General features: G+C 65.3%; 74 protein-coding genes, 3 tRNA genes and 1 pseudogene. 17 read left to right on the forward strand and 61 right to left on the reverse strand.

All coding sequences use genetic code 11. From position 1 onward, the window contains the following. Positions 1 to 408: 408 nt before the first annotated feature. Positions 409 to 1,359, forward strand: a complete 951-nt coding sequence (locus AC1DQR_RS28635; RefSeq protein ID WP_477134219.1) for a patatin-like phospholipase family protein — start codon at positions 409 to 411, stop codon at positions 1,357 to 1,359. Positions 1,360 to 1,440: 81 nt separating this feature from the next. On the opposite strand, the gene AC1DQR_RS28640 is transcribed toward AC1DQR_RS28635, so the two are convergent. From AC1DQR_RS28640 to AC1DQR_RS28660, 5 genes are all read right to left on the reverse strand, one after another. Continuing rightward, a complete protein-coding gene (locus AC1DQR_RS28640) occupies positions 1,441 to 2,127 on the reverse strand; it encodes a C40 family peptidase (protein WP_150983330.1) in 687 nt (228 codons plus the stop codon). A gap of 286 nt (positions 2,128 to 2,413) precedes the next feature. Then, positions 2,414 to 4,054 carry an ABC transporter ATP-binding protein gene (locus AC1DQR_RS28645; protein ID WP_416050354.1) on the reverse strand — a complete coding sequence of 547 codons (1,641 nt, stop codon included), beginning with the start codon at positions 4,052 to 4,054 and terminating at the stop codon, positions 2,414 to 2,416. 101 nt (positions 4,055 to 4,155) lie between these two features. Then, positions 4,156 to 5,283, reverse strand: coding sequence for an ABC transporter permease (locus AC1DQR_RS28650; protein WP_416049093.1), 1,128 nt, complete (start codon positions 5,281 to 5,283; stop codon positions 4,156 to 4,158). Beyond that, positions 5,280 to 6,332, reverse strand: a complete 1,053-nt coding sequence (locus tag AC1DQR_RS28655; RefSeq protein WP_150983328.1) for a microcin C ABC transporter permease YejB — start codon at positions 6,330 to 6,332, stop codon at positions 5,280 to 5,282. Before AC1DQR_RS28655 ends, AC1DQR_RS28650 begins: the two co-directional genes overlap by 4 nt. Positions 6,333 to 6,350: 18 nt before the next feature. Beyond that, a complete protein-coding gene (locus tag AC1DQR_RS28660) occupies positions 6,351 to 8,231 on the reverse strand; it encodes an extracellular solute-binding protein (RefSeq protein ID WP_174423332.1) in 1,881 nt (626 codons plus the stop codon). A gap of 238 nt (positions 8,232 to 8,469) precedes the next feature. On the opposite strand from AC1DQR_RS28660, the gene fabI reads away from it, so the two are divergent. After that, positions 8,470 to 9,258, forward strand: a complete 789-nt coding sequence (gene fabI / locus AC1DQR_RS28665) for an enoyl-ACP reductase FabI (protein ID WP_150983326.1) — start codon at positions 8,470 to 8,472, stop codon at positions 9,256 to 9,258. A gap of 105 nt (positions 9,259 to 9,363) precedes the next feature. Here fabI and AC1DQR_RS28670 read toward each other — a convergent pair whose 3' ends face one another. From AC1DQR_RS28670 to AC1DQR_RS28680, 3 genes are all read right to left on the reverse strand, one after another. Continuing rightward, complete coding sequence (locus tag AC1DQR_RS28670; RefSeq protein ID WP_416049094.1) at positions 9,364 to 10,251, reverse strand: alpha/beta hydrolase; 888 nt, start codon at positions 10,249 to 10,251, stop codon at positions 9,364 to 9,366. A 163-nt stretch (positions 10,252 to 10,414) separates the two neighbouring features. Continuing rightward, a tRNA-Arg gene (locus AC1DQR_RS28675) sits at positions 10,415 to 10,491 on the reverse strand. A gap of 128 nt (positions 10,492 to 10,619) precedes the next feature. Continuing rightward, positions 10,620 to 11,837 carry a GGDEF domain-containing protein gene (locus AC1DQR_RS28680; RefSeq protein WP_477134220.1) on the reverse strand — a complete coding sequence of 406 codons (1,218 nt, stop codon included), beginning with the start codon at positions 11,835 to 11,837 and terminating at the stop codon, positions 10,620 to 10,622. A 397-nt stretch (positions 11,838 to 12,234) separates the two neighbouring features. Between AC1DQR_RS28680 and AC1DQR_RS28685 the strand changes: the two genes are divergently transcribed. The 4 genes from AC1DQR_RS28685 to AC1DQR_RS28700 all read left to right on the forward strand — a co-directional run bounded on the left by AC1DQR_RS28685 (position 12,235) and on the right by AC1DQR_RS28700 (position 15,161). Next, positions 12,235 to 12,311 (forward strand) — tRNA-Pro (locus AC1DQR_RS28685). A 758-nt stretch (positions 12,312 to 13,069) separates the two neighbouring features. Continuing rightward, positions 13,070 to 13,291, forward strand: a complete 222-nt coding sequence (infA, locus tag AC1DQR_RS28690) for a translation initiation factor IF-1 (protein WP_006157708.1) — start codon at positions 13,070 to 13,072, stop codon at positions 13,289 to 13,291. A 399-nt stretch (positions 13,292 to 13,690) separates the two neighbouring features. After that, entirely contained in the window at positions 13,691 to 14,167 is a 477-nt protein-coding gene (locus AC1DQR_RS28695; protein WP_416049096.1) for a SixA phosphatase family protein, read from the forward strand. A 136-nt stretch (positions 14,168 to 14,303) separates the two neighbouring features. Further along, on the forward strand, positions 14,304 to 15,161 hold the full coding sequence (locus tag AC1DQR_RS28700; protein ID WP_416049097.1) for a GNAT family N-acetyltransferase: 858 nt from the start codon (positions 14,304 to 14,306) through the stop codon (positions 15,159 to 15,161). Positions 15,162 to 15,244: 83 nt separating this feature from the next. On the opposite strand, the gene ppx is transcribed toward AC1DQR_RS28700, so the two are convergent. After that, positions 15,245 to 16,777 (reverse strand): exopolyphosphatase, encoded by a 1,533-nt coding sequence (gene ppx / locus AC1DQR_RS28705; RefSeq protein ID WP_043347570.1) that lies wholly within the window; start codon positions 16,775 to 16,777, stop codon positions 15,245 to 15,247. 145 nt (positions 16,778 to 16,922) lie between these two features. Here ppx and ppk1 point away from each other — a divergent pair, with 145 nt between their 5' ends. Next, positions 16,923 to 19,046: a polyphosphate kinase 1 gene (ppk1, locus tag AC1DQR_RS28710; protein ID WP_416049098.1), complete on the forward strand. Its 2,124-nt coding sequence runs from the start codon at positions 16,923 to 16,925 to the stop codon at positions 19,044 to 19,046. A gap of 71 nt (positions 19,047 to 19,117) precedes the next feature. On the opposite strand, the gene phoR is transcribed toward ppk1, so the two are convergent. The 11 genes from phoR to AC1DQR_RS28765 form a co-directional block, all read right to left on the reverse strand. Continuing rightward, positions 19,118 to 20,461, reverse strand: coding sequence for a phosphate regulon sensor histidine kinase PhoR (phoR, locus tag AC1DQR_RS28715; RefSeq protein WP_416049099.1), 1,344 nt, complete (start codon positions 20,459 to 20,461; stop codon positions 19,118 to 19,120). A gap of 116 nt (positions 20,462 to 20,577) precedes the next feature. Further along, a complete protein-coding gene (gene phoB, locus AC1DQR_RS28720; RefSeq protein WP_043347578.1) occupies positions 20,578 to 21,285 on the reverse strand; it encodes a phosphate regulon transcriptional regulator PhoB in 708 nt (235 codons plus the stop codon). 23 nt (positions 21,286 to 21,308) lie between these two features. After that, positions 21,309 to 22,013, reverse strand: a complete 705-nt coding sequence (gene phoU, locus AC1DQR_RS28725) for a phosphate signaling complex protein PhoU (protein WP_150983319.1) — start codon at positions 22,011 to 22,013, stop codon at positions 21,309 to 21,311. Between the two features lie 55 nt (positions 22,014 to 22,068). Next, complete coding sequence (gene pstB / locus AC1DQR_RS28730) at positions 22,069 to 22,857, reverse strand: phosphate ABC transporter ATP-binding protein PstB (RefSeq protein ID WP_043347586.1); 789 nt, start codon at positions 22,855 to 22,857, stop codon at positions 22,069 to 22,071. 53 nt (positions 22,858 to 22,910) lie between these two features. Further along, the gene (gene pstA / locus AC1DQR_RS28735; RefSeq protein ID WP_416049100.1) at positions 22,911 to 23,801 is read right to left on the reverse strand and encodes a phosphate ABC transporter permease PstA; all 891 of its coding nucleotides are present in this window, start codon (positions 23,799 to 23,801) and stop codon (positions 22,911 to 22,913) included. 11 nt (positions 23,802 to 23,812) lie between these two features. Continuing rightward, the gene (gene pstC / locus AC1DQR_RS28740) at positions 23,813 to 24,778 is read right to left on the reverse strand and encodes a phosphate ABC transporter permease PstC (protein WP_174423342.1); all 966 of its coding nucleotides are present in this window, start codon (positions 24,776 to 24,778) and stop codon (positions 23,813 to 23,815) included. Between the two features lie 241 nt (positions 24,779 to 25,019). Next, on the reverse strand, positions 25,020 to 26,054 hold the full coding sequence (pstS, locus tag AC1DQR_RS28745) for a phosphate ABC transporter substrate-binding protein PstS (RefSeq protein WP_477134221.1): 1,035 nt from the start codon (positions 26,052 to 26,054) through the stop codon (positions 25,020 to 25,022). 276 nt (positions 26,055 to 26,330) lie between these two features. Further along, on the reverse strand, positions 26,331 to 27,677 hold the full coding sequence (gene glmM, locus AC1DQR_RS28750) for a phosphoglucosamine mutase (protein WP_183035037.1): 1,347 nt from the start codon (positions 27,675 to 27,677) through the stop codon (positions 26,331 to 26,333). A gap of 88 nt (positions 27,678 to 27,765) precedes the next feature. Then, positions 27,766 to 28,563 carry a dihydropteroate synthase gene (gene folP / locus AC1DQR_RS28755; RefSeq protein ID WP_416050355.1) on the reverse strand — a complete coding sequence of 266 codons (798 nt, stop codon included), beginning with the start codon at positions 28,561 to 28,563 and terminating at the stop codon, positions 27,766 to 27,768. Between the two features lie 260 nt (positions 28,564 to 28,823). After that, complete coding sequence (ftsH, locus tag AC1DQR_RS28760) at positions 28,824 to 30,707, reverse strand: ATP-dependent zinc metalloprotease FtsH (protein WP_150983315.1); 1,884 nt, start codon at positions 30,705 to 30,707, stop codon at positions 28,824 to 28,826. Between the two features lie 103 nt (positions 30,708 to 30,810). Beyond that, positions 30,811 to 31,476 carry an RlmE family RNA methyltransferase gene (locus tag AC1DQR_RS28765; RefSeq protein ID WP_416049102.1) on the reverse strand — a complete coding sequence of 222 codons (666 nt, stop codon included), beginning with the start codon at positions 31,474 to 31,476 and terminating at the stop codon, positions 30,811 to 30,813. 195 nt (positions 31,477 to 31,671) lie between these two features. Between AC1DQR_RS28765 and AC1DQR_RS28770 the strand changes: the two genes are divergently transcribed. Continuing rightward, positions 31,672 to 32,169, forward strand: coding sequence for a YhbY family RNA-binding protein (locus AC1DQR_RS28770; protein ID WP_043347609.1), 498 nt, complete (start codon positions 31,672 to 31,674; stop codon positions 32,167 to 32,169). A 77-nt stretch (positions 32,170 to 32,246) separates the two neighbouring features. Here AC1DQR_RS28770 and AC1DQR_RS28775 read toward each other — a convergent pair whose 3' ends face one another. From AC1DQR_RS28775 to gloB, 15 genes are all read right to left on the reverse strand, one after another. After that, positions 32,247 to 32,750, reverse strand: coding sequence for a DUF4149 domain-containing protein (locus AC1DQR_RS28775; RefSeq protein WP_416049103.1), 504 nt, complete (start codon positions 32,748 to 32,750; stop codon positions 32,247 to 32,249). A 10-nt stretch (positions 32,751 to 32,760) separates the two neighbouring features. Then, positions 32,761 to 33,234 (reverse strand): transcription elongation factor GreA, encoded by a 474-nt coding sequence (greA, locus tag AC1DQR_RS28780; RefSeq protein ID WP_043352072.1) that lies wholly within the window; start codon positions 33,232 to 33,234, stop codon positions 32,761 to 32,763. A 224-nt stretch (positions 33,235 to 33,458) separates the two neighbouring features. Then, positions 33,459 to 36,707 (reverse strand): carbamoyl-phosphate synthase large subunit, encoded by a 3,249-nt coding sequence (gene carB, locus AC1DQR_RS28785; RefSeq protein ID WP_416049104.1) that lies wholly within the window; start codon positions 36,705 to 36,707, stop codon positions 33,459 to 33,461. Between the two features lie 65 nt (positions 36,708 to 36,772). Beyond that, on the reverse strand, positions 36,773 to 37,453 hold the full coding sequence (leuE, locus tag AC1DQR_RS28790) for a leucine efflux protein LeuE (RefSeq protein ID WP_477134222.1): 681 nt from the start codon (positions 37,451 to 37,453) through the stop codon (positions 36,773 to 36,775). A 56-nt stretch (positions 37,454 to 37,509) separates the two neighbouring features. Next, positions 37,510 to 38,646, reverse strand: coding sequence for a glutamine-hydrolyzing carbamoyl-phosphate synthase small subunit (gene carA, locus AC1DQR_RS28795; protein WP_043347616.1), 1,137 nt, complete (start codon positions 38,644 to 38,646; stop codon positions 37,510 to 37,512). A 357-nt stretch (positions 38,647 to 39,003) separates the two neighbouring features. After that, on the reverse strand, positions 39,004 to 39,414 hold the full coding sequence (locus AC1DQR_RS28800) for a RidA family protein (RefSeq protein ID WP_416049106.1): 411 nt from the start codon (positions 39,412 to 39,414) through the stop codon (positions 39,004 to 39,006). A gap of 75 nt (positions 39,415 to 39,489) precedes the next feature. Next, the gene (locus tag AC1DQR_RS28805; RefSeq protein WP_416049107.1) at positions 39,490 to 39,948 is read right to left on the reverse strand and encodes an acyl-CoA thioesterase; all 459 of its coding nucleotides are present in this window, start codon (positions 39,946 to 39,948) and stop codon (positions 39,490 to 39,492) included. Continuing rightward, a complete protein-coding gene (locus tag AC1DQR_RS28810) occupies positions 39,945 to 41,618 on the reverse strand; it encodes an AMP-binding protein (protein WP_477134223.1) in 1,674 nt (557 codons plus the stop codon). The genes AC1DQR_RS28805 and AC1DQR_RS28810 overlap by 4 nt, the downstream gene beginning before the upstream one ends. Before the next feature lie 63 nt (positions 41,619 to 41,681). Further along, the gene (locus AC1DQR_RS28815) at positions 41,682 to 42,845 is read right to left on the reverse strand and encodes an acyl-CoA dehydrogenase family protein (protein WP_416049109.1); all 1,164 of its coding nucleotides are present in this window, start codon (positions 42,843 to 42,845) and stop codon (positions 41,682 to 41,684) included. Positions 42,846 to 42,860: 15 nt separating this feature from the next. After that, a complete protein-coding gene (locus tag AC1DQR_RS28820) occupies positions 42,861 to 43,712 on the reverse strand; it encodes an enoyl-CoA hydratase family protein (RefSeq protein ID WP_416049110.1) in 852 nt (283 codons plus the stop codon). Positions 43,713 to 43,776: 64 nt separating this feature from the next. Beyond that, positions 43,777 to 44,577, reverse strand: a complete 801-nt coding sequence (locus AC1DQR_RS28825) for an SDR family NAD(P)-dependent oxidoreductase (protein WP_416049111.1) — start codon at positions 44,575 to 44,577, stop codon at positions 43,777 to 43,779. 2 nt (positions 44,578 to 44,579) lie between these two features. Continuing rightward, complete coding sequence (locus AC1DQR_RS28830) at positions 44,580 to 46,979, reverse strand: bifunctional salicylyl-CoA 5-hydroxylase/oxidoreductase (protein ID WP_477134224.1); 2,400 nt, start codon at positions 46,977 to 46,979, stop codon at positions 44,580 to 44,582. 198 nt (positions 46,980 to 47,177) lie between these two features. Continuing rightward, the gene (locus tag AC1DQR_RS28835) at positions 47,178 to 49,226 is read right to left on the reverse strand and encodes a propionate--CoA ligase (RefSeq protein WP_477134225.1); all 2,049 of its coding nucleotides are present in this window, start codon (positions 49,224 to 49,226) and stop codon (positions 47,178 to 47,180) included. Between the two features lie 94 nt (positions 49,227 to 49,320). Continuing rightward, entirely contained in the window at positions 49,321 to 51,006 is a 1,686-nt protein-coding gene (locus AC1DQR_RS28840; protein WP_416049114.1) for a transglycosylase SLT domain-containing protein, read from the reverse strand. A gap of 202 nt (positions 51,007 to 51,208) precedes the next feature. After that, positions 51,209 to 52,012, reverse strand: a complete 804-nt coding sequence (gene gloB, locus AC1DQR_RS28845; protein ID WP_416049115.1) for a hydroxyacylglutathione hydrolase — start codon at positions 52,010 to 52,012, stop codon at positions 51,209 to 51,211. A gap of 10 nt (positions 52,013 to 52,022) precedes the next feature. Between gloB and AC1DQR_RS28850 the strand changes: the two genes are divergently transcribed. From AC1DQR_RS28850 to AC1DQR_RS28865, 4 genes are all read left to right on the forward strand, one after another. Then, positions 52,023 to 52,814, forward strand: a complete 792-nt coding sequence (locus AC1DQR_RS28850) for a methyltransferase domain-containing protein (protein WP_174423358.1) — start codon at positions 52,023 to 52,025, stop codon at positions 52,812 to 52,814. A gap of 98 nt (positions 52,815 to 52,912) precedes the next feature. Then, on the forward strand, positions 52,913 to 53,350 hold the full coding sequence (gene rnhA, locus AC1DQR_RS28855; protein ID WP_150983353.1) for a ribonuclease HI: 438 nt from the start codon (positions 52,913 to 52,915) through the stop codon (positions 53,348 to 53,350). 73 nt (positions 53,351 to 53,423) lie between these two features. Beyond that, on the forward strand, positions 53,424 to 54,146 hold the full coding sequence (gene dnaQ / locus AC1DQR_RS28860) for a DNA polymerase III subunit epsilon (RefSeq protein WP_174423359.1): 723 nt from the start codon (positions 53,424 to 53,426) through the stop codon (positions 54,144 to 54,146). Positions 54,147 to 54,278: 132 nt separating this feature from the next. Continuing rightward, positions 54,279 to 54,353: transfer RNA gene (locus AC1DQR_RS28865), tRNA-Val, on the forward strand. A gap of 211 nt (positions 54,354 to 54,564) precedes the next feature. Here the strand turns inward: AC1DQR_RS28865 and AC1DQR_RS28870 are convergent. From AC1DQR_RS28870 to AC1DQR_RS28905, 8 genes are all read right to left on the reverse strand, one after another. After that, on the reverse strand, positions 54,565 to 55,158 hold the full coding sequence (locus tag AC1DQR_RS28870; RefSeq protein WP_416049116.1) for a ParB-like protein: 594 nt from the start codon (positions 55,156 to 55,158) through the stop codon (positions 54,565 to 54,567). 304 nt (positions 55,159 to 55,462) lie between these two features. Continuing rightward, positions 55,463 to 55,726, reverse strand: a complete 264-nt coding sequence (locus tag AC1DQR_RS28875) for a hypothetical protein (protein ID WP_416049117.1) — start codon at positions 55,724 to 55,726, stop codon at positions 55,463 to 55,465. A 221-nt stretch (positions 55,727 to 55,947) separates the two neighbouring features. Next, complete coding sequence (locus AC1DQR_RS28880; protein WP_416049118.1) at positions 55,948 to 56,769, reverse strand: IclR family transcriptional regulator; 822 nt, start codon at positions 56,767 to 56,769, stop codon at positions 55,948 to 55,950. Between the two features lie 184 nt (positions 56,770 to 56,953). After that, a complete protein-coding gene (locus AC1DQR_RS28885) occupies positions 56,954 to 57,739 on the reverse strand; it encodes an SRPBCC family protein (protein ID WP_416049119.1) in 786 nt (261 codons plus the stop codon). After that, a complete protein-coding gene (locus AC1DQR_RS28890) occupies positions 57,729 to 58,205 on the reverse strand; it encodes a (2Fe-2S)-binding protein (RefSeq protein ID WP_416049120.1) in 477 nt (158 codons plus the stop codon). The genes AC1DQR_RS28885 and AC1DQR_RS28890 overlap by 11 nt, the downstream gene beginning before the upstream one ends. 9 nt (positions 58,206 to 58,214) lie before the next feature. Then, a complete protein-coding gene (locus AC1DQR_RS28895; protein WP_416049121.1) occupies positions 58,215 to 59,081 on the reverse strand; it encodes an FAD binding domain-containing protein in 867 nt (288 codons plus the stop codon). Further along, positions 59,074 to 61,368, reverse strand: coding sequence for a xanthine dehydrogenase family protein molybdopterin-binding subunit (locus tag AC1DQR_RS28900; protein ID WP_416049122.1), 2,295 nt, complete (start codon positions 61,366 to 61,368; stop codon positions 59,074 to 59,076). The genes AC1DQR_RS28895 and AC1DQR_RS28900 overlap by 8 nt, the downstream gene beginning before the upstream one ends. Before the next feature lie 72 nt (positions 61,369 to 61,440). Further along, positions 61,441 to 62,421: a Bug family tripartite tricarboxylate transporter substrate binding protein gene (locus AC1DQR_RS28905; RefSeq protein WP_416049123.1), complete on the reverse strand. Its 981-nt coding sequence runs from the start codon at positions 62,419 to 62,421 to the stop codon at positions 61,441 to 61,443. Between the two features lie 321 nt (positions 62,422 to 62,742). On the opposite strand from AC1DQR_RS28905, the gene AC1DQR_RS28910 reads away from it, so the two are divergent. Next, positions 62,743 to 63,306, forward strand: a complete 564-nt coding sequence (locus AC1DQR_RS28910) for a MarR family winged helix-turn-helix transcriptional regulator (protein WP_416049124.1) — start codon at positions 62,743 to 62,745, stop codon at positions 63,304 to 63,306. Between the two features lie 69 nt (positions 63,307 to 63,375). On the opposite strand, the gene AC1DQR_RS28915 is transcribed toward AC1DQR_RS28910, so the two are convergent. The 13 genes from AC1DQR_RS28915 to AC1DQR_RS28975 all read right to left on the reverse strand — a co-directional run bounded on the left by AC1DQR_RS28915 (position 63,376) and on the right by AC1DQR_RS28975 (position 76,686). Further along, on the reverse strand, positions 63,376 to 64,671 hold the full coding sequence (locus AC1DQR_RS28915; RefSeq protein ID WP_416050356.1) for an MFS transporter: 1,296 nt from the start codon (positions 64,669 to 64,671) through the stop codon (positions 63,376 to 63,378). A gap of 288 nt (positions 64,672 to 64,959) precedes the next feature. Then, a complete protein-coding gene (locus AC1DQR_RS28920) occupies positions 64,960 to 65,916 on the reverse strand; it encodes a PDR/VanB family oxidoreductase (protein ID WP_416049125.1) in 957 nt (318 codons plus the stop codon). Between the two features lie 93 nt (positions 65,917 to 66,009). Continuing rightward, complete coding sequence (locus tag AC1DQR_RS28925; protein ID WP_416049126.1) at positions 66,010 to 66,999, reverse strand: VOC family protein; 990 nt, start codon at positions 66,997 to 66,999, stop codon at positions 66,010 to 66,012. A 51-nt stretch (positions 67,000 to 67,050) separates the two neighbouring features. Continuing rightward, positions 67,051 to 68,523 carry an aldehyde dehydrogenase gene (locus AC1DQR_RS28930; RefSeq protein ID WP_416049127.1) on the reverse strand — a complete coding sequence of 491 codons (1,473 nt, stop codon included), beginning with the start codon at positions 68,521 to 68,523 and terminating at the stop codon, positions 67,051 to 67,053. Positions 68,524 to 68,545: 22 nt separating this feature from the next. After that, a complete protein-coding gene (locus AC1DQR_RS28935) occupies positions 68,546 to 69,352 on the reverse strand; it encodes an aspartate dehydrogenase (RefSeq protein ID WP_416049128.1) in 807 nt (268 codons plus the stop codon). A gap of 12 nt (positions 69,353 to 69,364) precedes the next feature. Then, positions 69,365 to 71,086 carry a thiamine pyrophosphate-binding protein gene (locus tag AC1DQR_RS28940; RefSeq protein WP_416049129.1) on the reverse strand — a complete coding sequence of 574 codons (1,722 nt, stop codon included), beginning with the start codon at positions 71,084 to 71,086 and terminating at the stop codon, positions 69,365 to 69,367. Then, entirely contained in the window at positions 71,079 to 71,882 is an 804-nt protein-coding gene (locus AC1DQR_RS28945) for an SDR family oxidoreductase (RefSeq protein WP_477134226.1), read from the reverse strand. The genes AC1DQR_RS28940 and AC1DQR_RS28945 overlap by 8 nt, the downstream gene beginning before the upstream one ends. A gap of 5 nt (positions 71,883 to 71,887) precedes the next feature. Next, on the reverse strand, positions 71,888 to 72,718 hold the full coding sequence (locus tag AC1DQR_RS28950) for an IclR family transcriptional regulator (protein WP_174423390.1): 831 nt from the start codon (positions 72,716 to 72,718) through the stop codon (positions 71,888 to 71,890). Between the two features lie 58 nt (positions 72,719 to 72,776). Next, the gene (locus tag AC1DQR_RS28955) at positions 72,777 to 73,313 is read right to left on the reverse strand and encodes a cupin domain-containing protein (RefSeq protein ID WP_006157660.1); all 537 of its coding nucleotides are present in this window, start codon (positions 73,311 to 73,313) and stop codon (positions 72,777 to 72,779) included. A 16-nt stretch (positions 73,314 to 73,329) separates the two neighbouring features. Further along, positions 73,330 to 74,100: an SDR family oxidoreductase gene (locus tag AC1DQR_RS28960; RefSeq protein WP_416049130.1), complete on the reverse strand. Its 771-nt coding sequence runs from the start codon at positions 74,098 to 74,100 to the stop codon at positions 73,330 to 73,332. Beyond that, complete coding sequence (locus AC1DQR_RS28965) at positions 74,093 to 75,148, reverse strand: aromatic ring-hydroxylating oxygenase subunit alpha (RefSeq protein ID WP_174423393.1); 1,056 nt, start codon at positions 75,146 to 75,148, stop codon at positions 74,093 to 74,095. Before AC1DQR_RS28965 ends, AC1DQR_RS28960 begins: the two co-directional genes overlap by 8 nt. Positions 75,149 to 75,259: 111 nt before the next feature. Further along, positions 75,260 to 75,565, reverse strand: coding sequence for a recombinase-like helix-turn-helix domain-containing protein (locus AC1DQR_RS28970; protein ID WP_416049132.1), 306 nt, complete (start codon positions 75,563 to 75,565; stop codon positions 75,260 to 75,262). A gap of 233 nt (positions 75,566 to 75,798) precedes the next feature. Next, on the reverse strand, positions 75,799 to 76,686 hold the full coding sequence (locus AC1DQR_RS28975) for an alpha/beta fold hydrolase (protein WP_416049133.1): 888 nt from the start codon (positions 76,684 to 76,686) through the stop codon (positions 75,799 to 75,801). Between the two features lie 500 nt (positions 76,687 to 77,186). On the opposite strand from AC1DQR_RS28975, the gene AC1DQR_RS28980 reads away from it, so the two are divergent. Next, positions 77,187 to 78,284, forward strand: a complete 1,098-nt coding sequence (locus tag AC1DQR_RS28980; RefSeq protein ID WP_416049134.1) for a porin — start codon at positions 77,187 to 77,189, stop codon at positions 78,282 to 78,284. Positions 78,285 to 78,373: 89 nt separating this feature from the next. After that, positions 78,374 to 79,354 (forward strand): Bug family tripartite tricarboxylate transporter substrate binding protein, encoded by a 981-nt coding sequence (locus tag AC1DQR_RS28985; protein ID WP_416049135.1) that lies wholly within the window; start codon positions 78,374 to 78,376, stop codon positions 79,352 to 79,354. An 84-nt stretch (positions 79,355 to 79,438) separates the two neighbouring features. Here the strand turns inward: AC1DQR_RS28985 and AC1DQR_RS28990 are convergent, their stop codons facing one another. From AC1DQR_RS28990 to AC1DQR_RS29000, 3 genes are all read right to left on the reverse strand, one after another. Then, the gene (locus AC1DQR_RS28990; protein WP_416049136.1) at positions 79,439 to 80,560 is read right to left on the reverse strand and encodes an NADH:flavin oxidoreductase/NADH oxidase; all 1,122 of its coding nucleotides are present in this window, start codon (positions 80,558 to 80,560) and stop codon (positions 79,439 to 79,441) included. Positions 80,561 to 80,792: 232 nt separating this feature from the next. Continuing rightward, entirely contained in the window at positions 80,793 to 81,791 is a 999-nt protein-coding gene (gene waaC, locus AC1DQR_RS28995; protein WP_477134227.1) for a lipopolysaccharide heptosyltransferase I, read from the reverse strand. Between the two features lie 263 nt (positions 81,792 to 82,054). Then, positions 82,055 to 82,660: a cysteine hydrolase family protein gene (locus AC1DQR_RS29000; RefSeq protein WP_416050357.1), complete on the reverse strand. Its 606-nt coding sequence runs from the start codon at positions 82,658 to 82,660 to the stop codon at positions 82,055 to 82,057. 139 nt (positions 82,661 to 82,799) lie between these two features. Between AC1DQR_RS29000 and AC1DQR_RS29005 the strand changes: the two genes are divergently transcribed. Further along, on the forward strand, positions 82,800 to 83,672 hold the full coding sequence (locus AC1DQR_RS29005) for a LysR family transcriptional regulator (protein WP_477134228.1): 873 nt from the start codon (positions 82,800 to 82,802) through the stop codon (positions 83,670 to 83,672). 128 nt (positions 83,673 to 83,800) lie between these two features. Then, a complete protein-coding gene (locus tag AC1DQR_RS29010; RefSeq protein ID WP_416049139.1) occupies positions 83,801 to 85,195 on the forward strand; it encodes an APC family permease in 1,395 nt (464 codons plus the stop codon). Between the two features lie 16 nt (positions 85,196 to 85,211). On the opposite strand, the gene AC1DQR_RS29015 is transcribed toward AC1DQR_RS29010, so the two are convergent. Beyond that, positions 85,212 to 85,778 (reverse strand): TetR/AcrR family transcriptional regulator, encoded by a 567-nt coding sequence (locus AC1DQR_RS29015; RefSeq protein ID WP_477134229.1) that lies wholly within the window; start codon positions 85,776 to 85,778, stop codon positions 85,212 to 85,214. A 136-nt stretch (positions 85,779 to 85,914) separates the two neighbouring features. Beyond that, positions 85,915 to 86,208, reverse strand: a pseudogene (locus AC1DQR_RS29020) (copper resistance protein CopQ); the annotation flags it as partial.

Below are 86,208 nucleotides of genomic sequence, written 5' to 3' on the forward strand. Positions count from 1 at the left end.
ATGGCTGGACATTCATCCAGCAAAAAGCAAACTGCGACTCGGGCCGGTATTCTGGCCTTCATCACAACATCTGGACTCCCCCCACCTTACGGCCAGGTTCGTCAAAGCAAGAAATGGTTGAGATTGACGGGTCAGCCTGAGCCTTCCCGCGTCCCAACAAAGGTCGATGCTCCTAACGTTGGAGCTACCCGGACACGAAGTGCGTGTCGCACGGATCGCCGCATTATAGCAAGCAGGGCGCGGCATCCCGCCCCATCCGGCGCCGGGATGCCCGGCCGCGCGGAATCATTTATGCTCTGCCCGGTCTGAATGCTGTCGCGCGGGACGCGTGGCCAGCGCGGACGGCACATTCCTGCCGTCGCGGCGCCAGCTATGACTAATGCGCCACTTATCTTCCCTCGGTTATCCATGCAACGACGCAATTTCCTTGGCGCCGGCGCGGCAGCACTGCTGGCCGCCTGCTCCTTTGGCCCCAAGCCGGGCACCCTCACCGCCACGCCGGAAACACCGGTGCTGCCGTCCCTGGTGCCCGTGGTGCCGCCTCGCCCCATGCGGATCGGCCTCGCACTTGGCGGCGGCGCCGCGCGCGGCTTCGCCCATATCGGCGTGATCAAGGCGCTGGAGGCACAAGGCATCCACCCGGACCTCGTCACCGGCACCAGCGCGGGCGCGGTGGTCGCAGCGCTCTACGCCTCGGGCATGAGCGGCTTCCAGCTCAACAAGCTGGCGCTGACGATGGACGAAGCCGCCATCGCCGACTGGGCCCTGCCCTTCGGCACCCGTTTCGGCGGCTGGCTCAAGGGCGAAGCGCTGCAGAACTATGTGAACAAGCTGATCGCCAATCGCCCCATCGAGTCCATGAAACTGCCGCTGGGCATCGTCGCCACCGATCTAAAGACCGGCCAGGGCATCCTGTTCCGGCGCGGCAACACGGGCCAGGCGGTGCGCGCGTCAAGTAGCGTACCGGGGGTGTTCCAGCCGGTCTCGATCCAGGGACACGACTATGTGGACGGCGGCCTGGTCGAGCCCGTGCCGGTGGACTCTGCGCGCACCATGGGCGCGGACTTCGTGATTGCCGTGAATATCTCCGCCGAGCCTTCCAGCCAGAAGAGCAATGGCCAGAGCGGGGTATTGCTGCAGACCACCGCCATCATGGGGCAGTCGATCAGCAAGATGGCGCTGGCGCGGGCCGACATTGTGATCCGCCCCGATCTGCCGGACATGAGCGGCAGCGACTTCAACTCGCGCAACCGCGCCATCCTGGCCGGCGAGCAAGCCGCCGCCGCCGTGATGGCGAGCCTGCGCGACAAGCTCGCCCAGGCACGGCTGCGGCCCGCCGGCACGGTAGCCGCGCAGTAAGCGGCAGGCAGCACAAACGAAAAAAGGACTGCGTAGCAGTCCTTTTTTCCTTGACTGGCGCGGACCGCGTCCGCGCGCCGATCAGCCGCCGTAGAGCGGACGGTTGACTGCATTCGGATCGAAACGCTTCAGGGTCTCGACCATATTGCCAAGGTTGTTGGCGCTGCCGCTGTCCTGCGGCGCGTCGTCGATGCGGCGCGCACCGTTATAGCGCGTCACCCAATAGGAGGCACGCATGTCGTCGACGCGGATCTTGCTGCCGGTGGACGGTGCGTGCACGAACTTGTTGTCGCCAATATAGATGCCAACGTGCGAGAAGGTGTGGCGCATGGTGTTGAAGAACACCAGGTCGCCGGGGCGCAGGTCGTTGGATGCCACAGTGGTGCCGACCTGGCTCATCTCGACCGAGCGGCGCGGCAGCACGAAGCCAAAGGTGTCATTGAACACGTAGCGAACGAAGCCGCTGCAGTCCAGGCCCGATTCGGGGCTGTTGCCACCGAAGCGGTAGCGCACGCCAATCAGCCCGAGGGCATTCATGACCAGGTCGCCAGCCTTGCTGGCCACATGGCTGGTGGAATTCATGACCGAAGAGAGCAAGCCGCGCTTGCCTTCCGGATGTGGGTCTGCACTCAGCTCGGTACGTGCATCGATGCGGGCGTCGGGATCCTTGAACACCGTATCAGCCAGCACTCCATTCGATAGAGTGGCACCGCAGGCAATGGCAATTCCTACGGCGCCGCGCGCCAGGGAATGAAGCATTCGCTGCATTGGTTCTCCTGATGAATCGTTCTTGACCGGCCCCGGGAAAACCCACCGGGCGGGCTTGAAATCAATGGGATGACTCGCACGCAAAAAGCGGACCAAGTGATGCAAACCACTCGCCACACGCATAAGCGACGCGCGAACCACCCCCGAAAATAGTTCTCGCCGGATGGTATAAGGTTGTCATCCACATGTCAAAGTTCGTTACAAAATTCAAATAAAACGCTTTGCAATCAAGGCTATACAACGAAAGTCGCAGATGCTTTCTCGGTTTGATTATGTCAACCGCGAGTCAATCGGGTGACACCCTGAGTGCGTCTGCACCAATTTGCGGCGACGTCGGATCGCTCGCACCAATTTCGGCCGCGATCATCAGCTTGCGGGTGTATGCGTGCTGCGGAGCACCCAGGACGGTCTCGGTATCGCCCGCCTCGACCACCTCGCCGGACTTCATTACGATGACGCGGTGCGCCATGGCGCGGATCACCGCGAGGTCGTGGCTAATGAAGAGATAGCTCAGGTTGTACTTGCGCTGCAACTGCGTCAGGAGCGCTAGTACCTGCTGCTGAATGGACACATCGAGCGCCGAGGTGGGTTCGTCGAGCACCAGCACCTGCGGCTTGAGGATCAGCACGCGCGCGATGGCAACGCGCTGGCGCTGGCCGCCGGAGAACTCGTGCGGATACCGCCCCAGGGCGGTGCGGTCCATGCCAACCTCTCGCAGCGCCTCGGTGACGCGCTGGCGCATGGCGTCACGCGACAAGCCAGGCTGGTGCAGGGCGAGGCCCTCCCCCACGATCTGCTCGATGGTCATGCGCGGCGACAACGAGCCGAACGGGTCCTGGAACACCACCTGCAGGCGCGAGCGCAGGGTGCTGCGCTCGCGCCGGGAGACCTCGTCCAGGCTCTTGCCCAGGAACTGGATATCCCCGGCGCTGCGGCGCTGCAAGTTCAGCACGGCATGGGCCAACGTGGTCTTGCCGGAGCCCGACTCGCCCACGATGCCGACGGTCTCGCCCTCGCGCAGCGCGAAATTCACGTCCTTGACGGCGGCAAACTGGTCGCGGCCAAACCATCCGGCCAGGCCGCGGCGCTTGCGCGCATAGTTCACGCACAAGCCGCGCGCCTCCAGCAACACGGGGGCTAGCGGCACCAGCGGCAGCACCTCGCGCCGCGGCCGGCTGTCGATCAGCTTGCGGGTATAGGGATGCTGGGGCGCTGCAAATACCGAGGCAGTCTCGCCAACCTCGACCAGCACGCCCTTCTCCATCACCCCCACTCGCTGGGCGAAGGCCCGGACCAGGTTGAGGTCGTGCGTGATCAACATCACGGCCATGCCGAATTCCGCCTGCAGGTCGCGCAGCAACTCCAGGATCTGCACCCGGATGGTGACGTCCAGCGCCGTGGTGGGCTCGTCGGCCAGCAGCAGCTTGGGCCGGCAGGCAAGCGCCATGGCGATCATGGCGCGCTGGCGCTGGCCACCCGAAAGCTGATGGGGAAAGCTGTCGAAACGGTGCGCCGCGTCGCTGATGCCCGTACGCTCAAGCAGCGCGATGGCGCGCTCGCGCGCCGCGCGGCGGTCCAGGCCCTCATGCAGCGCCAGCGTCTCCACGATCTGGTTGCCGATCGTGTAGAGCGGGTTGAGCGCGGTCATCGGCTCCTGGAAGATCATGGCGATGTCAGCGCCGCGGATGCCACGCATCTCGCGCTCCGACACCTTGAGCAGGTCGCGCCCCTCGAAGCGCACCGAGCCCTGGTAGCGCGCATCGTCCACCAGGCGCAGCATGGCCAGCGCCGTGACAGTCTTGCCCGAGCCCGACTCGCCCACCAGCGCGAAGCGCTCGCCGGCGCGCAGGTCGAAGCTGACATCGCGCACCGCCCGGGTGGCATCCTCGCCATGACCGAAGGTGACTGACAAGCGTTCAATGCACATCAGCGGGCCGCCGGCATCCCCCTTTGCTTGCGCGGGTTGCGTTGGGTCGTTGGCGCTGGCTTGCGTGGCCAGTATGGCCGGTGTGGCTTGTTGCATTGCGCTCATGACGCCGCCTCGGCCGCGGGAGAACCCTCTGGCGCCTTCGGCTCAACACGGCCTCGCAGCTGGGCCAGGCCCAGGCGCGTATCGAAGGCGTCGCGCAGCGCGTCGCCCATGAACGTCAGCAGCAGCAGCGTCACCACTAGTACGGCAAAGGTCGACAAGGAAATCCACCAGGCATCGAGGTTGGCCTTGCCTTGCGCCAGCAGCTCGCCCAGGCTCGGCGTGGTGGGTGGCACGCCAAGGCCGAGGAAGTCGAGGCTGGTCAGGGCCAGGATGGCCGCACTCATGCGAAATGGCAGGAAGGTGATGACCGGTGTCAGGCTGTTGGGCAGGATATGGCGCCACATGATCTGTACATTGGACAGTCCCAGCGCCCTCGCCGCCTTGACGTAATCGAGCGAGCGGTTGCGATAGAACTCAGCGCGCACGTAGTCGGACAAACCCATCCAGCCGAACAGCGAAAGCAGGATAATCAGCAGCGCCAGGCTCGGCGTGAAGATGGACGCGAAGATGATCAGCAGGTAGAGCTCGGGCATCGAGCTCCAGATTTCGATGGCGCGCTGCGAGATCAGGTCGAAGCGCCCGCCGAAGAAACCCATCAGCGCGCCCGTCAAGGTGCCAATCACCACGCCGATCAACGTCAGCGCCAGGCTGAACAGCACCGAGACGCGAAACCCATAGAGCAGCCGCGCCAGCACATCGCGCCCGCGGTCATCGGTGCCCAGCCAGTTCTCCGCAGAAGGCGGCGCCGGGTTTGGCTCCTTGGAGAAATAGTTGATCGAGTCGTACGAGTACCGGTTGGGCGGGAAGATGGCGAAATTGCCGTTGCTGGTGATGCGGTCGCGGATAAACGGATCGAGATAGTCAGCCTTGGTGGGGAAATCCCCATCGAAGGTGCTCTCGGCGTAGGTCTTGACGATGGGGAAATACCACTCGCCCTTGTACTTCACCACCAGCGGCCGGTCGCTGGACAAGGTCTCGGCGACCATGCTCAGCAGGAAAATGGCGACGAAGAGGATCAGGCTCCAGTAGCCCAGGCGATTGCGGCGAAAGCGCTGCCAGGCGCGCTGGCGCGGCGACAGGGAATGCGGCAGCCCGTTGGGGAGCGTGCGCGAGCTGAATTTCATCGGTGCACCGCCTCGAAGTGGATGCGCGGGTCGACCATCACATAGCAAACGTCAGAGATCAGCCGCGTCACCAGGCCGATCAAGGTGAACAGGTAGAGCGTGCCCAGCACAACAGGATAATCCCGCCGCAGCACCGCCTCGTAGGACAGCAGGCCAAGTCCGTCGAGCGAAAACAGGGTTTCGATCAGCAGGGAGCCGGTGAAGAAAGCGCCGATGAAGGCCGCCGGGAAACCGGTCACGAGCGGAATCAGCGCGTTACGGAAGACGTGTTTCCAGAGCACGCGCCGCTCCGCCAGCCCCTTGGCGCGGGCGGTCAGAACGTACTGCTTGCGGATTTCTTCCAGGAACGCGTTCTTGGTCAGCATGGTGACGACCGCGAAGCTGCCCACCACCGAGGCGGTGATCGGCAGCACGAGGTGCCACAGGTAATCCATCACCTTGCCCATCAGCGTGAGCTGGTCCCAGTTGTCCGACGTGAGGCCGCGCAAGGGGAACCACTGCACGAAGGTGCCGCCTCCGAACAGCACCAGCAGCAACACGCCCAGCACGAAGCCAGGTATGGCATAGCCCACCAGCACCACCATGCTGGTCACGACATCGAAGCGGCTGCCCGCCCGAATCGCCTTGGATATGCCGAGCGGCACCGATATCAGGTAGGTCAGGAAAAAGGTCCATAACCCCAGGCTGACCGAGACCGGCATCTTCGACTTCACCAGCTCCCACACGCTGCGGTGCTGAAAATAGCTCTGCCCCAGGTCAAACTGGGCAAAGCGCTTGAGCATCATGAAATAGCGCTCCAGCGGCGGCTTGTCGAAGCCGTACAAGGCCTGAATCTCCTTGATCTTGTCGGGGTCCACGCCGCGCCGGCCGCGATACTCCGCGCCGCCGCCGCTGGCCTCCCCGCCACCGCCGCCCCGCCCCTTGAGCTCCAGCATCATTTGTTCGACCGGGCCTCCCGGCACGAACTGGATCACCGCGAACGTCAGCGTAATGACGCCGAGCAGGGTCGGGATCATCAACAGTACGCGCTTGAGCAGATAGGCGAGCATCTTGTTTCCTTGTCGCGCTTATTGAGCGGCCGGCCTGGCATCGGCACGCCACCAGTTGCTCAGTATCCAGCCTTCCGCCGTGTAGTAGTACGGCAGGCGCTGCGGATAGACCAGCTCTTTTCGGTATGCCACCCGATGCGACGCGCTATACCAGTTGGGCACAATGTAGTAGCCATGCATCAGCACGCGGTCCAGCGCGCGCCCGGCATTGACCAGTTCTTCGCGAGTATGGGCGTGCAGGACATTGTCCACCAAGCGGTCGATCGCCGGCGATTTCAGGCCAAACAGATTGTCGGAGCCGGGCGTGCCCGCCGCCTCGCTGTTGAAGCGGTCGCGCAGCTCGTTGCCCGGGCTCTGCGAATCCGGGAAACGGATCGACACCATGTCAAAGTCGAAGTCTTCCAGCCGCTTCTGGTACAGCGCGAAATCGGTGGTGCGCTGGTTCACCTCGATCCCCAGCTTCTCCAGGTTGCGCACGTAGGTGGTGATGACGCGGCTCATGGCCCCGCCGTCGTCCAGGAACTCGAAGACAAAGGGCTCGCCCTTGGCATTGCGCAGCGCACCATCCGCGTAGGTCCAGCCGGCCTGGGCCAGCAGCCGGCGCGCATCGCGCAGGTTGTCGCGCAGCGAACGCGGCGGATTGGTGGTGGGCATCGCCACGATGGGGCCAAATACCTCGGGCGCCAGCTGCGCGCGCAGCGGCTCCAGCAGTTCCAGCTCGCCGGGGCCGGGACGGCCGTCGAACGTGGCGCTGGCGGCCAGCTCACTATTGGAGAACCAGCTGTCGAGGCGGCGATACGCGCCATAGAACAGCTGGCGATTGAGCCACTCGAAATCCAGCGCCAGGATCAGGGCCTGCCGCACCCGCACGTCCTGGAACATCGGCTTGCGCATGTTCATGACGAAGCCTTGCATGCCGGCTCCGTTGCGGTGCGGAAAATCGGTCTTGAGCAGTTCGCCATTGGAAAAGCGCTTGCCCTCGTAGCTCTTGGCCCAGCTCTTGGCCTTGTATTCGACGATGGCATCGAACTCGCCAGCCTTGAAGGCTTCTAGCTTGGCGGTCTCGTCCTTGTACAGGCGATAGACCACCCGGTCGAAGTTGAACGTGCCGCGGCGCACCGCCAGGTCCTTGCCCCAGTACGACGGATCGCGCTTGAAGGTGATGCCGCGCCCGGCATCGTAACGCTCGATCAAGTAGGGCCCGCTGGCCACCGGATCCTCGAAGGTCAGCTTGTCAAACGGCACCGTGGCGGTCCACTTCTTGGAGAATACCGGCAAGGAGCCAACGATCAGCGGCAGCTCGATGTTGCGCTGCCTGAAATCGAACCGCACCGTGCGCGAATCCACCACCGTGACGGCCTTCACGTCGGTGCACATGCTGCGGTAGCCAGGGCTGGATGCCTTGCTCATCAGCATGTCGTAGGAATACTTGACGTCGCCCGCCAGCACCGGATCGCCGTTGCTGAAGCGCGCCTGCGGCCGGATGTGGAAGGTAACGGACAGTTCGTCCGGTGCCACAGTCACGTCATCCGCCAGCAAGCCATAGGCGCTAGCGGTTTCATCGCTGCTGGCAATCAACAGCGACTCGAACATCAGCGTGTTCACGCCCGGGGCGGAGGTACCCTTGAGCGTGAACGGGTTGAACTTGTCGAAGCTGGTGCGGCGGTCCGGGTTGGCGAGCGTCAGCGTGCCGCCGCGTGGCGCGTCCGGGTTGGCGTAGTCGAAATGGGTGAAATCGGCGGGATACTTGAGGCCGCCATACTGTGCGAAGCCATGGGCGGCTCCGGCCGACAAGGGGAAACCCGCGGTACACAGGGCTACTAATCCACAGCCCAGCGCCGCAAATGTGCGGAAGCGCTGCCATGCCGCCTGAAGCGGTCTACGTGCGCGAATATGCATCCGGTTTGGGTCCTCCACCTGAATCGGATCGTCCGCAGCCTTCGGCGGCGCGGTCAAGTTATGAGACAATTTTACATGCGTTCGGCTGGCATCCAGCCATCCGGACATTCCAGTATGCGGCACCGCTGTTTTGCCGGTCGTCAGCCTGCTGCAAAGCAGCCGCCGCGCGGTGCGCGCCGCAGCCCGGACGCCGTTGCACGAAACGTGCCCGTCCACCTCGAACATTATTGGAGAAGTTATGGGATTTCTCGCAGGTAAGCGAATCCTGATCACCGGCTTGCTGTCCAATCGCTCGATCGCCTACGGCATCGCAACAGCCTGCAAGCGCGAAGGCGCCGAGCTCGCCTTCACCTATGTCGGCGAACGGTTCAAGGACCGCATCAACGACTTTGCCAAGGAATTCGACAGCAGCCTGGTATTCGAATGCGACGTTGGCAACGACGAACAGATTGCCGCCACCTTCGCCGGGCTCGGCCAGAGCTGGGACAAGCTCGATGGGCTGGTGCATTCGATCGGCTTCGCACCGCGCGAGGCCATCGCCGGCGACTTCCTGGAAGGCCTCTCGCGCGAGTCCTTCCGTGTGGCGCACGACATCTCCGCCTACAGCTTCCCCGCTCTGGCCAAGGCCGCCCTGCCCATGCTCTCTGACAAGGCCTCGCTGCTGACGCTGACCTACCTCGGCGCGGAACGCGTGGTCCCGAACTACAACACCATGGGCCTGGCCAAGGCATCGCTGGAAGCCAGCGTGCGCTACCTGGCCGCGTCGGTGGGCCCGCGCGGCATTCGTGCCAACGGCATTTCCGCCGGCCCGATCAAGACCCTGGCCGCTTCCGGCATCAAGGGCTTCGGCAAGCTGCTGGGCCACATCGAGGAGGCAGCGCCGCTGCGCCGCAATGTGACCATCGACGAGGTCGGCAACGTGGCCGCCTTCTTGCTGTCGGACCTGTCCAGCGGCGTGACCGGCGAGATCACCTACGTGGACGCCGGCTTCAATACGGTAGGCGCGAGCCTGCCCGAAGAAGCGTAATACCGGCGCGGCCGCCTCTCACGGCCGCCATCGCTGAAAAGGGGCGTGCGGCTTTGGCCGACGCCCCTTTTTCGTGCCTGCCCGGCAGCACAGCGTGCGCGCGGCCTATTCGGCGCCCTCCCCGGCCAGGCGGCCCGAGCGCAGATAGGCGACGATGGGCGCCCAGAACGCGTCCTGCCGCTCCGGCTGGATCGCCGCATCGTGCGGCAGCGCCGACAGCGCCACCAGCCGGCTGGGGCCACCGGCAGCGCGCTCCAGCCGCTCGGCATGCGCGAAGGGAATCACCTCGTCCGCGCGGCTGTGCACAAGCAGCAGCGGCAACATTGATTTTCGCAATTGATCCTCGTTGTCCCACGGCTCCGGAAGCAGCCTGGCTATCCACGCCGGCACCCGCCCGGTCACCACCGCCGCCTCGCGTGCGGACGTGAAGCCGGCGGCAATCACCAGGCCAGCGGGCGCCGGGCGCAAAGCGGAGATCACATCCAGCAGCACCCCGGAACCCAGCGAAAAGCCCATCACATAGCGCCGGCTAGCTCGCGGCGTCATGGCGAGGAACTGCCCATACGCGGCCAGGCCATCCTCATGCAGGTTGACCACGCCGGGCTTGCCGCCGCTAGCGCCATAGCCGCTGTAATCGAACACGCAGGACGAAATCCCGTCGCGGTAGAGCAGCGCCTGCGCGCTGGCCCAGTCCGACAAGTTTTCCTCGTCGCCGTGGTAGATCAACACGGCGGGCGCGTCACCGCCCTGCGCCAGGACGCAAGAGGCGCGCAGCATGCGCGCGCCGCTGGCAAACGCGAACTGGCGCGATGCGACGCCCAGGCGATCGGGCGTCATCGCGTCGGCCGCACCGGCCGGCTTGGGCTCGAACGCGTCCTCCTCGACCGCCAGGAACAAGGCATGGCGGGCAATGGCGGCCAACATCAGCAGGCACGCGCCACCGGCCAGCCAGTAACTGAGCCTCCTGCCAGCACCTGTGTTTAACTTCGCCATGGGAATCGCCTCGGGAAAGGCGCCGCGCCAGAAAACGCCACGGCAGCCCCGAGATCTTAGACCGGACTGGCGGCCATCGGCAGCGCCTTGCCTGAGTTCGCGATGCGATGGCGCCTCTGGGCGATGGAGAATGCCGGGGAATGCCGGGGAATGCGGGAGAAAATGGTCCGCCCTACACGATTCGAACGTGTGACCGCTCGCTTAGAAGGCGAGTGCTCTATCCAACTGAGCTAAGGGCGGACAGGAGGAACTACTGAAATGCAGAGGACTTGGCATGCTGCTGAGTGCTTAGCATGCGAAGCCCGGTATTCTACCTCAGCCCTGCAGCCGATCCTACCGTGTTGTCATGCGCTCTGGCACAGCCCGGCTCAGGATGCCTGTGAAACCCGCATTCGCGGCGTCGTCGCCATGCCGGCAAGCCGCTCAATGGGCTGCGTGGACACACAGTTGCGCCCCATGGTCTTGGCATCGTAGAGGGCATTGTCGGCGCGGCGCATGAGCGTATCCGCCCCCTCCCCCGGCAGCCGCTCTGCCATGCCGATGCTTACCGTGTAGGAAATCGCATCCGGCTCGGACGGGCACGGTGTGGTGCGCACCAGCGCACTCAAGCGCAGGCTGATCGCCCGGCCCTGGTCCAGCGCGGTGCCGGGCATCACGATGCCGAACTCTTCCCCACCCAGCCGACCGACGAAATCGTCCGCGCGCACTGACTTGCGCAGCAAGCCGCTGAAGTGGCGCAGCACGCTGTCGCCGGCCAGATGGCCATAGAGATCGTTGATGGCCTTGAAATGATCCAGGTCGATGAACGCCACGGTCAGCGGGCGTTGCTGGCGGTCCGCCTGCTTGCAGGCCTCTTCCAGCGCCTCCCAGTAGGGCCCGCGCGACAGGACGTCGGTCAGGTCGTCATAGCTGGCGCGGCGCTCCAGACGTCGGCGCAGGCTATCGTGGGCAAGCAGCGCGAAGCTCACGGCCAGGCTGACAATGCCAAAGGCATGCAGGACGGCAAAGGTCTCCCGGGGCGGGCGCTTTGCCAGCCAGGCAAGGCCAGCGGGCAGCAGCTTGAGGTCAATGGCTTGATAGAGGCCCATGGCCGCGCAAGCGAGCGCGATCAACCCGAGCGACAGCGCCGCCAGGCGGCCGGTGCCGCGCCTGGCGCGCACTTGCGGCGCCACCACGCGCAGCAACAACAGCGGAAGATAGGTATTGGCCAGGATAAAGACGAGCGCCGGCTCTGCCGGCGACACGCCCGCCCAATCGAAGTAAGCGGCGTTGGCCAGCACGGCAAGGTTCAGCAAGCAGAGCGCAACCGCACCCCCGCGCTTGCCGAAAAAGCGGCGCGTGCCATAGACCATCAAGGACAAAGCCGCCGTCATGACCAGATCCACCAGATTGAGCGTAAGCCATTCCGGCAGATAGTCCTGCGCAGCGAGCAAGACGGTGGCTGCGGTGACCAGCAACGCGCCGGCCACCCAAGAATTCAGACCGGCGCGGCCCATGCCGGGTGTGCGCTGCAAGACTGCGAACACCACCGCCATCTGCAACCCGAATAGGCCCGCGACCAGCACACTAACCTGCGACTGAAACATGATTTCCCCGTCCAACTTGGCAGGCAGCGTTCCGTCACGCCACCATGCGCCCCGGGGCCCGCGCGGACCCGAGGTTTTCGCCATTCTTTCTTTTTAAGCTTCTGACCGTCTTCATGCGCCCCGGCGGACAGGGGCTGGGCCTCGCGATCGTGGCGAGGGCACTCTTATTCTCATGTTCGGCGCCAGTCCCGCTAGCGGCACGGATTGCCTGTGCGCCTGACCGGGCGCGGGGCCTGGCCGCTGCGGTGTGCGGATTATGTCAGCGCTTGCGACCAAGTCAAGCGAACCTTTTATCCATCAAATCCTGCGGTGTTCCCCACATCGGCCGGCGCCTCGCTTGGCCGATGCAAAAGTAAATTTGACCCCGGCCCCGCCGCCGGGCTACAATCCACGGCTTCGGGGCGTAGCGCAGCCTGGTAGCGCATCTGATTTGGGATCAGAGGGTCGCATGTTCGAATCATGTCGCCCCGACCAGTATTTAGCAATAAGATCAAAGGCTTAGACCGTAAGGTCTAAGCCTTTTTTGTCGCCTGATTTTTTCCGGGCCAGTGCCGGCCACTGCGCCGGCCACCGCGGCCACCCACCTCACTGCACCGCGGCACCCAGTGGCAATGCCATAAATATGGGATCCCCTGCGCGCTTGAAACACAGACACTGACAGTGGGCGGCGGGTCCGCGAACCGCCCACACCACTTTTAAGCCCGCAACCCACCCGGCGGCGGGCTTTTTCTCTTGTTTTCGCGGCCATATCCGGGTATGACGACCACGCGCGTGCCACGCCTCAACTGCACACCCATGATATAATCGCGCGTTAGCCCGGGGTTTATGCAGCATGCCCTGTAACCGGGCGCCCTTGCCGAGAAATGCAGCCATCACACTGCAGCGCAGTATCCAGCGCAGTTCGGCAAGCCACCGGGAACATCTTGCCCGCTTCATTGCCCCCGCGCCTATCACGGTAGCACGGCCGCATTAGCTTGCGGCCGCAACCGGCAAGGCAATCGGCCGGGCCTGACGCGCCCCCCGGCGATTCCCTAACGTGGACTTTTTTGCACGCGCTTTTTTGCCGTGCCGGTCCGGGTCAGCTTGCCTCCCGCAACTTCAAGGCGCAACCAAGCAAGCCGGCGCTTGTCACTGCTGGCACCCGGACCTCACGAGCATGCAGGCATGCCAGCGCTCGCCTCACCGGATTTACCTAAATTCATGCAGCCCAAGGCTGCCGTAAAGGAAGAAGATTGGCTAAGGAAGAACTTATCGAATTTGGCGGTGTTGTCTCGGAAGCCCTGCCGGACAATCGTTACCGCGTGACGCTGGAAAACGGCGTGGAAATCTGGGCCTATGCCTCGGGCAAGATGCAGAAACACCGCATCCGCATTCTGGCTGGTGACCGCGTGACGCTGGAAATGTCGCCCTACGATCTGACCAAGGGCCGCATCAACTTCCGCCACAAAGTCTGATCTTCTTCCACACTCGCCCCCCCCGGCGAGCGTTGCGCTAGACCGCATTCCAGGGCACCGCATCGCGGCGGTCCCGCCCTGGGAAACATCTGGCCATTGCCACCTGCACGCATCGTGCATAAGTGGCGCCACTGAAACAATCATGATGGCTATTCCATCCTGATGCCTCAGGCCTGGAGCGCTGGTCGATGCGGATGGCTTGCCGGCCATCGCACCCCCTATCGCTTCACCCCAGGCTGCCCCAGCTTCCGCCATGTACGGCTCGCCACATGCGTGTCATTTGGCAGTGCCATGCTGCGTTCCCGCCCGGTGTTTGCCCGTCTTGCACGCACCTGCGCGCGTGATCATACTCGAAATATCCTCTTCCTTTTTCCCCTTTAGCCTGAGCACACCGCTCTCATGAACCTGATCCTGTGGCGTCATGCCGAAGCCGAGGAGTTGTCTGGCGCGCTTGGCTTTTCCCGCAATGCCGACCTGCAACGCCCCCTGACCAAACGCGGACATAAGCAGGCGGATGCCTCTGCCGCATGGCTGCGCAGCCATCTGCCTCCCGGCACGCGGGTGGTCTGCAGCCCGGCCCTGCGTACGCGCGAAACCGCCGCTGCCCTGCGCGAGAACGCAGAGGTGTTGCCCGAGCTTGCCCCGGGTACCGATGTCAGCGCGGTGCTGGCCGCGATCGACTGGCCCCAAGGCGCCGAGTACACCGTGCTGGTCGGGCACCAGCCTTGGCTTGGCCAACTTGCCAGCCTGCTGCTGGCGGGCTCGGAAATGAACTGGAGCGTGCGCAAGAGCGGCATCTGGTGGCTGTCGGGACGCACGCGCGAAAGTGAATCGCAGGTCGTGTTGCGCGCTGTCATCAATCCGGAATTTCTCTAGCATTTTTTGCGCCCCGCAACGATGCGGCCCGGCTTTCCGGGCCTCCGTCACTGAACCGTCACGACCGCTTCACGGCACTGTCACCTGCCCTCTCTACATTCGACCGCAACAGTTTCGTCACCGAAAGGACATACTGATGCGAGAGCTCCCGACGCCCACCCAGCCGTTGTTCGATTCCCTGCCCAGTGGCCTGTCAGGCCATTCGGCGCGGAGGCGTCTTCATCGCCAGCAACCTGCTGCACAAGCACATGAACAAGCGCATGACCAGCCTGCTTTCAGTGTGGCGTGGGCGCGCCACCAGGATGAAGTAGAAGAAGCGCAGCGCCTGCGCTACAAGGTCTTCGCCGAAGAAATGGGCGCCAGGCTGAACCCGTCGAGGCCGGAACTCGACGTGGATATGTTCGACGCCTATTGCGACCACTTGATCGTGCGCGATACGGCCACGCTCAAGGTGGTCGGCACCTACCGCGTGATGGCGCCCCACCAGGCCAAGCGCATCGGCTGCCTCTATGCCGAGTCGGAATTCGACTTGGTGCGCCTGGCTCACCTGAAGCCCAAGATGGTGGAACTGGGCCGCTCGTGCGTGCACCGCGACTACCGCTCGGGCAGCGTGATCATGGCGCTGTGGGGCGGCCTGGGCGAGTACCTGCAGCGCTGGGGCATCGAGTCGATGCTGGGATGCGCGAGCGTACCGATGAGCGATGGCGGCCACTATGCGGCCAGCCTGTACCGGGTCTTCGCCGAGCGCGCCCTGGCGCCGATCGAATATCACGCGTTCCCGCGCCTGCCTCTGCCGATCGACGAGCTCAATCAGACGCTGGACGTCGAGCCGCCGGCGCTGATCAAGGGTTACCTGCGGCTAGGCGCGCGAATCTGCGGCATGCCGGCGTGGGATCCCGACTTCAACGTGGCGGACTTCCTCACGCTGCTGCGCGTGAACGACATGAACCCCCGCTACGCGCGCCACTTCCTTGGCCTGAACCGCGACGCATGAGCCTGTGCGGGCGCTTGCCGCCTGCATTGGCCTGGCCCGCTGATCGAAACGGGGGCCGCCATCTGGCCGCCCCCGCGCTTTGCTTAGGCGTACACCACCTTGTAGCGCTTGCCGATGCGTTCCCACTCGTCGGCTTCTTGCGCCAGGCTGTATTCGACCAGCGGGTTGGCCTCGATCCAGGCCTTGGGCAAGCGCACCTCGAAACCTTCGTCCAGCGCATCCGAACGCTGGCCCACGGTGATCTCGGGCAGCGGCTCGTCGGCACGGCGCCGGCACAGCACGAACGCCAGGCGCAGGCTGAAGAGCATCCGCCAGTCGAGGAACTTGCCGCTGCCAGAAAGCTTGCCTAGCTTGCCGGCATGCCCGAGCAGCAGCGTTGCCAGCCGTGCCTGGTCGGTCTTCGAGAAGCCCGGCATATCGGCGTGCGTAGCGATGTACGCCGAGTGCTTGTGGTAGCCGCTGTGCGAGATGGTCATGCCGATCTCATGCAGCCCGCCGGCCCAGCCCAGCAGTGCCAGGTTGTCGTCGCGGCGCTCATTGCGCGGCTCGGGAAACTGAGCCAGCAAACCCAATGCGGCCTGGCGCACGCGCTGGGCTTGCGCGCGGTCGACGCCATAGCGGCGCATGAACTGATCCACGGTGATGGTACGCATGTCCTCGTGGTGCGTGCGGCCCAGCAGGTCGTACAGCACACCCAGGCGCAGCGCGCCGTCGGTGACGTCCATGCGATCGATGTCGAGCTCGGCGAACACGCCGAGCATGATCGACAGGCCACCTGGCAGCACGGGAATGCGGTCCGCCTTCAGGCCSACCAGCTTGACCCGGTTGGCGTTYTCCGCCTTGACCAGCGCGCGCTTGAGRCGYTCCAGMCCTTCRCGGGTGATGCCGTGCTCGGCCGGGTTGTCGTTCATGCCGTTGAGCTCGATCAGTTCGGCCAGCGCGCGCGCCGTACCGGACGAACCCACCGCCTGCTGCCAGCCGGCCGCCCGGTACTGGCGCACGAGCACCTGGATCTCCCTGCGCGCGGCCAGTTCCGCCTGCTTCATCGCGTAGTCATCGACGTTGCCGCTGGGGAAGAACTGGCGGCTGTGCGAGACGCAGCCGATGTAGAGGCTCTCCATCAGCTTGGACGTGTAGCCGCTGCCGATGATGAACTCGGTCGAGCCGCCACCGATATCGACCACCAGCCGGTTGCCCGCACAGGCCGGCGCATCGTGCGAGGCGCCCAGGTAGATCAACCGCGCTTCTTCGCGCCCGGCAATCACTTCGATCGGGAATCCAAGCGCGTGCTCGGCCTCGATCAGGAATTCCGACGCGTTCTTGGCTACCCGCAGCGTATTGGTTGCCACCGCCCGCACCTGGTCAGGGGAGAAATCGCGCAGTCGGTCGCCAAAACGCCGCAAGGCGTCGATGCCGCGACGGCGGGCAGGCTGGTCCAGGTACTTGTCCGGCGTCAGGCCCGCGGCCAGGCGCACCGGCTCGCGCAGCGCATCGACCTGGAATAGCTGGCTGGCCGGCCCGGATGCGGTCAGGCTCTCATCCACCCGCCCGATCATCAGGCGGAAGCTGTTTGAGCCCATGTCGACGGCGGCCAGCAAGCGAGGGGTTTGGTTCATCGCGGTAGGGGAATGTGGGTAAAAGCCGCAAGCCGCGGCATAAATAACGGTGTCGGGCAGTCAGGTTTGCCCAACCGTAGAAAATATGTCTTTATCATGTCTGCATCGTGACAAAATCACATTGTCATCAATTTGACATGATTCTATGAAAAAGTCGCCGCATTACCAAAAGAAGGTCATGCCTATGTCGACAAGCCCACCCGGCACGCTGCTCAACCGCGAAATGGGCATTCTGGAATTCAATACGAGAGTCATGGCACAGGCAGCTGACGCCAACGTGCCGCTGCTCGAACGTCTGAAATTCATCTGTATTGTTTCAAGTAATCTGGACGAGTTCTTCGAGATCCGCATGGCCGGCTTGAAGGAGCAGATGCGTGACAATCCTTCCGGCATCACGCCCGACGGCCTTTCCTTGCAGCAGGCATACCAGATTGTCACGGAGCGCGTGCAAAAGCTGGTGGCCATGCAGTATGACATGCTGCAAAACGTGATTTTCCCCCTGTTGGAGAAAGAAGGGGTGTTCTTTCACCTCGCCTCCACCTGGAACGAGGCGCAGCGCGAATGGGCCCGCAGCTTCTTCACGCGCGAACTCGGCCCGGTCCTGACGCCGATCGCGCTGGACCCGGCCCACCCCTTCCCGCGGGTGCTCAACAAGAGCCTGAATTTCGTCATTGAATTATCGGGCAAGGATGCCTTCGGCCGGGAGGCCGACCTGGCCATCGTGCAGGCGCCCCGCGCGCTGCCGCGCGTAGTCAGGATGCCCGAGGAACTCTCGGGCTATCCCTACGGATTTGTGCTGCTGTCGTCCTTCATGCAAGCCTTCGTGCATGAGCTGTTCCCCGCTATCAAGGTCAACGGCTGCTATCAGTTCCGCGTCACCCGCAACTCTGACCTGTTCGTGTCGGAGGACGATATCACGGACCTGCGCGAGGCACTGCAAGGCGAGCTGCCGACCCGCCACTTCGGCGACACCGTGCGCCTGGAAATCTCGTCAGACACCCCGCCGGCCATGGCGCGCCGCCTGCTGCTCGAATCCGGCCTGGGCGAGCAGGACGTGTACCGCGTGAGCGGCCCGGTCAACCTGGTGCGGCTGATGCAGATCCCCGACCTGGTCGACCGCCCTGCCCTCAAGTACCCGCCGCACGTGCCGGCGCCGGTCAAGGTGTTTGCGCCCGGCGCTTCGATGTTCGACGCGATCCGCCAGCAGGACGTGCTGCTGCACCACCCCTACGAGAGCTTCAGCTCCGTGCTTGACCTGCTGCAGCAGGCCGCCGTCGACCCTGCCGTGGTAGCCATCAAGCAGACCGTCTACCGCACCGGCAACGAATCGCCGGTGATGGAGGCGCTGATGACCGCGGCGCGCAATGGCAAGGAAGTCACGGTGGTGGTGGAACTGCTGGCGCGCTTTGACGAGGAAACCAACATCAACTGGGCCGAGCGGCTTGAATCCGCCGGCGCGCATGTGGTCTATGGCGTGGTTGGCCACAAGTGCCATGCCAAGATGCTGCTGATGGTGCGCCGCGAACTGGAAGGCGCCAAGAGCAAGCAGTTCAAGCTGCGCCGCTACGCGCACCTGGGCACCGGGAACTATCATCCGCGCACCGCGCGCCTATACACCGATTTCGGCCTGCTCACCGCCAACGAGAAGATCTGCGAGGACGTCCAGCACGTATTCCAGCTGCTAACGGGCACTGCGGGCACCATCCGCCTGAATCACCTGTGGCAGTCGCCGTTCACCATGCAGAGCAATCTGGTGGAGCATATCCGCGCGGAGGCCCGCAACGCCCGTGCCGGCAAGCCCGCGCGCATCATGGCCAAGATGAATGCGCTGCTGGAGCCATCCATCATCGACGAGCTGTACAAGGCATCACGCGCCGGCGTGAAGATCGACCTGATCATCCGTGGGGTGTGCGCGCTGCGCCCCGGGGTGCCGGGCCTGTCGGAGCACATCACGGTGCGCTCCATCGTCGGGCGCTTCCTCGAGCATCACCGGGTCTATTACTTCCTGGCCGGCGGCACCGAAGTGGTCTACCTATCCAGCGCGGACTGGATGGACCGCAACCTGTTCCGTCGCGTCGAGGTGGCATTCCCGGTGCTGGACAAAGTACTGAAGGCGCGGGTCATCAAGGAAAGCCTGCGGGTGCATCTGCACGACAATGCCTCCGCATGGATCATGCAGCCCGACGGCAGCTACATCCGCAAGCACACCAAGTCCAAGCAGCCGCACGTCAGCCAGAACGACCTGCTGGCCATGTTCGGCAGCGCCTGAGGGTGAGGTGAGGTCGGCACGGCGCGCCTTGCGTGCGCCGTGCCATGCACGACGCCGCGAGCGGGCGCTGCTCAGGCCGCCTTCTGCGGCGACTGTCCCGGCCGCGGCAAGGCGCTAGGCATGTAGCCGCTGCGATCGACCGGGAAGACCACGCGGAACACGCTGCCGCGCCCCACTTCGCTGGTGATGCGCAGGTCGGCATGGTGGCGCGACAGCACATGCTTGACAATGGCGAGCCCGAGGCCGGTCCCACCGGTATCGCGCGAACGGCTGCGGTCGACCCGGTAGAAACGCTCGGTGAGGCGCGGGATATGGTCGGCGGCAATGCCCAGCCCCGTATCGGTGACCGAGAAGATGGCGTGCTCGTTCTCGTAGTTCAGCGCGATGCTGATGCGCCCGCCCTCCGGCGTATATCGCACCGCATTGGAAACCAGGTTGCCGAAAGCCGACAGCAGTTCACGCTCCGCACCGCGGATCGTGACGGCCGGATCGATCTGCGCGGAAATCTGGTGCTCGCCCTGCGACAGCGCCTCGGCGTCGTGCACGAGGTGCGCAACCAGTTCGGGCAGGTCGATCCGGTCCTGGCTCGGCGGCTGCTCGTCGCTTTCCAGCTTGGCCAGCACCAGCAAGTCCTCGACCAGGTGCTGCATGCGCATGGACTGCACCAGCATCATGTCGAGGTAGCGGTTGCGATCCTGCTCCGACACGGGCAGGTCGCGCACCGTTTCCAGGAAGCCTGTCAGCACCGTCAGTGGTGTCTTCAGTTCGTGGGAGACGTTGGCGACGAAATCCCTGCGCATCGCCTCGGTGTTCTCCACCTTGGTGATGTCGTGTGTCAGCACCAGCTTGCGGCTTTCGCCGTAAGGCAGTATCTGCACAGCGATCACGCTGCGCTTGTGCTCGCCCATGTCGCGCATCACCAGCGGCTCATCGAAACGCTGCAAGTGCAGGTACTGGACGAATTCCGGCCGCCGGATCAGATGGGTGATGCGCTGGCGCACGTCGCGCCGCGCATTGAGGCCAAAATGCTGCTCGGCCACATCGTTGCACCATTCGATCTGGTCGGCATCATCCAGCATCAGAACGCCATTGGGCGACGCCTGGATAGCCTGGATAAAACGGGTATGTTGCTGCTCGACCTGCAACACCTGGGTGCGCCAGCGCTTGACCAGGCGATGCAGGCGGTAATACACCTCGCCCCACAGCCCCAGCGCGCTGGGAATCTCGCCGTAGGCTGGCGCATCCAGCACTTTCCAGAGCCGGTTGATCTGGTAGATGTAATAGAGCAGATGCCCCAGCAACCCGACGCACAGCACGGCCAGCGCAGGCACGGGGCCAAGGAAGAAGTACAGCCCCGCCGAAGCCAGGGCCAGGAAAATCAGGATGGCCGCCGAACGGGCCCAGATGACGTTCATGAAGAAATGAGAAGGTCAGGCAGGCGGCAAGACCGCATGGAATGCGGTGGAGTGTGCCACGAAACGGGCAAGCTGTAACAGGCGCCACGCTGGAAACGACGTGGCAAGCCTGCCGATCAGTGGCTGGGCGCGCGCGCCAGGCGGTAGCCGCTGCCGCGCACCGTCTCGATCATGTTGCTGTAGCCGCCGGGGGTCAACGCGGCGCGCAGGCGCTTGATGTGCACGTCGACGGTCCGCTCTTCCACGAACACGTGATCACCCCAGACCTGGTCCAGCAACTGCGAACGGCTGTGAACGCGCTCCGGATGCGTCATCAAAAAGTGCAGCAGACGGAACTCGGTAGGACCCAGGTCCAGCTTGATCAGGCCAGATTCATCCTGGCCGGTGACCCGATGCGTGGCCGGGTCAAGGCGCAGGCCATTGATCGCAACGACGTCGTCGGTCAGTTGCGGGGCGCGGCGGCGCAGCACGGCCTTGATGCGGGCCAGCAATTCCTTGGGCGAGAACGGCTTGGTGACGTAGTCGTCCGCGCCGGCCTCGAGTCCCAGCACCTTGTCCTGCTCCTCGCTGCGCGCGGTAAGCATGATGATCGGAATCTGCTTGGTGCGGTCGTTATTCCGCAGTTCCTTGGCGAAGGTCGCTCCCGACTTGCCCGGGAGCATCCAGTCGAGCAGCACCAGGTCGGGCAGCACGTCGCTCATCAGCGACAGCGCCTGCTCGGCGTTATAGGCCCGGATCGGATAATGTCCCGCGTGTTGCAGGTTGACCGCGATCAGTTCGGCAATCGCGGGTTCGTCTTCGACAACAAGAATGCTGCTTGGCATGTAATTTTCTCCGCGGTGGCGCCTTAACTCAGCGCTTCGCGCTCCATGTCCTCACGCGAGGCGTGGCGGACGTCGGTTCCCTTGACGATGTAGATGATGAATTCAGCGATGTTCTTGGCGTGGTCGCCAATGCGCTCGATCGCCTTGGCGATAAAGAGGAAATCCAGCGCGACCGAGATCGTGCGCGGGTCTTCCATCATATAGGTGATGAGCTTGCGCACGAACCCACGGAATTCGTCGTCGATGGCCTTGTCGTCCTTGACGATCCGGGCGGCAGCCACGGTGTCCAGGCGCGCAAAGGCGTCGAGTGCCTGGCGCAGCAGCGCGATAGCCAGATCGCCCGAGAGCTTCACCTCGGAGTAATTGATCTGGTGGGCGCCCGCGTCTTCCATGATGTGCTTGGTGCGCTTGGCAATTTTCTCCGCCTCGTCGCCGGCACGCTCCAGGTTGGTGATGGTCTTGGAAATCGCCATCACCAGGCGCAGGTCGCGCGCGGTCGGCTGCCGGCGCGCGATGATGTTGCCGCAATCGGCATCGATCTCGAGTTCCAGGGCATTAAGGTGCTGCTCGCGCGCGATGACCTGGTCGGCCAGGCCCGCGTCGAACTCCGAAAGCGCCCGCATGGCGTTTTCGATCTGCGACTCGACCAGACCGCCCATCTGCAGCAGTTTCGTGCTGATGGCGTTGAGGTCGGCGTCGAATTGGGTCGACAGATGCTTGTCAGACATGTTGTTCTCCTAGCCGCTCTATTCGTATGCTATGCGTTATGTGCGCAACGCTCAATCAGCCGAAACGGCCGGTGATGTAGTCTTCGGTTTCCTTGCGATGCGGCTTGATGAAGATCTTCTCAGTCTCGCCGAACTCGATCAGTTCACCCAGGTACATATACGCGGTGTAGTCCGAGCAGCGCGCGGCTTGCTGCATGTTGTGGGTCACGATCACCACCGTGTACTCGTCCTTCAGTTCCGCGATCAGTTCTTCGATGCGGCCGGTCGAGATCGGGTCAAGTGCGGAGCACGGTTCATCCAGCAACAGCACTTCGGGGCGGATGGCGATGCCGCGCGCGATGCACAGGCGCTGCTGCTGGCCGCCGGACAGGCCGTAGCCCGACTGGTTGAGCTTGTCCTTGGCTTCGTTCCACAGCGCCGCCTTGGACAGCGCCCATTCCACGCGGTCGTCCATCTCGGAGCGTGACAGCTTCTCGAACAGGCGCACTCCAAAGGCGATATTGTCATAGATCGACATGGGGAACGGCGTGGGCTTCTGGAACACCATGCCCACCTTGGCGCGCAGCAGAGCGATGTCTTTCTTGGCGGTCAGCAGGTTCTCGCCATCCATGTTGATCTCGCCCTCGGCACGCTGCTCCGGATAGAGCGCGTACATCTTGTTGAAGGTACGCAACAGGGTCGACTTGCCGCAGCCGGACGGCCCGATAAAGGCCGTTACCTTGCGCTCGGGAATCGACATGTTGACGTTCTTCAGCGCATGGAACTGGCCGTAGTAGAAGTTCAGGTTGCGCACGTCGATCTTGGCGCGGGTCGTGTCGGGAATGTCGATGACGGTCGAGGTCATGCTCGTCTCTCGCAAAGAATTTGGGGTGGGCCGTGCGGCTATCGCGCTGCCGGTCATTTCTTGAACAGCATGCGTGCCAGGATATTGAGCGCCAGCACACCAACGGTAATCAGGAACACGCCGGCCCAGGCCAGTTGCTGCCACTCGACGAACGGGCTCATGGCGAAGCGGAAGATGGTCACCGGCAGGTTCGCCATCGGCTTGTTCAGGTCGCTGGTCCAGAACTGGTTGGACAAGGCCGTGAACAGCAGCGGCGCGGTCTCGCCGGCGATACGCGCAACCGCCAGCAGCACACCGGTGACGATGCCTGCATACGACGACTTCACCGTGATCGACAGCACCATCTTCCACTTGGGCGTGCCGAGCGCGAAGGCGGCCTCGCGCAGCGCATTAGGGACCAGGTTCAGCATGTTCTCGGTTGTGCGCACCACAATCGGAATCTGCAGCAACGCCAGCGCGCAGATGCCGGCCCAGGCGGAGAAATGGCCCATGCGGGTCACCACCAGCGCGTAGACGAACAGGCCGATCACGATCGACGGCGCCGATAGCAGGATGTCATTGATAAAGCGGATGAAACTGGCCAGCGGCGACGTCTTGCCGTATTCGGCCAGGTAGATGCCGGCCAGGATACCCAAGGGCGTTCCGCACAGCGTGGCGAGGCCCACCATCACGAAGCTGCCGTAGATCGCATTGGCCAGGCCGCCGCCGGCGGTATTCGGCGCCGGCGTCATCTGCGTAAACAGATCCATCGACAGGCCGCCCACTCCCAGCGAAATGGTGGTCCACAGGATCCACGCCAGCCAGAACAGACCGAACCCCATGGCGCCCAGCGACGCAGTCAAGGCATAGAAGTTGGTGCGGCGGCGCCGTGCCTGCAGGCGCGTGCGCGTGGCATCCGCATCCGGACTGACTGCCGGAATCGACGTAGAGGAAGAGGAAGACATGGCGGCTTGGCTCATTTTGCACCCTCGTTCTTGGCCAGGCGGAGCAACAGGATCTTGGACAGCGCCAGGACCACGAACGTGATAAAGAACAGGATCAGGCCAAGCTCCATCAGCGCGGCGGTATGCAGGCCAGCGCCGGCTTCGGCGAACTCATTGGCCAGCGCCGAGGTGATGCTGTTGCCCGGCGAGAACAGCGAGGCGTTGTCCAGCAGGTTGGTATTGCCGATCACGAAGGTAACCGCCATGGTCTCGCCCAGCGCGCGGCCCAGGCCCAGCATCACGCCGCCGATCACGCCGGCACGGGTGAAGGGCAGCACCACACGCCACATCACTTCCCACGTGGTGCAGCCGATGCCGTAGGCCGATTCCTTGAGCAACACCGGGGTAACTTCGAATACATCGCGCATCACGGACGCGATGTAGGGAATGATCATGATCGCCAGGATCACGCCGGCGCACAGCAGGCCGATGCCCAGGGGCGCACCCTGGAACAGCTTGCCGATCAGCGGCACCTGGCCCACGGTGGCGGCCAGCGGCTTCTGGAAGTACTCGCCGAAGATCGGCGAGAAGACCAGCAGGCCCCACATGCCGTAGACGATCGAGGGTACGGCGGCCAGCAATTCGATGGCGGTGCCGAGCGGGCGGCGCAGCCAGGCCGGCGACAGCTCGGTCAGGAACAGCGCGATGCCAAAGCTGATGGGCACCGCGATGATCAGGGCGATCAGGGAGGTGACGATGGTGCCGTAGATCGGCACCAGGGCGCCATAGACGTCCGCGGGTGGATCCCACTCTGCGGTCCACAGGAAGCGCAGGCCGAAGGCCTCGATGGAAGGCCAGGCGCTGATCGCGAGGGACACGATGATGCCGCCAAGCAGCAGCAAGGTCACGATGGCGGCGCCGCGCGTCAGGCCACCAAACAGGATGTCACCGGTACGGCTAGGCGGCCGTACTGCGGATAGATCGGATGTAGTCGCCATGATGTGGTATTGGAGTTCGTTTAGTAGGCGGCTGGCTGGCCGCGCCGACCGCTCGGGCCGCTCGGGCCAATCGGCCCCTTGCATTGCGTCGTGCTTGCCCGCGCGGGTTGCCGCGTTTGCTGCGCTTCTTCTACTGCTGCTTCTACTGCTGATTCTGCTGCTTTGCTGCCTTCAATGCTGCCGGTCCGGCGCCCTTGGGACGCCGGACCGGCATGGCGCGGCTGCCGTGGCAGCCCGCCGATCAGTTGTACAACGCCTTGCCCGAGCCGTCCTTGACCGAGTTTTTCCAGGTCGCGCGGATCTGGTTCACSACSGMKTCCGGCAGCGGTACATAGTCAAGGTCGCTGGCCATGTTGCCGCCGCTCTTGTACGCCCAGTCGAAGAACTTCAGCACTTCGGCACCTTGCGCTGCCTTTTCCTGGTTCTTGTGCACCAGGATGAAGGTCGCGCCGGCGATCGGCCATGCCGTCTTGCCCGGTTCGTTGGTCAGGATCTGGTAGTAGGTCTTGCTCCAGTCGGCGCCTGCTGCTGCTGCCTTGAAGCCGTCGTCACCAGGCTGAACCACTGCACCGGCAGCGTTCTTCATGTTCAGGTGGGTCATCTTGTTCTGCTTGGCGTAGGCGTACTCGACGTAGCCGATGGCGCCGTTCAGGCGTTGCACGAAAGCAGCCACGCCTTCGTTACCCTTGCCACCGGTGCCACCGCCCGGCCAGTTGACCGTGGTGCCCTCGCCCACCGAGCTCTTCCAGTCCGTGCTGACCTTGGACAGATAGTTGGTGAAGATGAAGGTGGTGCCCGAACCATCGGCGCGGCGCACCGGCAGGATGTCCTGGCTCGGCAGCTTGGCGTGCGGGTTCAGTGCCTTGATGGCGGGATCGTCCCACTTCTTGATCTTGCCCAGGTAGATGTTCGCCAGCACGTCGCCGGTGATGGTCAGTTCGCCCGGCTTGATGCCTTGCAGGTTGATCACCGGCACCACACCGCCGATCACCGTGGGAAACTGCACCAAGCCTTGCTTGGCCAGTTCTTCGTCCTTCAGGGGCGCATCGGAAGCACCGAAGTCGACAGTCTTGGCGCCGATCTGCTTGATGCCGCCAGACGAGCCGATGGATTGATAGTTGACCTTGTTACCCGTTGCTTTCTGGTATGCATCGGCCCACTTGGAATACACGGGCGCCGGGAAAGAAGCGCCAGCACCGGTAATTTCCGCCGCGAACGCAGTGCCCGCCACCACCAACGACACAATGCCTGCTACGGCAGTCTTGACCAGCTTCATATGTCCTCCAGAGACATGGTTGGGGAATGACAATTTTTTGACAAGTCGAACTTTAAGCTCCGACTATGACAATTCAATGACATCACGAGATCTTCTTCAAAGTCAGCGAACGCAGCCTCCCGCATCACATCGATCCACTCGTCGGCCATGCCCTCCCCGACCCGCATCGGGCGGCAGGCAAGCCCAAAAATCTTGCGGTTAATTGCCTTCCTACAAAAAATAACGCCGGGCGAAAAGCCCGGCGTTTTGGCAACAACTAGCGGCGAAGACCCGGTTTCAGGCCCGCAAGGCGTCCGCCAGTGTCTGCGCTGCCTGCTCCGCGGTCTCGACCTTCTCGGCTTCGACCATCACGCGCACCACCGGCTCGGTCCCCGATGCTCGGATCAATACCCGACCCCGGCCCTCGAGCTGCGGCTCGATCACGGCGCGCGCCGCGCTCAGGCCCGCGTGGGACTGCCAATCAAAGCCCTTTTCCACGCGCACATTGATCAGCGTCTGCGGGAACAGCGAAACGCCTTCCAGCAATTGCGACAGGGTCTTGCCGCTACGGCGCAATGCGGCCAGCACCTGCAACGCGGAGACGATGCCGTCGCCGGTCGTGTGGCGGTCCAGGCAGAGCAGATGGCCCGAGCCCTCGCCGCCCAGCGTCCACTTGCGCTTGTTCAGCTCTTCCAGCACATAGCGATCGCCCACCTTGGCGCGCACGAACTCCACGCCCTGGCGCTTGAGCGCGAGCTCCACCGCCATATTGGTCATCAGCGTGCCCACCGCGCCCTCCACGGCCTGGCCCGCCTGCAAGCGGTCCTGGACGATCAGGTACAGTAGTTCATCCCCGTTGAACAGGCGTCCGTCGCGGTCCACCACCTGCAGGCGGTCCGCGTCGCCGTCGAAGGCCAGGCCGAGATCGGCGCCATTGGCCTTGACCGCTTCGATCAGTTTTTCCGGGGCCGTCGCGCCGTAACCGGCGTTGATGTTGCGGCCATCCGGCTGGTTGCCGATCGAGATCACGTCGGCGCCAAGCTCATGGAAAACGTGCGGAGCGATGTGGTAAGCGGCGCCATGCGCGCAGTCCACCACCAGCTTGAGCTTGTGCAGGTCCTGCTCGTAGGGAAACGTGCTCTTGCAGAATTCGATGTAGCGGCCAGCGGCATCTTCGATGCGGCGCGCGCGGCCGAGATCGTCCGAGCGCACGCAGACCATCGGCTCTTCCAGCGCTTGCTCGATCGCCATTTCCACGGCATCCGGCAGCTTGTCGCCATCGGCGGAGAAGAACTTGATGCCGTTGTCGTAGTACGGGTTGTGGCTGGCGGAGATCACCACGCCTGCCGACAAGCGCAGCGCACGCGTGAGATAGGCCACGCCCGGTGTCGGCAGCGGCCCGGTCAGCAGCACGTTGACGCCTGCCGAGGTAAAGCCGGCCTCTAGCGCCGCCTCCAGCATATAGCCGGAAATACGCGTGTCCTTGCCGATCAGGACGGTCGGACGCGCCTGATCTTGCTGTTTCGCGCCATGGGCGAGCACCATGCCCGCCGCATAGCCCAGGCGCATCACGAAGTCGGGCGTGATCGGCGCCTCGCCAACCCTGCCGCGAATCCCGTCCGTGCCGAAATACTTGCGTGTCATATGGTCATTCTCCCGTTGTTCGGTGTTGCGGATGCCGAATGCTAAAGGCTAAGCGCGCAATGCTGGATGCCCGTAATCAAAACAAATGTTAACAGGCAATAGTTTCATGACGGATGGCCCACCAGATCTTGAGCGCATCCACAGTTTGTTCCACATCGTGCACACGCACGATATACGCACCCCGTTCCGCGGCGCATACCGCCGCTGCCAGGCTGGCGGCGATCCGCTGCTGCGGCGGCCGCCCGCCCAGGATCGCGCCGAGCGTCGACTTACGCGACAGGCCTACGAGCAAGGGCAGGCCATCCACCGCCAGTTGCGGCAACTGGCCCAGCAGCCGCAGATTATGATCCGGCGCCTTGCCAAAGCCAAAGCCCGGATCGAGCGTGATGCGGCTTTCAGCCACGCCGGCGGCGCGCAGCGCGTCCACCCGCTCGCGCAGGAAACCAGCCACCTCTTGCACCACATCCTCGTACTGGGGTTGCTCCTGCATGGTCTGCGGATCGCGCTGCATATGCATCACGCATAGTCCGGCCTGCCCCGCCTGTGCCTCACTCACCGCCTCGACGGCGCCAGGCATGCGAAAGCCCCAGATATCATTGATCAGGTCCGCCCCGGCAGCCAGCGCCGCACGCATGACTTCCGGCTTGTAGGTATCGATGGACAGCGGCCGGCCACAGTCGCGCAGCGCCTCGACCATCGGCAGCACGCGCGCCAGCTCCTCGTCCAGCGGCAATGCCGCCGACCCCGGCCGGCTCGACTCGCCACCGATATCGATGATGTCCACGCCTTCGGCAATCATGCGCTCGGCATGGCGCAAGGCGGCATCGCGGCCAGCATGTTGGCCGCCATCGGAAAAGGAATCGGGGGTGACGTTCAGGATGCCCATCACCAGCGGACGGCGGTCGCGCGCGAAGCGGTAGCGGCCGCACTGGAAACTCGAATCGGTTGAGATCGACGACAAGATACGAAAGGACGAAAGCCAGGAAAGTGGAAATCCGCTGCGCGACGCACGCGCCTGCAAAGAAAAAGCCGGCGCACAAGGCGCCGGCTTCAGACTTGGTGAACGACCGCTACAACCACGACAACTGTGCCAGCGCGCTTCCAGATTATCGGAGCGCTGGCCTCATCATCGTGCCGGCCATCCGCTCAGGCCGTGGCCGGAGCGTTGGTCGGAGCCACCGGCGAGCCACCCGACGGGGTGTTGCCACCACCGTTCTGGCTGGACGCGCCACGCGGCGGCCGCGGCGGCTTGCCCGCCATGATGTCGTTGACCTGGTCCGCATCGATGGTTTCCCATTCCATGAGGGCCGCAGTCATGGCTTCGACCTTGTCGCGGTTTTCTTCGAGCAGGCGCTTGGCCAGGCCATATTGCTCGTCGACGATGCGGCGGATTTCCGCATCGACCTTGACCTGGGTAGCTTCCGACACCGTCTTGGACGACATCTTGCCGAACATGCCATCCTGCTCGGTATCCACGTACACCATGGTACCCAGGGTGTCGCTCATGCCGAAGCGGGTGACCATGTCGCGAGCCGTCTTGGTAGCGCGTTCGAAGTCATTGGAAGCACCGGTGCTCATGGCGTTGAGGAAGACCTCTTCCGCCGCGCGGCCGCCAAACAGGATGGCGATCTCGTCAAGCATGTTGTCCTTGTACTTCGAGTACTTGTCGTGCTCCGGCAGCTGCCAGGTCACGCCCAGTGCCCAGCCACGCGGCATGATGGTGACCTTGTGCACCGGATCCGCCTTGGGCAGCAGCTTGGCCACCACCGCATGGCCGGACTCGTGGTACGCGGTTGCGCGGCGCTCTTCTTCGCGCATGACCGTGGACTTGCGCTCCGGGCCCATGTAGATCTTGTCCTTGGCGTCCTCGAAGTCCTGCATGTCGACCACGCGCTTGCTGCGGCGGGCGGCGAACAGTGCGGCTTCGTTGACCAGGTTGGCCAGGTCGGCGCCGGAGAAGCCCGGAGTACCACGCGCAATCACCGAGGCGTCGACGTCGTTGCCGATCGGCACCTTGCGCATGTGGACCTTGAGGATCTGCTCGCGGCCGCGGATATCMGGCAGGCCGACATACACCTGGCGGTCGAAACGGCCCGGGCGCAGCAGCGCCTTGTCAAGGACGTCCGAACGGTTGGTCGCGGCGATCACGATCACGCCCGAGTTGGCCTCGAAACCGTCCATCTCGACCAGCATCTGGTTGAGCGTTTGCTCGCGCTCGTCATTGCCGCCGCCCATGCCGGCGCCGCGGTGACGGCCGACCGCATCGATTTCGTCGATGAAGACGATGCAGGGCGCCTGCTTCTTGGCATTCTCGAACATGTCGCGGACACGGGCCGCGCCCACGCCGACGAACATTTCAACGAAGTCCGAGCCGGAGATGCTGAAGAACGGCACCTTGGCTTCGCCGGCGATAGCACGCGCCAGCAGCGTCTTGCCGGTGCCCGGAGGGCCGACCAGCAGCACGCCGCGCGGGATACGGCCGCCCAGCTTCTGGAATTTCTGCGGATCCTTGAGGAAGTCCACCAGTTCGATCACTTCTTCCTTGGATTCGTCGCAACCGGCGACGTCCTGGAAAGTGACTGCATTCTGGTTTTCATCGATCAGGCGCGCGCGCGACTTGCCGAAGGAGAAGGCACCGCCTTTCCCGCCGCCCTGCATCTGCCGCATCATGTAGAACCAGAACACGATGATCAGCAGGGTGGGCCCGAGATAATACAGGGCCTGCACCAGCATGTTGGGTTCGTCGTCTGCCTTGCCGGTGACCTGGACGCCGAACTTCATCAGGTCGCCAACCATCCAGATGTCGCCCGGCGAAATGATGGTGTACTTCTGCCCTTCCTTGGGCGTCACCACCAGATTGCGGCCTTGCACGTCAACCCGGCCCACCTTGCCGGCCTTGGCATCATCCATGAACTGCGAATAGGTGACGCCTTCCTGCGTGCGGGGCTTGTCGAACTGCTTGAAGACGGTAAACAACACCAGCGCGATCACGAGCCAGATTGCCGCCTTTTGAAACAGGTTGTTATTCAAGGCCAAACTCCTTTACGAACGCCTTGCCAACGGGATAGCTGCATTGTAATGCAGCGCCCGGCGTCGGGTAAAAAGCAAATTCATCGAAGCGATAGGCACCGCTTCACCCCGCCGACTTGAGGAAACGCCCAAGAATGAAGGTCTCGGAAGACTTATCGCGTGACGCCTTGGGCTTGCGTTTCGCGACCACCTTGAACTGGCGTTTGAACTTCTCCACGATCTGGCTGTAGCCGCTGCCATGGAAACACTTTACCAGCAATGAGCCCTCCGGCTTCAGATGGGCCTGGGCAAATTCCAGCGCCAGGTCACATAAGTAATCGATACGGGCCGCATCGGCAAAGGCTACACCGGACAAATTGGGGGCCATGTCCGACAAAACAAGATCAATCTTTGCCCCGCCGGACGCTTGCAGCACGATTTCCTCCAACTGGCGGAAAACGTCCTCCTCGCGGAAGTCACCCTGGATAAATGTGACGTCGGCGACAGCCTCCATCGGCAGCAGGTCGATGGCAATCACCGCGCCGTCGATGCCCCCGTCCTTGGCGCGCGTAGACGCCGCCAGCTTGTTGCGGGCGTACTGGCTCCAGCTGCCGGGGGCCGCGCCGAGGTCGACAATGACCTGGCCGGGGCGGATCAGCTTGTCCTGCTCGTCGATCTCTTTCAGCTTATACGCTGCGCGAGCGCGGTAGCCCTCTCGCTGCGCCAATTTGACGTAGGGATCGTTGATATGGTCGTGCAACCACGCCTGATTGAATTTGTTCTTGGCCATTCCGGATACATCTGTATGGAGAAAAACGCCGCCGACCCGCGGCCGCCCGTGCGTTTTTCACTCGTTTTGCTGTTTTTGCAGCCTGACCGCGCCAGTTTGACGGATAATACGCGCCGATTCGCTTTTTCGGCACTTCGGTGCCTTGGTTTGCGCACCACTTGCGCGCCCATTTGCGCCCTCGCCTGCGCTTTACTTATGCCCGCTCTTCAACTTATTCCCGCCCAGCGTTCAGAACTCCGCTCCCGTGCCCATGGCCTCAATCCGGTCGTGATGATCGGCGGCGAAGGTCTGACGCGTCCCGTCCTGGCCGAAATCGACCGTAGCCTGGCATCTCACGACCTGATCAAGATCCGCGTATTCGGCGACGACCGCGAAAGCCGCATCGCCATGTACGAAACCATCTGCGAAGATCTGGACGCCGCTCCGATCCAGCATATCGGCAAGCTGCTGGTGGTGTGGCGCCCGGGTCCGGCCGTCCTGAAGGAAAATCGTCCGCAGGAACTGGGCCGCCTGGCCCCGCGGGGCGGCGCCGCCCCGCGCACTGTCACGGTCAAGAAGCCTAGCGCCGCGCCCAATCGGCGCCCCAAGCGCTCGCAAGTGACGGTGCTGGGCAATGAACGCGTCACCGCCGGCGGCAACGTCAAGCGCGCGCGCGTCCGCCCGACCAGCCAGAAGAAGAAAGCGCTCGACTAATGTCGAAGCCATGCCAGCGCGCCCGCCCGGGCCGCTGGCATGGCAAGGGACGGCCACCTGGGCTCGCCCCTTCAGTCTCACTCGCCAGCCGAGCGCGGCGCCGCTGCGCGCCACACGGTGACCAGCGCCAGCAAGCTGTGCACCAGGTAGAACACGCTGGACACCCCATGCAACATGCCGAATTGCCCTTTATAGGGCGACTCGGACACGCCCAGGCCAAGCGCCGTCGCCTTCTCCTTCAGGTTTTCCATGAAGGGCTGGATACCGAAATACCCCGCCAGCACGCACAGCAGCATGCCCAGCACAAGCCAGCGCAGGCCGCGATAGCGTCCCGCGCCACGGCGGATCATCAGGTTGCACAGCGCCAGCTGCAGCACACCGACCACCACGCCGAGGATGGCCTCGGTCCGGAACAGCTGCCCGGCGATCAAGCCTGCCGTCTCGCGGCTGGGCAGCACGGAAAACAACGTCGGGGCCACCATGTAGCCCACTGTCCACAGACTGCCGGCCCATACCACGGTCAGCAGGAGGAAGATCCGATGCGGCAGCGGCGGCAGGCTCGAATAGGAGGAAGAGAACACGCAGCCTCGTTTAGACGTAGCGAACCGTGATGACTTCGTATTCGCGCTCGCCGCCAGGGGCCAGCACGATCGCCACATCGCCCTCGAACTTGCCGATCAGCGCACGCGCGATCGGCGAGCTGACGGAGATCTTGCCGCTGTCCAGGTCGGCCTCGTCGTCGCCGACGATCTGGTAGCTCACGGGCTTGCCCGATTCCAGGTCTTCAAGGTCGACGGTAGCGCCAAATACGATGCGGCCGTCGGTATCGAGCTGGGTCGGGTCGATGACCTGCGCCGCCGACAGCTTGGACTCCACCTCGATGATCCGGCCTTCGATAAAGGCCTGCTTTTCCTTGGCGGCGTCGTACTCGGCGTTCTCGGAGAGGTCGCCTTGCGCACGTGCTTCGGAAATGGCGTTGATCACGGCGGGACGTTCGACGGCCTTCAGGCGCTGCAGTTCCTCTTTCAGCAGCTCGGCACCGCGCTTGGTAATCGGAATGCTCATGTCTTCGTTCAACAAAAAAATGAGCCGCAGCGGAGCAGGAACCATGCGCCGGCATCACTGCCCGGGGCACTTCCGCTCAACCGCGGCTTTGAGGTTGTCAGGTTGTATCGACGGTTAGATCGACGAAATTGCTGTTAGTTTAGGCCAAGACGGCCGCCCGCAGCAACTGCGGGCGGCCCGGAGGCCTTCAGCCGTCTACTCTACCGTCTTTCGGTCTTAGCGCCTCAGGCTAGCGAGGCGTGCAGGCTTTGCAGGTCATAGACCTCCAGGCTCTGCATGTGCTTGAGGCCCTCCACCGCGGCGCGCGCGCCGGCGATGGTGGTGTAGTAAGGCACCCGGCTGGCCAGCGCCGAGATACGGATCGAGCGCGAGTCGGCGATGGCGGTACGGGTTTCGTCCACGGTGGTGAACACCAGCGCCAGCTCGCCGTTCTTGAGCATGTCGACGATGTGCGGACGGCCATCCTTCACCTTGTTGACCACGCGCACCGGGATGCCGGCGGCTTCGATAGCCGACGCGGTGCCGCGGGTGGCGACAATTGGGTAGCCCATGTCGTGCAGCATGCGCGCCACGCCAACCGCGTGCGGCTTGTCGCTGTCCTTGACGGTCAGCAGCACGGTGCCCTTCTCCGGCAGGCGCGAGCCCGCGGCAAGCTGGCTCTTGAAGAGGGCTTCGCCGAAGGTCTTGCCCACGCCCATCACCTCGCCGGTGGAGCGCATCTCTGGTCCGAGCACCGGGTCGACACCGGGGAACTTGTTGAAGGGGAACACCGCTTCCTTGACGCTGAAGTACGGGGGCACCACTTCATCGAACACGCCTTGCGAGTCGAGCGTCTGGCCCGCCATGCAGCGCGCGGCGATCTTGGCCAGCGACAGGCCGGTGGCCTTGGACACATAAGGCACGGTACGCGAGGCGCGCGGGTTCACTTCCAGCACGTAGACGATATCCTCGCCATTGACTTGCTGGATGGCGAACTGCACGTTCATCAGGCCGATCACATTGAGGGCCTTGGCCATCGCCGCGGTCTGGCGCTTGAGTTCGTCCACGGTGGCTTGCGCCAGCGAGTACGGGGGCAGCGAGCAGGCGGAGTCGCCCGAGTGCACGCCGGCTTGCTCGATATGCTCCATCACGCCGCCGATAAACACGCGTTGGCCGTCGCACAGGGCATCGACGTCACACTCGATGGCGTCGTTCAGGAAGCGGTCCAGCAGCACCGGGGAGTCGTGCGAGACCTTGACGGCCTCGCGCATGTAGCGCTCGAGGTCGCGCGGCTCATGCACGATTTCCATCGCGCGGCCACCCAGCACGTACGACGGGCGCACCACCAGCGGATAGCCGATCTCGGTGGCCAGGCGCAGTGCTTCGTCCTCGGCACGGGCGGTGCGGTTGGGCGGCTGGCGCAGGCCCAGTTCATGCAACAGCTTCTGGAATCGCTCGCGGTCTTCGGCGGCATCGATCATGTCGGGGCTGGTGCCGATGATGGGCACGCCGTTGGCTTCCAGGTCCAGCGCCAGCTTCAGCGGAGTCTGGCCGCCGTACTGCACGATCACGCCGACGGGTTTTTCGCGGTCGACGATTTCCAGCACGTCTTCGAGCGTCAGCGGCTCGAAGTASAGGCGGTCSGAGGTGTCGTARTCGGTCGACACGGTTTCCGGGTTGCAGTTGACCATGATGGTCTCGTASCCGTCCTCGCGCAGCGCCAGTGCGGCGTGCACGCAGCAGTAGTCGAACTCGATGCCCTGGCCGATCCGGTTCGGGCCGCCGCCCAGCACCATGATCTTGCGATTGGTGGTGGGGTCGGCTTCGCACTCGCCATGCTCGGCTTCATACGTGCCGTACATGTAAGCGGTATTGGTGGCGAACTCGGCAGCGCAGGTGTCCACGCGCTTGTACACCGGGCGCACGCCGGCGGCATGGCGCGCAACGCGCACGGCTGCGGGCTCGGCGCCCATCAGCTTGGCCAGGCGGCGGTCCGAGAAACCCTTCTGCTTCAGGTGACGCAGCTCGGCGGCCGACAGGCTGTCCAGCTTGCGTGCCTTGACCAGGGTCTCGGTCTTGACGATGTCTTCGATCTGGGCCAGGAACCACGGGTCGATGGCGGTCTCGGCGTGCACTTCTTCCAGCGACATGCCGATGCGGAAGGCGTCGCCCACGTACCAGATGCGGTCCGGGCCGGCTTCGCCGATTTCTTCGACGATCTCGTCGCGGTCGGTGGACTTGTCATCCAGGCCGTCCACACCCACTTCCAGGCCGCGCAGGGCCTTCTGGAACGATTCCTGGAAGGTACGGCCCATGGCCATCACTTCACCCACGGACTTCATCTGGGTGGTCAGGTGGCTGTCGGCCTGCGGGAATTTCTCGAACGCGAAACGCGGCACCTTGGTGACCACGTAGTCAATCGACGGCTCGAACGAGGCCGGGGTCGCGCCGCCGGTGATCTCGTTCTTCAGCTCGTCCAGCGTGTAGCCCACCGCCAGCTTGGCGGCGACCTTGGCGATCGGGAAACCGGTGGCCTTGGAGGCCAGCGCCGACGAGCGCGACACACGCGGGTTCATTTCAATCACGATCATGCGGCCGTCAGCCGGGTTGATCGAGAACTGCACGTTGGAGCCGCCGGTGTCGACGCCGATCTCACGCAGCACCGCCAGCGAGGCGTTACGCAGGATCTGGTATTCCTTGTCGGTCAGGGTCTGGGCGGGCGCCACCGTGATGGAGTCGCCGGTGTGGATACCCATCGGGTCCAGGTTCTCGATCGAGCAGATGATGATGCAGTTGTCCTTTTTGTCGCGGACAACTTCCATCTCATACTCTTTCCAGCCCAGCAGCGACTCTTCGATCAGCAGTTCGCGGGTCGGCGAGAGATCCAGGCCGCGCTTGCAGATTTCCTCGAATTCTTCGCGGTTGTAGGCAATGCCGCCGCCGGAGCCGCCCAGCGTGAAAGACGGGCGGATCACGATCGGGTAGCCGCCGGTGGCGGTTTCCTTGGCGATCTGCGTCTGCACGGCCAGCGCTTCTTCCATCGAGTGTGCGATGCCGGACTTGGCCGAGCCCAGGCCGATCTTGGTCATCGCTTCCTTGAACTTCTGGCGATCCTCGGCCTTGTCGATGGCCTCCGGCGACGCGCCGATCAACTCGACGTTGTACTTTGCCAGCACGCCATGGCGATGCAGATCCAGCGCGCAGTTCAGCGCGGTCTGGCCGCCCATGGTCGGCAGGATGGCGTCGGGACGCTCTTTTTCGATGATGCGCTCGACCACTTCCCAGGTAATCGGCTCAATGTAGGTCACATCGGCCGTGTTGGGATCGGTCATGATCGTGGCCGGGTTCGAATTCACCAGCACGACCTTGAAACCTTCCTCGCGCAGCGCCTTGCAGGCCTGGGCGCCGGAATAGTCGAACTCGCACGCCTGCCCGATGATGATGGGGCCGGCGCCGATGATCAGGATGCTCTTTATGTCTGTGCGCTTTGGCATTGCACGCTCTCATTATTGGCCGGCCCGCACAATCGCGCGGGCCGCACCGGATATCAGGATTCGATTCAGTTCAGGGTGGCCGTCGCCAGCTTGGCGCCGAAGCCGATGAACATGGCGCCTACCCCGCTCGCCATGCCCGCCGACAGGCGTCGTCGGCGGCGAAATGCTTCGGCCAGCCTGGCGCCCACGAAGATGATCGCAGTCAGGTAGGCGAAGCTGCACAACTGGCACACCAGCCCCAGCGCGACAAACGACAGCGCCGGGTAGCCGAACTGCGGATCGACGAACTGGATGAAGAAGGAGATGAAGAACAGGATGGCCTTGGGGTTGAGCAGGCTCACCACCAGTGCCTTGCGGAACGGGCTGACCGCGCGGTCCACAGGCGTTTGAGCCTGCGCCGCCGTCCCGCCATCGCTGCCACGGCTCAACCATGCGCGCACGGCACCGCGCAGCATCTGGAAACCGATCCAGCCCAGATAAGCGGCACCGATGGTCTTCACCACGTAGAACAAGGCGGGGCTGGCCTTGAGCAGCGAGGCCACGCCCGCCGCCGACAGCACCATCAGGATGGCGTCCCCCAGGAACACCCCGCAGGCACCCTTGTAGCCTTCGCGCACGCCGCGTTGCGCSGCRAYSGATAGCACRTACATCGARTTCGGCCCCGGCAGCAGCACGATRAARATCGTGCCGAGCACAAAGGTCCAGAAATCGGTAATGCCCAGCGCGGYATGCATGAAGGCGTTCATCGGGTCGTCCTGCGGTCTGCTTGTCTACGTAACTTCTCGTCTTGGCTTGAACGTGCTTACTGGCGTGCGTCCGCCATCATCTTGGTGAAGCGGTCGAACAGGTAAGCCACGTCGTGCGGGCCCGGCGAGGCTTCCGGGTGGCCCTGGAAGCAGAATGCCGGCTTGTCGGTCAGCGCGAAGCCCTGCAGCGAGCCGTCGAACAGCGACACGTGGGTGGCGCGCACGTTGGCAGGCAGGGTGTCGGCGTCCACCGCAAAACCGTGGTTCTGCGAGGTGATCACCACGCGGCCGTCGTCGAGGTCCTTCACCGGATGGTTCGCGCCATGGTGGCCGAACTTCATCTTCAGCGTCTTGGCGCCGGCGGCCAGCGCCATGATCTGGTGGCCCAGGCAGATGCCGAACGTGGGAATGCCGCGGGCGATGAACTCACGGGTGGCACGGATCGCGTAGTCGCAGGGCTCGGGATCGCCAGGGCCATTCGACAGGAACACACCGTCCGGGTTGAGCGCCAGGGCATCTTCCGCGCTGGCTTGCGCTGGCAGCACGGTCACCTTGCAGCCGCGTGCGGCCAGCATGCGCAGGATGTTGAACTTCACGCCGTAGTCAAAGGCCACCACGTGGAAGCGCGGCGACTCCAGCTTGCCGTAGCCTTGGCCCAGCACCCATTCGGTCTGGTTCCACTCGTACGGTTCCTTGACCGACACCACCTTGGCCAGGTCCATGCCGGCCAGGCCGGGGAAGGAACGCGCCAGGTCGATGGCCTTCTGCACATTATCCTCGCCAGCGAGGATGCAGCCGTTCTGCGCACCCTTCTCGCGCAGGATACGGGTCAGCTTGCGGGTATCGATGCCGGCAATCGCCACCACCTTTTCCTGCTTCAGGTAATGGCCGAGGGAATGTTCCTTGCGGAAGTTGGAGGCCAGGAGCGGCAGATCCTTGATGATCAGGCCGGCGGCATGGACTTTCGTGGCTTCGACATCCTCAGTATTGACCCCGACATTGCCGATATGCGGATACGTCAATGTGACGATCTGCCGGGAATAGCTGGGGTCGGTGAGGATTTCCTGGTAACCGGTCAGAGCGGTGTTGAACACCACTTCGCCGATGGTATGGCCGGAAGCGCCAATGGAATAGCCACGAAAGACCGTGCCGTCTGCAAGCGCGAGAATGGCGGACGGAAAAGACGGTAACACGGGTAGGCTCCTGCTGGATTCACCCCGTGACCGACCTGCTCAACGCCTCTTGCCCCGTTTGTCCGGCGGGGCGACAGGCAGCGCGCGGATTGTCGATTTCGTCGACTGGGCGCGATGCTTGTCGCCGGGGCCGTTCGCTCGGTGCTCGATACGCCACATCAAACAATGCGGCGGAGCCAGGGCGAAATGGGGGCGGCGGAAGGTGGAATTCGGTAGGCGCTAGGGTGAGGGGTTCTGAAAGCGAAACTTTTGGATTATACCCCGCGTCACCCATTTTCTCAAGTTATCAAGGACTTGCGGACGCCTCCACCCTCCTCAACGGGCCCGGCAGCCCGGCGGCATGCCGGGCCGATGGCGTCATTCGCCGGCCGGCACCACCGCTGTCACCTCGATCTCCACCTTGGCGCGCGCCTCCACCAGATCGGCCACTTCGACCGCCGTCATGGCCGGAAAATGACGCCCGATGGTGGCGCGGTAGTGCTCGCCGATGGCACGGTAGGCCGCCACATATTCCACCTTGTCCTTCACATACCAGGTCATGCGCACGATGTGCTCCGGACGCGCGCCGCCCGCCGCCAGCACCGCCACGATATTGCGCAGCGCCTGGCCAACCTGCTCGGAGAAGTCATCGGTCTCGAACTCGCACTGGCCGTTCCAGCCGATCTGGCCGCCGACGAAGAGCAGGCGGCTGCCCACCTGCAATTCAGTCATGGTGCCGTTCGAATAGCCGCGCGGCGCGGCCCAGTCTGGTGGCTGGAGAATCTTCATGGTCGGTTTTCCGTAACGTAAGAAGTGATCAGGATCTAGGATTGGGATCTTGTTTTCTGTTTGGCCGGCTTCGCCCTACGCTCCGGACGGGCGCATCGATGCGGCAGCCGGGGCATCGGGCGCCAGGAAGCGCTCCATGGCCGAGCGGACTTCCGGCGGCAGCGCGCGCGACGTCATCTGCGCGGTATCCACACATACCAGCCGCTGGGCGATCTCCACCCGCACGTCCCCTGTCGGTCCGACAAAGCGCACCTGCAACGAAAAGCTGCTGCGACCTAGTTGTGTCACGCGCAGCTCCCGCGTCAACAATTCGCCCAGGCGACTGGGCGCGACAAAGCGGGTAGACAATTCCGCCGTCGGCACGCCGGCCCGCCCTGCGCCATGCATTTCGGCGAAGGACCAGCCGAGCGCATCGCGGAACCAGTCCTCGACCAGGTCGTTGAGCATCTCGAAGTAGCGCGGGAAGAACACGATGCCGGCAGCATCGCAATCCTTGAAACGCACCCGCGCGCTGTTGCTGAAGAACGCGTTCACGGCTGCCTCGCACCCTCTGGTGCCCCGCTCTGCTCGGCCATCTGCCGCAGGCGGAAACGCTGCAGCTTGCCGGTCTCGGTGCGCGGCAACGCATCGACAAAAATCACCTTGCGCGGATACTTGTACGGTGCGATCTCGGCCTTGACGTAGGACTGCAGTGCCGCGCAAGTCTCGTCGCTTGCCGCCACGCCGGGGCGCAGCACCACATATGCAGCAACAATCTGGCCTCGCTCGGGGTCGGGCATGCCGACCACGCCGCATTCGGCCACCGCCTCGTGGCGCATCAGCGCGCTCTCCACTTCCGGCCCGGCGATGTTGTAGCCGGCCGAGACGATCATGTCGTCAGAGCGTGCCTGGTAGTAGTAATAGCCGTCAGCATCCGCCTTGAAGGTATCGCCAGGCAGGTTCCAGCCGTCCTTTACATAGTTGGCCTGGCGCGGATCGTCCAGGTAGCGGCATCCGGTCGGGCCGCGCACCGCCAGCTTGCCAACCGTGCCATGCGGCACGGGTTGCATCTGCTCGTCGACGATCTGCGCGATATAGCCGGGCACCACCTTGCCGATGGCACCGGGCCGCACGTCGGCGCCCGCGCTGGAAATAAAGATATGCATCATCTCGGTGCCGCCGATGCCGTCGGTCATCTCGATGCCCGTGGCCGCCTTCCAGCTCTGGCGCGTGGCGTCCGGCAGCGCCTCGCCTGCCGACACGCTCTTGTGCAGGCTGGACAGATCGTAGCCCGGCGCCAGCGCTGCCATCTGCCGGTAGAAAGTCGGCGCGGTGAACACGATGGTGGCGCGCCAGGCTTGAATCAGTGCCAGCAGACTTTCGGGCGTGAGCCGTTCCGCCAGCACGGTGGAAGCCCCGACCCGCAGCGGGAAGCACAGGATACCGCCAAGGCCAAACGTAAAGGCCAGCGGCGGCGTGCCGCAGAAGATATCGTCCGGGCCGGGCTTGAGGACGTGACGCGGAAACAGGTCGCACATCGCGATCACGTCACGATGGAAATGCACCGTGCCCTTGGGCTGCCCCGTAGTGCCGCTGGTGAAGGCAATCAGGCAGATATCATCGGCCGCGGTATCGCAGGCCTCGAAGCGCTCGGGCTTGTTCGCCATCGCGGCTTCTACCGAACCGGCGCCGCTGCCGTTGAAGTACAGCGCCTGGGTCAGGCTCGGGCAATGGTGCTCGCCGTCTGGCTTGAGATTGGCCTCCAGATCCTCGCGCAGGCGTTCGTCGCACAGCGCGGCGCTGACTGCCGCGCGGTCGATCACCTGCTTGAGTTCCTTCGCGCGCAGCAGCGGCATGGTCGGCACAGCGATCAGGCCCGCCTTGACCACGGCCAGCCAGCACGCCGCCATCATCAGGTTGTTTGGGCCGCGCAGCAGCACCCGATTGCCCGGCACCAGCTTCATGTCACCGGTCAGCACATGGGCAATGCGATTCGATAGCGCAGCCAGTTCGGCATAGCTGACGGTACGGCGCGCACCGTCTTGCTCGTAGCGGATTGCCACGCGCTCGCCGCGCCCCTCGCGCACGTGGCGCTCGACGAGTTCGAGCGCGCAGTTCATGCGCTCCGGATACCGGGTATCGGCGTTGAACAGGAATGCCGGCCACTGCTGCGGGGGCGGCAGACGGTCCAGTGCATAGGTATCGAGGTGGGCTGTGCTCGCCATGGTTGTCTCCGCTTCCTTCATTCTGGTGATGCTGGTAAGGGTTATCCGCTCGCGCCGGTCGCGTCAGGCGCGGTGCTGCGCCAGCGTTTCGCGCGCGATGATCAGCTTCTGCACTTCGGTGGCGCCCTCGTAGATCCGCAAGGAACGGATCTCGCGATACAGGCTTTCCACGCGGGTGCCAACCTTGACGCCGAGGCCGCCGAACATCTGCACCGCGCGGTCGATCACCTGTTGCGCGTTCTCGGTGGCCACCATCTTGGCCATGGCAGCTTCACGCGTGGTGCGCACGCCGGCCACATCGCGCAGCCATGCGGCGCGGTAGGTCAGCAGCGCCGCCGAGTCGATGGCGGTGGCCATGTCGCCGATGGCAGCCTGCGTCAACTGCAGGTCCGCCAGCACGCCGCCGAACATCGGCCGCGCGGTGGCACGGGCCAGTGCTTCGTCGAGCGCGGCTCGGCCAAAGCCCAGCGAGGCGGCAGCCACCGACGCACGGAAGATGTCCAGCGTCTTCATGGCCACCTTGAAACCCTGCCCTGCCTCGCCAAGCCTTGCGGTGACGGGCACTCGGCAGTTCTCGAAACGCAGCGTGGCAAGCGGGTGCGGCGCCATCACGTCGATGCGCTCGGCGATGGTCAGGCCCGGCGTGTCCGCATCCACGACAAACGCGGAGATGCCGCGCGCGCCTGGCGCTTCGCCAGTGCGGGCAAAGACGCAATAGAAGTCGGCGATGCCGCCGTTGGAGATCCAGGTCTTGACGCCATCGAGCACGTAGTGATCGCCATCCAGCACGGCACGGCATTGCATGGCGGCGACATCGGAGCCGGCATCGGGTTCGGACAACGCGAACGCGGCAATCGCCTCGCCGCGCGCCACGCGCGGCAGGTAGCGTTCGCGCATGGCGCCGCTGCCGGCCAGCGTGATCGCGCCGCTGCCCAGGCCTTGCATGGCGAAGGCGAAGTCGGCCAGGCCATCATGGCGGGCCAGCGTTTCGCGCAGCATGCACAGCGAGCGCGAGTCGAGCGTGTCGAGCGCGCCGCCGTAGGCGGCTGGCACGCAGTAGCGCAGCCAGCCGGCCGTGCCGAGCTGGCGCACCAGCGCTCGGCAGGCGGCATCGGTGTCGCTGTGGTCGACCTTGAGCGAGGCCGTGGCCCACGCATCGAGCCGTCGCTCTAGTTCACGGTGCGCGTCGTCGAAGAACGGCAGGCAGAGATAACCTTTGTCGGACATGGCTTGCTGTTCCTTTCAGTCGCCTTCGAACACCGGGCGCGTCTTGGCCACGAACGCGTCGTAGGCGCGGCGGAAATCCCGGGTCTGCATGCAGATGGCCTGCGCCTCGGCCTCGGCCTCGATGGCTTCGTCCAGGCCCATATTCCATTCCTGGTGCAGCAGCTTCTTGGTCACGCCGTGGGCGAACGTCGGTCCAGCCGCAATCTGCGCGGCCAGTGCCTGCGCCTCGGCGAGCACAGCGTCCGGCGCATGCAGCGCGTTGAAGAAGCCCCACTGCAGCCCTTCTTCCGCGGTCATCGCGCGGCCGGTGTAAAGCAGCTCGCTCGCACGGCCCTGCCCGATCACGCGCGGCAGCAGCGAGCAGGCGCCCATGTCGGCACCAGCCAGCCCGACCCGCACGAACAGGAAAGCGGTCTTGGCCTGCGCCGTGCCCAGACGCATATCCGAGGCCAGCGCCATCATCGCGCCGGCGCCGGCGCAGATGCCGTCGACGGCGCTGACGATGGGCTGCGGGCAAGCCCGCATGGCCTTGATCAGGTCGCCGGTCATGCGCGTGAATTCCAGCAGCTCCGGCATGGTCATGCGCGTGAGCGGGCCGATGATTTCGTGCACGTCGCCGCCCGAGCAGAAGTTGCCGCCGGCACCGGTGATGACCACCGTCTTGATGTCGGTGGCGTAGCACAGGCCGCGGAACAGGTCGCGCAGCTCGGCGTAGGAATCGAACGTGAGCGGGTTCTTGCGCTCGGGGCGGTTCAGCGTCACGGTGCCGACCTTGCCGTCGGCCGAGACCGACCACAGGAAGTGCCGTGGCTGGTAGCCGGCGAAGCTGCGCTTGTGGTGGCGCATGTCCAGTGCTATTTCGCTCATCTCGTTTCTCGCTTGTTCGTTCTGATGTTCGTTCTGATTCTGGTTGGCTTGCATGCGTTGGCGATCAACCCGCCATGACTTCGCCGCCGGCCACGGCGATCGACTGCCCGGTAATGGCGCTGGCCGATGGCTGGCACAGCCACGCCACGGCGTCCGCGACTTCGTCGGGCTGCACCAGCCGCCCCTGCGGATTGCCCTTGGCCAGTTCGGCGCGGGCCTGCGCCTCGGTACGGCCGGTCTTGCGCACGATGTTGGCGACCGCGTCGCGCACGATGTCGGTTTCCGTATAGCCGGGGCAGACCGCATTGACGGTGACACCACTGCTCGCCGTTTCCAGCGCCAGCGCGCGGGTCAGGCCAATCACGCCGTGCTTGGCCGCGCAATAGGCGCTCACATAACCATAGCCAACCAGCCCGGCCGTGCTGGCCACATTGATGATGCGGCCCCAGCCATTGGCGAGCATGTGCGGCAGCGCGGCCTGCGTGCAGAGAAAGGTGCCGGTGAGGTTGACCTCGAGCATGGATTGCCATAGCGCAAGATCGGTCTTGCCGAACGGCGCGCTGCGCGCCTGGCCGGCATTGTTGATCAGCAGGTCGATGGGCCCTGACTTGCCGGCGGCGTCGGCAAAGGCCGCTGCCACGCTGTCGGCCTGCGAGATATCCGCCGCCACAGTGCAAAGCATGGCGGGCGACACGACCGCCTCGGCCAGCGTATCGGCGGTGGCCGCCAGCGTAGCCGCGTCGCGGCCCAGCAAAGTGACGCTAGCGCCGTGCGAGAGCAGGCGGCGCGCAATGGCAGCACCGATGCCGCGCCCACCGCCCGTAACCAGCGCGTGCCGGCCTTGCAGGGAAAGAAGCGCGTTCATGCTCAGTGATCCTCCGGCTGGCGGGCTTGCTGGGCTTGACGGGCTAGTTGTGCCGCTCGCTCCAGATTGGTCTCGAGCTGGCGCTTGCCGGCCTGGTATTGCTTGGGCCAGGCCAGGTCGCGATGCCCCAGCCGCGCCGCCTCGTGCATGGTCCACGCGGGATCGGCCAGGTGCGGACGGGCAATCGCGCACAGGTCCGCGCGGCCGGCGGCGATGATGCTGTCGACGTGATCCGCCTCGAAGATCGCGCCAACAGCGATGGTGGCGATGCCGGCTTCGTTGCGGATGCGGTCGGCAAACGGCGTCTGGTACATGCGGCCGTACACCGGTGCCTGGTCCGGGCTCACCTGCCCGGACGAGCAGTCGATCATGTCGGCGCCCGCGGCCTTGAAGGCGCGCGCAATCTCGATCGCGTCGTCGGGCGTGATCCCGCCTTCGACCCAGTCGTGGGCCGAGATCCGCACGGACATCGGGCGCTCCTGCGGCCATACGGCACGCACGGCGGCAAAGACTTCCAGCGGGTAGCGCAGCCGCGCTTGCAGCGAGCCGCCGTATTCGTCGCTGCGCTGGTTGGTCAGCGGCGATATGAAGCTGGAGAGCAGGTAGCCGTGGGCGCAGTGCAGTTCCAGCCAGTCGAATCCGGCTTGGGCAGCGCGCCGCGCGCTGGCCACGAAATCGTCGCGCACGGCGTCCATATCGGCGCGGCTCATCTCGCGCGGCACTTGCGAGATGCCTGGCATATACGGCAGCGGCGAAGCCGACAGCACGGGCCAGTTGCCTTCGGCGAGCGGATAGTCCATCTGCTCCCAGCCGAGTTGCGTGGAGCCCTTGCGCCCGGCGTGGCCGATCTGCATGGCGATACGCGCGTCGCTGTTGGCGTGCACGAAATCGACAATCCGGCGCCAGGCATCGCGCTGCTCATCGTTCCACAAGCCCGGGCAGCCCGGGGTGATGCGCGCATCCGGCGAGGTGCAGGTCATTTCCGCCACCACCATGCCCGCGCCGCCGAGCGCGCGCGCGCCCAGGTGCGTCAGGTGGAAGTCGCCCGGCACGCCGTCCTCGCAGGAGTACATGGCCATCGGCGACACCACCACGCGGTTCTTCAAGGTGACATCGCGCACGCGGTACGGCGTGAACATCGGCGGCACGGCGCGAGCCTCGGCCGCCTGCCCGGTGCTGGTGGCCTTGGCGACGTTGGCAGCCGCCTGCCCCGCCAGCCAGCGCTCGAAACCCTCGACGTAGCCGGGGTCTCGCACACGCAGGTTCTCGTGCGAGATGCGCTGCGAGCGCGTCAGCAGCGAATAGGCGAACTGCTCCGGCGCCAAGCCCGCGTAGCGCTCGACATTTTCGAACCACTCGGTGGAGTTGCGCGCGGCATTCTGGATCTTGAGCACTTCTACGCTGCGGGTGGCCTGGTAGCGCTCCAGCGCCTGCGGCAGCACGTCGGCGCCGCCCGCGCCGGCATCGCGGATATTGTTGGCCAGGTCGATGGCGTCTTCCAGCGCCAGCTTGGTGCCGGAGCCGATCGAGAAATGCGCGGTATGCGCGGCGTCGCCCATCAGCACCACCGGCACGCGGCGGCCATCGGCCAGCGTGTTCCAGCGCACCCAGGTGCCGCAGATCACGCGGGGGAAACGAATCCAGTTGGCGGAGCCGCGCAGGTGCGTGGCGTTGCTGATCAGCGCATTGCCATCGAGGTAGCGGGCGAACAGCCGTTCGCAATAGGCCACCCCCTCCTCCTGGCTCATCTGCTCGATGCCGGCGGCACGCCATACATCTTCGGGCGCCTCGACAATAAACGTCGACGTGTTGTCGTCGAAGCGGTAGGCATGGGCCTGGAACCAGCCGTGCTCGGTTTTTTCAAAGGCGAAGGTGAAAGCGTCAAACAGCTTGCGCGTCCCGAGCCAGACAAAGCGGCACAGCCGGGTATCGATATCGGGCTGAAAGGTCTCGGCATAGCGCCCGCGCACGCGGCTGTTGATGCCATCGGCGGCAATCACGATGTCGGCCTGGTATTGCTGCGCCAGTTCCTGGTCGTCCGTCACGTCGGTCTCGAACACCAGGTGCACGCCGAGCGCCTCGCAACGCGCCTGCAGGATGTTGAGCAAGCGCTTGCGACCGATGCCGATAAAGCCATGCCCGCCGGAGCGCAGGGTGCGCCCGCCGATATGAATATCGATATCGTCCCAGTGGTTGAACGCCGCGTTGATCTGCTCCGCGCTGACCGGGTCGGCCTGCTTGAGGTTGTCCATGGTGGCATCGGAGAACACCACGCCCCAGCCAAAGGTGTCATAGGGCCGGTTGCGCTCCACCACGTAGACCTCGTTGGATGGGTCCCGCAGCTTCATCAGCAAGCCGAAGTACAGGCCCGAGGGGCCACCGCCGATACAGAGCACTCGCATTTTTTCGTCTCCTGCGTGCCGGCGTGGCCCCTGGGATTCTGAGTTCCAGGAGAGCCGTGCGGCACATGCGATGCGCGGTAGCGCATCTAGATCATGCTTAAATATTTGATACTTAAAATATTAGTCGGCATGCGCCCCCCTGGCAAGGACAATCTTTTGCGCAGTGCAGCGCCCGCCGGAAGGCGGGCGCCCCTGCCTTCAGCCTTGCATCGCTGTCTGCAACTGCGCGAGTGCGGTGGAATCCTCAATCGTGGTCAGGTCGCCCGGGTCGCGCCCTTCCGCCACCGCTTGCATGGCGCGGCGCAGCAGCTTGCCGGAACGCGTCTTGGGCAGCGCATTGACAAAGAACACGCGTGCCGGGCGCGCCACCGCCCCCAGTTGCTGGTCCACCGTCTTCATCACATCGGCCTCCAGCACCACCCGGTCTGCCTGGGTGGCGGTACGGCCCGCATCGCGCACGATCACAAAGGCCATCGCCACCTGGCCCTTGAGCGCATCGTGCACGCCCACCACCGCTACCTCGGCCACTGCCGGGTGCGACGAAATGCTCTCCTCGATCTCGCGCGTGCCAAGACGGTGGCCGGCCACGTTGATCACATCGTCGGTACGGCCGAGGATAAAGATATAACCATCCTCGTCCTGCACACCCCAGTCGAACGTGGAATAGCAGCGCCGTCCCGGCACGCCGGACCAATACGTCTTGACGAAGCGTTCGTCGTCGCCCCATACCGTGGTCATGCAGCCCGGCGGCAGCGGCCCGCCGATGGCGACCACGCCCTTTTGCCCCGGCGGGCATTCGGCCCCGGTGGCCTCGTCGACGATCTTCAGGTCGTAGCCGTACACCGGCACGCCCGGCGAGCCGAGCTTGGCCGGCAGCGGGTCAAGGCCGCGCTGGATCGCGATGATCGGCCAGCCCGTCTCGGTCTGCCAGTAGTTGTCCACCACTGGCTTGCCGATGCCCTGCTGGATCCAGCTCGCGGTGGGCTCATCCAACGGCTCGCCCGCCAGGAACAGCAGGCGCAGGCTGGACAGGTCGTAGCGCGTGAGCCAGGCCGGGTCCTGCTTCTTCAGCACGCGAATGGCGGTGGGCGCGCTGAACATGATGTTCACGCGGTACTGCTCCACCAGCTGCCACAGGATGCCGCCGTCCGGGCGGATCGGCGTGCCTTCGTACATGATCGTGGCCATGCCCGCCAGCAGCGGCCCGTAGACGATATAGCTGTGCCCCACCACCCAGCCGATATCGGAACTGGAAAACATGGTGTCGCCAGCCTTGCCGCAGAAGATGTACTCCATCGAGGCCGCCAGCGCGACCGCGTAGCCGCCCGTATCGCGCTGCACGCCCTTGGGCTTGCCGGTGGTGCCGGACGTGTAAAGCACGTAGGACGGCTCGCTCGATTCGAGCCATACGCACGGCACGCGCGCCGCGCCAACGCGCTCGCGCCAGGCGCCATAGTTTTCATCGCGGCCAGGCGTGAGCGTCATCGGCGAAAGCTGGCGATCCACCAGCAGCACGCGCTCCGGCTTGTGCGTGGCCAGTTTCACCGCCTCGTCCAGCAACGGCTTGTAGGGCACCACCTTGCCGGCGCGCGAGCCGGCATCCGCGCTGACGATCACGCGCGGCTGCGCATCGTCGATGCGCGCGGCCAGGCTCACCGAGGCAAAGCCGCCGAACACGACGGAATGAATGGCGCCAATGCGCGCGCAGGCCAGCATGGCAAACGCGGCCTCGGGAATCATCGGCATGTAGATCAGCACGCGGTCGCCCTTTACCACACCCAGCTGCTGCAGGATTGCGGCCATGCGGTTGACCTCGTCGTGCAATTCGGCATAGCTGTAGGTGCGGTGCTGGCCGGTTTCAGTCGATACGTAGATCAGCGCGGCCTGGTCCGCGCGCTCGGCCAGATGACGATCGACGGCGTTATGGCAAAGATTGGTGCGGCCACCGACGAACCACCGGGTGAATGGCGGGCGGCTGTCGTCCAGCACGGTGTCGAACGGGGTTTCCCAGTCGATGCGGCGAGCCTGTTCAGCCCAGAAGCCTTCAGGGTCGCTCAGCGAACGGGCATGCAAGGCACGGGTAGCCGTCATGGCTTGTCTCCTCCGCTTGGATGCGGGTTGTTGGTTTGTTTGTAGGGTTGTTTGTTGGTTTATTGATTTGCTGCCGCTAGTTTGCCACCACCGGGGCGGCACGGCGCCTGGCATGCCGTGGCCGATCCGGGCCACTGGTTTGCGCAGTCTGCGCATGCCGCCTTACGCAAGGCTTACCCACGATGCACCGCACCAGGCAAAAGGGCGTGCCATTGGCACGCCCTTGATCTGGCTCAAACCCACTACCGCTTCAGCGCGCGTGCGCCTTGGTCTTCGCCGGCCCCGCCGCTGATTTGCTGGCCACCTTGGCACTGGCCGGCTTGGCGCTGGCCTTGGCTGCCGAAACGGTCGGCACGGGCTTGGCCGATGACCTTGCCGTGGCCGCGGCGCCCTTGCGCGGCGCGGCCTCGACCGTCACGCGCTGGCGCGGCGCGGCATGCCCCTTGGCCGATCCCCGCACCGGCTCGGCCCGAACGGGAACCAGCGCGGAAGCGGTGGGCGCCGGGTCGGGCGCGCTGACGAAGCGGGAGCGCGCCGGCACCATCAGCACCAGGCTCTGCCCCGCCACCAGCTTGGTGCCGGAGAGCTTGTTCCAGGACTGCACCTGGCCAGCCGACACGCCATAGCGATGCGCAAGCGTTGCCACCGTATCGCGCCGCCCGGCCCGCACCACCACGCGGCGCGCGTCCGGCACATCCGGCTCCATGGCCATCGTGGCGCTTTCAGCCAGCGTGGCGCTGATGTCCTGGTTGTGATCCTCGGAGCGCGGCACTACCACGGTGGAGCCGGCCTTCAGCCGCATGCCCTTGGGAATGCGGTTGATCTCGCGAATCGTGTCCGCATCGATGTTCAGCCGTGCCGCCAGTGCCTCGATGCGCTCGCGGTTATCCACCGTCACGGCCGTCCAGCTCGACAGGCCGCCACGGTAGGTGTTCAGGTTGTACTGGAAGCGCTCGGCGTTGTCGAAGGGCAGCAGGATCTGTGGATTTGCCGCGCCCAGGATCACTGGCCGGTTGAAGGACGGATTGAGCGCCTTGAACTCGTCGAGCGGCAGGTTGGCGAGCTTGGCCGCCAGCTTGACGTCGATGTCGCGCGAGGTGGTCACCGTGACAAAGTACGGATGATCCGGAATATCCGGCAGCTTCACCCCATACATCTGGGGATTGGCAATGATGTTCTTGACCGCCTGCAGCTTCGGCACGTAATAGCGCGTCTCGTTAGGCATGTTCAAGCTGGCGTAGTCGGTCGGCAGCCCGCGCGCCTGGTTGCGCGCGATGGCGCGCGACACCGCGCCCTCGCCCCAGTTATACGCCGCCAGCGCCAGTTGCCAGTCGCCGAACATGTCATACAGCCGCTGCAGGTAGTCCAGCGCCGCGTCGGTCGAGGCCAGCACATCCCGCCGCTCGTCGCGGAACATGTTCTGCTTCAGGTTGTAGCTCTTGCCGGTGCTGGGAATGAACTGCCACATGCCGGCCGCCTTGGCGGTGGACTCGGCCTGCGGGTTGAACGCGCTCTCCACGAACGGCAGCAGCGCCAGCTCCGTGGGCATTTTGCGGCGCTCCAGCTCCTCGACAATATGATAGAGGTAGCGGCTCGAGCGCCCCACCATCCGTTCCATGTATTCCGGGCGCTGCGCGTACCACTGCGTGCGATCGTCAACCAGCGTGCCTTCCAGGTCCGGCATGCCGAAGCCGCGGCGGATGCGGTCCCAGATGTCGCTCGACGGCCCGCGCAGCCAGTCCAGGCTGTCGCGGTCCACGTTGATGACACCTGCGCTGTTGATCGAATTGAGCGGATCAGGCTTGGAAATCGCGGGCCTGGAAGCGGAGGCGGTCGCTGTGGCGCCATCGGCGCCCTCGGGCGGAGTGGGCGTGCTGGCACACGCTGCAAGCAGCGCGGCACACGCAACTACCGCCAGTAATCGACCAATTTTCATTAAGTTCTCAAATCGTGACGCTAAAAATTTGCCTGATGCTAAGAAAAAGCGGCTTTCGCGTCAATGAAATTCTCCCTGCCGCGGCACCGGGCCGAGGCCGACAGGGACGTATCGGGTACGTGAAAAATGCCGTCCCGGCCAAGCGCGCCCAAGGCTTGCGGGCACACGGAAGGACGTAACGGCAAGCGGGGATCAGCGCAAATCAGCGGAAATTATCTTTCCAGCCGCGCAGCGCGCCAAAGGCCGCCGCGTCATTGCCGGCCACCCCGCCAGCGTGGGCCGCCACCGCCTCGCGCACCGCGGGCACGCGCGAGCGCAGGAAGGGATTGACCTCGCGCTCCTGCCCGATGGTGGTCGGCACGGTCGGTGTACCGACCGCGCGCAACGCATCCACCCGTGCCTCCCAGGCCGCCAGCTCGGCATTATGCGGCTCCACCGCGCGGGCGAACCGCACATTGCTGCGGGTGTACTCGTGGGCGCAGTACACCCGGGTGGCGCAGGGCAGCGCCGCCAGCTTGTCCAGCGACGACAACATCTGCGCCGGCGAGCCCTCGAACAGGCGGCCGCAGCCGCTGGCAAACAGCGTATCGCCGCAGAAGACCGACGGCCCCGCGCCCGGCAGGTCCGCCACGTACGCGACATGACCAGCAGTATGGCCCGGCACGTCGAGCACCTTGAGTTGCAGCGACGGATGCGCCACGTCTACGGTATCGCCCTCGCGCACCGCCACGGTACGAGCGCCGATGCGCTCGCCGGCCGGGCCAATGACCGGCAACGGGGCGCCATCCGGCGCGGTGGGATGCGCCGCCAGCAACCCGGCCACCCCGCCCTGGTGATCGCCGTGGTGATGGGTGATTACAATAGCGCCCAGCGTCAGCCCCTCGCGTGCCAGGAAGGCTTCGACCGGCGCGGCTTCGCCCGGGTCGACCACGGCGGCGCAGTGACCGTCGTGGATTGCCCAGATATAGTTATCCTGGAATGCGGGAATCGGCTCCACCTTCAACATGCGTGCTCCTATGTCCAAGCGTCCGATTATAAATTGGGAAGACTGGCTTGCCTCGCCACCCGGGCAATACATGCTCCAGTGGGAGCAGGCGCAGTACGACCGGACCGTGGTGGATATCTTCGGCTACCACGCGGTGCAGCTCGGCCTGCCGCACATCGACACCCTGCGCGAGAACCGCATGCCGTTCTCCGCACTGGCGCTTGCCCCCGGCAACGGACCCCACGGCCCACGGGCACAGGCCGATTCGCGCCAGTTGCTGTGCCGCTTCGACGAACTACCATTCGAGACGCAGAGTATCGATTTGATCACCCTGCCCCACATCCTGGAGTTTTCGGAAGACCCGCACGAGGTGCTGCGCGAAGTGTCCCGCGTGCTGATGCCGGAAGGCCGGGTGGTGGTGACCTGCTTCAACCCCATGAGCCTGTGGGGCGCCCGCCAAGGCCTCAAGCGACTCGGCGCCGACCCATTCCTGCCCAACGACAGCCAGTCCATCGGCTTCGTGCGCATCAAGGACTGGCTCAAACTCCTGGGTTTCGATATTATCCGCGGCCGGTTCGGCTGCTATTGCCCGCCATACCACACGGAGCGCTGGCTGCAGCGCGCCGCCTTCATGGAGAAGGCCGGCGACCGCTGGTGGCCGATCTTCGGTTCAGTCTATATGATCTCGGCGGTCAAGCGCGTGCGCAATATCCGCCTGGTCGGTCCCGCCTGGAAGAGCCCCAAGGCTGCCCTGTCGCCAGTCGCCGCGCCGGTGGCGACCCCCACGGGCACCCACGGCAAGTCCCCCGGCGACGAGCATTAAGCGCCATCCAGGCGCTGCCGCCCCCAATCACCCCGGTTGGCCCCACCTCATCGCGGTGCCACCTTTAGCTTATCCAATACCCAATGGAACCCAGCGAAATCGAAGACGTCATCATCTATTCGGACGGCGCCTGCAAAGGCAACCCCGGGCGCGGCGGCTGGGGCGCCGTGCTGGTGTCCGGCACCAACGAGAAAGAGCTGTTCGGCGGCGAAGCCCTCACCACCAACAACCGCATGGAAATGACGGCCGTGATCGAGGCCCTGCGCGCGCTCAAGCGCCGCTGCCGGATCAAGGTCTACACCGACTCCCAATACGTGCAGAAGGGCATCGGCGAATGGCTGCCGGGCTGGAAGGCCCGCGGCTGGAAGACGGCCGACAAGAAGCCGGTAAAGAATGCCGACCTCTGGCAGGAAATGGACAAGCTCGCGCAGCAGCACGACATCACCTGGCACTGGGTCCGCGGCCACAACGGCCACCCCGGCAACGAACGCGCCGATGCCCTTGCCAACCGTGGCGTCGACTCGCTCAAGGGATAAAGCCGGCCCCGTACCGCCTCATAGCGCCCCACACCGGCCCGCCCCCCCCGACCCACCGGTTAGAATGCCCGCCATGCGACAGATCGTTCTCGACACAGAAACCACCGGCCTGAGCGCCGCCACCGGCGACCGCCTGATTGAAATCGGCTGCGTGGAGCTGCTCAACCGCCGCCTCACGGGCAGGCATCTGCACTTCTACGTCAACCCGGAACGCGATATCGACGAAGGCGCGATCGCGGTGCACGGCATCACCGTGGACTTCCTGGCCGACAAGCCCAAGTTTGCGGAAGTGGTCAACGAGATCCGGGACTTCGTCCAGGACGCCGAGCTGATCATCCACAACGCGCCCTTCGACCTTGGCTTCCTCGACATGGAGTTCAAGCTTGTCGGGCTGCCGCCGTTTCGCGAGCACGCTGGCAATGTGATCGACACCCTGCGCGAAGCCCGCCAGATGTTCCCCGGCAAGCGCAACTCGCTGGACGCCCTGTGCGACCGCCTGGGCGTCAGCAATGCCCACCGTACCTTGCACGGCGCATTGCTCGATGCCGAGCTGCTGGCCGAGGTCTACCTCGCCATGACGCGCGGCCAGAACTCGCTGGTGATCGACATGCTCGACGGCGGCGGCGCCGAGAGCGACGCAGTGGCCGCCACCGACCTCTCCCGCCTCGACCTGCCCGTGCTGATGGCCAGCGAAGATGAAGCCACCGCCCACCTGGCGGTGCTCAAGCAGCTGGAAAAGGCGAGCGGCGGCAAGGTCGTATGGAAGGAAGCGCCGCCGGCGACCGAAGCGGCATAGACGGGGCAAGATTGCCGGCCGAAAGTAGCCAACGGATTTTTTGCAGAAATTTCCAGGAAGGGCTTTACAAGATACAACGGCACTGACATAATCTTGTTTCTCTGCAGCACAGCAGTAACAGCGCAGCAGCAGGGGTGGTTAGCTCAGCGGTAGAGCACTGCCTTCACACGGCAGGGGTCACAGGTTCAATCCCTGTACCACCCACCAAATTAGTGGCTAGCAACTGCCTACGTTGCCGAAAAACCCAGACAGCGAAAGCTCTCTGGGTTTTTTGTTGCCTGGCATCGGCCAACGTACGTAATCGGTACTCATCGGTACTCATCCCCGCCTTGGCACTGAGCGACGCCCGGCAGCCCAGGCCGCGAGAGTCAGCTCAGCCAATCATTTGCCGAGCCCCTGCTGCTTACCCTGGTGCTGATTACGCGGCGTATCCTGGCAGGCCGACAGCCAGCTTGCCTTTTGCCAGCGTGATGCCTCGCCGGACCGCAGCGTGGAAGTCGGCGCTAAGGTCCTCGACGGCGATGGCGCGGCGAAAGAAGTCCGCCCACACGAATTCCGCAAAGGCGGTAGGCGTCTTGGTGTAGCCACCAGCGTCCCGCACATACCCGGCCAGCGACCGATATGGATCGTCGACCAGTTTCTCCAGGTGATGGGGAACCGCAGCGTAGCAGTGCCGCACGCCGTGTTCATCCAGGGGATGAACCCATAGGCTCTTGTCCATCTCCACCCAGAAATCATCCTGCGCGCAAGCCGACAGATCGGCCTCCACGGTGAAAAAGCCATTGGTGACGCCGGCCTCCAAGGCTGCCCGCCCGAGATGATGGTGGTCGGTGATGTAAAGCTTGCCGCCCGGCCCGTTTACCGCCGGGATCGGATGGGCCTGCAGGAACTCGCGCTGCTCCGCAGGCTTCAGCGAGGCCAGGTGTTTCTTTTTGTCCTGCACTTCGATCATGCCCACCGTCAGCTGCGTCGGGTGGAGTTCGTGAATCAAGGATTCGCGGACCGCTGCCATGTTGCCCTCCTCTTCATTCTTCCGCACAGGTTTTGCACAAGGCAAGATTAGCAGGCATATCGCCAACGATCAGAACGAATAAGGGATGGGTGCCCGGGAGGGCAGTCAAGGCAGATGCGGATTTCGCTCGCCGTCAGGTGCGCCGATAGTGCCGTCGGCAACGCCGGGCGGGTCTTCCCCGCACCTTGGGTTCGCGATGAAAGATGGCCCGGATCGCGAACGCGTACACCCCGACGATCAGCAGGGCAACGACAAGGAGGGAGAAAACCGGCATGATGGGCTCCGATTGGGCCTGCTCGAACGCTCATCGACCATGGCCGCCGCCATGGCCGCCACCGTTGTGACCACCACCATGACCACCGCCATGGCCCTCGCCGTGGCCGCCATGACCATGGTGACCATCCCCGCCGTGACCACCACCATGGAAGAACACGGCACCACCCCCATAAAACCCGGGCCACCAGCCGTAGTCATAGTAGGGGCCATAGGGGTAAGCGGGATAGTACGCGCCATAAGGATAAGTGCCTTCGGCCGGATAGCCATAGCCGTAGGCGTCATATGCAGGCACTGCCGCGCACCCGGCTAGCGCCATGGCCGCACCAATTGTGAGGATTCTGATACATGTGCCCATCGCCAATTCCTGACGCGTTCGTGTAGTTAGACACGAATTTCCAGCGCACATTCCAGGCCCCGCCGGGTTCAATGCCGGATTTGCATGGCGCGGGGAAGGCGCGGTGCTTGCCCGTTACCCCCAGGCGACAAGCCGGTGGCACCGGCCTGGCCAGCGCCCTACAAATTAACGACTGCCCCACCTTCCGACGGCCGATAGTCCAGCAACCGGGATAGCTCCCCCGCCGCACTCCTCACCTGTTCCACCATGCCATCGAGCCGCTCCGGATCGATCCGCGAAGCCGGGATGGTGGCGCCAAGCGCCGCCGCCACCTTGCCGCTGCGGTCCCGCACCGGCGCGGCGATGGTCGAGATGCTGGTTTCGAAGAAGCCTTCCTGCAGCACGTACCCGCGCTGGCGGTCGCGCTGGACCATGTCGAACAGTGCTTCGACGGTCTTGGGCGTGCTCTCCGAGAAAACTTCCAGCTGCGGCTCGGGATAGAGTTCACGCAGTTCCGCCAGCGTCAGGTCTTCAAGCAGCACGCGGCCAAGCACGGTGGCATGCGCCGGCAGCCGGGTGCCGACGTTGACCGAGCTGGCGAACGGCGTAGGCGCCACGGACTTGGCCACGTAGACGATGGAGCGGCCGTCACGCACCACCAGGTTGCATGGGTAGTTGATCTCGTCGCGCAGGCGGTCCAGCAGCGGCCGGCCGAGCTCGGTCAGCTCCAGCGAGGCGAGGTAGTCGAAGCCAAGACGCAGTACCGCCATGCCGAGCCGGAATTCACGGCCGCCATCGGTACGCTCGACAAAGCCCATCATCTCCAGCGTGGTCAGCAGGCGGAACACCGTGGAGCGCGGGACCTGCAGCCGGCGCGCCAGTTCGGCGGCGGACAGTGTCCGCTCGTTGCGGCTGAACTCGCCCAGCAGGCGCAGGCCGCGCTCCAGCCCCGGCACGATGTACTTGTCCTGGAGATCGGTAGGCTCGAGGGCATCTGTCATGGTGATATCTCTGCGAATGAGTACTTTGGCGTGCCATATGGTAACGGCTTTGGCTTCGGCCCTGCCCTGCGGCCCGGCCGGTGCGGATGACGCACCTTGCATCCCGATGCGCCACCCGCGACTGTCCGATATAACACGCCCTGCATCTATCCTCCAGCACTTCCATCACCAAAGCCGCGCACGCTCACTTCAGATAGTCCCGCAGCCAGGCGCCGCACTCGCCCGCGTGCTGTGCCGGCCAGCGCACGGTAATGGTCGCATTGGGCTGGCGCACTTCGATGCAGATATCCGTGAGCGGGCCCCTGTCCACGGCGGGCGCGGGCGAGAACAAGCGCGACCACCAGCCTGTGCTGCGATTGGGGCTGGCTTGTACGGTGTGAGCCGGGATGACGGCCGGGCGAGCGGGAATCCCCTCGATGGCGGAGGCGGGCGAGGCGGGCGAAGGGGCCTGCTCCTTCGCTGCCGTTTGCGCCGCAGCCGATGCTGCGGGCGCTGCGGACGCCACAGCCGGCGGCGCCTCGGCAGGCGCCGCCAACCGCGCCGACAAATTCGTGCCGAACTCCTCCCACATCCGGTCCGCCTTCGTCTTCATCACGCCCAGGCCGAACGTGCCAAGGCGGCCCAGCACGTCCACGTTGATCTTCATGCGCAGTTCGGTCTTGCCGTCGGGCTGCCCGGTCAGGAAGATCTCGCTGGACTGCTTGAGCGAGCTGGCCACGGAGGCGTCCTCGCCCGTGCCTTCGCTACGCAGGTAGCTGGGCGCGCGCATCTCCACGATGGTGGTCTTGATCTTGAAGCGCGCGCTGACAAAGGCGATCTTGACCTGGATGTGCGAGATGTACTCCACATCGCTGACCACCTCGATCGACTGCATGCCCGGCACGCAGCCGCCCATCACATTGGGATCGAGCAGCAGCGCCCAAACTTGCGCCGGCGCTGCGCCGACGATCAGGGTTTTTTCAATTTCCACGCATTTTCTCCGCGGCGGACAGAATGGATTCGACGATGCCGACGTAACCGGTGCAGCGGCACAGGTTGCCGTTCAGGCCGGAGCGGACTTCCTCTTCTGTCGGGTTGGGGTTATGCGCCAGCATGGCGCAGGAGGTCATCAGGAAGCCAGGGGTGCAGTAGCCGCACTGCAGGCCGCCGCACGCCATGAAACTTTGCTGCAGCGGATGCAGTTCGCCGCCGGCGCTGAGGCCTTCGACGGTGGTCACGTCGCGCCCGCGTGCCTGCACGGCAAGCATCAGGCAGGACTTCATGACTTCGCCGTCCACCAGCACGGAGCAAGCGCCGCAGATACCGGTCTCGCAGCCGCGCTTGGTGCCGGTCAGGTTGAGGTCGTCGCGCAGCAGGTCCGACAACAGGCGCCGCGCGGGCACTTCCACGCTGTGGTCTTCGCCGTTGACGATGAGTTCGATATGGATCTTTTGCATGGGGAATCCTTAGTCCGCCGCCAGCCCGAATAGCGTAGCGATGCTTCGCCGCGCCACGGTCCGTACCATCTCGCGGCGATAGTCCGCGTTGCCGCGCAGATCAGAAACGGGGTCGATGTCCGCGGCGACGATGTCCGCCGCCTCGGCGGCCACTTCGGGCGTGACGGCCTTGCCGGCCAGGAACGCCTCGGCGCGCCGCAGCCGCGCCGGAATCGGCGTGGATGCGCCGACCGCAAGGCGAGCCTCGATACACGTGGCGCCAGTCCGGCGAGCCAGCAGCGCGACGCTGGCCAGCGGCCGGTGCTCGGCAGCCGTGCGCAGGAAACGGGCGTAGTGGCCGAGCGCATCCGGCGCCGGCGCGGGAATGCGGATCTCGGTCACGATCTCATCGGGCTCGAGCGCCGTGGTGTAGTAGTCGACCAGGAACGCCTCCATCTCCAGCACGCGCTCGCCGCTCCTGCCGGCGAGCACAACCTGCGCCCCCAGCGCCATCAGGCAACCCGGCGGATCGGTGGCGGGATCGGCATAGCAAAGGTTGCCGCCGAGCGTGCCCTGGTTGCGCACCTGCGGATTGGCCACGCGCCCTGCCATGCTGGCCAGCATGGGGTAATGCGCCTGCACCAGCTTTGAGCGCGCCACCTGCGCATGCAAGGCCAGCGCGCCGATGCGCAAGCCGGTGCGCGGATCGAACTCGATCTTGCGCAGTGCATCGAGTTGGCCGAGCGATACCAGGTGGGTGGGCGTGAGCATGCGCTGGCGCATGCCGAGCATCAGCGCGGTGCCGCCTGCGATTACCCTACACGCGTCGCCCAGGTCGGCCAGCATGCGGCTGGCTTCCTGCACCGAGCCGGGCTCCAGAAATTCGAAATTACGCATGGCGCGCCTCCTTTTCCTTGCGCTCGCACAGTGCGGCCAGCACCTTCTCCGGCGTGATGGGCAGCGAAGCAATGCGCACGCCAATGGCGTCATAGACCGCATTGGCAATGGCCGCCGCGCCCGGCAGGATCGCGGTTTCGCTGGCGCCCTTGGCGCCATAGGGCCCGTTGGGCTCAACGGACTCGACCACCTCCGTGCGCAGCGCGGGCACCGCGTCAGCGGTCGGCATGGTGTAGTCGGCGAAGTTGCCGTTCAGGATGCGGCCATCCTCGACCTGCATATGCTCGTACAGCGTCCAGCCGATCGCCTGCACGGTGGCGCCATGCGTCTGGCCGTGCACGGCCAGCGGGTTGATGGCCTTGCCGCAGTCGTCCGACACGAAGCTGTCGATCAACGTGACCTGCCCGGTCACCGTGTCCACTTCCACTTCGACAGCCTGCGCCGCGAATGAGTAGGCCGGCGCGATGTTGCCGTAGTAGCTGGCGTCGTGCATCACGGTGGGCGCATCGTAGGTGGCGCGCACCATCAGGCCTTCGCCGCCATGGCGGAAGATATGCAGCCGTGCAATCTCGGCAAGCGTGGCGCGCTTGGTGTCGTCATTGCGGGCGCGGATCACGCCGTCGAGCAGGTCCAGTTCATCCTGTGGCACGCCGAGCTTCTCAGCGGCCACGGCCAGCAGTTTCTGCTTCGCCTCGCGCGCGGCCCGCATCACTGCGTTGCCGGAAATGATGGTGACGCGCGATGCCAGCGAGCCGAGGCAGAACGGCGCCACATCGGTATCCGGCGCGCTCACGGTGACATGCGATAGCGCAATGCCCAGCTCCTGGGCACAGATCTGGCTGAGCATGGTGTTGGCGCCCTGCCCCATGTCGCACTCGCCGGTGAGCAGCATGACGCGCCCGTCCTCGTTGACCTTGAGCACGATGGTGGAGCCGTCCCAGTTGCCCAGCGTGCGGTTGCCGCTGACGTGCATGGCGGCCGCGATGCCGAGCCCGCGCCGGCGCGTGCCGGTTCGCCGCGAGGCATCGGCGCGGCGCGCATCCCACTGGATCGCTTCGCGCGCCTGCTCGAGGCATTCCACCAGGCCGCTGCTGCCGATCTTCCAGCCATGCACGCTGGTGTCCCCGGAGCGGATGGCATTGCGCTTGTGGATTTCGATGGGGTCCATGCCGAGCATTTCGGCCAGCATGGTGAGGTGGCTGTTCAGCGGGAACTGCATCTGCTGGCCGCCAAAGCCGCGGAACGCGCCGCGCGGCGGATTGTTGGTATAGGCGAGCACGGCGTTGGAGCGCACGTTCGCCAAGCGATGCATGTTGTCGCTGCGCATGGCGCTCACGTGCATCACGTCGCCAGCCAGGCCTGCATAGGCGCCGCACTCGGCCACGATATTGACGTCCTTGGCGACGATCATCCCTTGCGCGTCCAGGCCCATCTTCAGCCAGACCCGCGCCGGCACGCTGGAGCGCGCGCCGAGAAAATCCTCGAGCCGGTTGTTGACGAGGCGCACCGGGCGGTCGAGCCGCGTTGCCAGCAAGGCGGCGATCAGGCTGTTGCTCTCCTCCACGATCTTGGCGCCAAAGCCGCCGCCGGTGACCGCCTGGATCACGCGGATGGTGGACACCGGCCGGTCCAGCGCTTCGGCCAGCCGCGCGCGCGCCAGGAACACGGACTGCGTCGAGGCCCAGACCGTGAGCCGGCCATTGCCATCCTGGGCGGCCACGGTGGCCATCGGCTCCAGGTAGCCGGGATACTGCGAATGCATGTCGTACGTGGCCTCGTAGACCACCGCGGCGCGGGCGAAGCCGGCTTCGACGTCGCCGCGCTCGATATGCATCTCATGGGCGATATTGCGCGTGCCCGGGTGCAGCTCCGCCGCGCCATCGGCAAGCGCTGCATCGGGGCTGAAGATGGCGGGCAGTTCTTCGTACTCCACGCGGATCAGGTCCAGTGCATCGCGCGCGGTTTCCTCATCCACCGCGACCACCGCGGCAACCTCCTCACCCACGTGGCGGACCACGCCAGCGGCAAGAATGCGCTGCTCCTTGCGATGCGTGCCCCACAGCCGCGACGGCGTGTCCTCGCCGGTCAGGACCAGCTTGACGCCCCGCAGCGCGCGCGCCGCCGCGGTGTCGATGCGAACGATGCGGGCATGCGGATACGGGCTGCGCAGCACCTTGGCGTGCAGCATGCCGGCCTGCTTGATGTCGCCGGCATACACAGCCCTGCCCATCACCTTCTCCCGCGCCGTCACTTGCGGCGTGGCGCTTCCCACTGTCGACGTGCTCATGCCGACCTCCTGCTAGTCAGAAAACCACTGAAAACCATGAAGACGCCGGCGAGCGTTGCCGCCGGCGTCGCGTCACTCGGCGGTAATGCCGAAATCCTTGATGACCTTGCCCAGCCGCTCGTAGTCGGCAGCATTGATCTTTTCCAGCACGGCGGGCGCGCCGCCCACCGGCACCGCGCCAAAGGTGGCCATCTTCTCGGCGATGTCCGGCATCTTGACGATCTCGTTGAGCTGCTCATTGAGCAGCTTCACCACCTCCGCCGGCGTGCCCTTGGGCGCCATGACGCCGTGCCATGCGCCTACGATGACGTCCTTGTAGCCAAGCTCGGACAGCGTCGGCACATTGGGCAGCAGCGCAGAGCGCTTCGGATCGGTCACGGCCAGCGCAAGCAGCTTGCCCGTGTTGATGTACTGGGCCACCGGCCCCAGCGTCACGTAGGCGAAGTTGACGTGGCCCGCGACGACATCATTGACGGCGGGCGCAACGCCCCGGTACGGCACATGCTGGATCTTCACGCCAGCGGCGCGGTTCAGCCACTCGCCGGCGATATGCATGGGCGAACCCGCGCCGGGGGTGGCATATGTCAGCGGCTTGCCTGCCTTCGCCGCGGCCACCATTTCCTGCACGGTCTTGATGCCGGCGCCCGGATACGCCACCAGCAGCACGGTCTGCGTGCCAGTCTGGATGACCGGGGTGAAGCCATGCAGCGCGTCGTAGCTAGCGCTGGCGGGGAGCTTGAGCACCATCGGCGCCGTCGTGAATGGGTTGGGTGTGAACAGCAGCGTGTAGCCGTCGGCCGGCGCGCGTCCAACCATGGCGTTGCCGACCACACCGCCGGCGCCCGGCTTGTTCTCCACGATCACCGGCTGCTTGAGGCGCATCGACAGCTTCTCCGCGTACATGCGCGCCATGGAGTCCGTGTCGCCGCCCGGCGGATAGGCGACCACGATCGTGACCGGTTTGGCGGGATAACCGAGCGCAAAGGCACTGCCGCCTCCCAGGGCAATCGCGGCGAGCGCTGTGGCAAGGACGAGTCGGCGGGCAAGGTTCATCTACGGCTCCTGTGGGGGCGCTCCACTTCAGCGGGGAATGGCATGGTGGGTGCGGGGTTAGGCACGGCTAAGGGACGGGAACGCATTCGATGTGCGTTTTATTAGCGAAACATTAGTTCAGGAGAGGAACGTACCATTCATACTAAAATGCTAACGTTGACTACTCAACTTACGTTAATCCCCAATTGACATACATGTTTTTTATAAAATCAAAAAGGAGAGAATCATGACGAGAAGGAGGCAGCACATCGGAGTCCCTATGAGACAATCGGCTCCGCCCTCCCCTGATCAGCCGCCGTCCAGCGGCATCTCCTGAAAGACATGGATCCGATGAAGCGCGCGGCCGGAACGACAACCGACACCGGCGACAAGGCAATGCCCCCGAAAACCGACTGCCCCTGGGCGCAACTGGACGAGCAAGGCAGCGGACTCGATGTCGACGACTTCCTGACGACGATGCTCAGCCAGTTGGTCAACGCGCTGCGGCGCACCGTGACGCTGCCCTACGCCGAGCAGTTCGCGCTCACGGTGCCCGAGTGGCGCCTGCTGGCCCTGCTGGCGCACGCACGGCAGCTGCCCTTTGCAGAACTGGTGCTGCAATCCACATCGGACAAGGCGCTGGTGAGCCGCACGCTGCGGCTGCTCGAAGGCCGCGGGCTGGTGAAGCTGGATGCCGAGGGCAACACCCCGCGCAAGAAGCTGATCTGCAGCATCACGCCGGAAGGCCTGGCGTTGCATGAGCAAGTGATGCCGCTGGCCAGAAAGGGCCAGGCGGAGGTGATCCGGCTGCTGGAGCCGGAGGAGCGCCGAGCGATGTACCACGCGCTGAGGAAGCTGCACGGCCTGTGCGTGACGCCCGGGCGCGGCGGGGGCGAGGGCGAGTAAGCGCGCACGAGAACGAACAAAGCCCGTGGCAGCTGGCGCTGCCACGGGCTTCATGTCGTGCTTCGCGGATCAGGCCTCGAGTTGCTCGAGCACCTTGCCCTTGGTCTCGATGCCAAGGAAGTGGATGGTCAGCGCCGCCACGAACGGCACCGTCGCCAGCGCGTAGAAAGCGGTGCTGAGATTGCCCGAGCCGATCGTGCTGGCCACCAGCGTCGGCGCGAAGATCGCCGCCAGCTTCAGCCACGCGCCCCCAAAGCCGCAGCCCATGGCGCGGATGCTGGTGGGATACAGCTCTGGCGTGTACACGTAGGCCGTGATAAAGCCACTGGCCAGGAAACCGAGCGAGAGCGCGCAGAGCCCGGCCACGACGTACACCGACTCCGCGTGGAACACGCCGGCCAGCGCCAGCGATATCGCGCACAGGATGAACGAGACGTTGATCACCGGCTTGCGGCCCACCTTGTCGACGATCATCGCGCACACCAGCGAGCCGATCACCCCAAGCACCGATGCGCCCGCGGCCAGGTTCAGCGCCAGCTGCAGCGGCGCGTGATACACCGTCTTGTAGATCGTCGGCAACCAGGTCGACAGCCCGTACTGGATAAAGCCGCAGGTCGCCCACAACATCCACACCGCCAGCGTGCGGCCAATATAGGCCTTGCTCAGCAGATCCCGGACACGCCGGCGCGGGTGCTTGCCGGTCATCGCATCGTAGGCGGACACATCGCCCAGCGGCGCCAGCGGCCCCTTGGCCCGCGACTCGAACTGCGCGAGCGCGCGGTCGGCCTCGGCCAGGCGCCCCTTCTCCGCCAGCCAGCGCGGCGACTCGGGAATGGCCCGGCGCAGGATGAAGAACAGGATGACCGGAGCGCCGCCGATGAAGTACATCACGGTCCAGCCGAACCGCGGCACCAGCCACGCGCCGACCGCATTGGAGATCAGCAGGCCGATCGGGAACACCACCTCGTACAGCAGCACGAAGCGCCCGCGCCCGTGGGCACGCGTCACTTCGTTGATATAAGTGGCGGCCACCGGCAGCTCACCGCCCAGGCCCAGGCCCTGCACGATGCGCAGCAAGGCAAAGATTTCGAACGAGGGCGCGAAGCCGCAGGCGATGCTCATCAGCCCGATGATGCCCGCGCTCCAGCCAATCGAGTTGAGGCGGCCAAAGCGCTCGGCCAGCGCGGGAAACAGCAGCGCGCCGATCAGTTGCCCGACCGACGGCGCCGCGATCAGAAAGCCGATCTGCCCCGGCGTGAGCGACCACATGGAGATCAGCAGCGGCAGCGTGGCGGCGATGGCGATGACGTCGAAGCCATCGAAGAACGTGGCCAGGCCGATCAGCAGCCGCGCCCTGACATGCATGCCATTGCTGGGCAGGCGCTCGATGCGGGCGATGATCTCGCCCCGGGTGGTTGCCACGGCGCCGTCAATGGCGCGCGCGCCACCGCCTGCCGTGCTGGTGCTGGATGGGGTCGCCACACCCTCGGCGCTCGCGTTGGCGAGCGGGGCCTCTTGTCTCTGGATCAACACGGTGTTTCTCTTCTAAAGTATCCGAGGCAGGCAGCCGCCCCGCGCTGGCGCATTGCCGGACTTGCCCGGCAATGGCCACCCCCGTTGGCGCCGCGATGAACGCGGCGCGCGGTGGCGCGCTTAGAGGTCCAGGACCAGGCGCTTGCCTTTGCAGCCTGACACGCAAACCATCATGGTCTGGTTCGACTCGCGCTCGCTCTTGCTGAGCACGCCGTCACGGTGTTCGGGAATGCCTTCGAGCACGCGCGTCTCGCACGAGCCGCATACGCCTTCCTTGCAGCTGTGCTCCACCGCAATGCCCGCTTCGAGCAAGGCATCCAGCAGGGACTTGCCTGCGGGCACTTTCAGCTCGCTGCCCGTGCTTGCCAGCGCCACGGTGTACTCGCCGTCCTGCACCGCCGCCACCGACGGGTCGGCGGCGAAGCGTTCGATATGGACTTCGGGATAGCCATGGCCGGCGCAGGCGGCTTCGAAGGCATTCAGCATCGGGCCCGGGCCGCAGCAATAGAAGTGCGTGCTGGCAGCTTGCCCGGCCAGCAGCGTGGACAGGTCCGGCGGGCTGCCCGCCTCGTCGTCGAAGTGCATGCGCACCGCGTCGCCGTAGGCGGCCAGCTCGTCCGCGAAGGCGGCTTCCGCACGCGAGCGTGCGCAGTAAAGCAACGTGAAGGAACGCCCGAGCTCATGCAGCCGACGCGCCATGCACACGATGGGGGTCACGCCGATGCCACCGGCCACCAGCACCGTGTGTGCCGCACCCTCGTCCAGCGCAAAGTGGTTGCGCGGCGCAGCCACGGTGAGCGTGCTGCCCACCCGCAGTTGCTCATGCACATAGCGCGAGCCACCACGGCTGCCGCGGTCGAGCAGCACGCCCACCACGTAGCGGTCACGCACTTCCGGCGCACCGCACAGCGAGTAGCTGCGCACCAGGCCATTGCCCAGATGCAGGTCGATATGCGCGCCCGGCGCGTACTCGGGCAACACATGCCCGTGCGGATCGCGCAGTTCCACGCTGACGATGCCGCGCGCTTCGAAACGCATGGCCTGCACGCGCAGGCTCAGGGATTGGCTGGTACTCATGGCACTTCCTTCCGTTGCTTCGTGTTGCTTCGTGTTGCTTGTCTTGCCTGCGTTGCTTGTGTTGCCCGCGTTGCCTGTGCTGCTACGCCGTGCTCAGCGCTTCTCCGTCAGGAACTTGCCCTGCGGGCCGCCTGCGTTCTTCTGCCTGCGCGTATTGCCATCCAGCCCGCCTTCCACCGCCCATTCGGCGAACATGGTCGGGCCCGGCTCGAAATCGCGCGGCTCCCAGTCGGCATCCAGCTGGTCTTCATCTGCGTAGTACTCGATGAGGCCGCCGGCCGGATTCTTGAAGTACCAGAAATACGCGGACGAAATCGGATGCCGGCCCGGGCCAAGCTGCGTATCCCAGCCGCTGCGCGACACATGCAGGCCGCCGCCGAACACCTCGTGGATGTCGCGGACAGTAAAGGCCACATGGTTCAGCCCGCTCTTGGCCTGCGGCAGCTGCAGCAGGAACAGGTCGTGGTGGCCGCCGTCCGGCGCGCAGCGCAGGAAGGCGCCACGGCCCGGATAGTGGTCCGACGGCACGAAGCCCAGCTTCTCGGTGTAGAAACGCTCGGTGGCGGCCACGTCCTTGACGAAGAAGACCACGTGCCCTACCTCGATCGGCGTGGCACGTTCGTAGATCGGGCTGCGCTGATTCATGCGCGGCTTGTCGTTCCACGTGTTCATCGCGGCGCATTCCACCTCGACCTCGCGCTTGCGGGTCAGCTGGAAGCGCACGGCCAGGCCGTTCGGGTCCGTGCAGCCAACGCGTTCGCCTTGCTCGCCCTGCACGCCGTGCTCGCCCGCGCTGACGAAGCCCGGCTCGGCGCGGATGGCATCCGCGATCCGGTCCAGCGCGGCTTGCGTGTCCACGCCCCACACCACCTCGCGCAGCGTCGGGCCGTCTTCCATTGCCGCCGGCAGCGCCGGGTCGTCGGTGCGGCGCACCAGCACGCGGCAGCCGTTCAGCGTCTCGAAATCCAGCCCGGCCGCATCCTCGCGCACCAGCGTGAGGCCCCAGTCGGCGAAGAAGCGCCGGCAGGCGTCCAGGTCGTCGGCACCGTAGACGATTTCGTCGATGCCCAGAATCGTGTTCATTACCCTCTCCTGCTGTGTCGCTTTTGCCGCGTCCAATGTCGTCGCGCTCATTTAGTTAGCCCACGGCAGCGGTTGTTCATGCATGCCCCAATACACGCTCTTTTGTTCCATGTACTGCAGGATCCCCAGCCGCCCCTTCTCGCGCCCCAGCCCGCTGTCGCGCCAGCCGCCGAACGGTGTCGAGATCGAGAACTGCTTGTACGTATTGATCCACACATTGCCGGCCTGCACCGCACGCGCAAAGCGCCATGCGCGCTTGTAGTCGCGCGTCCATACGCCCGCCGCCAGCGCGTACACGCTGTCGTTGGCTTGTGCGATCAGATCGTCCTCGTCGTCGAAGGCCATTGCCACCAGCACCGGCCCGAAGATCTCCTCCTGGCATACGCGGGCGCTGTTATCCAGCCCCTCGATAATGGTCGGCGTGTAGAAGTAGCCGTTCTCGCAGCCCGCCACCGTGGGGCGGATGCCTCCCGTACGCAGCTGGCCGCCTTCGGATACGCCAAGCGCCACATACGATTCGATCGAGTCACGATGGCGGTCGCTGATCAGCGGCCCCATCTGAGTGCGCTCGTCGGCCGGATCGCCTACGCGCAGGCGCGCGGCGCCCTCGGCCAGGCGGTCCATGAAAGGCTCATACAAGGAACGTGCCACGAACAGGCGCGAACCCGCGATGCACGATTCGCCCGAGGAACTGAAGATGCCGTAGAGCACGCCGTTGACCGCGTGGTCCAGGTCCGCGTCCTCAAACACCATGGTGGGCGACTTGCCGCCCAGCTCCAGCGACACCGGCATCATCTTGTCGGCGGCGATGTGGGCGATATGGCGTCCCGTGGTGGTGCCACCGGTGAAGGACACGCGGCGCACCAGCGGGTGCTTGGTAATGGCATCACCGATCACCGAGCCCTTGCCCGGCAGCACGCTGATGAGGCCCTTGGGCACGCCGGCTTCCTCACAGATGGCGGCGAGTTCCAGCGCCATCAGCGGGGTGATCTCGGCGGGCTTGATCACCACCGCGTTGCCGGCGGCCAGCGCGGGCGCCAGCTTCTGCGCCTCGCTGGCGATGGGCGAATTCCACGGCGTGATCGCGGCCACCACGCCCATGGCTTCATGCACGCTCATGGTGAGGAAATCACCACGCGCGGGCGTGAGCGTCTCCTCCAAGGTTTCGCAGGCCGCCGCGAAGAACTGGAACGTGCCGGCGGCGCTGGCCACCAGCGCGCGCGTCTCGCTGATGGGCTTGCCGTTGTCCAGGCGCTGGCGCTGCGCCAGCGGCTCGGCGCGCGCGCGGATCAGGTCGGCCACGCGATGCAGCACGGCTGCGCGCTCGTGCGGCTTGCGTTGCGCCCAGCCGCTGGTAAGGAACGCGCGATGCGCGCCCTGCACGGCCTCTTCCACGTCGTCCAGGCTAGCCGCGTTCAGCTCCGCGACGACTTCGCCAGTGGCCGGGTAGCGCGTGGCGTAGCGCTCGCCGCCGCCCACGCGCCACTCGCCTGCGATACAGATGGGGAGAATGTCTTGCTTCATGATGATTGCCTTGCTGCGCTGCTTAAATCGACATGGCGTGGGCACGGTTGCCCAGCGCACGCACCACGCTGAACACTGTCAGCGCCGAAGTCTTGGGGTTCGCCGCCAGCGGCTTGCCGCGCATGGTCAGCTCGAATCCACCGAAGGCACCGCGCGCTTCCACGTGGTGCACGTTTTCATCCACGCCCGGATCCGCCAGCAGCTTGACCTGCGTGTGGTCCAGCCCGAGGCCGGCCATCGACAGCGTGGCCGCCACATTGGCGTTCTTCGGGTAGAGCCGCGCGGCTTCGCGGGCGGTGCCCTCGAAGATCACCGTGGCTTCGGTCAGCGCGTCGAGGTCGAACAGCCCCTCGGCCGGCGTGTCCTTCCACGCGCCGGGCGGCTTGCGCCCGGTGTAGACCACCGAGTCCAGCCCGCCCACGCGCGCTGCCGCCAGTGCGTCGATGGCACCGATGGCGCCGGAGAGTAGCTGCACCTGCGTGCCGCCGCGCCGTGCCGCGGCTTCCAGCCGCTCGGCCAGGCCCGGCTCGGAAAGCGCGCCCACCGACACCACCATGCAGGCGATGCCGCGCTCCAGCGCCGGCACGATGTGCTCCTCCAGCGCATGGTGGCCAGCGCACTCCACCAGCAGGTCGGGCCGACCGTCGGCCTGGCTCAGGCAGGTGGCAACCCGTGCGCGCGGCGCCAGCGCGGAGACGTCATGGCGCGCCTGGTCCATCTGCGCCTCGGGCACCACCACCACGTCGAACACCACGTCCGGATCGCTCTTGAGCAGCTCGAGCACACCGCGCCCGATCGCTCCGCATCCCACCATCGACACGTGCAGCATGTTGCGTCTCCCTCAGGCGGTCACAGTGCTGCGTTCGGCCGCGCGTGCGGTCTTCTCGGCGTCGGCATCCGCTTCCTTGTTGACCGGCGGGCCTGCGAACGCGGTCTTGAACGTGCCGATGGACAGCATGTCGATCTCCAGCAGGAACGGGCCGGATTCGATGGTGGCTTCTTCCAGTGCGGCGCCCACGTCGGCCAGGTTGCTGACGCGGCGATGGCGCAGGGCCAGCGATTGCGACAGTTGCGCATAGTCCGGCGTGTGCAGGTCCACGTAGTGGCGCCGTCCGCCGTATTGCGCGTCCTGGATGTTCTTGATCACGCCATAGCCCTTGTCATTCATCAACACGAAGACCACGTCGGCGCGCTCCTGCACGGCGGTAGCCAGTTCACCCAGGTTCAGGATGAAGCCGCCATCGCCGGCCAGGCAGAATGTCTTCTTGCCGGAAGCCGTCACTGCCGCGCCCACGGCGGCCCCGATGCCCATCGCCAGGCCCTGGCCGATGCCGCCGCCCAGCGCATGCACGCCGGCACGGGAGTCAAAAATGCGCAGCTGGCGATTGCCCCAGGTGCTGTTGGAGACGGTCACGTCGCGCACCCAGTTGAAGTTGCGGCCGACCGCGCCTTGCAGCGCTTCCACCAGCGCCGAGTACGGGCCCAGGCCGTCGATCAGGCCACTCATGGCGACTTCGTGCGCGCAGCGCAGGTCAGCGGCAAAGTTCGGGTCCACCTTGAGCTTGCCTTCCAGGCGGTCGGCCAGGCCATCGAGTGCCAGCGCTGCATCGCCGCTGGCGAAGTAGTCGCTCTGGTAGCAGCGGCCTTCGGCGGATGCATCGGCATCCACACGGAACAGCGGGCGCGGCAGCTTCAGTTCGTACTTCAGCGTTTCATTGCCGCGCAGGCGCGAGCCCACCACCAGCATGGCGTCGCAGGTTTGATAGAACTGTTCCACCGGCTTGTGCAGGTTGAACGCACCCAGCGAGCGGGGATCGTCTTCGGCCACGATGCCGCGGCCTTGCGTGCTGGTGACAACACCAAAGCCCAGCGCCATCAGACGCTTGACCTGCGCGCCAGCGTGGCGTGCGCCGCCACCCAGCCACAGCAGCGGGCGCTTTGCCTTGGACAGGCGCTCGGCCAGTTCGTCCAGCGCGTGGGCAGACGGCACATGGGTGGGCACCGCCAGCGGGCGCAGGTCGGTCGGCATCGGGATCAGCGCGGCCTGGATATCGATGGGGATTTCCACGCTGACGGGGCCGGTCGGCGCGGTCAGCGCGGTTTGCACGGCGAGCTTGATGGTGCTSAGCGCGGTATCGGCGCTGCGGATGCGGAACGCGGCCTTSGAGATGGCCTTCAGCATGGTSAGCTGGTCCGGCGCCTCGTGGATGTAGGCCAGGCTCTGGTCCAGGTACGGCGTTTCGATTTGTCCGGTCAGGTGCAGCAGCGGCGTGCCGGCGGTCAGTGCTTCGACCATGGCGCCGGCGGCATTGCCCGCAGCGGTGCCAGTGCTGGTCAGGCACACGCCCAGGCCACCGGTGGTGCGGGCGCAGGCGTCGGCCATATTGGTGCCGCCGGCTTCGCCGCGCGCGGGCACGAAGCGGATCTTGCCGCGCTCGCCCATCGCATCGAGGATGGGCATGTTGTGGATCGAGATCACGCCGAACGCTGCCTTGACGCCGCATTGTTCGAGGAAGGCGGCGATGGCGTGGCCCACCGTGACTTGTTGCTGTTCGTTACGCATGACGGGAAAGTCCTCCGGAAATATCGATGTGGCTGCCCGTGGTGTACGAAGACAACGGCGAGGCAAGGAACAGGATCGCGCGTGCGGCTTCCTGCGGCAGGCCAAGACGGCCAAGTTGAATATGCTTTTGCTGCGCCAGGCGCGCGGTCCACGCGGCCCAGTCGAGGTCGCGCTCGGCATCCGGGCGCGCTTCGAAACGCCGGCGCCACTGGCCCGACTCGACCAGGCCTAGCAGGATGCCGTTGACGCGGATGCCCTTGGGGGCGAATTCGGTTGCCAGTGAGCGCACCAGGTTATGCACGCCGGCGCGCGCCGCGGACGTTGCCACCATATGCGGCTCGGGTTGCACGGCCAGCAGCGAGTTCACGCAGACGATGGCACCGCTGTCCGAGCGCTCCAGTTGCGCAAGGAACGCACGCGTGGCATGGATCACCGAAAAGAACTTGAGCTGCAGCTCTTCGAGCCAAGCCGCGTCCTCGGTGTTCGAGAACGTGGAGACGCGGCCCTGCCCGGCGTTATTGACCAGCATGTCGGCGGGGCCGAGCGCGGCCTCGCTGGCGGCGGCAAAGGCGGCTACCTGCGCGGGGTCCAGCACATCACAGGCAGCCGCGTACAGGCGGGCATCGGGGAAGCGTGCGCGCAGATGGCTTTGCGCTTCGCGCAGGCGCGCTTCGTTGCGGCCGCAAAGCGCCACGGCGGCGCGCGATTCCAGCAGTTGTTCGACGGTGGCCAGGCCGATGCCCGAGGATCCACCCGTGACGACGGCAACCTTGCCGTCGAGTTCAATCATGGACATCGTCCTCACTCCCGATACAGGTTGACCACCTTGCCGTGCTCGCGCGGGCGGTAGTCCAGCAGGCGAGACAGCTCGCCCGCGGTGTCTCTGACTTTCTCTTCCATCATGTCCAGTTGCTCCGGATCGATGCGCGAGGCCGGGATGGTCACGCCCAGCGCCGCCACCACCTTGCAGGTACGATCCCGCACCGGTGCCGCGATGGTCGAGATGCTGGCCTCAAAGAATGCTTCCTGCAGCACCACGCCGCGCTCGCGGTCGCGCTGCACCATCTCGAACAGTGCTTCGACCGTACGCGGCGTGCTGGGCGTGAACACTTCCAGTTGCGGCTCCGGATAGAGCTGGCGCAACTCGGCCAGCGTCAGGTCTTCGAGCAGCACGCGTCCGAGCACGGTGGCGTGCGCCGGCAAGCGGGTCCCCACGGTGACGGAACTGCTGAATGGCGTGGGCGCCACCGACTTGGCCACATAAACGATCGAGCGGCCGTCGCGCACTACCAGGTTGCACGGGTAACGAATGTCGTCGCGCAGGCGATCCAGCAGCGGGCGCCCCAGCTCGGTGAGTTCCAGCGAAGCCAGGTACTCGAAGCCCAGGCGCAGCACCGCCATGCCGAGGCGGTAATCACGGCCGCCGTCGGTGCGTTCGACAAAGCCCATCATCTCCAGCGTGGCCAGCAGCCGGAACACCGTGGAGCGGGGCACCTTGAGCCGGCGTGCCAGGTCGGCCGCCGACAAGGTGCGGTCGCGGCGGCTGAACTCGGCCAGCAGGCGCAGGCCGCGTTCCAGTCCGGGCACGATGTACTTGTCCTGGGTGTCTTCCGACAGGCGTTCTTGAGTCATGAGATGGCTTATGTTTCAACTGGGCCGGCACCCGGGTTGGCGCGCCGGCGCGCGCTATTCAGCGCTTGACCTTGGTGAGCGGATGCTCGGGCGGGTACGTCGGCGTGATCGGCTTCTTGGCGCCGAGCATCACGCACATCAGCGCGTCTTCCTCGCCGATGTTGATTTCCTCGCGGTACACGCCGGGAGGCACCGAGACCAGGTCGCGGTCGGTCAGGATGGTTTCGAAACGCTCGCCGTCCTTCTCCAGGATCAGCTTGATCTTGCCGCGCATGACGAAGAAGACTTCTTCCACGTCCGTGTGCAGGTGCGACGGGCCTTCGTGGCCAGCCGGGATGATCATGGTCGAGAAGGTGAAATTCTCGGACGGCACAGTATTGGTGTCGGTAGCCACGCCGGTGCCGCCGGTGCCGAGGTAACGCATCTGCGCACGGCGGTACTTGGGATCGTAGTCAGCCTGGAACTTCAGCGCGTCCCAGTCGTAGCGGCGGGTGGAGAAGCGCGCGACGCGGCTCTCCATCCACTGGTCGAAGGAAGCGCCGGACGGCTGCTCCCAGGAACGCTTGATGTTGTCTTGTTGGGAAAGATCGCTCATTTGGATTCCTTCTAGCTCAGTGCATGACGAAGCCGCCGTTGACGGCCAGCGTCTGGCCCGTCACGAAGCGGGACAGGTCGGAGAGGGCGAACAGCACGGCCCCGGAGACATCCTCGGGTAGCTGCTCGCGGGAAATCGCGCGTTGCTCGCGATAGAGGTCGCGCCGCTTCTGGGGCACGTATTCGGTTGCCTCCACCAGGGTCAGCCCCGGTGCGATGGCATTGACGGTGATCTGGTCGTCGCCCAGCTCGCGCGCCAGCGAGCGGGTCATGCCGATGATGGCGCTCTTGCTGGCCACGTATGCCAGCAGGTTGGGCGCGCCCCACAACGGCGTGTCGGACGCCAGGTTGATGATGGCGCCGCGGCCCGAGGCGCGCAGCGCCGGCAGGCAGGCGGTGGTCATCAGCCAGGTGCCGCGCACGTTGATGTTCATCACGCGGTCCCAGGTGGCGATGTCGATGGCGCTGGCGTCGCGGCCGCCGGAGTCGGTCACCGCGGCGTTGTTGACGAGGCCGTCCAGGCCGCCGAGCCCGGCCGCCGCAGCCGTGGCGCAAGCGCTCACCGATTCGGGGTTGCCCAGGTCGAGCACGAAGGGCAGCGCCTTCAACCCGCGGGCCTGCAGCGCAGCTGCCTCCTCGTGCAGGCGGTCCGCGAGGATGTCCGCCATGGCGACGGCGGCGCCGGCTTCGGCAATCGCGGTGGCAAACGCCAGGCCMAGCCCGCGCGCCGCGCCGGTCACCAGCACGCGCCGGCCAGCCAGCAGGTTATGGCGATCGATCTCAGGCATGGCTCGCCACCCCGCCAACCGGCTTCAACATGGCAACGGGCTCGTCGGCGACTTCCTGGTCGGCACGGCGGCGCAGCAGGCGGCGCACGCGGGTGATGCCGACATCGTGCTGGTACAGCGTTTCATGTTCGCGCGCGTTCGGCGCCATCATTTCCAGCACCACGCGGTCTTGCTCCAGCACGTCCCAGTGCAGGCCCTCCAGGCGGTTGCGGTACAGGAAGCGCCAGACATCGCGCTCCCAACCCTGCACGTGACGGGTGCGCCAGAAGAACACCATGCAGTGCTCCTCATCCACCGGCGTAGCGATGCCAACGATGCCGAAGGGACCGCCAGGGCCCACCTTGGCGCGATAGGGGATGGCCAGGCGCAACCACATCGTGCCGGTTTCGCCGAACTCCACCCAGTCGAAGTTCACGCCGCGCTGGCCGGTCTTCTCGAACACCAGGCCGGTGTCGGTCTCGCGCACGGCCATCACAGCCTGCTTTTCGCCGCTGGCCATCGAGTGCGACACCGCGTGCAGGTAGGCGCCGTGCATCGGGTCCATGACGTTGTCGATSGCGTAGCGGTAGTTGCAGTCCCAGTGCGCCACGCACAGGAARTTGGTGTGCTCGTCGCTTTCCAGTTCTTCCGGCAGGCGCAGCGCATCGGCTTGCGCTGGAGCGCGCTCACCAAACCACAGGAAGATGGCACCGGCCTTTTCCTGCACGGGGTAGCTGCGCACGCAGGTCTTGCCCTCAAGCGGGCAGCTGTCCACAGCCGGTACGCTCTTGACCTGGCCATCGCCACCCACTTCCACGCCGTGGTACCAGCAGGCCACGCGGTCGCCAAGGTTCCAGCCCATCGACAGGCGCGCGCCGCGGTGCGGGCAGCGGTCTTCCAGCGCGTGCACCTGGCCTTCGCCATCGCGCCACAGCACGATGTTCTGGCCCAGGCGCGTAATGCCGACCGGTGCATGCGTGACCGCCCATGCGGCCGATACCGGATACCAATAGTTGTGCAGGCCGGTGTTCAGGCGCGCCTCAGCACGCGCTTGCTTGTTCGATTCCATTGTTTGCTCTCTTGCGGGTACCGGATCGGATCGCTCTTTCGAGGGGCGCCTGATTGCACTGCCCTTCGCGACGCAATCGCTTTGATGTTCTTGAACTGTGTGGCGCCTCGTTCAGGCGCCCAGGCGGCGCATTTCGGCGAGGAAACGCGCTTCGGTCCAGGCCTGGCCATCCGCGCCCAGCAATCCCGCCTGGTTGAACGAACGCACGATGTCTTCCGGGTTTTTCGCACCGGCTTCGAAGGCGGCCTCCAGCGCATCGCCCAGCGCGTCTTCGTAGGCGGTGGGCATGGCGGCGCGGGTCTGCCACACGATGTTGGCCACCTTGCCGGGCTGCTCGATGTGGCCCTTGCCAGCGACATTGTTCGGAGCCGGACGCTCCCAGGGCGCCAGATTCGGGTTGTATGCGAGGTTTTCCATTGCGCTACTCCTTTCCCTTATTGCCAACCGGCTAACCGAGCGTTTTGTTTCACCTATAAAACGCTGATTTAAATATTGAACACAGACACCACTATAGACAACGAAACTTCAAAAATTGACTGGGGTTTACCCTTCTGATTTACCAATGCCACGAGAACGTGGCATCGGCATCGGCGCGGCGGCCTGAGGCGGGTGGGTACGAAGGAACAGGACGAGGAACAGGAAGGGGAAGGCTAAGCCACTGCAAGCCCGTGGCGAATCCAGCGCGCGACCCGGCTGGCCTGCTCCACGTAGCAGGCATGCCCGGCATCCGGGATCAGCTCGAACGGCAAGGCAAAGCGCTCCGCCAGCGCCGCGCACCCGGGTGGCGGCGTCACAACATCCAGCGCGCCGCAGCCGACCCGCACCCTGACGCCCTGCCCCCGGCGCCCGAGGTAATCGTCAATGGCATCGCCGCACAGCATCGCCACCGCCTGCCGGTAACCGTCCGGATCCAGCCGACGCATATTCCAGCGCACCCAAGCTTGCACATCCGCGCTGGCCGCGGCGCTCAGCAGGCGGCCGGGACCCCGCTCGGCCAGGCCTTCCACGCCCACAGCCGCGAGCGCTTCGAGCCGCTGGCGCGCCACATCCCTTGCCTTGTCCTCCTTGCCAGGGCCGCCGTATCCCTGCGCCGGGCTCAGCAGCAGCAACTGCGCGGGCAGCAGCGCCGGGCTAGCCTCGGCCACATAGGCAGCCGCCATCAGCGCGCCGAGCGAGTGCCCCACGATCACATCGGGCCGTACGTCCAGGGCGCGCATCAGGTCCTGCAGGCGCAGCGCGTAGTCGGCAGCCTTGGGCGCTGCGATGGGCAAGGCCTGCGAATTGCCATAGCCGGGCGCGTCCCACGCAATCACGCGCGCGTGCGCCGCCAGCAGGCTTGCGCACGACAGCCAGGAGGCCGCGCCGGAACTGATGCCATGCAGCAGCACCACCACAGGCCCGTGGCTGCCGCCGCACCGGTAAGCGAGCGGCGCGCCGTCGCAGCCTGCGGCTATGCGCCGCTCGCTGAAGCCGCTATCGAGGGCACGGAGCAACGCTTCATCCGGCTGGGGTAGCTGCGCTGGGTTAATTTGTTCCATATATAAAACCATAGTTTGCAAATGAAACCTAAGAAATATAGACCGCCTGAATCTGGAAATTGATCCGGGTTAACCCCCTGCAAAAAAAATGTCGTACGGCCCGGCTCTGCGCCGACGTTGGAGCGCCCGCAAATCCCCTTTTTGGCGCAATGGCTTTGCACAGCCTTTCATACCAATACGGGCGCGGGTCCCCGGCATGGCGGCTGCGCGCCCGCCGTCCTCGCTGTTGCGCAGCATGGTGCGCAACAGCGCCGTTCTGGTGCAGGCCACTCGTCGCTTCTCCGCATCACTAGGGATTACCCACCCATGTGTTTCCCGAAATGACCAGCTATATTTTGCTCGTTGTTTCTTATGTAATCTGATGTTTTACCTATAAAACAAAAGAAGCTGGAAAGTGCTCATTACGATATGCATAGACCCAGCTCGACGATGGCCTGACGAAGCGCTGCAACGCCAACCAACCGACACGGCGGAAAAGGAAAAGGAAGAGGAAACGAACGATGAAACTTGGACGGATTGCACTGGCTGCCCTTGCAGCCGCAGTACCTATGCTGGCCTCAGCCCAATCGACGGTGACGCTGTATGGCGTCGTCGATACCGGCATCGAGTATGTGAACAATGTTGGTGCGGCGAAGGACAACGTGGCCCGCATGAACACCCTGACGGGCACGGTGCCATCGCGCTGGGGCATCCGCGGCACGGAGGATCTCGGCGGCGGGCTCAAGAGCCTGTTTGTGCTCGAATCCGGATTCGCCCCCGATTCCGGCACCTCCAACCAGGGCGCGCGCCTGTTCGGCCGGCAAGCATTGGTCGGACTCTCCGGACCCTGGGGCCAGGTCGCCCTGGGCCGGCAGTACACAATGCTGTTCTGGGCCACGCTGGACCCGGACATCCTCGGCCCCAACGTGTACGGCTCGGGCTCGCTCGACAGCTATCTGCCGAACGCGCGCGCCGACAACGCCGTTTCCTACAAGGGCACCTTTGGCGGCTTCACGGTAGGTGCCACCTATAGCTTTGGCCGCGACACAGTGAACGCGGGCCCGAGCCCGGCCGGCACCAACTGCGCGGGCGAGAATGCGGCCGACAGCAAGCAATGCCGCGAATGGTCGGCCCTGCTCCAGTACGACAACAAATGGTGGGGCGTGGCCGCGGCCTATGACTCGCTGCGTGGCGGGCCTGGCGCGTTTGGCGGCCTGACCAAGAGCAGCCAGACGGACGACCGGCTCTCGCTCAACGGCTACGTGCTGCTGTCCAAGACCAAGATGGGCCTGGGCGTCATCCGCCGCGACAATGACGGCAGCCCCACGCCGCGCAGCGACCTCTGGTATGCGGGCCTGGCATATGACATCACGCCGGCGTTCACGCTGGCCGGCCAGGTCTACTACCTCAAGTACCACAACAGCGACAACAAGGCGATGCTGTACGCGCTGCGTGGTACCTACGCCTTCTCCAAGCGCACCTCCGTGTACGCCACGGCTGGCTTCATCGACAACGGCGGCCAGCTCGCCCTGTCGGTCAGCGGTGCCCAGACGGGTTCCAACCCGAAGCCCGGCGGCAACCAGCTGGGCACGATGATCGGCATCAAGCACACGTTCTAAGCGCCGGCGCGTCGCTGCGCGGCACTGGCTGGCATGCGGCGCGCAACGCGCTGCATGCCAGCACGAAGTCAATCTAGAGGCGTTACCCCATGAAGCTCGCAACTCGCATTCTGTTTGCTGCCATCGCGGCCACGACGGCCATGATGGCAGGCGGCGCCGGAGCGCAGGCCTACCCCACCAAACCCATCACGCTGGTCGTTGCCTACCCGGCCGGCGGCGACACCGACGTGCTGGCCCGCCTGCTCGCCGAGAAACTCTCGGCGCGCCTGCGCCAGTCCGTGGTGGTCGAGAACCGCACCGGGGCGGCCGGCACCATCGGCAGTTCGTACGTCGCCAAATCCGCCGCCGATGGTTACACCTTGCTGGTCGCGCCCAACACCGTTGCAATCGCGCCGCTGGTGCTCAGGAACGGCACGGGCGCCAGCTACGACGTGCGTGGCGATTTCACGCCGGTGGCCCAGCTTGGCGTGCAGTCGCTGTTCGTGGTGGTCAACAAAGGCACGGGCATCACCAAGCTGCCCGAACTGGTTGCGCGCGCCAAGGCGGGTACGGTGCAGACCTACGCCACGCCCGGCAACGGATCGCCCATGCACATCCTTGGCGAGCTGTTCAACAAGGCCGCGGGCGTGAACATCTCACAGGTGCCATATCGCGGCACCGCGCCGGCGGTGGTCGACGTGCTCGGCGGGCAAGTGCCGATGACGTACTCCACGCTGGGCGCGGTGGCGCAATACATAGGGACGGGCGCCATCGTGCCGCTGGCCGTCGCGGACATGAAGCGCTCGCCGTTCGCGCCGAATGTGCCGACGCTCGCGGAGCTGGGCTACAAGGATGTGGAGGTGGGCGCGTGGCAAGCGCTGCTGGCACCCAAGGGTCTGCCGCCGGAGTTGGTGAAAATGCTGAATACGCACGTCAACGACATCCTGAAAATGCCTGACGTGGTGGCACGCATGGCAACCATCGCCATCACCCCGGTCGGCGGCGAGCCCGCTACGCTAAGCAAGCTGATCGCGTCGGACTCGACACGCTACGCCAAGATCGTCAAGGAGTTCGGCATCCAGGCCGATTGATGGATCGACTGGCTGATCCTGTGCAAGGCGACGGCGTCCGGCTTCCCCCGCGGAATCCGGACGCCGTTTGCTTTCCGGCGCAGCCTAGCGCTGCCCGAAACTGGCATCAATGAACAGGTCCTTGTACTCGCGCGGCTGCGAGCGCCAGTATTGCTTCGGCGCATGCACCTGCGCGCCAAGCTTGGCAGCCGCATGCCACGCCCAGCGCGGATCGTAGAGCATGGCGCGCGCCAGCGACACCGCATCGGCTTCGCCGTTGGCAATGATGGCTTCCGCCTGCTCGGGCTCGGTGATGAGCCCCACCGCGATGGTCGGCAAGCCCACCTCCGCCTTGACCCGCTGCGCGTAAGGCACCTGGTAGCCCGGCCCCAGCTTGATCGCCTGCGCCGGCGAAACGCCGCCGGTGGTCACATGGATGGCCGCGCAGCCACGTGCCTTGAGCGCGTTTGACAGCGCGATCGTGCCTTCGATATCCCACCCGCCCGGCACCCAGTCGGTGGCCGAGATGCGAGCCCAGACTGGCTTGTCCGCGGGAAAAGCCGCGCGCACGGCGTCGAACACCTCGATCGGGAACCGCATGCGGTTCTCCAGGCTGCCGCCGTATTCGTCATTGCGCTTGTTCGCCAGCGGCGACAGGAACTGATGCAGCAGGTAGCCATGCGCCATGTGGAGCTCGATGCCGTCGAGCCCAAGGCGGGCCGCGCGCCTGGCTGCGGCAACGAAATCGTCCCGCACCTTGTCCATGCCCGCGCGGTCGAGCGCCAACGGCGCATCCTCGCCCTCGGCGTGCGGCACGGCGGATGGCGCCAGTGTCTTCCAGCCTGACGGCTGGTCCTGCCGGATCTGGCTACCGCCCTCCCAGGGGGCGTGGCTCGATGCCTTGCGCCCGGCATGCGCCAGCTGTATCGCCAGCGCGATCGGCGAATGCGCCCTGACGGCCTTGATCACCTTGCCGAGCGCCGCCTCGTTCGCATCCGAGTACAGGCCGAGATCCCCCGGCGTAATGCGCCCCTCCGGCGACACGGCCGACGCCTCGATGATCAGCATCGCGGCGCCCGACAGCGCGAGCTGGCCGAGGTGGATCATGTGCCAGTCGGCAGCCGAGCCTTCCTCGGCAGAGTACTGGCACATGGGCGCGATCACGATGCGGTTTTCCAGCCGTAGATTGCCAATCGAAAAGGGTTGGAACAACTGACTTTCACTCATGGGGGAGACTCATTGCTGTCTGTGGCGCCGGCTTGCGGCAGGCATGGCATCCCATTCTAGAGCGCCTGGGCTTTCTGCGTCGTCGCGCCATAACGGCCCTTTTCAGCAACGCCGTTCCGGCCCGGATGGACGGCCTGCATTCCGTGATGCACAAGGGGAGCGGCGCGGGCGCCGGGAACCGCCGGTACCGCGCAAGTAGGACGCCCCGCCATTGCGGCGGGGCGGGCGGCGATCAGCCCTGGCTGGCGGCCACCAGTTGCGGCCTGGACTGGCCGTCCGTGACCTGGCCGATCGCGGCGAGCACGTCCGCGATCTCCGGCACCACGCCACGCGCGCCAACGGAGACGGACTGCCCGGGCGTGTTAATGCCGAAGTGCTGGCTGTCGGTAACCGTGAACAACATCACCGACGGCTTGCCCAACGCATCCGCCAGATGCACGAAGCCGGTATCGGTGCCGACCACGAGCGCGGCGGCATCCACCCGTTGCGCGCATTCGGTAATGGTCATGCGCGGCAGGACCTCGGCACCGGGGATCTCCGCCRCCAGGGCTTCGGATTGCTCGCGCTCCGCGGGCGAGCCCCAGGGCAACTGGATCCGGTAGCCGCGCTCGGTGAGCGTCCTGCCGACCGAGATCCAGCGCTGCGCAGGCCATTTCTTGGCCTCGACGGAAGTCGCGTGGAACAACATCGCGCGCGGCACGCCATCGGCATTGAGCGGCGCCGCGGGCGCGGGCACGCGCAGCGCGTAATGCTCAATGGGATCCAGCGGATAGCCAAGCGCATTGGCCACCACCATGCGCATCTTGTGGCGCGCGGTAGCGTCGCCATGCGGCCCGAAGATCTGCGTGTAGGCAAACACGGCGCGCGCCTCGCCAAGGTACTCGGCGGCGTAGCCCAGGCGCCGGCTGGAGCGCGCCAGCCAGGCCACGATGGCGCTCTTGTACACGCCGTGCACATCCACCACCACATCGTACTTCTCGCGGCGCAGGGCCCACAGCGCGCCGATGATGGCACGCAGGTCGGCCCAGCTGCGGGATTTCTTGAAGCCGCGCAGTGGCGGCGCGATCACGCGATCCACGCCCACGGCCCAGCGCGGAATATCGGCGCACGACGCATCGGCCACCCAGTCGATCTTGGCCTCGGGATAGGCGCGCCGCAGGTCGGACACCAACGGCAGCGTGTGCACCATATCGCCCAAAGAGGTGATCTTGATGAGGAGAATGCGTTTCATGGAAATGGAAAATCGGGTTGCGGACGGATCTCGCTGGCTGGCAGCGAGGCCGTAGTATGCACCAGCCCCATGGGCGGCGCACCAATTTGCAAGCCCTGCGACGGCCCCGCATGGGGTTCGCGCGGCACCCGGCGCCAGCCAGCTGCACGCCGCGTTCTCCTTTGACCTTTGACTTTCCCTAACATGGGTACCAGTGTGGGACATACGATCGGCAGAGGACCCGCCACGCATCAGCTGGCCCTCTGCGCCCCGTTCCGGCCAACTCAGGCCCAGGCGCCAGGGCCAGCCACCACGGTGGCGAAGCGGTCATGCAGCGCCGCCAGCGAGTGATGATGGATCTCCGCTGCCGAGAGCGGCGCCCCGCCCAGCGGGTCAGGCAGGTCGCGCGTAGCGCAGGCCGATGCCACCACGGTGCTGCGATAGCCATGATCGAGCGCTGAGCGCACTGTGGCGCTGATGCACATATGCGTCTGGAAGCCCGCCACGATCAGCTCCTTGCGCCCTAGCTTGTCCAGCATGGCGGCCAGCGTGGTGCCGGCAAAGCTGTTGGGCAGGCCCTTGACCACGGTGTGCTCGCCGCCAAGCGGCTCCAGCCCTTGGATGATGGCCGCATATGGGCCCTCGGGATCGAAGGCGCCGCCGCTGCCGGCCCGCCCGTGATGCACCACGTGCACCACCGGGCTGCCATGCTGGCGCGCCAGCGCCAGGAGTTCGCCGCAGGCCGCGATGGCAGCGGGCATGCCCACCAGCGGGAGCTTGCCGTCGACATACTCGCGCTGGTGGTCGATCAGCACCAGCGTGGCGGCCTCCCACGCCGAAGGAAGGCGGCTGGCGCCGGCGAGGTCGAGCAGGGTAAAGGGTGTGGTCATCATGGCTCCTAGTGCTTGTGCGTCAGATCTCGGAAACGGCGTGGAAATACACGGGCAGGCGCCACGAGGGTGACTACCATGCAAGCGATGATAAGCCGCGCTATGCTGTTCGCCAATTCTCAACTGGCTCACATCCATTGTGCAAAAACGTTCACTCCACTGGGATGACCTGCTCACCCTGTCCACGCTGATCCGCACCGGCAACTACTCGGCCTGCGCCCGCGAGCTTGAAGTCACGCACGCGACAGCGATCCGCCGCATCCGGCGGCTGGAGACGGCGCTCGGCAAGCCCGTGGCAACACGCACCGATGGCGCGTTCGCGCTCTCGGCGGCCGGCCGCTCGGCGCTGGCCGCGGCGCAGCAGATGGAGAGTTCAGCGCAGCGCTTGCTGCGCGAAGTGGAGGACGCCGGCAGCGGCGTCTCCGGCGTGGTCAGCATCGCCTGCACCGCCGCGCTCGGCAGCCACTTCCTGACACCACGCATGTTCGCGCTCTATCGCGCGCACCCGCAACTCGAGGTCAGGCTGGAAACGGACAACCGCATCGCCAGCCTGGCGCGGCGCCGCGCCCACATCGCGGTGCGGCTGGCGCGGCCGCAGGAAAGCGATGCCATCGCGCAGCGCGCGGGCAGCATGGGCTTTGGCCTGTATGCGCCGCTACGGCCCGCCAACGCCGGCCCGTGGCGCGAGCAGGATCTCGACGGCGCGCCATTATGTGGCCTGCTGGACGAAGGCCTGGCGTTGCCTGAATCCGAATGGACGCGCACGCTGGCGGCACGCACGGGGTTCCAGTCGAACAACCTGCTGGCAGTGCGCGAGGCCATTCGCAACGGCTTGGGCATCGGCCTGCTGCCGCACTACCTGGCGCGGGACGATGCCCGGCTGGCGATGGTGCGCGAGGTGCCGGAGGTGGTACGGGAAATCTGGCTGGCATATCCGCAGGAGTTTCGCGGCGCTTCTCGGTTCCGGCCCGTGATCGACTGGCTGGCCGGGGAACTGCGGCAATGCCCGTGAGCCACGGAAGCAGTTGAAAACGCGGGGGTAGGCAGTATAGTTGCCTGAAGCATGCCCGCCCCCACGGGCTCGCGCACGGTGCTGTCGGCAGGCCGCCACCGGCCGCCGATGGCACGGGGAGCTTCGCCATGGATCGGAATTCACCGGCAACGCTGGACGCAGGCGCACTCGGGCTGGGCGAATCCGTCGTCATGGGCGTGGCGGGCACGGCGCCCGCCTTCAGCCTGGCAGCCACCACCGCCACCCTGGTCGCGACGGTGGGGAGCCTGGCGCCGGCCAGCCTGCTGTATTGCGGCCTGATCATGTTCGGCGTGACGCTGTCCTACCAGCAACTGAACCGGCTGCAGCCCAGCGCGGGCGCCTGCTACACCTGGGTCTGCGAGATCTTCCATCCGGTGCTCGGATTCTTCGCAGGCTGGACGCTGTTGGTGGCGTCGGCGGTATTCATGGTATCCGGCACCATTCCGGCCGCCACTGCCACCCTGCTCCTGCTCGATCCGGCGCTGGCGGAGCGCCCGCCCGTGGTGACCCTGGTCGCCGCAGGCTGGCTGCTGGCGGTAAGCGTGGTCGTGGTCAAGGGCGTCAAGCTGACCAGCTACACCCAGGTGGCAATGACGCTGGTCGAGGTCGGGGTGCTGGCGGCGATCGTGCTCGCTGCCCTGCTGCGCGCGCCGCTGCCGCTTGCCCACCCGCCCTCGCTGGCCATGCTGTCGCCATTTGGCTTTACCCCGCAGCTATTTGCCAATGGGGCGCTGGTGGCGTTGTTCTTCTTCTGGGGCTGGGACGTAACGGCGAACCTGACCGAGGAGACGCGCGATCCGGCGCATGCGCCCGGGCGCGGCGCATTGATGGCGATGGTCATCGTGCTGGCACTGTTCATGGCCTTCGTCATCGCCAGCCAGGCCGTGCTGAGCGACCAGGAGATCCGCCGAGCCGGCACCAACGTGGTGTTTGCGCTCGCCGCGCGGCTGTTCCCGCGCCCGTGGGACTACCTGGCCGTGCTGGCCGTCATGCTCAGCACCGTGGGCACGCTGGAAACCTCGATCCTGCAGTTCACCCGCACGCTCTACGCCAAAGGCCGCGATGGCCTGCTGCACCCGCGCTATGCGGAGCTGCACCGCACCTGGCGCACGCCGTGGGTGGCCACCGCGGTGATCGCCTCGTTCGGCTTGCTGCTGTTGGCGCTGTCCGCGTGCTTCAACAGCGTGGGCCAGATCATCCAGGACTCGGTCAATGCCATCGGCTTCCAGGTGGCGTTCTACTACGGGCTAGCCGGCTTCGCCTGTGCCTGGCACTGCCGGCGCGGTGCCGCCCGCGCACCCGCCAGGCTGTTGCTGCTAGTGCTTTGGCCCGCTTGCAGCGCGGCGTTCCTGTGGTTCATCGGGCTATACAGCATCCCCAGCTTCGACCTGGCCACGCGTGTGGTGGCCCTGGGCGGCATCGCGGTTGGCGCGGTGCCGCTCTGGCTCAACCGGCGCCGGCGGCTCGCCGCGCGCGGAGCGCTCGGGGCCCCTGGCCCTTGACACGCCCCGGGGCCGCCTAGGCAGATACCGATGCCGTCAACAGGTCCGCCGCCGCCTCGATACGCTGCGGCGCGCCGAACAGCCGCGCAACCACCAGCCCGCTTTGCAGCGCGCCAAACACGGCTTGCGCCAGGGCCTGCGGCGGGATCGGCAAGGCCTTGTGCTGCACGGCCTGCGCGGTTTCCAGCAGGCGCGTGAGCCAGGTCTCGTGCAGGTGGTAGAAATCCTTGAGAATGCGATGCACCGCTTCCGGCAGGAACACGGCATCTGCGGACAGCATGCCCACCAGGCAGATGGCGTCGCCGCCCGCGGTGGCCAGCCAGGGCGCGAGGTAAGCGCGAGCCTGCTCGTCCACCGGCAGGCTGGTATCGATGCCGCGCACGCGCTCCGAGTTGCGGGCGCTGTATTCCGTCACCGCCGCCTGCACCAGGTCCTCCTTGGAGGGAAAGTGGTAATGGATGCTGGAGGTCTTGACCCCTACCCGTTCGGCAAGGTCCCGGTAACTGAATCCATTGACCCCCCGCTGCCGCACCAGCACCAGGGTGTGCTCCAGCAGTTGATCGCGTACGGACGGAGTCGTCATGGCATGCATCCACCTTTCGGCAGACCCTCGAGGCATCGGCAATGGCAAAGAGCCGGTGTTACCGGCTCTTTGCATGCATCACCGCATTCATTGGATGACCGATTGATTCACAGCGTGCTCTGGCATCGCGCGTAGCTCAAGCGTTGGCGCCTTCCGTGAACACATCGAACTTGCCGGTACGGGCACCGTCGGTATAGGCGTCCACGCTACGGGCAGGGCTGGCCGACACGCCACTACGATCCAGGCCGGCGACGATACGTGCGCCATCGGTGTACGGGTCAAACTTGCCGGCACGGGCGCCGTCGGTGAACTGGTCAACGGTACGCGACGGCGAGGCCGAGACGCCGCTGCGATCCAGGCCGGCCACGATGCGGGCACCGTCCGTGTACGGGTCAGCCTTGCCAACGCGTGCACCTTCGGTGAACGGGTC

Source organism: Cupriavidus sp. 05L411, from assembly GCF_056398045.1.

Coding starts and splice junctions, on each gene's coding strand:
- AC1DQR_RS28680 (WP_477134220.1), bottom strand. CDS start 11,837: ATGTTTCAGTCGCAGGTTAGTGTGCTGGTCGCGGGCCTATTCGGGTTG.
- AC1DQR_RS28975 (WP_416049133.1), bottom strand. CDS start 76,686: ATGGAACAAATTAACCCAGCGCAGCTACCCCAGCCGGATGAAGCGTTG.
- AC1DQR_RS28800 (WP_416049106.1), bottom strand. CDS start 39,414: ATGAAGATTCTCCAGCCACCAGACTGGGCCGCGCCGCGCGGCTATTCG.
- AC1DQR_RS28670 (WP_416049094.1), bottom strand. CDS start 10,251: ATGGCGAAGTTAAACACAGGTGCTGGCAGGAGGCTCAGTTACTGGCTG.
- AC1DQR_RS28635 (WP_477134219.1), top strand. CDS start 409: ATGCAACGACGCAATTTCCTTGGCGCCGGCGCGGCAGCACTGCTGGCC.
- AC1DQR_RS28950 (WP_174423390.1), bottom strand. CDS start 72,718: ATGACTCAAGAACGCCTGTCGGAAGACACCCAGGACAAGTACATCGTG.
- AC1DQR_RS28770 (WP_043347609.1), top strand. CDS start 31,672: ATGCCCGCTCTTCAACTTATTCCCGCCCAGCGTTCAGAACTCCGCTCC.
- AC1DQR_RS28650 (WP_416049093.1), bottom strand. CDS start 5,283: ATGAAATTCAGCTCGCGCACGCTCCCCAACGGGCTGCCGCATTCCCTG.
- AC1DQR_RS29010 (WP_416049139.1), top strand. CDS start 83,801: ATGGATCGGAATTCACCGGCAACGCTGGACGCAGGCGCACTCGGGCTG.
- greA (WP_043352072.1), bottom strand. CDS start 33,234: ATGAGCATTCCGATTACCAAGCGCGGTGCCGAGCTGCTGAAAGAGGAA.
- AC1DQR_RS28970 (WP_416049132.1), bottom strand. CDS start 75,565: ATGGAAAACCTCGCATACAACCCGAATCTGGCGCCCTGGGAGCGTCCG.
- AC1DQR_RS29015 (WP_477134229.1), bottom strand. CDS start 85,778: ATGACGACTCCGTCCGTACGCGATCAACTGCTGGAGCACACCCTGGTG.
- phoB (WP_043347578.1), bottom strand. CDS start 21,285: ATGCCAAGCAGCATTCTTGTTGTCGAAGACGAACCCGCGATTGCCGAA.
- AC1DQR_RS28880 (WP_416049118.1), bottom strand. CDS start 56,769: ATGACAGATGCCCTCGAGCCTACCGATCTCCAGGACAAGTACATCGTG.
- fabI (WP_150983326.1), top strand. CDS start 8,470: ATGGGATTTCTCGCAGGTAAGCGAATCCTGATCACCGGCTTGCTGTCC.
- AC1DQR_RS28825 (WP_416049111.1), bottom strand. CDS start 44,577: ATGAACGCGCTTCTTTCCCTGCAAGGCCGGCACGCGCTGGTTACGGGC.
- AC1DQR_RS28830 (WP_477134224.1), bottom strand. CDS start 46,979: ATGCGAGTGCTCTGTATCGGCGGTGGCCCCTCGGGCCTGTACTTCGGC.
- AC1DQR_RS28945 (WP_477134226.1), bottom strand. CDS start 71,882: ATGTCCATGATTGAACTCGACGGCAAGGTTGCCGTCGTCACGGGTGGA.
- AC1DQR_RS28815 (WP_416049109.1), bottom strand. CDS start 42,845: ATGTCCGACAAAGGTTATCTCTGCCTGCCGTTCTTCGACGACGCGCAC.
- glmM (WP_183035037.1), bottom strand. CDS start 27,677: ATGACACGCAAGTATTTCGGCACGGACGGGATTCGCGGCAGGGTTGGC.
- AC1DQR_RS28810 (WP_477134223.1), bottom strand. CDS start 41,618: ATGGCGAGCACAGCCCACCTCGATACCTATGCACTGGACCGTCTGCCG.
- AC1DQR_RS28850 (WP_174423358.1), top strand. CDS start 52,023: ATGTCCAAGCGTCCGATTATAAATTGGGAAGACTGGCTTGCCTCGCCA.
- AC1DQR_RS28640 (WP_150983330.1), bottom strand. CDS start 2,127: ATGCAGCGAATGCTTCATTCCCTGGCGCGCGGCGCCGTAGGAATTGCC.
- AC1DQR_RS28930 (WP_416049127.1), bottom strand. CDS start 68,523: ATGAAGCAAGACATTCTCCCCATCTGTATCGCAGGCGAGTGGCGCGTG.
- dnaQ (WP_174423359.1), top strand. CDS start 53,424: ATGCGACAGATCGTTCTCGACACAGAAACCACCGGCCTGAGCGCCGCC.
- AC1DQR_RS28870 (WP_416049116.1), bottom strand. CDS start 55,158: ATGGCAGCGGTCCGCGAATCCTTGATTCACGAACTCCACCCGACGCAG.
- pstB (WP_043347586.1), bottom strand. CDS start 22,857: ATGACCTCGACCGTCATCGACATTCCCGACACGACCCGCGCCAAGATC.
- phoR (WP_416049099.1), bottom strand. CDS start 20,461: ATGAACGTCATCTGGGCCCGTTCGGCGGCCATCCTGATTTTCCTGGCC.
- ppk1 (WP_416049098.1), top strand. CDS start 16,923: ATGAAAAAGTCGCCGCATTACCAAAAGAAGGTCATGCCTATGTCGACA.
- AC1DQR_RS28925 (WP_416049126.1), bottom strand. CDS start 66,999: ATGAACACGATTCTGGGCATCGACGAAATCGTCTACGGTGCCGACGAC.
- AC1DQR_RS28900 (WP_416049122.1), bottom strand. CDS start 61,368: ATGAGCACGTCGACAGTGGGAAGCGCCACGCCGCAAGTGACGGCGCGG.
- AC1DQR_RS28980 (WP_416049134.1), top strand. CDS start 77,187: ATGAAACTTGGACGGATTGCACTGGCTGCCCTTGCAGCCGCAGTACCT.
- AC1DQR_RS28915 (WP_416050356.1), bottom strand. CDS start 64,671: ATGCATGTCAGGGCGCGGCTGCTGATCGGCCTGGCCACGTTCTTCGAT.
- AC1DQR_RS28955 (WP_006157660.1), bottom strand. CDS start 73,313: ATGAGCGATCTTTCCCAACAAGACAACATCAAGCGTTCCTGGGAGCAG.
- AC1DQR_RS28985 (WP_416049135.1), top strand. CDS start 78,374: ATGAAGCTCGCAACTCGCATTCTGTTTGCTGCCATCGCGGCCACGACG.
- AC1DQR_RS28660 (WP_174423332.1), bottom strand. CDS start 8,231: ATGCATATTCGCGCACGTAGACCGCTTCAGGCGGCATGGCAGCGCTTC.
- gloB (WP_416049115.1), bottom strand. CDS start 52,012: ATGTTGAAGGTGGAGCCGATTCCCGCATTCCAGGATAACTATATCTGG.
- AC1DQR_RS28935 (WP_416049128.1), bottom strand. CDS start 69,352: ATGCTGCACGTGTCGATGGTGGGATGCGGAGCGATCGGGCGCGGTGTG.
- AC1DQR_RS28920 (WP_416049125.1), bottom strand. CDS start 65,916: ATGAGTACCAGCCAATCCCTGAGCCTGCGCGTGCAGGCCATGCGTTTC.
- AC1DQR_RS28820 (WP_416049110.1), bottom strand. CDS start 43,712: ATGAGCGAAATAGCACTGGACATGCGCCACCACAAGCGCAGCTTCGCC.
- AC1DQR_RS28700 (WP_416049097.1), top strand. CDS start 14,304: ATGCGAGAGCTCCCGACGCCCACCCAGCCGTTGTTCGATTCCCTGCCC.
- pstC (WP_174423342.1), bottom strand. CDS start 24,778: ATGGCGACTACATCCGATCTATCCGCAGTACGGCCGCCTAGCCGTACC.
- AC1DQR_RS28910 (WP_416049124.1), top strand. CDS start 62,743: ATGGATCCGATGAAGCGCGCGGCCGGAACGACAACCGACACCGGCGAC.
- AC1DQR_RS28655 (WP_150983328.1), bottom strand. CDS start 6,332: ATGCTCGCCTATCTGCTCAAGCGCGTACTGTTGATGATCCCGACCCTG.
- AC1DQR_RS28905 (WP_416049123.1), bottom strand. CDS start 62,421: ATGAACCTTGCCCGCCGACTCGTCCTTGCCACAGCGCTCGCCGCGATT.
- AC1DQR_RS28895 (WP_416049121.1), bottom strand. CDS start 59,081: ATGCGTAATTTCGAATTTCTGGAGCCCGGCTCGGTGCAGGAAGCCAGC.
- AC1DQR_RS28695 (WP_416049096.1), top strand. CDS start 13,691: ATGAACCTGATCCTGTGGCGTCATGCCGAAGCCGAGGAGTTGTCTGGC.
- AC1DQR_RS28890 (WP_416049120.1), bottom strand. CDS start 58,205: ATGCAAAAGATCCATATCGAACTCATCGTCAACGGCGAAGACCACAGC.
- pstA (WP_416049100.1), bottom strand. CDS start 23,801: ATGTCTTCCTCTTCCTCTACGTCGATTCCGGCAGTCAGTCCGGATGCG.
- AC1DQR_RS28990 (WP_416049136.1), bottom strand. CDS start 80,560: ATGAGTGAAAGTCAGTTGTTCCAACCCTTTTCGATTGGCAATCTACGG.
- AC1DQR_RS29000 (WP_416050357.1), bottom strand. CDS start 82,660: ATGACCACACCCTTTACCCTGCTCGACCTCGCCGGCGCCAGCCGCCTT.
- AC1DQR_RS28645 (WP_416050354.1), bottom strand. CDS start 4,054: ATGTGCATTGAACGCTTGTCAGTCACCTTCGGTCATGGCGAGGATGCC.
- AC1DQR_RS28840 (WP_416049114.1), bottom strand. CDS start 51,006: ATGAAAATTGGTCGATTACTGGCGGTAGTTGCGTGTGCCGCGCTGCTT.
- AC1DQR_RS28835 (WP_477134225.1), bottom strand. CDS start 49,226: ATGCGCAGACTGCGCAAACCAGTGGCCCGGATCGGCCACGGCATGCCA.
- AC1DQR_RS28765 (WP_416049102.1), bottom strand. CDS start 31,476: ATGGCCAAGAACAAATTCAATCAGGCGTGGTTGCACGACCATATCAAC.
- folP (WP_416050355.1), bottom strand. CDS start 28,563: ATGGGCATCCTGAACGTCACCCCCGATTCCTTTTCCGATGGCGGCCAA.
- phoU (WP_150983319.1), bottom strand. CDS start 22,013: ATGTCTGACAAGCATCTGTCGACCCAATTCGACGCCGACCTCAACGCC.